Source organism: Marinobacter orientalis (genome assembly GCF_004792665.1).
GTDB lineage: Bacteria > Pseudomonadota > Gammaproteobacteria > Pseudomonadales > Oleiphilaceae > Marinobacter > Marinobacter orientalis.
Genome location: NZ_SRZX01000001.1, coordinates 569093 through 684435 on the forward strand (window position 1 = coordinate 569093; position 115343 = coordinate 684435).

Annotated in this window: 108 protein-coding genes and 2 other RNA genes (2 of these 110 running past the window's edge); 50 read left to right on the top strand and 60 right to left on the bottom strand. The window is 58.1% G+C overall.

The annotated features are described in order from the left end of the window. Positions 1-228, top strand: partial view of a ribosome assembly RNA-binding protein YhbY gene (gene yhbY / locus DIT72_RS02745; RefSeq protein WP_135953663.1) — the 3' portion only. 84 nt of this gene lie to the left of the window's left edge; the window shows 228 of its 312 coding nt (coding positions 85-312); its start codon lies beyond the left edge, outside the window; the stop codon is at positions 226-228. An 84-nt stretch (positions 229-312) separates the two neighbouring features. On the opposite strand, the gene greA is transcribed toward yhbY, so the two are convergent. The 7 genes from greA to grpE form a co-directional block, all read right to left on the bottom strand. Continuing rightward, the gene (greA, locus tag DIT72_RS02750) at positions 313-792 is read right to left on the bottom strand and encodes a transcription elongation factor GreA (RefSeq protein WP_135953664.1); all 480 of its coding nucleotides are present in this window, start codon (positions 790-792) and stop codon (positions 313-315) included. Positions 793-796: 4 nt separating this feature from the next. Next, positions 797-4012 carry a carbamoyl-phosphate synthase large subunit gene (gene carB / locus DIT72_RS02755; protein ID WP_135953665.1) on the bottom strand — a complete coding sequence of 1072 codons (3216 nt, stop codon included), beginning with the start codon at positions 4010-4012 and terminating at the stop codon, positions 797-799. Then, the gene (gene carA / locus DIT72_RS02760) at positions 4012-5136 is read right to left on the bottom strand and encodes a glutamine-hydrolyzing carbamoyl-phosphate synthase small subunit (RefSeq protein ID WP_135953666.1); all 1125 of its coding nucleotides are present in this window, start codon (positions 5134-5136) and stop codon (positions 4012-4014) included. The genes carB and carA overlap by 1 nt, the downstream gene beginning before the upstream one ends. 296 nt (positions 5137-5432) lie before the next feature. Beyond that, complete coding sequence (gene dapB, locus DIT72_RS02765; RefSeq protein WP_211578539.1) at positions 5433-6242, bottom strand: 4-hydroxy-tetrahydrodipicolinate reductase; 810 nt, start codon at positions 6240-6242, stop codon at positions 5433-5435. Positions 6243-6253: 11 nt separating this feature from the next. Then, the gene (gene dnaJ, locus DIT72_RS02770) at positions 6254-7381 is read right to left on the bottom strand and encodes a molecular chaperone DnaJ (RefSeq protein ID WP_135953667.1); all 1128 of its coding nucleotides are present in this window, start codon (positions 7379-7381) and stop codon (positions 6254-6256) included. Positions 7382-7459: 78 nt separating this feature from the next. Further along, positions 7460-9385, bottom strand: a complete 1926-nt coding sequence (gene dnaK, locus DIT72_RS02775; RefSeq protein WP_135953668.1) for a molecular chaperone DnaK — start codon at positions 9383-9385, stop codon at positions 7460-7462. A gap of 112 nt (positions 9386-9497) precedes the next feature. Further along, positions 9498-10106 carry a nucleotide exchange factor GrpE gene (gene grpE / locus DIT72_RS02780; protein WP_135953669.1) on the bottom strand — a complete coding sequence of 203 codons (609 nt, stop codon included), beginning with the start codon at positions 10104-10106 and terminating at the stop codon, positions 9498-9500. Positions 10107-10351: 245 nt separating this feature from the next. Between grpE and recN the strand changes: the two genes are divergently transcribed. Beyond that, the gene (recN, locus tag DIT72_RS02785) at positions 10352-12031 is read left to right on the top strand and encodes a DNA repair protein RecN (RefSeq protein WP_135953670.1); all 1680 of its coding nucleotides are present in this window, start codon (positions 10352-10354) and stop codon (positions 12029-12031) included. A gap of 112 nt (positions 12032-12143) precedes the next feature. On the opposite strand, the gene fur is transcribed toward recN, so the two are convergent. After that, positions 12144-12554 carry a ferric iron uptake transcriptional regulator gene (gene fur, locus DIT72_RS02790; protein ID WP_135953671.1) on the bottom strand — a complete coding sequence of 137 codons (411 nt, stop codon included), beginning with the start codon at positions 12552-12554 and terminating at the stop codon, positions 12144-12146. 122 nt (positions 12555-12676) lie between these two features. Between fur and DIT72_RS02795 the strand changes: the two genes are divergently transcribed. After that, positions 12677-13003 carry an outer membrane protein assembly factor BamE gene (locus DIT72_RS02795; RefSeq protein WP_135953672.1) on the top strand — a complete coding sequence of 109 codons (327 nt, stop codon included), beginning with the start codon at positions 12677-12679 and terminating at the stop codon, positions 13001-13003. Between the two features lie 7 nt (positions 13004-13010). On the opposite strand, the gene DIT72_RS02800 is transcribed toward DIT72_RS02795, so the two are convergent. The 3 genes from DIT72_RS02800 to DIT72_RS02810 form a co-directional block, all read right to left on the bottom strand. Further along, on the bottom strand, positions 13011-13292 hold the full coding sequence (locus DIT72_RS02800; RefSeq protein ID WP_169449973.1) for an RnfH family protein: 282 nt from the start codon (positions 13290-13292) through the stop codon (positions 13011-13013). Continuing rightward, on the bottom strand, positions 13289-13735 hold the full coding sequence (locus DIT72_RS02805) for a type II toxin-antitoxin system RatA family toxin (RefSeq protein ID WP_135953673.1): 447 nt from the start codon (positions 13733-13735) through the stop codon (positions 13289-13291). The genes DIT72_RS02800 and DIT72_RS02805 overlap by 4 nt, the downstream gene beginning before the upstream one ends. A 76-nt stretch (positions 13736-13811) precedes the next feature. Next, positions 13812-15335 (bottom strand): sodium-dependent transporter, encoded by a 1524-nt coding sequence (locus tag DIT72_RS02810; RefSeq protein ID WP_135953674.1) that lies wholly within the window; start codon positions 15333-15335, stop codon positions 13812-13814. A 179-nt stretch (positions 15336-15514) separates the two neighbouring features. Between DIT72_RS02810 and smpB the strand changes: the two genes are divergently transcribed. From smpB to ssrA, 3 genes are all read left to right on the top strand, one after another. After that, positions 15515-15994: an SsrA-binding protein SmpB gene (gene smpB, locus DIT72_RS02815; RefSeq protein WP_135953675.1), complete on the top strand. Its 480-nt coding sequence runs from the start codon at positions 15515-15517 to the stop codon at positions 15992-15994. 47 nt (positions 15995-16041) lie between these two features. Next, a complete protein-coding gene (locus tag DIT72_RS02820) occupies positions 16042-17469 on the top strand; it encodes a WS/DGAT/MGAT family O-acyltransferase (protein WP_135953676.1) in 1428 nt (475 codons plus the stop codon). An 81-nt stretch (positions 17470-17550) separates the two neighbouring features. Next, positions 17551-17914, top strand: a transfer-messenger RNA (tmRNA) gene (gene ssrA / locus DIT72_RS02825). An 85-nt stretch (positions 17915-17999) separates the two neighbouring features. Here ssrA and DIT72_RS02830 read toward each other — a convergent pair. Both DIT72_RS02830 and DIT72_RS02835 read right to left on the bottom strand, forming a co-directional pair. Beyond that, a complete protein-coding gene (locus tag DIT72_RS02830) occupies positions 18000-18611 on the bottom strand; it encodes a NapC/NirT family cytochrome c (RefSeq protein ID WP_135953677.1) in 612 nt (203 codons plus the stop codon). Between the two features lie 69 nt (positions 18612-18680). Further along, entirely contained in the window at positions 18681-19298 is a 618-nt protein-coding gene (locus tag DIT72_RS02835) for a c-type cytochrome (protein WP_169449974.1), read from the bottom strand. Positions 19299-19619: 321 nt separating this feature from the next. Between DIT72_RS02835 and DIT72_RS02840 the strand changes: the two genes are divergently transcribed. From DIT72_RS02840 to DIT72_RS02860, 5 genes are all read left to right on the top strand, one after another. After that, entirely contained in the window at positions 19620-21848 is a 2229-nt protein-coding gene (locus tag DIT72_RS02840; RefSeq protein WP_168355008.1) for an OmcA/MtrC family decaheme c-type cytochrome, read from the top strand. A gap of 46 nt (positions 21849-21894) precedes the next feature. Further along, a complete protein-coding gene (locus DIT72_RS02845) occupies positions 21895-22872 on the top strand; it encodes a DmsE family decaheme c-type cytochrome (RefSeq protein WP_135953679.1) in 978 nt (325 codons plus the stop codon). A 33-nt stretch (positions 22873-22905) separates the two neighbouring features. Beyond that, a complete protein-coding gene (locus DIT72_RS02850; protein WP_135953680.1) occupies positions 22906-24990 on the top strand; it encodes an MtrB/PioB family decaheme-associated outer membrane protein in 2085 nt (694 codons plus the stop codon). A 130-nt stretch (positions 24991-25120) separates the two neighbouring features. Then, positions 25121-26089: an SLAC1 anion channel family protein gene (locus DIT72_RS02855; protein WP_135953681.1), complete on the top strand. Its 969-nt coding sequence runs from the start codon at positions 25121-25123 to the stop codon at positions 26087-26089. Between the two features lie 10 nt (positions 26090-26099). Beyond that, positions 26100-26699 (top strand): exopolysaccharide biosynthesis protein, encoded by a 600-nt coding sequence (locus DIT72_RS02860; protein WP_135953682.1) that lies wholly within the window; start codon positions 26100-26102, stop codon positions 26697-26699. An 8-nt stretch (positions 26700-26707) separates the two neighbouring features. On the opposite strand, the gene DIT72_RS02865 is transcribed toward DIT72_RS02860, so the two are convergent. From DIT72_RS02865 to mqo, 4 genes are all read right to left on the bottom strand, one after another. Next, positions 26708-27538 (bottom strand): hypothetical protein, encoded by an 831-nt coding sequence (locus DIT72_RS02865; RefSeq protein WP_228260714.1) that lies wholly within the window; start codon positions 27536-27538, stop codon positions 26708-26710. A 92-nt stretch (positions 27539-27630) separates the two neighbouring features. Beyond that, on the bottom strand, positions 27631-29301 hold the full coding sequence (locus tag DIT72_RS02870) for an acetolactate synthase large subunit (RefSeq protein WP_135953684.1): 1671 nt from the start codon (positions 29299-29301) through the stop codon (positions 27631-27633). Between the two features lie 38 nt (positions 29302-29339). Beyond that, positions 29340-31361: a hypothetical protein gene (locus DIT72_RS02875; protein WP_135953685.1), complete on the bottom strand. Its 2022-nt coding sequence runs from the start codon at positions 31359-31361 to the stop codon at positions 29340-29342. A gap of 243 nt (positions 31362-31604) precedes the next feature. Then, positions 31605-33086: a malate dehydrogenase (quinone) gene (gene mqo / locus DIT72_RS02880; protein WP_135953686.1), complete on the bottom strand. Its 1482-nt coding sequence runs from the start codon at positions 33084-33086 to the stop codon at positions 31605-31607. A gap of 279 nt (positions 33087-33365) precedes the next feature. Between mqo and DIT72_RS02885 the strand changes: the two genes are divergently transcribed. Further along, positions 33366-34337, top strand: coding sequence for a calcium/sodium antiporter (locus tag DIT72_RS02885; RefSeq protein ID WP_169449975.1), 972 nt, complete (start codon positions 33366-33368; stop codon positions 34335-34337). A 4-nt stretch (positions 34338-34341) separates the two neighbouring features. Here DIT72_RS02885 and msrB read toward each other — a convergent pair whose 3' ends face one another. The 3 genes from msrB to chrA all read right to left on the bottom strand — a co-directional run bounded on the left by msrB (position 34342) and on the right by chrA (position 36712). Continuing rightward, positions 34342-34770 carry a peptide-methionine (R)-S-oxide reductase MsrB gene (msrB, locus tag DIT72_RS02890; protein WP_135953687.1) on the bottom strand — a complete coding sequence of 143 codons (429 nt, stop codon included), beginning with the start codon at positions 34768-34770 and terminating at the stop codon, positions 34342-34344. 10 nt (positions 34771-34780) lie between these two features. Next, positions 34781-35428: a peptide-methionine (S)-S-oxide reductase MsrA gene (gene msrA, locus DIT72_RS02895; RefSeq protein WP_135953688.1), complete on the bottom strand. Its 648-nt coding sequence runs from the start codon at positions 35426-35428 to the stop codon at positions 34781-34783. Between the two features lie 90 nt (positions 35429-35518). Then, entirely contained in the window at positions 35519-36712 is a 1194-nt protein-coding gene (gene chrA / locus DIT72_RS02900) for a chromate efflux transporter (protein ID WP_135953689.1), read from the bottom strand. Between the two features lie 145 nt (positions 36713-36857). Here chrA and DIT72_RS02905 point away from each other — a divergent pair, with 145 nt between their 5' ends. Then, positions 36858-37832, top strand: coding sequence for a metallophosphoesterase (locus DIT72_RS02905; RefSeq protein ID WP_135953690.1), 975 nt, complete (start codon positions 36858-36860; stop codon positions 37830-37832). Between the two features lie 21 nt (positions 37833-37853). On the opposite strand, the gene DIT72_RS02910 is transcribed toward DIT72_RS02905, so the two are convergent. The 17 genes from DIT72_RS02910 to DIT72_RS18255 all read right to left on the bottom strand — a co-directional run bounded on the left by DIT72_RS02910 (position 37854) and on the right by DIT72_RS18255 (position 54085). Next, complete coding sequence (locus tag DIT72_RS02910) at positions 37854-38336, bottom strand: CDP-archaeol synthase (protein WP_135953691.1); 483 nt, start codon at positions 38334-38336, stop codon at positions 37854-37856. Between the two features lie 43 nt (positions 38337-38379). Then, on the bottom strand, positions 38380-39756 hold the full coding sequence (locus DIT72_RS02915) for a class II fumarate hydratase (RefSeq protein WP_135953692.1): 1377 nt from the start codon (positions 39754-39756) through the stop codon (positions 38380-38382). Positions 39757-39888: 132 nt separating this feature from the next. Next, entirely contained in the window at positions 39889-41556 is a 1668-nt protein-coding gene (locus DIT72_RS02920) for a hybrid sensor histidine kinase/response regulator (protein ID WP_135953693.1), read from the bottom strand. Next, on the bottom strand, positions 41540-42703 hold the full coding sequence (gene ercA, locus DIT72_RS02925; protein WP_135953694.1) for an alcohol dehydrogenase-like regulatory protein ErcA: 1164 nt from the start codon (positions 42701-42703) through the stop codon (positions 41540-41542). The genes DIT72_RS02920 and ercA overlap by 17 nt, the downstream gene beginning before the upstream one ends. 46 nt (positions 42704-42749) lie before the next feature. Continuing rightward, positions 42750-44606 carry a S9 family peptidase gene (locus tag DIT72_RS02930; protein WP_228260715.1) on the bottom strand — a complete coding sequence of 619 codons (1857 nt, stop codon included), beginning with the start codon at positions 44604-44606 and terminating at the stop codon, positions 42750-42752. A gap of 19 nt (positions 44607-44625) precedes the next feature. Continuing rightward, on the bottom strand, positions 44626-45780 hold the full coding sequence (pqqE, locus tag DIT72_RS02935) for a pyrroloquinoline quinone biosynthesis protein PqqE (RefSeq protein ID WP_169449976.1): 1155 nt from the start codon (positions 45778-45780) through the stop codon (positions 44626-44628). Then, positions 45777-46052, bottom strand: a complete 276-nt coding sequence (gene pqqD, locus DIT72_RS02940; RefSeq protein WP_135953695.1) for a pyrroloquinoline quinone biosynthesis peptide chaperone PqqD — start codon at positions 46050-46052, stop codon at positions 45777-45779. The genes pqqE and pqqD overlap by 4 nt, the downstream gene beginning before the upstream one ends. Next, positions 46052-46807, bottom strand: coding sequence for a pyrroloquinoline-quinone synthase PqqC (gene pqqC / locus DIT72_RS02945; RefSeq protein ID WP_135953696.1), 756 nt, complete (start codon positions 46805-46807; stop codon positions 46052-46054). Before pqqC ends, pqqD begins: the two co-directional genes overlap by 1 nt. Next, positions 46804-47733 (bottom strand): pyrroloquinoline quinone biosynthesis protein PqqB, encoded by a 930-nt coding sequence (pqqB, locus tag DIT72_RS02950; RefSeq protein ID WP_135953697.1) that lies wholly within the window; start codon positions 47731-47733, stop codon positions 46804-46806. Before pqqB ends, pqqC begins: the two co-directional genes overlap by 4 nt. Before the next feature lie 55 nt (positions 47734-47788). Then, complete coding sequence (gene pqqA / locus DIT72_RS02955) at positions 47789-47860, bottom strand: pyrroloquinoline quinone precursor peptide PqqA (RefSeq protein WP_007153157.1); 72 nt, start codon at positions 47858-47860, stop codon at positions 47789-47791. A 230-nt stretch (positions 47861-48090) separates the two neighbouring features. Beyond that, entirely contained in the window at positions 48091-49611 is a 1521-nt protein-coding gene (exaC, locus tag DIT72_RS02960) for an acetaldehyde dehydrogenase ExaC (protein WP_135953698.1), read from the bottom strand. A gap of 180 nt (positions 49612-49791) precedes the next feature. Further along, positions 49792-50640: a 2Fe-2S iron-sulfur cluster-binding protein gene (locus DIT72_RS02965; protein WP_135953699.1), complete on the bottom strand. Its 849-nt coding sequence runs from the start codon at positions 50638-50640 to the stop codon at positions 49792-49794. Positions 50641-50656: 16 nt separating this feature from the next. Then, positions 50657-51064, bottom strand: a complete 408-nt coding sequence (locus DIT72_RS02970) for a roadblock/LC7 domain-containing protein (RefSeq protein ID WP_135953700.1) — start codon at positions 51062-51064, stop codon at positions 50657-50659. A 68-nt stretch (positions 51065-51132) separates the two neighbouring features. Then, complete coding sequence (locus DIT72_RS02975) at positions 51133-51540, bottom strand: hypothetical protein (protein ID WP_135953701.1); 408 nt, start codon at positions 51538-51540, stop codon at positions 51133-51135. 38 nt (positions 51541-51578) lie between these two features. Beyond that, entirely contained in the window at positions 51579-52916 is a 1338-nt protein-coding gene (locus tag DIT72_RS02980) for a phosphatase domain-containing putative toxin (protein WP_135953702.1), read from the bottom strand. Continuing rightward, positions 52913-53446 (bottom strand): GTP-binding protein, encoded by a 534-nt coding sequence (locus DIT72_RS02985; protein WP_135953703.1) that lies wholly within the window; start codon positions 53444-53446, stop codon positions 52913-52915. Before DIT72_RS02985 ends, DIT72_RS02980 begins: the two co-directional genes overlap by 4 nt. Positions 53447-53455: 9 nt before the next feature. Beyond that, complete coding sequence (locus tag DIT72_RS18255; RefSeq protein ID WP_168355009.1) at positions 53456-54085, bottom strand: hypothetical protein; 630 nt, start codon at positions 54083-54085, stop codon at positions 53456-53458. A 719-nt stretch (positions 54086-54804) separates the two neighbouring features. Here DIT72_RS18255 and DIT72_RS02995 point away from each other — a divergent pair. Beyond that, positions 54805-55794, top strand: a complete 990-nt coding sequence (locus tag DIT72_RS02995) for a helix-turn-helix transcriptional regulator (protein ID WP_168355010.1) — start codon at positions 54805-54807, stop codon at positions 55792-55794. A gap of 5 nt (positions 55795-55799) precedes the next feature. Here the strand turns inward: DIT72_RS02995 and DIT72_RS03000 are convergent, their stop codons facing one another. The 7 genes from DIT72_RS03000 to pedF form a co-directional block, all read right to left on the bottom strand. After that, positions 55800-57053, bottom strand: a complete 1254-nt coding sequence (locus DIT72_RS03000) for a sensor domain-containing diguanylate cyclase (RefSeq protein WP_135953706.1) — start codon at positions 57051-57053, stop codon at positions 55800-55802. A 21-nt stretch (positions 57054-57074) separates the two neighbouring features. Further along, positions 57075-58139 (bottom strand): HD domain-containing phosphohydrolase, encoded by a 1065-nt coding sequence (locus tag DIT72_RS03005; RefSeq protein WP_135953707.1) that lies wholly within the window; start codon positions 58137-58139, stop codon positions 57075-57077. 7 nt (positions 58140-58146) lie between these two features. Beyond that, positions 58147-61794, bottom strand: a complete 3648-nt coding sequence (locus DIT72_RS03010; RefSeq protein WP_135953708.1) for a PAS domain-containing protein — start codon at positions 61792-61794, stop codon at positions 58147-58149. Between the two features lie 44 nt (positions 61795-61838). After that, a complete protein-coding gene (locus DIT72_RS03015; protein WP_135953709.1) occupies positions 61839-63437 on the bottom strand; it encodes a methyl-accepting chemotaxis protein in 1599 nt (532 codons plus the stop codon). A 316-nt stretch (positions 63438-63753) separates the two neighbouring features. After that, positions 63754-65529, bottom strand: coding sequence for a PQQ-dependent methanol/ethanol family dehydrogenase (locus tag DIT72_RS03020; RefSeq protein WP_135953710.1), 1776 nt, complete (start codon positions 65527-65529; stop codon positions 63754-63756). A 187-nt stretch (positions 65530-65716) separates the two neighbouring features. Continuing rightward, positions 65717-66655: a substrate-binding periplasmic protein gene (locus tag DIT72_RS03025; RefSeq protein WP_135953711.1), complete on the bottom strand. Its 939-nt coding sequence runs from the start codon at positions 66653-66655 to the stop codon at positions 65717-65719. A gap of 49 nt (positions 66656-66704) precedes the next feature. After that, complete coding sequence (pedF, locus tag DIT72_RS03030) at positions 66705-67136, bottom strand: cytochrome c-550 PedF (protein WP_135953712.1); 432 nt, start codon at positions 67134-67136, stop codon at positions 66705-66707. Between the two features lie 282 nt (positions 67137-67418). Between pedF and DIT72_RS03035 the strand changes: the two genes are divergently transcribed. Genes DIT72_RS03035 through DIT72_RS03050 form a run of 4 tightly spaced genes read left to right on the top strand, consistent with a single transcriptional unit; the run spans position 67419 to position 71118 of the window. Then, on the top strand, positions 67419-68588 hold the full coding sequence (locus DIT72_RS03035; protein WP_135953713.1) for an ABC transporter substrate-binding protein: 1170 nt from the start codon (positions 67419-67421) through the stop codon (positions 68586-68588). A gap of 31 nt (positions 68589-68619) precedes the next feature. Then, positions 68620-69594: a YVTN family beta-propeller repeat protein gene (locus tag DIT72_RS03040; RefSeq protein WP_135953714.1), complete on the top strand. Its 975-nt coding sequence runs from the start codon at positions 68620-68622 to the stop codon at positions 69592-69594. Continuing rightward, positions 69591-70313, top strand: a complete 723-nt coding sequence (locus tag DIT72_RS03045; RefSeq protein ID WP_135953715.1) for an ABC transporter ATP-binding protein — start codon at positions 69591-69593, stop codon at positions 70311-70313. Before DIT72_RS03040 ends, DIT72_RS03045 begins: the two co-directional genes overlap by 4 nt. A 1-nt stretch (position 70314) precedes the next feature. Then, positions 70315-71118: an ABC transporter permease gene (locus DIT72_RS03050; RefSeq protein ID WP_135953716.1), complete on the top strand. Its 804-nt coding sequence runs from the start codon at positions 70315-70317 to the stop codon at positions 71116-71118. Positions 71119-71248: 130 nt separating this feature from the next. Here the strand turns inward: DIT72_RS03050 and DIT72_RS03055 are convergent, their stop codons facing one another. From DIT72_RS03055 to DIT72_RS03065, 3 genes are read right to left on the bottom strand one after another with little or no spacing between them, the layout of a single operon-like run. Then, on the bottom strand, positions 71249-71920 hold the full coding sequence (locus tag DIT72_RS03055; RefSeq protein ID WP_135953717.1) for an ATP-binding cassette domain-containing protein: 672 nt from the start codon (positions 71918-71920) through the stop codon (positions 71249-71251). Then, entirely contained in the window at positions 71913-72689 is a 777-nt protein-coding gene (locus DIT72_RS03060) for an ABC transporter permease (RefSeq protein WP_135953718.1), read from the bottom strand. Before DIT72_RS03060 ends, DIT72_RS03055 begins: the two co-directional genes overlap by 8 nt. Then, the gene (locus DIT72_RS03065; protein ID WP_135953719.1) at positions 72686-73699 is read right to left on the bottom strand and encodes an ABC transporter substrate-binding protein; all 1014 of its coding nucleotides are present in this window, start codon (positions 73697-73699) and stop codon (positions 72686-72688) included. Before DIT72_RS03065 ends, DIT72_RS03060 begins: the two co-directional genes overlap by 4 nt. Before the next feature lie 285 nt (positions 73700-73984). On the opposite strand from DIT72_RS03065, the gene DIT72_RS03070 reads away from it, so the two are divergent. Beyond that, positions 73985-74662: a response regulator gene (locus DIT72_RS03070; RefSeq protein WP_135954713.1), complete on the top strand. Its 678-nt coding sequence runs from the start codon at positions 73985-73987 to the stop codon at positions 74660-74662. A gap of 67 nt (positions 74663-74729) precedes the next feature. On the opposite strand, the gene DIT72_RS03075 is transcribed toward DIT72_RS03070, so the two are convergent. The 4 genes from DIT72_RS03075 to DIT72_RS03090 form a co-directional block, all read right to left on the bottom strand. Continuing rightward, the gene (locus tag DIT72_RS03075) at positions 74730-76991 is read right to left on the bottom strand and encodes a hybrid sensor histidine kinase/response regulator (RefSeq protein ID WP_135953720.1); all 2262 of its coding nucleotides are present in this window, start codon (positions 76989-76991) and stop codon (positions 74730-74732) included. Next, on the bottom strand, positions 76969-78138 hold the full coding sequence (gene nosP, locus DIT72_RS03080) for a nitric oxide-sensing protein NosP (protein ID WP_168355036.1): 1170 nt from the start codon (positions 78136-78138) through the stop codon (positions 76969-76971). Before nosP ends, DIT72_RS03075 begins: the two co-directional genes overlap by 23 nt. Positions 78139-78401: 263 nt before the next feature. Further along, positions 78402-79505, bottom strand: coding sequence for a porin (locus tag DIT72_RS03085; RefSeq protein WP_135953722.1), 1104 nt, complete (start codon positions 79503-79505; stop codon positions 78402-78404). A gap of 183 nt (positions 79506-79688) precedes the next feature. Beyond that, positions 79689-81083, bottom strand: a complete 1395-nt coding sequence (locus DIT72_RS03090; protein WP_135953723.1) for a WS/DGAT domain-containing protein — start codon at positions 81081-81083, stop codon at positions 79689-79691. A gap of 300 nt (positions 81084-81383) precedes the next feature. Between DIT72_RS03090 and DIT72_RS03095 the strand changes: the two genes are divergently transcribed. Beyond that, the gene (locus DIT72_RS03095) at positions 81384-82307 is read left to right on the top strand and encodes an alpha/beta hydrolase (RefSeq protein WP_135953724.1); all 924 of its coding nucleotides are present in this window, start codon (positions 81384-81386) and stop codon (positions 82305-82307) included. A gap of 70 nt (positions 82308-82377) precedes the next feature. Beyond that, positions 82378-83127: an FFLEELY motif protein gene (locus tag DIT72_RS03100; RefSeq protein WP_135953725.1), complete on the top strand. Its 750-nt coding sequence runs from the start codon at positions 82378-82380 to the stop codon at positions 83125-83127. Positions 83128-83142: 15 nt separating this feature from the next. Here DIT72_RS03100 and DIT72_RS03105 read toward each other — a convergent pair whose 3' ends face one another. Next, the gene (locus DIT72_RS03105) at positions 83143-83421 is read right to left on the bottom strand and encodes a polyhydroxyalkanoic acid system family protein (RefSeq protein ID WP_135953726.1); all 279 of its coding nucleotides are present in this window, start codon (positions 83419-83421) and stop codon (positions 83143-83145) included. A gap of 114 nt (positions 83422-83535) precedes the next feature. Here DIT72_RS03105 and ubiE point away from each other — a divergent pair, with 114 nt between their 5' ends. From ubiE to DIT72_RS03150, 9 genes are all read left to right on the top strand, one after another. Further along, positions 83536-84327: a bifunctional demethylmenaquinone methyltransferase/2-methoxy-6-polyprenyl-1,4-benzoquinol methylase UbiE gene (ubiE, locus tag DIT72_RS03110; protein WP_135953727.1), complete on the top strand. Its 792-nt coding sequence runs from the start codon at positions 83536-83538 to the stop codon at positions 84325-84327. Further along, positions 84327-84965, top strand: coding sequence for a ubiquinone biosynthesis accessory factor UbiJ (locus tag DIT72_RS03115; RefSeq protein WP_135953728.1), 639 nt, complete (start codon positions 84327-84329; stop codon positions 84963-84965). Before ubiE ends, DIT72_RS03115 begins: the two co-directional genes overlap by 1 nt. Then, positions 84962-86611 (top strand): ubiquinone biosynthesis regulatory protein kinase UbiB, encoded by a 1650-nt coding sequence (gene ubiB / locus DIT72_RS03120; RefSeq protein ID WP_135953729.1) that lies wholly within the window; start codon positions 84962-84964, stop codon positions 86609-86611. Before DIT72_RS03115 ends, ubiB begins: the two co-directional genes overlap by 4 nt. Before the next feature lie 14 nt (positions 86612-86625). Beyond that, entirely contained in the window at positions 86626-87063 is a 438-nt protein-coding gene (gene hisI, locus DIT72_RS03125; RefSeq protein ID WP_135953730.1) for a phosphoribosyl-AMP cyclohydrolase, read from the top strand. Beyond that, positions 87056-87385, top strand: a complete 330-nt coding sequence (locus tag DIT72_RS03130) for a phosphoribosyl-ATP diphosphatase (RefSeq protein ID WP_135953731.1) — start codon at positions 87056-87058, stop codon at positions 87383-87385. Before hisI ends, DIT72_RS03130 begins: the two co-directional genes overlap by 8 nt. A gap of 89 nt (positions 87386-87474) precedes the next feature. Continuing rightward, a complete protein-coding gene (gene tatA / locus DIT72_RS03135) occupies positions 87475-87720 on the top strand; it encodes a Sec-independent protein translocase subunit TatA (RefSeq protein WP_135953732.1) in 246 nt (81 codons plus the stop codon). A gap of 10 nt (positions 87721-87730) precedes the next feature. After that, complete coding sequence (gene tatB / locus DIT72_RS03140; RefSeq protein WP_135953733.1) at positions 87731-88141, top strand: Sec-independent protein translocase protein TatB; 411 nt, start codon at positions 87731-87733, stop codon at positions 88139-88141. Beyond that, entirely contained in the window at positions 88138-88932 is a 795-nt protein-coding gene (tatC, locus tag DIT72_RS03145; protein ID WP_135953734.1) for a twin-arginine translocase subunit TatC, read from the top strand. Before tatB ends, tatC begins: the two co-directional genes overlap by 4 nt. After that, positions 88929-89648: a 16S rRNA (uracil(1498)-N(3))-methyltransferase gene (locus tag DIT72_RS03150; RefSeq protein WP_135953735.1), complete on the top strand. Its 720-nt coding sequence runs from the start codon at positions 88929-88931 to the stop codon at positions 89646-89648. Before tatC ends, DIT72_RS03150 begins: the two co-directional genes overlap by 4 nt. Here the strand turns inward: DIT72_RS03150 and DIT72_RS03155 are convergent. From DIT72_RS03155 to DIT72_RS03170, 4 genes are read right to left on the bottom strand one after another with little or no spacing between them, the layout of a single operon-like run. Next, on the bottom strand, positions 89645-90865 hold the full coding sequence (locus DIT72_RS03155) for an FAD-dependent monooxygenase (protein ID WP_135953736.1): 1221 nt from the start codon (positions 90863-90865) through the stop codon (positions 89645-89647). The genes DIT72_RS03150 and DIT72_RS03155 overlap by 4 nt on opposite strands. Beyond that, positions 90858-92138, bottom strand: a complete 1281-nt coding sequence (ubiH, locus tag DIT72_RS03160) for a 2-octaprenyl-6-methoxyphenyl hydroxylase (RefSeq protein WP_135953737.1) — start codon at positions 92136-92138, stop codon at positions 90858-90860. Before ubiH ends, DIT72_RS03155 begins: the two co-directional genes overlap by 8 nt. A gap of 2 nt (positions 92139-92140) precedes the next feature. Continuing rightward, positions 92141-93463 carry a Xaa-Pro aminopeptidase gene (pepP, locus tag DIT72_RS03165; RefSeq protein WP_135953738.1) on the bottom strand — a complete coding sequence of 441 codons (1323 nt, stop codon included), beginning with the start codon at positions 93461-93463 and terminating at the stop codon, positions 92141-92143. Positions 93464-93490: 27 nt separating this feature from the next. Next, a complete protein-coding gene (locus tag DIT72_RS03170) occupies positions 93491-94087 on the bottom strand; it encodes a UPF0149 family protein (protein ID WP_135953739.1) in 597 nt (198 codons plus the stop codon). Positions 94088-94230: 143 nt separating this feature from the next. Here DIT72_RS03170 and DIT72_RS03175 point away from each other — a divergent pair, with 143 nt between their 5' ends. Then, complete coding sequence (locus DIT72_RS03175; protein ID WP_135953740.1) at positions 94231-94830, top strand: ZrgA family zinc uptake protein; 600 nt, start codon at positions 94231-94233, stop codon at positions 94828-94830. On the opposite strand, the gene DIT72_RS03180 is transcribed toward DIT72_RS03175, so the two are convergent. Continuing rightward, positions 94831-95352: a DUF3299 domain-containing protein gene (locus DIT72_RS03180; RefSeq protein ID WP_135954714.1), complete on the bottom strand. Its 522-nt coding sequence runs from the start codon at positions 95350-95352 to the stop codon at positions 94831-94833. A 91-nt stretch (positions 95353-95443) separates the two neighbouring features. Here DIT72_RS03180 and DIT72_RS03185 point away from each other — a divergent pair, with 91 nt between their 5' ends. The 6 genes from DIT72_RS03185 (at position 95444) to DIT72_RS03210 (ending at position 98928) form a co-directional block, all read left to right on the top strand. Continuing rightward, complete coding sequence (locus DIT72_RS03185; protein ID WP_168355037.1) at positions 95444-96157, top strand: ABC transporter ATP-binding protein; 714 nt, start codon at positions 95444-95446, stop codon at positions 96155-96157. Continuing rightward, positions 96154-97428, top strand: a complete 1275-nt coding sequence (locus DIT72_RS03190; RefSeq protein ID WP_135953742.1) for an ABC transporter permease — start codon at positions 96154-96156, stop codon at positions 97426-97428. The genes DIT72_RS03185 and DIT72_RS03190 overlap by 4 nt, the downstream gene beginning before the upstream one ends. Before the next feature lie 102 nt (positions 97429-97530). Then, complete coding sequence (locus tag DIT72_RS03195; protein WP_007153200.1) at positions 97531-97737, top strand: TIGR02449 family protein; 207 nt, start codon at positions 97531-97533, stop codon at positions 97735-97737. Next, on the top strand, positions 97737-98033 hold the full coding sequence (locus tag DIT72_RS03200) for a cell division protein ZapA (RefSeq protein WP_135953743.1): 297 nt from the start codon (positions 97737-97739) through the stop codon (positions 98031-98033). The genes DIT72_RS03195 and DIT72_RS03200 overlap by 1 nt, the downstream gene beginning before the upstream one ends. 64 nt (positions 98034-98097) lie before the next feature. Then, a non-coding RNA gene (gene ssrS, locus DIT72_RS03205) (6S RNA) lies at positions 98098-98277 on the top strand. Positions 98278-98280: 3 nt separating this feature from the next. After that, entirely contained in the window at positions 98281-98928 is a 648-nt protein-coding gene (locus DIT72_RS03210; protein WP_168355011.1) for a 5-formyltetrahydrofolate cyclo-ligase, read from the top strand. Positions 98929-98931: 3 nt separating this feature from the next. Here DIT72_RS03210 and DIT72_RS18260 read toward each other — a convergent pair whose 3' ends face one another. After that, positions 98932-99081: a hypothetical protein gene (locus DIT72_RS18260; protein ID WP_168355012.1), complete on the bottom strand. Its 150-nt coding sequence runs from the start codon at positions 99079-99081 to the stop codon at positions 98932-98934. A gap of 245 nt (positions 99082-99326) precedes the next feature. Further along, positions 99327-100862, bottom strand: a complete 1536-nt coding sequence (gene ilvA, locus DIT72_RS03215; RefSeq protein WP_135953745.1) for a threonine ammonia-lyase, biosynthetic — start codon at positions 100860-100862, stop codon at positions 99327-99329. Between the two features lie 142 nt (positions 100863-101004). Between ilvA and rpiA the strand changes: the two genes are divergently transcribed. The 3 genes from rpiA (at position 101005) to ppa (ending at position 103664) form a co-directional block, all read left to right on the top strand. Then, positions 101005-101685 (top strand): ribose-5-phosphate isomerase RpiA, encoded by a 681-nt coding sequence (gene rpiA / locus DIT72_RS03220; RefSeq protein WP_135953746.1) that lies wholly within the window; start codon positions 101005-101007, stop codon positions 101683-101685. Between the two features lie 216 nt (positions 101686-101901). Next, positions 101902-103041 carry an acyl-CoA dehydrogenase family protein gene (locus tag DIT72_RS03225; protein WP_135953747.1) on the top strand — a complete coding sequence of 380 codons (1140 nt, stop codon included), beginning with the start codon at positions 101902-101904 and terminating at the stop codon, positions 103039-103041. Positions 103042-103136: 95 nt separating this feature from the next. Next, entirely contained in the window at positions 103137-103664 is a 528-nt protein-coding gene (gene ppa, locus DIT72_RS03230) for an inorganic diphosphatase (RefSeq protein WP_135953748.1), read from the top strand. Positions 103665-103746: 82 nt separating this feature from the next. Here ppa and DIT72_RS03235 read toward each other — a convergent pair whose 3' ends face one another. Then, positions 103747-104799: a DUF2333 family protein gene (locus tag DIT72_RS03235; protein WP_135953749.1), complete on the bottom strand. Its 1053-nt coding sequence runs from the start codon at positions 104797-104799 to the stop codon at positions 103747-103749. A 306-nt stretch (positions 104800-105105) separates the two neighbouring features. Between DIT72_RS03235 and DIT72_RS03240 the strand changes: the two genes are divergently transcribed. The 10 genes from DIT72_RS03240 to purD all read left to right on the top strand — a co-directional run. Then, entirely contained in the window at positions 105106-106719 is a 1614-nt protein-coding gene (locus tag DIT72_RS03240; protein ID WP_135953750.1) for a diguanylate cyclase, read from the top strand. A 256-nt stretch (positions 106720-106975) separates the two neighbouring features. Further along, complete coding sequence (gene aroQ / locus DIT72_RS03245) at positions 106976-107422, top strand: type II 3-dehydroquinate dehydratase (protein WP_135953751.1); 447 nt, start codon at positions 106976-106978, stop codon at positions 107420-107422. A gap of 21 nt (positions 107423-107443) precedes the next feature. Next, on the top strand, positions 107444-107905 hold the full coding sequence (gene accB / locus DIT72_RS03250) for an acetyl-CoA carboxylase biotin carboxyl carrier protein (RefSeq protein WP_135953752.1): 462 nt from the start codon (positions 107444-107446) through the stop codon (positions 107903-107905). 16 nt (positions 107906-107921) lie between these two features. After that, positions 107922-109268 carry an acetyl-CoA carboxylase biotin carboxylase subunit gene (gene accC / locus DIT72_RS03255; RefSeq protein WP_135953753.1) on the top strand — a complete coding sequence of 449 codons (1347 nt, stop codon included), beginning with the start codon at positions 107922-107924 and terminating at the stop codon, positions 109266-109268. 38 nt (positions 109269-109306) lie between these two features. Beyond that, complete coding sequence (prmA, locus tag DIT72_RS03260) at positions 109307-110203, top strand: 50S ribosomal protein L11 methyltransferase (protein ID WP_135953754.1); 897 nt, start codon at positions 109307-109309, stop codon at positions 110201-110203. A gap of 62 nt (positions 110204-110265) precedes the next feature. Next, a complete protein-coding gene (locus tag DIT72_RS03265) occupies positions 110266-111420 on the top strand; it encodes a DUF3426 domain-containing protein (RefSeq protein WP_135953755.1) in 1155 nt (384 codons plus the stop codon). 216 nt (positions 111421-111636) lie between these two features. Continuing rightward, the gene (dusB, locus tag DIT72_RS03270; protein ID WP_135953756.1) at positions 111637-112635 is read left to right on the top strand and encodes a tRNA dihydrouridine synthase DusB; all 999 of its coding nucleotides are present in this window, start codon (positions 111637-111639) and stop codon (positions 112633-112635) included. Then, positions 112632-112949, top strand: a complete 318-nt coding sequence (gene fis / locus DIT72_RS03275; protein ID WP_135953757.1) for a DNA-binding transcriptional regulator Fis — start codon at positions 112632-112634, stop codon at positions 112947-112949. Before dusB ends, fis begins: the two co-directional genes overlap by 4 nt. A gap of 83 nt (positions 112950-113032) precedes the next feature. Continuing rightward, the gene (purH, locus tag DIT72_RS03280) at positions 113033-114613 is read left to right on the top strand and encodes a bifunctional phosphoribosylaminoimidazolecarboxamide formyltransferase/IMP cyclohydrolase (protein ID WP_135953758.1); all 1581 of its coding nucleotides are present in this window, start codon (positions 113033-113035) and stop codon (positions 114611-114613) included. Between the two features lie 51 nt (positions 114614-114664). Continuing rightward, positions 114665-115343, top strand: the 5' portion of a protein-coding gene (purD, locus tag DIT72_RS03285) for a phosphoribosylamine--glycine ligase (protein ID WP_135953759.1). Its footprint extends 617 nt past the window's final position; the window shows 679 of its 1296 coding nt (coding positions 1-679); the start codon lies at positions 114665-114667; its stop codon lies beyond the right edge, outside the window.

Below are 115343 nucleotides of genomic sequence, written 5' to 3' on the forward strand. Positions count from 1 at the left end.
CTGACTGAAGGGCTTCAGGAAGAGCTGGAGCGCGCCCTGAATGATCATGAGCTGATCAAGATCAAGGTGGCCAGCCAGGATCGCGAAGCTCGCCAGGAGGCTGTAGCCGCCCTTTGTGAAGCTTCAGGTGCGGAACTGGTGCAGACCATCGGCAAGATTGCCGTGATCATGCGCCGGGCGAAGAAACCCAATCCGAAGCTATCCAATCTGCTGCGCCAAAAGCACTGAATCAGTCGCCGGCAACCGGCACGAAAACAAAAAGCCGGCGGGGAATTCCCTGCCGGCTTTTCTGGTTTCAGAACAGACCGGGCTTCAGATGTGTTCTACCTGTTCGATTTCGTATTCGACAGTGCCGGACGGCACCCGGATCGCCACCACGTCTCCTTCACTCTTGCCTACCAGTGCCCGGGCAATGGGCGAGGAAATCGACAGCTTGCCTGCTTTGATGTCGGCCTCATCCTCGCCAACAATCTGATAGGTTACCTGTTCATCGGTATCTACGTTGAGCAGGCGCACCGTGGTACCGAAAATCACCCTGCCGGTGTTCTCGATGGTGTTGACATCGATGACCTGGGCCGCAGACAGCTTGCCCTCGATTTCCTGGATGCGGCCTTCGATGAAGCTTTGTTGCTCCCGGGCGGCATGATATTCCGCATTTTCTTTCAGGTCGCCATGCTCACGGGCATCGGAAATAGCAGCGATCACTCGCGGGCGATCTTCGGACTTCAGTTTCTGAAGCTCCTCGCGGAGGCGGGCCTCACCCGCTTTTGTCATGGGTACTCTGTCAGCCATAGTCTTACTTTCCTGCGTGTAGATCCTGGAGGCGGCGTACTGTGCGCTCAGGGCCGAACATAATCGCCCTGCAGAATGCTTCGCCGCCCGCCAGTGTTGTTGTATAGGTCACCTTGGACTGCAACGCGGACTGGCGAATCTGAGCCGAGTCTGAAATGGCCTTGCGTCCTTCGGTGGTGTTGATAATTAACTGAACCTGACCATTCTTGATGGCATCCACAATGTGCGGGCGCCCTTCCCGTACCTTGTTCACCCGGTCAACGGTAATGCCGGCCTCCTTGAGCGCCTTCGCCGTGCCGGTCGTGGCAATCACCTTGAAGCCCGCGTCGACAAGATCCTGCGCCACCTTGGCAGCTCCCGGCTTGTCAACGTCACGAACCGACATGAACGCCGTCCCCTTCACCGGCAGGCGCTCACCGGAGGCCAGGGCCGCCTTGGCAAAAGCCTCATCAAAGCTGTCGCCAATACCCATCACCTCACCGGTGGATTTCATTTCCGGCCCCAGGATCGGATCGACCAACGGGAACTTGTTGAACGGGAACACTGACTCCTTGACGGAATAATGGGTCGGCACAATTTCCTGCGTGAATCCCTGTTCCGCCAGCGACTTGCCGGCCATGACCCGCGCCGCCACTTTGGCGAGGGATACACCAATGGCCTTGGAGACAAACGGAACCGTCCGCGAGGCCCGGGGGTTCACTTCGATAACATAGATCCGCCCGTCCTGCCACGCCAGCTGAACGTTCATCAGGCCGATGACATCCAGCTCAATGGCCATCTTGCGCACAGCTTCGCGCATCTCATCCTGCACGTCCTTTGGCAGCGTGTAGGGCGGCAGTGAGCAGGCGGAGTCGCCTGAGTGCACGCCGGCCTGCTCAATGTGCTGCATGATACCGCCAATGACGACATCCTTGCCGTCACTGATTGCATCAATATCCACTTCGATGGCGGCATTCAGGAAGTGGTCCAGCAATACCGGGCTGTCGTTGGAGACCAGAACCGCATTACGCATGTAGCGAACCAGTTCCTCCTCGTCGTAAACGATCTCCATGGCACGGCCACCGAGCACGTAGGAGGGGCGCACCACCAGCGGATAACCGATGTCCCGCGCCGCCACAATGCCTTCCTCGTGGCTGCGCACGGTGGCGTTTTCCGGCTGGATCAGGCCAAGGCGGCCTATCATCTGCTGGAAACGTTCGCGGTCTTCGGCACGGTCGATGGCGTCCGGACTGGTGCCGATAATGGGCACGCCTGCCGCTTCCAGGCCCCGGGCCAGTTTCAGCGGGGTCTGGCCGCCGTACTGGACAATCACACCTTTCGGTTTCTCGACGTGGATGATCTCCAGCACGTCTTCCAGGGTGATCGGCTCGAAATACAGGCGGTCCGAGGTGTCGTAATCGGTGGACACGGTTTCCGGGTTGCAGTTGATCATGATGGTTTCATAGCCGTCATCGCGCATGGCGAGGGCAGCATGAACGCAGCAGTAATCAAACTCGATACCCTGGCCGATGCGGTTGGGACCACCCCCGATCACCACAATTTTCTCGCGGTCGGAGGCATCCGCCTCGCACTCTTCCTCATAGGACGAGTACATGTAGGCCGTAGACGAGGCAAATTCCGCAGCACAGGTGTCCACCCGCTTGTAAACGGGGCGGATGTTCAGCTCATGGCGCAGCTTGCGCAGGCTGACTTCGGAGATACCCAGCAGCGTCGCCAGGCGCGCATCCGAGAAGCCCTTGCGCTTGAGACGGAACAGGGTATCGCGGTCGATATCGGCCTTGCCTGCGGACTTGAGGGCACTCTCCTCTCTGATCAGATCCTCGATCTGAACCAGGTACCAGGGGTCCACATGGGTGTTGCGGAAGACGTCATCCACCGAGTAACCGGCACGGAAGGCGTCACCGATGTACCACAGGCGCTCGGCGCCGGGCACATTCAGTTCCTGGGTGAGGGTTTCCTGGCCATCGGTGGTGGTCAGGTCCACCTTCTCTTCAAAGCCGTCGGAACCCACTTCCAGGCCACGCATGGCTTTCTGCAGGGATTCCTGGAAGGTCCGGCCAATGGCCATTACCTCACCCACGGATTTCATCTGGGTGGTCAGGCGGGCGTCGGCCTGGGGGAACTTCTCGAAAGTAAACCGTGGGATCTTGGTGACCACGTAATCGATGCTGGGCTCGAACGAAGCCGGGGTAACGCCGCCGGTAATTTCGTTGCGCAGCTCATCCAGGGTATAACCCACGGCCAGCTTGGCCGCCACCTTGGCAATGGGAAAACCTGTGGCCTTGGAGGCAAGGGCCGAGGAACGGGAGACCCGGGGATTCATCTCGATCACAACCACACGCCCGGTATCCGGATTTACCCCGAACTGGACGTTGGAGCCGCCGGTTTCCACGCCGATCTCACGCAGTACCGCCAGGGAGGCGTTGCGCATGATCTGGTATTCCTTGTCGGTGAGGGTCTGGGCCGGCGCCACGGTGATGGAGTCACCGGTGTGTACGCCCATGGCGTCGAAATTCTCGATGGCGCAGACGATAATGCAGTTGTCGTTCCTGTCGCGGACAACTTCCATCTCATACTCTTTCCAGCCGATCAGGGACTCGTCGATCAGCAGTTCATTGGTCGGCGACAGGTCCAGGCCACGGGTACAGATTTCCTCGAACTCGTCGCGGTTGTAGGCAATACCGCCACCGGAGCCACCCATGGTGAACGACGGGCGGATAATGCAGGGGAAACCGATATCATCAGCCACTTCCCAGGCTTCGGCCATGGAATGGGCAATGGTGGCCCGCGGGCATTCCAGACCAATCTTCTTCATGGCCTTGTCGAAACGGTCGCGATCCTCGGCCTTGTCGATGGTATCGGCGTTGGCGCCGATCATTTCCACGCCGTGCTTTTCCAGGATGCCGTGTCTTTCCAGGTCCAGCGCACAGTTCAACGCCGTCTGACCGCCCATGGTGGGCAGCAGGGCATCCGGGCTCTCTTTCTCGATGATCTTTTCGACGGTTTTCCAGGTAATGGGCTCGATGTAGGTGGCATCCGCCATGACCGGATCCGTCATGATGGTGGCCGGGTTGGAGTTGACCAGGATCACCCGGTACCCCTCTTCCCGCAAGGCCTTACAGGCCTGGGCTCCGGAGTAATCAAACTCGCACGCCTGCCCGATCACAATAGGGCCGGCACCCAGGATCAGTATGCTTTTAATGTCGGTACGCTTTGGCATCAACGTGCCTCCATCAGGCGAATAAATTCATCAAACAGCGGCGCCACGTCGTGGGGACCGGGACTGGCTTCCGGGTGACCCTGGAAGCTGAATGCTGGCTTGTCGGTGCGGCGTATTCCCTGCAGGGAATCGTCAAACAGGGATTTGTGGGTAGCCTCCAGGTTATCTGGCAGGCTGGCCTCGTCCACTGCAAAGCCGTGATTCTGGCTGGTGATCATCACCGTGCCATCTTTCAGGTTCTGCACCGGATGGTTGGCGCCGTGGTGGCCATGGCCCATCTTGATCGACTTTGCACCGCTGGCCAGGGCCAGCAACTGATGGCCGAGGCAGATACCGAATACCGGAATCTCGGTTTCCAGCACTTCGCGGATTGCCTGGATGGCGTAGTCGCAGGGCTCCGGGTCACCCGGACCGTTGGACAGGAATATGCCGTCCGGATTCATCGCCAGCACTTCCGAAGCTGGCGTCTGTGCCGGTACCACGGTGATGTCGCAGCCGCGGCCAGCCAGCATGCGCAGGATGTTCAGCTTAACGCCGTAGTCCCAGGCGACTACCCTGAATTTCGATTCGGTGCGCTCGCCATAGCCACTCTCGATATTCCACTCGCTCTGGCTCCAGGTCCAGGTTCTTTCCGAGGTCACTTCTTTTGCCAGATCCATACCCTTGAGGCCGGGAAACGCGTTGGCCAGCTCCAGGGCCCTGTCTGCGGTGACATCTGCACCGGCAACCACGGCGCCGTTCTGGGAGCCCTTGTCCCGCAGGATCCGGGTGAGGCGACGGGTGTCGATGTCGGCAATGCCCACAATGTTGTTGGTGCGCAGGTAGTCCTGCAGCGAGCCGGTACTGCGCCAGTTGCTCACCATCAACGGCAGGTCGCGGATAATCAGGCCGGCGGCCTGGACGCGATCGGATTCGATGTCTTCTTCGTTGACACCGGTGTTGCCGATGTGGGGATAGGTAAGGGTTACAATCTGGCGGGAGTAGGACGGGTCAGTCAGGATTTCCTGGTAACCGGTCATGGCGGTGTTGAACACTACTTCGCCGCTGGTTTCCCCTTCAGCGCCAATGGCGGTGCCGTAAAACAGGCTTCCGTCTGCGAGTGCAAGGATGGCTGGTGTACTCAAGGCTTGTATCCTCATCGAGTGGCGTACAGGTTCGTCACGAACAGGAACGCAAGCGCAAATTCAGGTCGCAAAAAAGCGAGAGGGAGTTGAACTCCGTCCCGCTTTTTCTATAGAGCGTTGTCAAAGCTACGCTTGGTGCAGTTAAACCGCGTCATTGTAAGAAATATGAGGCTTAGTGTCCATGCGAAATCCTGCTTGTCGCACATGGCAGCACGGGCAATTGGCTGGGGTCGAACCTCCGCAGGTCGGATTAGAGGCGCCAGCCTCGTAATCCGACAAACCTGATCAAACCACCCCTACTTCAACCCCAACACATCCTGCATGTCATACAGCCCGGCAGGCTTGCCATCCAACCACAAAGCCGCGCGCATCGCTCCCTTGGCAAACGTCATCCGACTGCTCGCCTTGTGGGTAATCTCGATGCGCTCACCCTCGGTGGCAAACATAACCGTGTGATCTCCAACCACATCTCCGGCGCGGATGGTTTCAAAACCGATCTCCTTGCGGGCGCGCTCGCCGGTGAAGCCTTCCCGGCCGTAGACGGCGCATTCCTTGAGGTCGCGGCCGAGTGCATCGGCGACGACCTCGCCCATGCGCAGGGCCGTGCCGGAGGGGGCATCCTTCTTGTGGCGGTGGTGGGCTTCAATGATTTCCACATCATAGTCGTCGCCCAAAGCTGCCGCGGCCGTGCGCAGCAGATTCAGGGTGACGTTAACGCCAACACTCATGTTGGGAGCGAAGACCACGGGGGCCTGTTCTGCAGCCAGCGCAAGCTGTTCTTTCTCGGCGTCAGTCAGGCCGGTGGTGCCGATGACAACCATCTTGCTGTTGGCTTTGCAGAATTCGGCGTTTTCCAGAGTCAGATCCGGAAAGGTGAAGTCGACGAGTACGTCGAAATCGTCTTTTACCTCCGCCAGGCTGCCGGCCATCCTGATGCCGGTTTTGCCGATGCCGGTCATTTCGCCAGCGTCGGCGCCGATGAGGCTGCTGCCCGGCTCGACAATGGCGGCACCGAGTTCGAGGCCTTCGGTGCCGTCAACAGCTTCGATCAGCACTTTGCCCATGCGCCCCGCGGCGCCGATGATCGCTACTCTGATGTCGCCCATGCTATCCGCCCTCAGAATTTCATTTCATCAAAGAAGTTTTTCACGCCCTCAAACCAGGACGTTTTCCTGGGGCCGTGCCTGTTGCCATCACCGCCATCCAGGGTTTCCTGAAATTCTTCGAGCAATTCTTTCTGACGCTTGGTTAGGTTAACCGGTGTTTCCACCATCACCCGGCATAACAGATCACCGGATGGGCCGCCACGAACCGGACTGACACCCTTGTTGCGCAAGCGGAACAGTTTGCCGGTCTGGGTTTCCGGTGGAATTTTCAGCTTCACGCGACCGTCGAGGGTGGGGACTTCCAGCTCACCGCCGAGGGCGGCGTCCACGATGCTGATGGGCACTTCGCAGTAAAGGTTGCGGCCATCGCGGGTAAAGATTGAGTGCTCGCGCACTGCAATCTGTACGTACAGATCGCCAGGCGGGCCGCCGTCGATACCCATCTCGCCTTCACCGGAGAGACGGATGCGATCCCCGGTGTCGACGCCAGGAGGCACCTTCACCGAGAGCGTCTTCTCTTCCTGAACGCGGCCGGTACCATGGCAGTTCCTGCAGGGATTCTTGATGACCTTGCCGGCACCCCGGCAGGTGGGGCAGGCCTGCTGGACGGTAAAGAAACCCTGCTGCATGCGCACCTGCCCCATACCATTACAGGTGCCGCAGGTTTCCGGGCGGGAGCCTTTTTCCGCGCCGCTGCCATCGCAGATTTCACACTCGGTATGGCCGGGTATGCGGATCTGAACGGTTTTACCTTTTACCGCTTCTTCGAGGTCCAGCTCCAGGGTATAGCGCAAGTCCGCACCGCGAGTGGTCCGGCCACGGCCACCGCCGCCAAAGATATCACCAAACACATCACCAAAGATGTCGGAGAAGCTGGCACCACCACCCCCGCCAAAGCCGCCACCTGCCTGGCCATCAACGCCGGCGTGGCCGAACTGGTCATATGCCGCGCGCTTGGACGAGTCCGACAGTATTTCGTAAGCTTCGCTGGCTTCCTTGAACTTATGGTCGGCATCTTCGTCATCCGGATTCCGGTCTGGATGATACTTCATTGCAAGCTTGCGGTAGGCTCGCTTGATCTCTTTTTCATCCGCTTCCCGGGCGATCCCGAGAATCTCGTAATAATCACGCTTGGCCATGCTCTAAAACCCTGTTGGTAAAACGAGGAAAACGCGGGAGAGCTCCCGCGTTTTCCAACTGCCTGATGGTCTTAAGTTTTATCGCTTGTCGTCATCTTTGACTTCTTCAAACTCAGCATCAACGGCATCATCGCCAGAACCGGACTGGGCACTTTCTTCTCCCCCGGCCTGTTGCGCCTGCTCTCCCTGGTCCGCATACATCTTCTGGGCCAGTTCGGAAGAGGCTTCAGCCACCTTCTGGGTCTTGGCTTCGATATCTTCCTTGTCGGAACCGGTGAGCGCTTCTTCCAGCTCCTTGACAGAAGCTTCGATAGACTCCTTCTCGCTGTCAGTCACCTTGTCACCGGCTTCGGCCAGAGTCTTGCGAACGCTGTGAACCATCGCGTCACCCTGGTTACGGGCCTGGACCAGCTCTTCGAACTTGCGATCTTCGTCGGCGTTAGCCTCGGCATCGCGGACCATCTTCTCGATTTCCTCATCATTGAGGCCGGAAGAGGCCTTGATCACGATGGACTGCTCCTTACCGGTTGCCTTGTCTTTGGCGGACACGTTCAGGATGCCGTTGGCATCGATATCGAAGGTTACTTCGATCTGCGGCGTGCCGCGAGGTGCCGGCGGAATGTCGGTCAGGTCAAACCGACCCAGTGACTTGTTCTGTGCCGCCTGCTTGCGCTCGCCCTGGACCACATGAATGGTCACGGCAGTCTGGTTGTCCTCCGCAGTTGAGAAGGTCTGCGACTTCTTGGTCGGAATTGTGGTGTTCTTCTCGATCAGCGGTGTAGCCACACCACCCATGGTTTCGATGCCGAGAGTCAGCGGCGTTACGTCAAGAAGCAGCACATCCTTCACGTCACCGGAGAGCACGGCTGCCTGGATAGCAGCACCCACAGCCACGGCTTCGTCCGGATTTACATCCTTGCGGGCTTCCTTACCGAAGAAGTTCTTCACCTTCTCCTGAACCAGCGGCATGCGTGTCTGCCCACCGACCAGGATGACTTCGTCGATTTCGCCGATCTTGGCACCGGAATCTTCCAGTGCGGTGCGGCACGGCGCAAGACTGCGCTCAATCAGTTCTTCAACCAGCGATTCCAGCTTGGCGCGGGTAACCTTTACGTTCATGTGCTTGGGACCGCTGGCATCCGCCGTTACGTACGGCAGATTGACGTCGGTCTGCTGGCTGCTGGAAAGCTCGATTTTCGCTTTCTCGGCAGCTTCCTTCAGGCGCTGCATGGCCAGAGAGTCGCCGCGCAGGTCAATGCCGCTGTCTTTCTTGAACTGATCGGCCAGATACTCGATCAGCTTCATGTCAAAGTCTTCACCACCAAGGAAGGTATCACCGTTGGTAGCCAGCACTTCGAACTGGTGCTCACCGTCCACATCGGCGATCTCGATGATGGAGATATCGAAGGTACCACCACCCAGGTCATAAACAGCCACAGTGCGGTCACCGCTTTTCTTGTCCAGGCCATAAGCCAGGGCAGCCGCGGTGGGCTCGTTAATGATGCGCTTCACATCCAGACCGGCAATCCTGCCGGCATCCTTGGTGGCCTGGCGCTGGCTGTCGTTAAAGTAGGCCGGTACGGTAATTACCGCTTCGGTTACTTTCTCACCAAGATAATCTTCAGCGGTCTTCTTCATCTTCTTGATGATTTCCGCAGACACCTGCGGCGGCGCCATCTTCTCGCCCTTCACTTCCACCCAGGCATCGCCGTTATCAGCCTTGGCGATTTTATAGGGCACCATCTTGATGTCTTTCTGGACCACATCGTCTTCAAAACGACGACCGATCAGACGCTTGATAGCGTATACGGTGTTGTTGGGGTTGGTGACCGCCTGGCGCTTGGCAGACTGGCCTACCAGTATCTCACCGTCTTCGGTGTACGCGATGATTGACGGAGTGGTGCGATCGCCCTCTGCGTTCTCGATAACCTTGACCTTGTCACCATCCATGATGGCAACACAGGAGTTTGTGGTTCCCAGATCGATACCAATAATTTTACTCATGTAATTGCTCCAATTCGGTTGTTCAATTCGATTCTGACTAGTTCCAAGGCCAATCCGGGAAAACCCGGTGCGCTGCCTGTTTACTGGCTATATTGGCGCTTTAATCTGCTTTTCAAGCCTGTTCATCGATTTTTGGTGAGCCCTCGGCCTTCGCCACCATTACCATGGCCGGGCGAACCACCCGGTTGTTCAGCGTGTAGCCTTTCTGGACGACCGCGACAACACTGTTGGGCTCGGAGTCGGGTGCCGGCACCATCGAAAGGGCTTCGTGTTGCTGCGGGTCGAACGGCTCGCCGAGCGGGTTCAACTGCTCGACGTTGAATTTTCTGAGGCTGTTCATGAACAGACTCAGGGTCATCTCGACCCCTTCGCGGATAGAGGCTACCTGCTTGTTGCCGACATCTTCCTGTGCCTCAGTGCTTTCCACGGCTTTTTCAAGGCTGTCCGCCACTGGCAGAAGCTCTTTTACGAATTTCTCCAGCGCAAATTTATGAGCCTTTTCAACATCAATTTCGGCGCGCCGGCGCACGTTCTGCATTTCCGCCTGGAAGCGCAGCATCTGCTCCTGAAATTCCTGCGCCTGTGCTTTCAGCGCTTCGGTTTCATTCTCCGGAGCATTTTCCGGGGCATCCCCGGTGCCACCTTTCTCCTGCGAGGCCGATTCAGCAGTATCCTTCAGCTCTTCCTCAACCTGTTCGTTACGCTTCTCGTCAGCGCTCATGGCAACTCCTGCTTGGTCGTCGACGGCCATAAAAACGGCCGATTAACTATTGCTCCCGGTCAGACAGCGCCGGGAAAACCGTGTTTGCGAACGGATATGGGGCCCCCAACCAATGTTTCAACCGTTGAACCCCTCATTCATCCACAAATTCTTCGGATGATGTTTGCAAACCGGAAAAACCCTGTATATATTCACAGTCACTGTATGTAACCACAGTATTCAGGAATCGAGCGGAGGAACTCTGCATGCTCACACAGCTCACTGTTTCCAATTACGCCATTGCCGAAAGAGTCGAACTTCAATTCAGCAAGGGCATGACGGCACTGACCGGAGAAACCGGTGCCGGCAAATCCATCGTACTGGACGCCCTTGGTCTTGCCATGGGCGGTCGTGCTGACGCCGGCGCCGTCCGCCATGGTGCCAAGCGGGCCGATATCACCGCAACATTCGATGTGTCCCGCATTGCCGAGGCCCGGCAATGGCTGGAAAAGCATGAGCTGGACGACGACAACCAATGCATCCTCCGCCGCGTAATCAGCAAGGATGGCCGCTCCCGCGCCTATATTAACGGCCAGCCCTGCCCACTTGCCCACCTCAAAGACCTGGGCAGCGCCCTGATGGATATCCACAGCCAGCATCAGCACCAGTCACTGCTGCGCAGGGAAACCCACCGCAAACTGCTGGACGAGTTTGCGGGCGTTGAAGCCCTCGGTGGCCAGGCCCGGGAGGCCTGGAAAACCTGGCACAAGACCCGCCAGCGGCTGACCGAGCGCCAGCAGAATGCAGACGAGACCGAAGCACGCCTGCAACTGCTGCGCTACCAGGTGGAAGAACTGGACCGCCTTGCGCTGGAACAGGGTGAACAGGCGCAGCTTGAAAAAGAGCAGGAACAGCTCAGCCATGCAGACGCCGTTCTGCATAACAGCCATCAGGCCACCCTGCTGTGCACGGAGGAGGATAACAGTGCGGCGGACCTGTTGCGCCAGGCGCTACAGCAACTGGAACAGCTTCCCGTTGAAGTACCGGAACTGGCCGAAACCATCCAGATGCTGCACGAAGCCCAGATCCAGATTACCGAGGCTGGCGACAATCTGCGCCACTTTGTAGAAGATTACGATGCGGATCCGGCGAGGCTGGCCGAAGTGGAAGAGCGCCTGAGTGCCATCTACCAGATGGCCCGCAAGCACCGCATCGCTCCGGAAACCCTGCCTGACTTCCATCAGGCACTGAGTGCCGAACTGGCCTCACTGGACGACGGCGAAGGCAGCGTTGAAAGACTGCAGGTAGAACTGGACGAACAGCGGGCCGTGTTTAACGAACTGGCCTCAGAACTCTCAGAGGCCCGCCAGCAGGCCGCCGCAAATCTGGACCAGCGAATTGCTGAAGAGCTGGCGCAACTGAGCATGCCAGCAGTGCAATTTGTCACCCATCTGAACCGTAACAAGGAAGACGAGCCGGCTCCCCATGGCCTGGAAGATATCGAGTTCCTGGTCAGCGCCAACCCGGGGCAGCCTGCACGACCGCTGGCCAAGGTAGCGTCAGGAGGCGAACTCTCACGTATAAGCCTGGCGATCCAGGTAGTGGTCGCCCAGACGTCCACCACGCCCACTCTGGTGTTTGACGAAGTCGATGTGGGTATCGGCGGCGGAACTGCCGAAGTGGTCGGTCGCTTACTGAGGAGCCTTGGCGATAACGGCCAGGTTCTGTGCGTAACACATCTGGCGCAGGTGGCAGCCCAGTGCCACCAGCACCTGTTTGTCAGCAAGTTTACAGAAGCAGAGGCCACTTACTCCAGGATCGAATCACTGGACGACGATGGCAGGGTAAGCGAAGTGGCCCGGATGCTCGGTGGTGTTGATATGACGGAACACACTATCGCCCACGCCCATGAAATGTTTACCAAGGGTCAGGCAACCCACCACTGAAGACTGCTAGAAGCGAAAGTATTCCCCTCTCGATCCTGAGAGTTGTTGGGGCGGGCCAAATACCCGCCCCTTTTTTATGTTTCGGGGCCCGGCTCTGGCAAGCTCGCGACATTCAGGACTTGAGAGGCTTGACGTAGAGAATCAGGCTGTGGTCGACAATCTCGTAACCACGCTCTCTGGCAATCTTCTGTTGCCGCTCCTCGATGACTTCGTCAACGAACTCGATAACCTCTCCGGTCTGCGTACAGACCATATGATCATGATGGTCGTCGCCGGCCATCTCGAACACCGCGTGCCCACCCTCAAAGTTGTGGCGCAGAACCAGGCCCGCAGCCTCAAACTGGGTCAGCACCCGGTAGACAGTCGCCAGGCCCACATCGTCACCCTGCTGCAGAAGCTTTTTATAAACATCCTCGGCACTGAGGTGGTGTTCCTCGGAGCTCTCCAGGATATTGAAGATTTTCACTCTCGGCAGAGTTACTTTCAGGCCGACTTTCCGCAATTCGGTGTTTTCGGATGACATGTTACGATTCACTCTTTGGTGTGCTTCACGGCTTCCGGTATGATGGAGCCGCATGTTAACGGTCAGACCGTGCCACACCTGCCCTTGGCAGGCGATTTCAAGATAGAGGATTTCCCCCGGCGATGCAAAAGATCACAGCTCTCATTCTCACTCTCATCATGACTGGCTGTGCTTTCCCAGGTGTGTACAAGATCAATGTACAACAGGGAAACATACTCACTGACGAAGAGCTGACCTCACTGGCCGAGGGAATGTCCCGCAGCCAGGTTCATTCCGTGCTGGGAACGCCTCTGATGACCAACCCGGCCGATCCTTCCCGGGAGTACTACGTGTATACCTTCCAGCGCGCCGGTGGTGACATCAAGGAACAACGGGTTATTGTTTACTACGATAACGACCGGTATTCCTACTACGAAGCACAACTGCTGGAAGAAACACCGGCTTACTGAGCCGGCATCAGGCTTTCTTCTTTGCCCGGTTGTGCCGGGCCTGCTTGGGATCGATCTTGAGCGGACGGTAGACTTCAACCCGGTCACCGTTCCTCAGCTCATGGGAAGACGGGTTCTTGATCACTTTGCCGAAGATACCCATGTCGTCCTTTTCCGGATCAATCTCCGGAAAAACCGCAGTAATACCGGATCGCCGCACCGCCTCTACCGCGGTTGTGCCCTCCTCCACCTGCAGACAGATTATTTCCTGCCTGTCTGGTCGGGCGAACGCCACTTCCACATCGATCACAACACACCTACACGATAGAGTTCGTCCGCCCGGCGGCAGAAAGCATCCACCATTGTGGTCGCCGCCTGGTTGAATACCGGCCCGAACGTCATTCGCGACAGCGACCCGGAGAATTCGAAATCCAGTGTCAGGATAACCTTGCAGGCGTTTTCGTCGAGTGATTTGAAGTGCCAGCGTCCACTCAGCTTGCGAAAGGGCCCGTCCACCAGGCTCATTTCAATGGTATCCGGCAGCAACAGCTGGTTGCGGGTGGTCAGACGATGACGGATACCACCCCTGGCAATATCCATGGAAGCCACGATCTGATCGCCGGTTTGCTGATGTATTTCTGTGTCCGCGCACCAGGGCAGAAATTCCGGGTAACGGGCCACGTCATTGACAAGATGGAACATGCGATCTGCCGGATGCATTACCAACGCGGTTTTATCGATCTGATGGGGCATTAGAGGCGAACGTCCTGCTTGATACATGCTTGAATAAATGACACTGCGGTAGCGTGACCAGCGAGGTCAGTCCTGATCAGACACTATGATAAAGGATCTCGTCGCCATTGGGACCACCTTCGCTTCCATTTGCGTCCTCGAATTCGAGGTTTTCCTCCGTTTGCGGCGATTCCTCATCCGCCGGACCGCACCAAAGCTCAGTGCTTCCGGTGTTGCACATGGCCACCATCGAGATCGCCGTGTACTGGATACCGATGTACGCAACCGCCAGAGGGAGCACCAGCCGCATAACCCAGAACCATATCCCCCGGAACAGATCGGGAGCCGCACCAAGTATGGTGAAAGTCAGGTTCCGGGTCATCCGCCAGCCGGCAAAAATGGCAATCAGGATACTCACCATTGGAATCAACAGCCCACCTGTGACCAGTTCAAGCCATCTGAACGCCGTCCCGCCCGCAAAACGCTCGCCTGACCAGACATTGAAAGACAGCAGAGACGCAAGACCCACCAGCCAGACCAGCCCCCCCATCAAAAACACCGACCAACTCCGCGGAGCTCCCGTCCATTCCTGAAACCAGCCCACAACCGGCTCCAGCAGCGCCAGGGAGGTTGTCCATACGATCATCACAATGACCAGAAACACGGTTGCAATCAGGAATTGGCTACCCGGCAAGTCCGTTAACGCTGCCGGCAATGAGAGGAACAGCAGGCCAAAGCCACGCTCTGCTTCCATAGAGTGCCCTGCGGGCACAAGCGAATAGATTGCCAGGCCTGCCACAATGGCAATCAGGGTATCCATCAGCACAACGGCCAGCACCGAGCGCTTCAGCCGAGTACCGACCGGGGTGTAGGCTCCGAACAGAGTCCATACCCCCATACCCAGCCCCAGGGTAAAAAACGCATGGAACAACGCGGCCTGGAGGCTTTCCCGGGTCACATCAGCGGGGCGGAAACTGAGCATGTAATCAGACGCACCGCGAAACTCACCAGCCCAGGCAGCGAGACCGGAAAGTACCAGCAACATCAGTAATATCAGCGGCACTACCACCCGAACAGCACGCTCGATACCGTCAGCCACACCCTGCATGGAAACCCATATCACCAGCAGCAGGAAAAACCCGTGCCAGGCCATGAAAACGCGATACTCTTCCGGGTCCGAAACCAGGGACGAGAGCATACCTGCCGCGTCAGCCTCGCCGGCGCCAATGAATCTGCCCATGGCACCATAGAAAACGTAGGCCAGGGCAATGGCGCCGAAAACAGCGGTAAAGGAGAGCACCAGAAGCGCTGCAAGAACAGCTATCCTGCCGGCCCAGACCCACCAGCGGGAACAGCGGGCCCTTCGCACATACCCGTCCATAGCCAGCACCAGGCCGTGGCGGGAATGTCGCCCCATGGTCGCCTCCGTCACCATCAGGGGCAGGGTTATCAGCACCAGGCAAAGCAGATAGAGCAGAACGAACAGTCCGCCACCGTGCTGGCTGGCCAGATAGGGGAACTGCCACACATTCGCCAGGCCGAAGGTTGCGCCGGTTGCAGCCCAGAAAAAAGTCGTTGGCCGGGTCCAGGACCCGATGGGTGTTTCGTAAGGTGTAGGCATTCCGTTCCCTGACGATATCTGAGCAGACATTGTAGCGGAGGAATTGCGACCCATACGACCGACGGCGCAACCAATCACGCCGATTTCGTGACCGGTCTGGCACTACTGAGCTACAATGCGCGCTTTTCCGGAATGAATAAGCCCGGTAAATTCCTTGTCCGACTCCGGATCATTGATTCATGAGCAAGAAGAAACCCGGCGCTCCGAGCGCCACCATTGCCCTGAACAAAAAGGCAAAACACGAATACCACATCGAGGAACGCTTCGAGGCCGGCCTTGCCCTGCTGGGCTGGGAAGTGAAGTCGCTGCGCGCCGGTAAAGCACAGCTGACCGACGCCTATGTCCTGTTGAAGGATGGAGAAGCCTGGCTCCTTGGCTCCCACATTACACCGCTGACCACGGCGTCGTCCCACGTGATTGCGGATCCGACCCGCACCCGCAAACTGCTCCTGCACGCCAGGGAAATCGGCAAGATTGTTGGCAAGGTCAACCAGGCAGGGTACACCTGCATCCCACTGGCGCTCTACTGGAAAAAGAACAAGGTAAAGTGCGAGATTGCCCTGGTGAAAGGCAAGAAGCAGTTCGACAAACGCGCCACCGAGAAAGAGCGTGACTGGAATCGCCAGAAGCAGCGTATTCTGCGCGACAACAACGTCTGACAATCACGGCACGGGCCGGTGTGGTGCATGGCAAAGGGAGAAAACTGATGTCACCCAAACAGATACCCATGTCTTCCATTGACCGCGCGTGGCTGCGCATGGATACCCCTGAAAACCCCATGATGATCTGCGGGATACTGGCACTGGACCGCCCCCTCTCCATCAGCCGCCTGAGACGCACACTCGAAAACCGCTTTCTGTGCTTCCAGCGCTTTCGCCAACGGGTGGTAGACGACGGCGACCGGGCGTACTGGCAGGATGACCCGCTGTTCCACATCGATAACCACCTGCATCAGATTGCCCTTCCGGGCAAGGCCGACAAGGCCGAACTCCAGAAACTGGCCAGCGATCTGAACAGCACCTCTCTGGATTTCCGCCGGCCGCTCTGGCAAATGCACTATATCGACAACTACGAGGGTGGCAGCGCCCTGGTGGTGCGAATTCACCACTGCATTGCCGATGGTATTTCGCTGGTGCGGGTGATGCTCTCGCTCACCGACAAGACACCCGAGCCAAAACTGAAGCGGGTTACCACTAAACCTCGGGCCATACCCAAAAAAGTTTCCACCCTGCAGCACACTCTGCACCGGCTGGTGGACAGCACCCATGCAGCAACCGATCAGGCCAGACTGTTCATCCATTCGGTGCGCGAAGACCCCGGTTACCCGATCAAACTGGCCGCCACCGCCGGCGGCGTTGCCATGGACCTGATCAAACTGGGACTGGCGCCGTTCGAACCCGACACTCACCTGAAAAGCCCGCTTTCCGGGCGCAAGCAGGTTTCCTGGGGAGAGGCACTGGACCTTGCGGAAGTGAAGGCCTGCGCCAAAACCCTCGGCGGCACCGTCAACGACGTGCTGCTCTGTGCCGCCACCGGCGCCCTGCAACGACATTTTTCCGCCAGCAATGAGCCCGCTCCGGAATGCGGCATCCGCGTAGCTATGCCTTTCAACCTGCGCCCTCTTGACCAGCCCATTGAAACCCTCGGCAACCAGTTCGGCCTGGTTCTGGTGACGCTGCCCGTGGAAGTGCAGGATCCGATCATGTGTTTCCGGCAGGTACACGAAAACATGAACCGGCTCAAACGCTCTTACCAGGCCCAAGTGACCTACAGCCTACTTGATTTATTCGGCCGCGGCCCCGATATACTGGAGCGAAGGGCCCTGGACCTTCTCAGCAACAAGGCCTCTGCGGTACTGACCAATGTGCCCGGGCCCGAGGATGCTCTATATCTGGCCGGCAGCAGATTGACCCAGCCCATGTTCTGGGTTCCCCAGAGTGGCAACATCGGCATCGGCATCAGTATTTTCAGCTATGCCGGCACCGTACAGTTCGGCATTACTGTTGATAAGGCTATCCACGCTGACCCGCAAGCTGTCATGGACCTCTTCCGGGAAAGCTTCCAGGCCCTGAGCCACGCGGCCCTGGCAGGCAGAAGGAGCGGCAGCCAGCACAAAGCCAGCCGGGCCCTGTAAGTACATCTACCGGCCGGAATGTACAAATCTCGACAAACAACCCTTGAAGTCCGGCAAACCGGACACATATACTACGAGTAAGGGGACGACATGGCTTCGACGCCGGTGGCGAACCCTTGAGTGCATGTCGAGATGGCAGCGAATCTCGTTAATCCAAAGCTGCAACGCAATAGTCGCAAACGACGAAAACTACGCACTAGCAGCGTAAGCTGCTAGTCGTCCTGACCGGGTCGCCCGTAGCCCGGAGCTACATCTCAGGACGTCATCGCTTACGGGATGCTCCTTTAACCAGAGCTCACTGGTTAAAGGCTAAGATTCAAAGAGCTCGGTTCTTGCACCCTGACTCTCGGGTCGCTTGAACTTAAATTAATAGAGAGACGCTAAACATGTAGACCTCAAGGCTGAGTACTGGCGGACGCGGGTTCAATTCCCGCCGTCTCCACCAACCAACCGAAAAGGCCCCTGAAAAATCAGGGGCCTTTTTTTATGCCTGGTGGCGAGAACCTACCGCCGGGAAGGTGTATGAACGCCTACTCTGCTGTTACTTCAGGAAGGTTATGGGCTATGCCCTGATGACAGTCGATGCAGGTTTTATCGGTCGCCTCGCGATATTCGGCGGAGTGCCTGCGCTTGGCGTAACGGTCCTGCATGCTCAGAGCCATGGCGTCGTAACTGTGGCAGTTGCGGCAAGTGGCGGAGTTGCTTGCCCGCATTTTCGCCCACACTGATTCCGCCATTTCCCGGCGATGGGCTTCGAACTTTTCAGGCGAGTCGATCTTCCCGGTAATCCATGAGGGAACTTCAATAAACGCCGCCTGTGTCTTGCGAACGACCTTGCCCCACCAGTCCTTCGGCACATGGCAGTCAGAGCAGATCGCGCGAACACCACTCTGGTTGGAGAAATGGGAGCTTTCCTTGTACTCCGGATAGACAAACGCACTCATTTCATGACATGAGGTGCAGAATTCCAGTGAGTTTGTTTCCTCCATGGTGTAATTGAAGCCACCGAGTAAAATGGCTCCCGTCACCAGCATTACGAAACCTCCCGCTGGAATCCAGAGCAGGTACTTCGTTTTCGGCCACTGCCAGAGGCGGCGCCACCAGCTCTTTTGTTCCGGATCCGAACCTTTGCCCGTTGCCATCGTTCCCACTCCTGTAGACTGGTATTCTGCCGCCGCGACCCGTCCGGATCCCTGTCAGTCTGTTTCTGACTATTTCTTGCCTTCTCTGGCGTAGTACTCAGCAAGAGCGTTGATGTCTTTCTCGCTCAGGGCCTCCATTGCAGGTTGCATTTTCTCTGGCTGCCAGCGGTCACCGTTCTTGTAATCCTGCATGGTGCGGACAAGGTAGGCCTTCCATTGACCCGCCAGGATACCCGCATCATCCAGCGCCAGGCTGCCGCCGTCGGAATGGCATTTTTCGCAACGTTGCTCGTGGATCTGTGCACCCATGCCCGCAAGATCTTCATCAACTTTCTGGTCTGCGCTCTCGAAGGGCTGATCGGAAAAATAAGCGGCGAGTTCGGTGATCTCGTTTTCGCTCAGATCTTTTGCCAGGTCACAATGATCCTCTGCAATACCTTCATGCTCCTCTTCGCCGAATTCTTCCTTTGCACAGGGTCGGGCGCCGTCTTTAAATATAAACATCTGATTTTCAAGAAAGAATGTAGAAGCGCCGGCGATGGTGGGAATGTCTTCGTCATCGCTGATACCATTTTTATTATGGCAGCTGGCGCAGTCTTCGGCTGCTGACGGAGCCTTGGCAAAAACACCAGCACTCATTGCGAGAGCGGCCAGGGCCGCAAGGATAAGAGAAGTAGTAGAACGCATGGCGAACTCCTTTGGGTGAATTCTTCCTGACTGCATGCTGAAACTGACCAACCGGATTATTAAACGGGTCGTCCTGCTTTTAGCCTGCTTGCCCGTCCCGACTAATACAATTACTAGCATCTTAAGTATTGAAGCGCCTTTGACTCAGGTCAAATAATTGCCCGGATTTGGTCAGGCACAGTGCAACTATCCGGTCGATGAACTATTTTTAATCACGTAGAGTCCATGAAAGATTGGGATCTCTGTGGCAGCAGTCCTGTTCTAAAAAGAATGAAACTCACCACCAGGCCCGGTGGCATTGCGGACAAGGAGACAATGAGCATGGCCAAGGTAACAAAAATCCATAAACCTTGTGTGCCAATCAACCAGTCATTTCGCACCATCGCACGAACGTGTGGATTGATCTGGGGCCTCATCTTCGTTCTTGTCCTTGCCGGTTGCGAGGGGGATACCGGCGACGTTGGTCCGGCAGGACCTCCCGGCCCTTCCGGTCCTCCCGGATCTTTCAATCAGGTTCCTGAAGAGCTGCAGATTCGTATAACCGATGTCTCCATCAATAGCGCCCCTGTCATTAAATTCGAAGCCACGGATCAATTCGGATTTCCGTTCGACCAGTTAACCCAGGGGCAGCCATCTTTCACAATTGCCAAACTTGTTCCCGGTACGGGAGGCGACAGCGACCACTGGCAGAGCTACCTGAACCAGATAGAAGCGGCGGGTGTGGGCCCGGGAACCGAGGACGCTGTTCAGGCCAGAACGGAAAATGACGGCACCCTGGTCAACAATGGTGACGGCACCTATGAATACACCTTTGCCACTGATCTGGATTCCGTTACCGAGCCTGTCAGCGTCCCTTTTGAACCGGATCTGACGCACCGCGTGGGGCTTGAAATCCGCGGAAGCTTTCTTGGTGAATCCCTGCCGTTAACCAATGCAGTATTCACCTTTCAGCCCTCCAGCGGGCTGACTGATAACATACCCCAGCGAAAAATCGTTGCCCAGGCCTCCTGTAATTCCTGCCACGGGGAATTGCGCATGCATGGTGATGGCCGCCAGGATGTGGATCTCTGTGTGACCTGCCATAACCCCGGAAGCACCGACGCCAACAGTGGCAACAGCCTGGATTTCCGTGTCCTTACCCACAAGATCCACATGGGTGAGCAGTTGCCAAGCGTTGAGAGCGGCGGCGAATATGTCATTTACGGGTTCCGCGATTCCAGGCACGACTTTTCCGATGTTGCTTTCCCCCAAAGCCCGCAGACCTGCGTGAAATGCCATGACCCCGCCAGCAGCGAGACACCGGATGCCAGCAATATCGTTATGCGCCCGACCATTGAGTCCTGCGGTTCCTGCCATGACGACGTCGACTTCAGCGCGGGCGAGGCAGGCGGCCATCCCGGAGGCATCGTTACAGACAACAGCGAATGTTCGGTTTGTCACGCAGAGAACAAGATTGCCGGATCGGTGCTGGAATCCCATGCCATTCCGGCCCAGGTTGCAGCCAGCCTGTTCAGCTACAACATCCTGGAAGTGAACAACACGATGCCGGGTGAATTTCCAAGCATCAAGTTTTCGGTGACAGATCCGACCAAGACCAACAACGACGACGAACTGTATTATGATCTGAAGAATAATCCGGAATTCACCAGCAGCGAGAGCCGGCTGGCGGTGATTCTGGCATGGGATACCGGTGACTATACCAATGTGGGAAGTGGAAGTGCGCCCGCCAAAGTGGTTTCAATAAATGCTCTCGCCGACTCTACCGCCAACGGCGATGGCACATTCACGGTCGTCTCGCCAGTCGCCATTCCAGTAGACGTAGAGGGTTCAGGAGCCGTCGGCATTGAGGGACACCCGGCCGCCGATCCCGATGATGACGGTACCTATGACGTAGCCGTCCCGGTGACCGGCGCCGTACACTATTTCCCGATTACCGACACCCAGGTACAGCCGCGCCGCGAAGTTGTCGAACTGGCCAGTTGCCAGAACTGTCATGGCGAAAATGACGGGCTTTCGCTCCATGGCTCGAACCGGACCGATAATGTCCAGTTGTGTGTCATGTGCCATAACCCACGCGCCACCGACATTGCGCAGCGCCCAGCGGATAACTCAGAAGAGACGGCGATTGACTTCAAGCGACTGATACATGGAATTCATGGAGCCGACAAGCGCACCGACGATCTTATTGTTTTCGGCTTCGGCAGCACCCCTCATGATTTCAGCGAGGTACGTTACCCCCGGGACTCCGGTGACTGCGTGGCCTGCCATGCCGATGGTACCTTCGAGCTGCCGTTGCCCACAGGAGTGCTCGCAACAACAGTCGATACAGGGACAGACGTATCTAGTCAGAATGACGACCAGGTCATAACAGCAACAGCGTCAGTCTGTTCAGCGTGCCATGACGACGACACTACCCAGACCCACATGGAACAGAATGGCGCGAGCTTTGGCCTTCTGGTAGAAGATACAGCCGACCTGGAAAGCTGCGCCGTTTGCCATGGTCCGGGCAGTATTGCCGACGTTCGTGCGGCCCACAATCTCAGCGACTGATAACTGATCAATATACTGAAATAACAGCTTCAAAGAGGGAACAAAAGTGATCAGGACCGGCGACCGGAAACAGAGCTATCGTTCGCGCTTGATACTGGCCGGTGTGATTGTACTGGTCGGCTGGTTTGCCGGTGGCATTGACGGAATGGCACAAGACCAGGGGGATTCATCGACCCTGGAATATACTGCCGAAGGCGCTGATGCCTGCCTGGCCTGCCATGATGAAAACGGCGAAGTCCCTGTTATGGACATTTTCAAGACACCTCATGCGGTACCGGGAGATGCAAGGACGCCGTTTGCACAGCATCAGTGTGAATCCTGCCATGGGCCCGGGGCTGAGCACGGCAAAAGGCTCCGCTTTAATCAGGAGCGCCCTCCCATTCCTGCATTTGGCGACAATGCCTTGTGGTCGAAACAGAAACAGAACGGTATCTGTCTCGACTGCCACCAGCGAGATCAGCGCATGCACTGGGATGGCGGGACCCATGAGCGACAGGACGTGGCTTGCATGGACTGTCACCAGGTGCATGTCAGTGAAGACCCGGTCACAGTGGCCCGGCGTGAAGCCGAAGTCTGCTCTGACTGCCACAGGGATGTCCAGGTCGAGTCTCACCAGATGTCATCGCATCCAATGCGTTTCGGTGACATGGCATGCTCGGACTGCCATCAGCCCCACGGTTCTCTCAATACCGCCATGCTGAAAGAACCCACACTCAATGACAGCTGCTACAGCTGTCATGCTGATAAGCGCGGGCCGTTTCTCTGGGAGCATGCTCCTGTTGCTGACGACTGCACCAATTGTCATAGCCCCCATGGTTCCAATCACCCCGCATTGTTGAAGCAACGGCCTCCGCTGTTGTGTCAGAGTTGCCATTCCCGGATTGGCCATCCCAGTATTTCCCGCACCCCCGACGATTTGCCCGGGGGAAGGGCCTCGGCGTTCCTGCTCGGTGGGAGCTGTCTTAATTGCCATTCGAAGGTGCATGGCTCCAACCATCCTTCGGGAGCCAACCTGAGCCGCTGACACACAGCGTCGGCATTAAAGGAGGACGAAGCCATGCTGGCTCTGAAATCACAATGGATCCTGTCTTTTGGGGTTGCACTGGCTATCAGCCCTGCCGCTGTCATGGCTGAAACCGACGACGCGACTGAAGAATGCGAAGCCTGTGCCTTTGACTGGGAACCAAGAGGTTATGTAGAGGCTGGCGTTCTGTGGCTGGAGGACGATGAACCCGACTTTACCAATTATCGGGGGTTTGACCGGGATGGCCTTTTCCTCAATGGTGCCATAGATGTTATCGAACGCAATGAGGATGGCACCTACTGGTCCCTGCAGGGCCAGAATCTGGGCCTTGGGTCGCGGAGCGCTGCCATCCGGGGTGGCAGGCAGGGAGCCGTGGATTACTTCCTTGACTACCAGGAGCTGAATCACGACTTGTACGACTCTACGAAAACCGTTTTTTCCGGAGTCGGCAGCGAGCGCCTGGAACTCCCCGCCAACTGGGTGCGAGGGGATACCACAAAAGACCTGACACGGCTCGATGTCGCTTTGCGGAATATCGATATCGAACTGGAACGAAAGACGCTTGCCACCGGCCTGCGTTTCTTTCAGGGAGAGAACTGGGATTACAACTTCCAGTACACTGCGGATGAACGTGATGGCACCCGGCTCATGGGCGGCAGTTTCCTGTTGCGCTCGGTGATTTTACCGGAGCCGGTGGATGATATTACCCACCGGTTCGACCTCTCGGTCGGTTACCTGGCAAAACTCTGGCAACTGCGCCTGGCCTATCATGGCTCGTTTTATGACAACGATAACGAGTCCCTGACCTGGGATAATCCCTTTACGGTTCCCGGCGATGCCCCCCGGGGCAGATCAGCGGCAGCGCCGGATAACAGCTTCAATCGCCTGATGCTGTCAGGCGCCTTCCGCCCCACCCGCTGGCTCAGTGGTTCCGGGCACATTGCGGTGGGCCGCCTTGAGCAGGACGAATCTTTCATTCCCGCAACAATAAACCCGGACATAGGACCTGTCGGACTCCCCCGTCAGAACCTGGATGCGGAAGTGAATACCCTGAACGCTCGCCTGCGCCTGACCGGAAACGCTACCCGCCGGCTGACCCTCAAAGCGGAAGGGTTTTTTGATGAACGGGACAACGATACTCCGGTGGACAACTATCGCCAGGTTGACACCGATCTTTTCCTGGCTGAACTTCGGGAAAACCGCCCTTACAGTTTCGAGAAAAGTGGTGGTGAGCTCAGTGCGGATTATCGGCTGACCAGCAACACCGACCTGAGCACAGGTTATGGCATAGAACGGTCCGAGTTTACCTTCCAGGAAGTGGATGCCACAGACACCGATTTATATTTTGGCGAACTACGGACCCGGCCCGGGGAAAGAGTCGAGCTGCGACTGCGCCTGGGATGGGAAGATCGCGATATCGATGGTGACTATGATCCGCTCGAGGCCGTGCCGCCGGAAAATCCGCTGCTGCGGAAATTCAATCTTGCCGACCGTGATCGGCGTGAAATCAGAATAGCGGGTAATTACTACGCCAGTGAGCAGCTCAGCTTCGGACTGAACTCTGTATACGCCGACGATGACTACCATAACTCCGCCATTGGCCTGACTGAAGCACGCGACAGAATGGTCACGCTGGACGCTTCCTGGTCTCCCGGCCAGAACCTCAACGCCTATGTTTATTTTACCCGCCAGAACATCGAGTCAGACATAGCCGGAAGCGAAAGCTTTGGACGACCGGACTGGTTTGCACAGCATGATGACACCATCAACACCTTCGGAGGTGGTGTTCAGGCCAGGGAAATAATTCCCCACCTCGAACTGGGAGTGGACCTGGCTTATACACGGTCCCGGGGAAATATATCGGTTGATTCGAGAACATCCGATCAGAAGTTCCCGCAACTGAAGGCAGACCGGGTCAGCACCCGGATTTATGGCGAGTATTCCGTTTCCGACAGATGGAGTTATCGCCTCGATTACTGGCTTGAACATTACGAACAGGAAGACTTTTTCATCGATGGCGTCGCCCCGGACACCACGGACAACGTTCTGACTACCGGTCGCGTAAGCCCGGACTATGTCATCCATGCAGCAGGGATATCCGCAAGATACCGTTTCTGAGCCCCGGAGATGACGGGCAAGATGCTTAATGCGAAGATGCGTACTTTCACATTCTGATCTTGTCTGGAGAAAGGCCGGTGGTGCTTCGTCCCGGGCATTTCTCGTTGATTCAGCAGCCCGAGGTGGACAGATGACCGAGGAGCGATCCTCCCGATTGCAGAATTTCCCGATTTCCTGGTTTGCTGTGGTTATGGGAATGACCGGGTTCACAATTGCCTGGCACCACGCCGAAATCCTGCTGGCACTCCCTGTTCGACCAAGCCTTGTGTTGCTGGGCTTGACCATTATTACGTTTGTAATTCTGCTGGCGCTATACCTGGCAAAGATTCTGAAATACCCCAATCAGGTGAGAGCGGAATATTCACATCCGATAAATCTCAATTTTTTCCCGACCGTTTCCATTGGCCTGATTCTCATCAGCGTAGCGCTGCTACCCTATAGCAACCCGGTATCACTGGTCTGCTGGATTGCGGGCGCTACGTTGCACCTGGCGTTTACACTTCACGTGCTTTCGGTGTGGTTGCACCAGACCCACTTCGAGGTTGACCATCTTAATCCCGCCTGGTTTATTCCGGTTGTTGGCAATATCCTGGTACCCATTGCCGGCGTCAGCCATGCATCACCGGAGATTTCCTGGTTTTTCTTCAGCATCGGCCTGATCTTCTGGCTGATACTCCTGACCATCATTTTCTACCGCATGCTGTTTCATCGGCCGCTGCCGGCAAGACTGCTGCCAACCCTGTTTATTTTGATCGCACCACCAGCGGCTGGCTTTATTTCCTGGCTGGAGCTTACTGGCGAGCTGGATGCCTTTGCCCGTATTCTCTATTATGTGGCTGTATTTCTGACGCTGATGTTGCTGACTCAGGTGAAACGTTTTCTGCAGCTGGAATTCTTTCTGTCCTCGTGGGCCTACTCCTTTCCCATGGCCGCCATCACCATTGCCACGTTCATTATGCACACGCAGCTTCAGCTGCCGTTTTTCAAAGGCCTTGGAGTGGTGCTTCTGATGTTGCTTACCCTGCTGATTTCGGTTCTGGTGTGGAAAACCGCACAGGCGGTTCGGTGTAGGGCAATCGCTATCGAGATCGAGGATTAGGGGCGAGGAGATGGAGCGAAACCGGAACGACGCCACCAGCATGCAACAACTCCTGGAACAGATCCGCGACTCGGCCGCAAGTTCCGGGCAGGTGTCCGTGGCCAGCATTCTTCACAGCGTAGGGGAACGATCCTTCGGGCCGGTGGTGTTGCTGGCCGGGCTCATTACCATCGCGCCACTGATCGGGGATATACCCGGTGTTCCGACCATTCTGGGAACACTTGTGGTACTCACGCTCGGGCAACTGTTGTTCCGGCGCCATTCCATCTGGCTGCCAGCCTGGGTCTCCCAGCGCTCCGTTCCGCAGGAAAAACTGTTGAAGGGAGTGGACTGGCTACAAAAGCCGGCGAGGTTTCTTGACCGCTGGACAGGACCGCGGCTGGTGTTTCTGGTGGACGGGCCGGGGCTTTATGTGATGGCGATTATCTGCATGCTGGTTGCCATGGCCATGCCGGCGATGGAAGTAGTGCCCTTCAGCGCCAATGGTGCCGGCGCGGCGCTGATAACCTTCGGGCTTGCAATTGTGGCGCGGGACGGGCTGCTGGCCATTGTGGCAACATCGCTTACACTGTTGACCGGTTGGCTCGTGTTGACAGGCCTGACGGGCTGACCCACCGGTTACCGCCTGCTGTCTTCAAGCTCCTCGAAAAACGCCAAGGTGCGTTCGCTGATTTCGCCCAGTCTGGCATCCCATTCCCGCCGGTAGCTTTCGAAGGCCTCGTCACTCAACGTCGAAAACCTGGCGCCCGCTTCTGCCAGCGCGCGGGAGCTGTCGGCAAGGGCGTCAAAATCTGGCTTGTCCAGCCTGTCACTGCTCTGGTTGAGGTCGGTAGCAGTCTGCTGCAGGGCACTGCGATCTCTTGCAGGGGCCTGTTGATTGTCTTCAAGGGCCTCTTCGATGGATTGCTCCAGCTCTTCCATAAAATCCTGCAGTGCCTGGCTGTAGTCTTCCATGGCCTGCCTGGCCCGGCGGCTGGCCTCGCCGGAATAGGCTTCAAATTCGCGGGCCATGGCGTCCATACGGATCGCAAGGTCGTCGGAGGATCGGCTGAAGGTAGCCGACAAACGTTCGCCCAGCCTGTTGATTTCGCCCATCAGCCCGTCCAGAGGCGAGGGATCCGTGATCGCCTTGCCGGTGCGGTCGTAGTCCACCAGCCAGTCGCCGTTCAGTTCCAGCAGATAGGTGACTATTTCCCGCCGCTGCCCCGAGGCACCGTTTTCAGACGGCAAGCGGGTAACAATCGTGGCTTCGTGGTCGTCAATGATGACCCGGCCAAAGTCGGGTACGGTGTTCAGCCAGTCGCGGGCATAGCCGTCAAAATCGGAGGGTCGGGCAAGCGTTGAAAGGTCGGCGACGGCATCCGCATCGTTCTCGGCCATGGCCTGCCAGAATTCGGCAGCCACTTCCTGGGGTGTTTCCGGCTTACTGCAGCCGGCTACAACAGTCATAACCAGCCCCAGCAACGCTAACCTGAACCAAGTGTCATTCATCCAACCGCCCTCAAATCGATGTCAATTCAGCGCGAATGATACTACACCGGCTAAAGGTTGCAGGTCAGCTTTACCAATTCTTCATCAAAAACGCGACGGTTCTCACTATAGTCCACGGGGACTTCAACCAGATGCACGCCGCCAGCGGTCAGGGCCTTTTTCAGCGTGGGTTGAAGGTCTTCGGTGCGGGTAATGCGGTGGCCGGCAGCGCCATAGGCATCGGCGTACTTTACGAAGTCCGGATTGTTGTAATCAAGCCCGAAATTCTCAAAACCTTCCTGGGCCTGCTTCCACTTGATCATGCCGTAGGCATTATCGTTAATAATGAGTATGACGAGGTTGAGCTTCAGCCGCACGGCAGTTTCCAGTTCCTGACTGTTCATCATGAAGCCACCGTCACCACAAATCGCCATCACTTTCAGATGCGGATACAGCATGGCAGCCATCATCGCGCTCGGCAGGCCGGCACCCATGGATGCCAGGGCGTTATCCAGCAGCACCGTGTTGTTGTCATAGGCGGGGTAATTGCGGGCAAACCAGAGTTTGTACATGCCGTTGTCGAGAGCGATGATACCGTCTTCCGGCATAACCTGGCGTACATCGTGGACGATGCGCTGGGGGATGACGGGGAAGCGACCGTCATCAACTTTGCTGCCCAGATGACTGTCCACCGACGCTTTTACCTCCATAAAGCGGGTGAAGTCGTGGGAGGAGCATTGGCCACAGCTTTCCGCCAGGTATTCCACACTATCGGCGATATCCCCCACCACTTCGTGCTGGGGAAAATAGACCGGGTCCACATCCGCGCCGCTGAAATTCACATGGATAACCTGCTTGCCGCCGGGCTTCATGAAGAACGGCGGCTTCTCGACCAGGTCGTGCCCCACGTTGATTACCAGGTCGGCGTGGTCGATGGCGCAGTGTACGAAGTCGCCGGCAGAAAGTGCAGCATTACCCAGATAACGGGGGTGGCGCTCATCCACGACACCCTTGCCCATCTGTGTTGTAAAGAACGGGATACCCGTCACGTTCACCAGATGGATCAGCGCCTGGGATACACGTTTACGGTTGGCGGCGGCGCCAATCATGATCAGCGGATGTCTCGCCCTGTTGATCATGTCACAGGCAATGTCCAGGCTCTTGGTACTGGCAGAAGGCCTGCGGGCATCACTGGGCCGGAAAATATGAGCGTCGTCATCTGCCATTTCCGAGGCAATATCTTCGGGCAATTCCAGATGGACCGCGCCCGGGCGCTCTTCTGCGGCGAGGCGGAAGGCCTCCCGCATCTTGGCGGGAATGGTGTTGGCGTTGCTGATCTGGCGGGTGTACTTGGTGATCGGGCCCATCAGGTTCACCACGTCCAGAATCTGGAACAGGCCCTGTTTCGAAGACTTGATGGGTTTCTGCCCGGAGATCATCATCATGGGCATACCGCCCAGTTGGGCGTACGCGGCGGCGGTTACCAGGTTGGTGGCTCCGGGACCAAGAGTAGACAGGCAAACACCCACGCGGCCTGTCAGGCGCCCGTAGGTGGCGGCCATAAAGCCCGCCGCCTGTTCATGGCGGTTGAGGATCAGCTCGATACTGGATTCACGCAGAGCCTCCAGCAGGTCCAGATTCTCCTCCCCCGGCACCGCGAAAATATAGCGAACGCCCTCGTTTTCCAGGGCATGGACAAACAACTCGGCACCGTTGCGGCGACCAATCGACTCTGCGGTCATCCTGTCTCCTGTTATCTCAACGCCTGTCACAACGAAGCTCAGCTACCCCGCGGCTCGGCCTGTAACGAATCGGCGGGCAATCTGTCACGCCCCCAGCTCTGATGAACGCGGTCAATCACCCGCGCCAGTTCTTCCTCGCCCACTTCTGCAGGTTCGCCCCGCTCCAGCGGATCGTAATGGAAGATGTACAGTCGTGAGGCAAACTGTTCGAAAGGCAGTGATGCCTCACCGAAGCGTTCTCCCTTGGTGGCCGTGCTTACCTGCACGTCTCCGCCCCAATGCTGTCCGCTGTCGTTGTTGGGGTTGTAGAAATACACCCGCATGACATTATCCGGATCCAGGTTTGCCCGCAGTATGGTGATTGCATGCCAACCAATGAAGCGTGCAGCACTGTCGGTTATCGCAACGCCCGCAGGTTGCGGATGCACAAGAGGCTGATTGCCGTTGTAATGGGGATGATAGCTGGCATAAAAGTGCCTCAGGAATCCTTCGAGATCCTGCAGCTTACCGGTTGCGACATCAACATTGATACTGAAGCCGCGCCCGGCAGACCAGCCGTGAAATTCGGGGTTCACCCACCGGTGCGGGTCACCCTCCCGACCGATGCAAAGACGCCCCATTTCTGCGTAAATACGGTCGAGGTGGGGTACCACCACCAGGGACACCGGATCCAGGTCCAGGGTGACCGCGAGCGCAACGCCTCCGCGGCTGGAGGCAGAGGACACCGGCGTGCCCTCGAAATGCATGATGATTTCGTTATCCCGGGCCGCCCAGGTGACCATCTGCAACAGATAGTCCGGATCGTTATAGGCCCACATGGAAAGGGCCCGGGCAGACTGGCAGGTGGGATTGTTACCCTGCCCCACTCCCAGGGGCTGGCCCAGCATATTCAGGACCCCCTGTATCAGCCAGGCTTTTGGCTCGGGCTGATAGCCGTAGGCAAGCTCAAGACGGTGCCGGGCTTCCGGGCACAGGGACAGCGTCGTCTGCCGCCAGAGCGCAGGTGCGACCGGCGGCTGGTAAAGAATGCCCCGTTCCAGCAGAAGGGCAAGGCCATAGATGCCCTGTGCGGTTTCCGGAAAGATTCCCTCGCGGATCAGGGTCAGCACAAGATCCCGATAATGCAGGAGGCAATCCCGACCGGTCATGGAAAGCCCCAGCGACTCGGCGATCAACGAGTCCTGATTCTCCAGAATGAATCGAATAAACGTCGCATGGTAGGGCGAAACCAGCCCGGTATCGTGCATGGAACGGGCAAAGCCGGTGGCCTCGCCCTGCAGGGCGCTTGAATCCATGTGACTCAGGCGCTCTTCGTACACCGCAATACCGGGATCCTCGCGACAGGCCTGTGTCGGCCCGTAAAGGCTCGAAATCAGACGCTCGGCGCCCTGCCCGGCACTGCCCATATCCACCTTCGGGTCACTGCGGCAAACGGCAATCTGGGTGATCATCTGGCGAACACCGCCCACCTGGATAGGCCGCTGTTGAAGGATGCGCCAGATTTCATCAATCAGGCGATCAATCACATGCTCGTAACCGATGCTGGTTGCTACATGCTGAACCACCGAGCGGCTGATCAGCGCCAGTTCGCCCTGTTCACGTTCAGCCTCACCGCTTTCACCGAAAAGCAGCGTCAGGTTAATGGCGAGCACCTGGGTCAGGTAATGGTGCGCCTGCTCGGCGGACATGGTCTCATGAAGGTAGTCGCCCTTCGCCACAGCAAGTAAGCGAAGCTCGCTCATTGCTTCTACAAGTACCGTGTCGGTCTGGGTGCTCTGGAGGGAAAAGGGGGTAAGCTGGGGTTGCAGAGTGGTCGGCTCCGCCCAATCTGACCCCAGAAACACGCCAGCCTTTTCAAGCCGCTCTGCGCGGTCCTGGACGGCCTGGCAGCCACCGGGCTGTGACAGCACCCGCCGAACGATGTCGAACAGTGGCGGCAACCTGCCGGCTTTGGCGGAGCTACGGCTTTCATCAAGCGCCGCTATCGCATCATCCAGTTGTTGCACCAGCTTGTCGAAGTTAACGACGGGTGCCGGGCTTCCGGCATCGGAATCGCTCAAACTGTTTTCCTCAGGGCCTGAACCAGGCCCGTTGTTGTTAATTCCTGACGGAATTATACATAGAAATCCAGTTCTTCCTGATGTTTCAGCAAATCTCTCATCATATCGAGGTCTTCACCAAAGTATATGATGCTGTCGCTGGTCAACAAGTACCCGGGATGAATGACCCCGCATCCAGTAGCAAAGGTCCTGATCAGTTTTTCGATCTCACCGTAATATACTCCCGGTGCGACTTTGGCAAGATCAGCCCAGCTTCAGGGTTGAGAGGGTCCGCTCCCGCACCTTGTTGAGTAATTGTTCATCATCCACCAGTGACTGGCCGTAGGAGGGCACCATGGCTTTCATGCGCTCCTGCCATTCTGGTGTTTTGATACGTTGCGGGAAGCAGCGTTCGATCACATCAATCATCGCATGGGCCGCCGTCGACGCACCCGGCGATGCCCCCAGAAGCGCTGCCAGAGTGCCGTCCTTCGCCGCTACGATCTCGGTGCCAAACTCCAGCTTACCGCCGCCATCCGGTGATTTCTTGATGATCTGCACCCGCTGGCCGGCATCCTGCAGGCGCCAGTCTTCTTCCTGGGCATCAGGGAAGTAGTTACGCAGTGACGCCACACGGTCACTGTGGGACTGGAACACTTCGCCGATAAGGTAACGTGTCAGGTCCATGTTGGTGCGGCTGACCGACAGCATTGGCCGCAGGTTGGTGGAACTGACCGAGCCGAACAGGTCGAACATTGATCCCTGCTTGAGGAAGCGCGTTGTAAAGCCGGCAAAGGGGCCGAACAACAGCGCCGGCTCACCGTTGATGATACGGGTATCCAGGTGCGGCACGGACATGGGTGGAGCGCCGATCGGCGCCTTGCCGTAAACCTTGGAATCATGTTGTTTGACAATCTCCGGCTTCTGGCAGACCAGCCACTGGCCACTGACCGGGAAACCGCCATAACCCCTGGCTTCATCGATGTCGGACTTCTGCAGCATCGGCAGCGCACCGCCACCGGCACCCAGGAAAACAAAGCCCGCCTCAAGCTTGGTCAGCTCGCCGGTTTTCTGGTTCTTTACCCGCACTTTCCAGCGACCGTTATCACGCTTGGCCAGGAAATGCACAGGGCTACTGAGCATCAGCTCAAAATTCGGTGTGGATTCCAGGAACTTCACCATGCTGCGGGTCAGTGAGCCGAAGTCCACATCCGAACCATGCCTGATCCGTGTCGCGGCAACCCGCTGCATCGGGTCGCGGTTGTTCACCACCAGCGGCATCCACTCTTCCAGGTCCCGCGGCGATTCGGTGTATTCCATTTCACGGAACAGGTGGTGCGCGCTGAGCCTTTCGTAACGACGCTTGAGGAATTTAACGCCGTCTTCGCCCCATACAAAGCTCTGGTGGGGCGTGCGGTTGATAAAGGTCTTGGGCTCCGGCAATATGCCCTGCTCAACCATATGCGACCAGAACTGCAGCGATACTTCGAAGGAGGCATTGATTTGCAGCGCCCGGTCGATGGTGACGTCGCCGTCTCCGGTTTCAGGGGTATAATTGAGTTCACAGTAACCGGCATGCCCGGTGCCTGCGTTGTTCCATCCGTCGGTGCTTTCATGGGCCACGTGGTCAAGACGTTCCACCATGACGATGTCCAGGGAAGGATCCAGCTGCCTGAGCATCATGCCGAGGGTAGCGCTCATGACGCCACCGCCGACCAGCACTACATCTGCCTGTCTAACGGCCATTGGTTATCACCCTAGCTAGTTTAAAAGCTGTAGCCCGTCCACGATCAGCAGAGGGGCTTTCTGAAGTTGTGGCGCGATTATCCCGTTTTTCAAGCGGATAATAAATTGCGATTATCAATTGAAGGCCAACGATCTGATGTTACGAACAGTGGCCGCGAGCTGGTCAAAGGTTTAAAATGCGCGCGCCGGGCGTGGTCTCATCATTCTCGCGCCTGCGGTCCAGGATATCACCGCCACTTTAGTCTCATGCCACGGGGCTTCCATCACCAGGGCTTTTTTATGTTACTGGCATTTGCAGCAATCATCGCCGGTCTGGTTCTTCTTGTCTGGAGCGCTGACCGGTTCATCGAAGGCGCGGCAGCAACCGCCAAGCATCTGGGCATGCCCTCCCTGCTGATCGGCATGGTGATCATCGGATTCGGCACCTCGGCGCCGGAACTGGCGGTATCTGCCATGGCAGCTCTGGATGGTAATCCCGGGCTGGCCCTTGGCAACGCTTATGGCTCGAACATCACCAATATTGCGGTGATCGTCGGGCTTACTGCGGTGATCGCCCCGATTGCCGTCCATTCCCAGGTAATCCGCAAAGAGCTGCCTCTGCTGTTGGTACTGACCGCCATTGCCGGTTACCAGCTGATTGATGGACAGCTGACACGGCTTGATGGCTGGGTCCTCCTGGCGGTATTTGCGATTGTCATGGGCTGGTCCATTTACCAGGGAATCCAGGGTAAAGGTGATTCATTGATCGGCGAGGCTGACTCGGAACTGGTGGCCCACCCGATGCCGTTGAAGATCGCCCTGGTGTGGCTGGTTGTTGGCCTGGTGCTGCTGCTTGTCAGCTCCCGCATGCTGGTCTGGGGGTCGGTATTCATTGCCCAGAGCCTGGGCGTCAGCGATCTGATCATTGGCCTGACGATTGTGGCCATCGGCACGTCGCTTCCGGAACTGGCATCGGCCCTGGCAGCGGTGAAGAAAAATGAGCATGACCTGATACTGGGCAATATCGTGGGATCAGGCATCTTCAACACTCTGGCCGTTGTCGGCCTGGCAGCGGCCATCCAGCCGATGGCTGTGGATATGGAAGTTCTTTACCGCGACTGGACGCTGATGACGGCCCTTACCATCGGCCTTCTGCTGATGAGTTTCGGCTTTACCGGCAAGTCCAGGACCATCGGGCGGCCCTCTGGCCTGTTACTGCTGCTGGTATACGTCGGCTATGCCAGCTATCTGGTGTCGACCGTCGTCAGCTGAGCGGTCAGTCCTGATTTTCCCGGAACACCATGGCCATGGAATTCAGACAGTAGCGCTGCCCGGTGGGTGGCGGGCCGTCGGGAAACACGTGCCCGAGATGACTGTCGCAGCGGGGGCAGCGGATTTCCGTGCGGGTCATACCCATGCTGTTGTCATCAATGTAGCGGATGTGATCAGGGTCGAAGGGCTGGAAAAAGCTGGGCCAGCCGGTGCCCGAATCAAACTTGGAATCCGAGCTGAACAACGGCAGCTCGCACAGCCGGCAGTAATAGACGCCCGGGTTCTTGTTGTCCAGCAACGTGCCGCAGAAGGGGCGTTCGGTGCCATGGTCCAGCAGCACCCGGCGCTCTTCCCCGGACAGGCCGGCGGCCTTTTTTTCAACCTCTTCCGCTGTCAGCGGTGTCAGGTCGTAACCTGCAGCAGAAACGCTCATAGCAGCCTCCTCAGGCAATATCATTGTCGCTGTAACCGGGCTTGAGCCGGTCACCGAATGTGTCCACAAGCTTTTCCATTTTTGGTGCTGCGACCGCCATGACGTAAGGCTGATAGGGATTGCGGGCCGCAAAATTCTGGTGGTAGGACTCCGCCGGATAGAACGCTTCCAGAGGCTCCAGGGTGGTCACCACCGGATTATCGTAAACGCCGGCCGCATTCAGCTGGCGAATATAAGCCTCGGCTACCCGCTTCTGGTCTTCAGATTCGTAGAAGATCGCAGAACGGTATTGGGTACCACGATCATTACCCTGCCGATTGAGCTGGGTGGGGTCGTGAGCCACGGAGAAAAAGATTTTCAGGATTTCACCGAAGCTGACGGTTTGCGGGTCGAAATGAACATCCACCACTTCGGCGTGACCGGTCCGGCCACTGCAGACCGCTTCGTAATTAGCGGTCTCTGCCGAGCCCCCGGCATAGCCGGATTCCACCCGGCTGACCCCGTTAACAGCCAGGAACACGGCTTCCACACACCAGAAACAGCCGCCGCCAAGCACCACTCTCTGTTCGCGGGAGTCACCGGGGGGCAAATCCTGTTCCGGGTCCGGAAAACGGCTTTTCGGTACATTCAGGCCTGGAATATTACAGGATGTCGACATATCAGCTTCTGCCTCTGAGTCATTAGTGCGCTTACATTTACACCCAAGTGTGGCGTCACTGACGCGATTTGGCTACCCCTGCTGTCCCGTTCAGAAAAGCAGCAAACCTGCGAGGGCGCTCAAGGGTGCCAGCACCCACACCGGTACACGCCATATCGCCAGGCTGACCCAGGCCAGCATGACAAACGCGAGTGCGGCGGAACTATGTACGGCTGAAGTGAATACCGGATCATAAAGTGCCGCCAGCAACAGTCCGACGACACCTGCATTCACGCCTGCAAGCGCTGCCCGGGCAAGCTCATGGCTGCGAATATACGACCACAGGGGAAGGCCGGCAAACACCAACAGGGTTCCCGGCAGAAAGACAGCAATAACAGCCACCACCGCACCGGCCCAACCACCCTGTATGCCACCGAGAAATGCGGAAAAGGAAAACAGCGGCCCCGGCATCGCCTGGGCAACGCCGTAACCGGCCAGGAACGTGTCTGCCGGCATGGCGCCGGAAGCCACAAAACCTTCCTGCAACCAGGGTAACACCACATGGCCGCCGCCAAACACCAGGGCACCTGCCCGATACAGCTCCGCCCAGATCCAGCCAGGTGAGCCCGAAGCCAGAGGCAGGAACGCCAGCACCAGCAGCACTGCAAAAACCGCGAAAAAGGCCATGGGGCGCCGGGTCTGGACGGGGATGGTCAGCGTCTGCGACGACTGCTTCTGTGGCAGTTTCAATGCCGCTCCCGCGGCCCCGGCGGCCAACAGGGCGAGAATCTGCATCCAGGTGGCACCCACCGTCAGCAACAGGACCGCCACCAGCACTGCGATGGACAAGCGAGGGCCGTCGGGACACAGGCTCCGGCCCATTTGCCAGACCGCCTGCGCCACAACCGCCACCACGAACAGTTTGAGACCGGCTATCCAGCCGCCTTCCCCGGCCTCCGGCCACAGGCCAAGGCCAAGAGCAAACAGTGTCATCAGCAATGCCGATGGCAGTGTGAACCCCAGCCAGGCGGCTGCCGCACCACGGTAGCCACGCTGCAGGAATCCAAGGGTCAGGCCGACCTGACTGGAGGCCGGCCCGGGCAATAACTGGCACAATGCAACCACCTCGCCATAGGCGGAATCCGACAACCATTGCCGGCGCTTTACAAATTCTTCATGGAAGAAACCGAGATGGGCGGCCGGCCCCCCGAACGAGGTCAGTCCGAGCCGCAGAAACAGCAGGAAAATGTGCCAGGCCGGTAACGTCCCGGCATCGGCATCCCTGGAGCAGGCATCCTCGGTCATGGAACTCCCTGTCTGTGTCAGCGTGTGTTAAGAAGGATGAACATTATGACCTCCCTGTTGCATCACTCCCAGACCCAACCATAATGAAGGGGCGTGTTGACCGGATCGTGACAGGAATCGTTCATAACAACCAACAGGATCAGCAATGACTGCCCGGGCCCATACACCAGAATACCAGGATGAACTGCTGGAATACCGTCTGAGCCTCCGGCTTGGGCCGGTCCATGCGCGACAGCGCCTTGGCATCGAACGCGAAGCAGAGGCAAAGGTTTTCGGGCCGGACCAGCGTTCGTTCCATCTTGAAAATATCACCTCCGCACCGCGGTTTATCAGCACCTGCCTGAAACTGGCGGGGCTGTTCCGGCGCGGACAGGCTAACAGCCGCCGCCTGGACGTCGTCCATAACCGCTTTCACATCACTGGCCTGCCGGCGGCGTTCGAAGGCTACCGCATTCTGCAGCTGACCGATCTCCATGTCGATATGGACGAAGCCAATCTGCAGGCAGTTATCAACCGTATCGAACCGCTCCAGTACGACCTGTGTGTGCTGACCGGGGACTACCGGCGCCGGACCTGGGGGCCGATTGATGATGCCATGGAAGGCATGGCACGAATACGGGACGCCATCAAGGGCAAGGCTTATGCGGTACTGGGCAACCACGACAGTGTGCGCATGGTGCCCGGCCTCGAAGACATGGGCTACCACCTGCTGATGAACGAGCATGCCATACTTCAACGAGGTGATGACAGACTCTACCTGGCAGGCGTGGATGATGCCCATTTCTACAAGGTCCACAATCTGCACAAGGCCGGGGATGACATTCCACCAGCCGGCATCAGCCTGTTGCTCAGCCACACCCCGGAAATCTGGCGGGAAGCCGCCCATGCCGGCTACGATGTTTTCCTGTGCGGCCACACCCACGGCGGCCAGATCTGCCTGCCAGGCCGGGTTGCAGTCACTCTGGACGCGGATTGCCCGCGGGAACTGGGGCGTGGCTACTGGCGGCGCAACGGCATGCAGGGCTATACCTCACCCGGCAGCGGCACCTCGGTGGTCAATGTGCGCCTGAACTGCCCCCCTGAAGTGACTTTGCATACGCTCACAGGCAGCCCGGACTAGCCGAAACCGGATCGAACAGAGTCAGTGGGGCTGGTGGCGGATGCCCAGCCTGTACAACAGTGGTGACAAAAGCATATTGGCGAGAGTGAAAAGCACCACCACGCTCACTACAACAGCTACGCTGACGTCCAGCCAGAACCACGCCAGAACCATGGGCAGCAGAGCTTCAGGAATCTGATCCAGCCCGATAGCCTTGCCGCTGGAAGCCAGCCCGAGGCGCCGCTTGATAAAGCTGCTGACCATGTCCCCGATCAGCCCCAGCAACCCGAACAGCAGACCAAACAGCAGCCCCATCCCGGTTATCAGCGCAAACAGGCCACAGACCAGCGTACCCGAGACCACACCTCGCCAGGTTTTTCTGTTACCCAGCAGAGGCCGTCCGTCCCGCCAGCGACGCCCGCCGTCAACCGCTGCGGACCAGCGCCGGCCAAACACCCTGGCGGCAACCACCGGTGCTCCGTTTGCCAGCACCAGCATCACGAAGAGCTCGAGAGAAATCAGCAAACTGCCCGGCCTCCGTCAGTTGCCACCCGCAATCCGGTGTTTTTCAGGACACGCCGCCTCGGGTCAGTTTCAGCGGATCCATCAACTCTTCCAGCCTGTCGCGATCAAGACCGCTGCGCTCTTCCGCAACGTCGATCACCGGTCTGCCACTCTGGTAGGCCTCCTTGGCAATGTCCGAAGCCAGGCTGTAACCGATCTCGGGATTCAGAGCGGTGACCAGTACCGGATTTTTGCCCACCGCCGAGTCCAGATGCCCGGCATTCACGGTGAAGTCGCGAATGGCCTTGTCGCCGAGCATGGTGGAGGCGTTGCTCAGCAGTTCAATCATGTCCAGCAGGTTGGCGCCAACCAGTGGCAGCATGACATTCAGCTGGAAGTTTCCGGACTGCCCGGCAATGGCAACGCTGTTGTCCAGGCCCATGACCTGGGCACCCACCATGGCTACTGATTCCGGTATCACCGGGTTCACCTTGCCAGGCATAATGCTGCTGCCTGGCTGCAATGCCGGCAGGCTGATTTCCGCCAGGCCATGAATAGGACCACTGTTCATCCAGCGCAGATCATTGGCGATCTTGGTAAGCACAATGGCCATGCCCCGGAGCTGGGACGACATCGCTACCGGCGCATCAATGGCACTCTGCCCCACAAACTTGTGCTCCAGCGAGTGGAAATGGTAACCGGTGTTGGATTTCAGGAACTTGACGAACTGCTCCGGAAACTCATGCAGGGCGTTCACGCCGGTTCCCACAGCGGTTCCGCCCTGGGGAACCATGAGCAAGTCATCGGCAGCAGAGACCAGCCGCTTTTCCGTGGCCAGCAACTGCTCCCGCCAGGTTCGCAGTTCCTGGCCCAGAGTGACCGGCATGGCATCCATAAGATGGGTACGACCGGTTTTAACCTGCCCGGAAAACAGCGCCTCGCGCTCGTAAATGATGCCACAAAGGTGTGTCAGTGCCGGTATCAGGTGTTCGTGGATACCTGTAACCGCACTGACATGAATTGCCGTGGGAATCACATCGTTGGAGCTCTGGCTCATGTTGACGTGGTCGTTGGGGTGGATTTTGACCCCTTCCCTTGAAGCGAGAGCGGCAATCACCTCGTTCACATTCATGTTGGTGCTGGTGCCGGAACCGGTCTGGTAGCGGTCAATGGGAAACTGGTCAGCACATTCACCATCCAGGATGCGATTGCCCGCGGCCACGATGGCATCACGCACATCGTTGTCCATCAGTCCGAGGCTGGCATTGGCATCGGCAGCCGCCTGCTTTACCCGGACAACCGCAGCGATAAACGCAGCCGGCATGGGCAGGCCACTGACCGGAAAATTTTCCACCGCCCTCTGGGTCTGGGCGCCCCAGAGCGCATCTTCGGGCACACGAACTTCTCCCAGGCTGTCTTTTTCCGTCCTGAACATGGTCATGACATCCTCCTCGTCAGTCAGACTCGGTCATTCATCGAATGAACACTCCGGCCCGACATGGTCGCAAATGCCGGCACCCTGATCAAAATCCGGAATCAGGGCACAGGCTGCGTTGACACAAAGTGTAGACCGTTATTTTTGATCAGGGTTCAGGGATGCAACAAGACTGGTGATCAGGGCCCTCAAACGGTTGGGTTTTACCGGCTTGTTGAGAATGGGCAGGTACCGGCTTCTGATCAGCCGGCGCGTTTCGTCCCCACGGTCGGCAGTAATCACCGCAGCGGGAATATCGCAATCAAAATGTTGGCGCAGCGCGTGGATCGCCTCGCACCCGGTCAGGTCGTCATCCAGATGGAAATCCGCCAGAACGATGTCGGGGGCCAGGCCCCGTTCAAGGGCTGCAGCAGCGCTTGCTGCGGTCACTACCCTGCATCCCCAGCGTTCCAGCAATGCCCGCATGCTCTCCTGTACCGGCGCTTCATTATCGATTACCAGAACGCGGAGTCCCTCGAAGGAGGCGGTTGCGGGTACCGGTGTCTCGCTGTTCCTGGTACCAATGGGCGCTTCCATAACCGTACTCAGGGGCAAAAGAATGCTGAAGCAGGAGCCCTTGCCATGACTTGACTCCACGCGGATCTCACAACCCAGCACCCTCGCCATGCGTTCAACAATCGCCAATCCCAGACCAACGCCCTGACGACTGCCACCCTTGGGCAGTATCTGATGGAATTCCCTGAAGATATCCGCGAGTTTTTCCGTTTCAATGCCGACACCCGTGTCCCATACACCGATTTCGAGGTTGGAGCCGCGTTTACGGGCTGCAAACAGAACCCCACCGGTGATGGTGTAGCGAAAGGCGTTGCTCAGCAGGTTTCTGAGAATTCGTGTCAGCATTCGCGGATCGGTGCGGACGCTGCCGTAACCTGGCCGCACGCGAAAGTTCAGTTCTGCATTTTCAGCCAGTGGTTCGAATTCCTGCGTCAGGCTCCGCATCAGCTCAGCAATATCGGTATGGACATAGTCCGGCTGCATGGCTTTCTGTTCCAGTCTGGAAATATCCAGCAGATCCGACAGCAGGTCTTCGACGCTTTCCAGCGAATGCTGTACCCGGTGCACAAGGCGGCTTTCGTCTGCTGGCAGGTTGCTGTCCATCAGGGCGGAGACCAGCAGGCGGGCGGCATTCAGAGGCTGTAGCAGGTCATGACTGGCGGCAGCCAGGTACTTGTCTTTGCTTTCATTGGCCTTCTGCAACTCGTCGGTGCGCTCCTCTACCCGGCGCTCCAGATCGGCGTTGAGCTGGCGCAGTTTTTCCCGGGCCTGATGGCGTTCGGTAATGTCTGCGACAAACGCCTCCACCACTTCCGGGCCAAGGTCCGGGCGCCTGAGTAAGGTGATGGCAACGTGCACCGGCGTGTTGTCTGAGCGCCGCAACCGGGTTTCCCTGGCGCTGAGACTACCCTGGTTCAGCAGCTCCTGGCGGATGGCATCGAACTCACCGGAACTGCAGAACAGTTGTTCCCGCAGTCGGATGACGTTTTTGATCAATGCATCGGCACTGTCATAGCCACAGATCCTCGCCATGGCGGGGTTGACGGCCACGAAGCCACCCCTGAGGTTGGCCTGAAAAATGCCATGAAGGGCGTTTTCAAACAGCCATTTGTAGCGGTTGCGCTCGTTCTCCAGCTCCTCTATCCGCTCCTGGAGCGCGGGATAGTAATTCTTGCGTACCGACTGGCTACCGAGGCCGAGCAGATCTCCGATATCGTAGCCGGTATCTCCGGGATCAGAGGGCTTCTTCATAAACGACTTCGACATCACGACGGGAGGACTTTCGCGGATTTGTCAGAATACAGGGGTCCTGAAGCGCGAATCCCGACAGATAGGGTATGTCGGACGCAGTCACACCCAGTTTGGCCAGTTTTGCTTCCAGACCCACCGCACGCTTCAGGGCGATGATCCGCTCCATCAGCCGCTGCTTGATCACCGGTTTCGACATGCCGCGGGTGTCAATATCCATGGCCTCGGCCACCCGCCTGAAACGGTCTTCGGCTGAGGTGTAGTTATAGGCCACCACGTGCTCAAGCAGCAGCGCATTGCAAAGGCCGTGGGGCAGATCAAGGAAGCCCCCCAGGCTGTGGGACATGGCGTGGACCGCGCCCAGGATGGCATTGGAGAACGCCAGCCCCGCCTGCATGGACGCCAGCATGATCTGCTCCCGCAGATGTGCGTCGGCGGTATTACGCACCAGCGGCTCCAGATTGCGGTTGATCAGCCGGATTGCCTCCAGCGCATTGGTGTCCGTAAGCGGCCCGCTGCCGGTGGAAACGAAGGCCTCGATGGCATGCACCAGGGCATCGACACCGGTGCAGGCGGTCAGGTAGGCATCCATGGTTTCCGTTACTTCCGGATCAATCAGCGCCACATCCGGTACAACCGCCTTGCTGATAATGGAGAATTTGAAGCGCCGGTCCGGGTCGGAAATGATTGCAAACTGGGAGACATCGGCGGATGTGCCGGCCGTGGTGGGAATCAGGATCATCGGTGGCGATGGCGAGCTGACGGTATCCACGCCCTCAAACTCGAGGATACTCCGGCCATGGGCGCTGACAATGCCTATACCCTTGGCACAGTCCATGGGGCTCCCGCCGCCAATGGCGACAATCACGTCACACTCACTGGACCGGTACAGTTCGGCGCCCGCCATGACTTCATCCACCCTGGGATTGGGCGATACCCCGGTAAACACCGTCACGCGAACGCCGGCTGTCACCAGAATGTCCACGATGTCCGCCACCCAGCCGGCTTTCTCCACACCGGCGTCCGACACCAGGAACACATGCCGGGCGCCGAAGTTGCTGGCAAAGTTGGCGACTGCCTTGCGTGAGCCGGCGCCAAAGACGATTTCAGGAGAAACAAACTTGCGCAGAGCGGAAATGTCGTAGCTCATGGGCGTTCTCTTCAGCAATGCTGTTGTTGTTATATGAAGTTCAAGTTTACCCGAACTGCTCACCGCCATCATCGCACTTTTGACTATTCCCGCGATAGAAAGCCAGCAGATGCTCCAGCAGCGCAATCTGGTTGTGGCGCTGCCGGAAACCGTGCCCTTCCTCTTCGAACCACCAGAGCTCAACGGCCTGCCCGTTCTGCTCGAGCACCCGCACCATGGCCCTGGTCTGATCCGGCACCACCACCCGGTCCTGCCCACCCTGGAAAAAGATCATTGGCCCGCTGATACGGTGAGCCTGCAGCACGGGCGTGCGCGCCTGCCAGCGCCCGGGGAAATCGTCTGGTGCTCCCAGCAGCCAGTCCAGGTAACCAGACTCGAAGCGGTGTGTCACCTCCCGCAAACGGGCGGGATCACTGACCCCGAACAGGCTGGCACCGGCCCGGAAACGCTGGCTGCGAGTCATGGCCATCAGGGCTGTGAAGCCACCGGAACTGCGGCCCTGGATGAACAGGCGCCTGGCATCGGCCCGGCCACAGGCCACCAGGTAATCCGCCGCCCGCTCCATATCCTCAACGTCTGCCTCCCCCCAGTTGCCGGCCAGTGCCAGACGAAAACCCCGGCCAAAGCCCGCGCTGCCGCGGTAATTGACCTCCGCCACTGCAAATCCATGGTGGCACCAGAACTGGACCTGGGGATTGAAAACCGGCCATGCGGTCGAGGTGGGCCCGCCATGGGCAATCAGAATCAGTGGCGGGGGTCCGTTTTCCGACAAGCCCTCAACAGGCGGATACCAGAACCCGCTCACATCTACATCCACACCATCGGATGGCGGGATCCGGAAGGCTTCGGGCAGGACAATGGGTGTACCAGGAAACGGGGCTTCACCTCCGGCGAGGGTGCGGACATGGCCGTTTCCCAGATTCACCGCCAACACCGAATCGAGCCGGCAAGCCGACCGGGCGATGCAGTAAAGCGTGGCGTCGAAGACTGTGAGATGGCGGAAATCTGTATAGTCGGCTGCGACCCGGCCAGCTGCTGAATCAGCGGACAGCTGCAGCCATAGCTCCCCTCTCCCGGATTCATAGCGCACCCGCGCCCACCCACCCCGGCCAAGCGAACAATAGTGGCTCTCGCCCAGTTGCCAGGGTGCGCTGGCGTGATCCGCCTCTGCCGGGTCCTGGCAGCTCCACCTGGCCCGGCCGTCGGCAAAAGTCACATGCCAGGGTTGCCACCAACCCTGGTGATCGGACAGCACGTAAAGCTCTTCGCCTTCGAACACGGGCTGCTGGACGCTGCCATCGGTGGGTGTCGGCCAGCAACTTGCACGGGTCAGCGCGCCGTCCCCGTCAACATCCGCGGTCCAGAGAACAGACCTCACCCAGGGCATGTCCGGAAGGGACCAGGACACCCAGGCAATGCGTGAACCGCTGGAGGACAGCGCCGGTGCAGCGTAAAAATTTTCACCCTCGTGCAGATGCAGAACTTTACTGTCGCCTTGCACCGCTACCAGTTGCTGACGTCCCGCACGCTCCCGTACCGCCAGAACACGGTGATGACGATGATCCCACACCAGACCGCCAAAGCTGACATTCGGGTCCTTGGTCACTGCTTCAGCGAGGCCTGTCTCCGGATTGATGCGATGGATCTGTTGCTGATTTGCTTCCACCGCGAACACCGCATCCGCGCCGGCGCATGCTGCCCCGCCACCATAACCGTTGACCTGGCTGCGAACCCCGAAATCCGGCGAGGTTACCGGTTCAGAGCCATGCGCAGTGGCTTTTCTGAGCAGGTTGTTACTGGTGGCAGAATCAAACTCCAGCCAGAAAACACCCGCTTCGGAGGCAGTCAGCGTGCCGCGCTGGATAAACGCCGCCGAGGCCTGCTGTGGCGAAAGCGTCTGCAAGGCTGACTGGCCGGGCGTGTCAGCCCCTGAAGAACAGCCGGGAGTTGTCGGCGTTGCGATAGGTCAGCTCCTCCAGCCCGGCGGTGGCATGGTCCGCCGCCTTGCGGGCGGCAAGGATGCGGTCGTGGTGGGGCGACTTGCTGCACACCGGGTCGGCGTTGTCGGCGTTGCCGGTCAGCAGATACGCCTGGCAGCGACAGCCGCCATAGTCCTTGTCTTTCTCGTCACAGGAACGGCAGGGTTCCGGCATCCAGCTATCGCCCCGGTAGTGGTTAAAACCCGGGCTGTCGTACCAGATCGAGTGTAGCGACGATTCCCGCACATTGGGAAAGTCGATGGGCATCAGCCTGGCACTGTGACACGGCAGGGCGGTGCCATCCGGCGCCACCGTCAGGAACAGGCTGCCCCAGCCGTTCATGCAGGCCTTTGGCCGCTCCTCGTAGTAATCCGGTGTCACAAAAATCAGCTTCATGGCCGAGCCGCTCGCCGTCAGGCGCTCGCGATAACGCTTCACTTCCGCCTCGGCCTTCTCCAGTTGCGCTTTGGAGGGCATCAGTCCCTCGCGGTTTTCAAAGGCCCAGCCATAGTACTGGCAGGTAGCCAGTTCGACATAGTCCGCATCCAGGCGCTCACAGAGGCTGATGATATCCTCCATCTGGTGGATGTTGTGGCGATGGATCACGAAGTTGAGCACCATGGGATAGCCCGCTTTCTTCACCGCGCGGGCCATGGCCAGTTTCTGGTCGAAGGCCTTGCGGGAGCCGGCAACAGCGTTGTTCAATTCCGGGTCCGAAGCCTGGAAACTCACCTGGATATGGTCCAGACCGGCGTCCCGGAAGGCGTTCACCCTGGCTTCGGTAAGCCCCAGCCCCGAGGTGATCAGGTTGGAGTAATAACCCAGTTGCCGCGCCTCCGCAATCAGCTCAGGCAGGTCCTGGCGCACCAGCGGTTCGCCACCGGAGAAACCCAGTTGCGCCGCTCCCATTTCACGTCCCTGGCGCAGCACCCGGACCCACTCTTCGGTGGTCAGTTCCTGCCGGGTCTGGGCGAAATCCAGCGGATTGGAGCAATAGGGGCACTGCAGCGGGCAGCGGTAGGTAAGCTCGGCCAGCAGCCAGAGCGGCGGCCCGATACCGGGGCGATCACCGGCAGGCATGGCGTGACGGGCTGTCATGAGAATACGATCCAGTGTTGCTGTTCGGCGTCTTTCAGGAACTCGCTGACATCACCCTCAAGGGAGCCCGCATCCGGAAACTGCTGCTCCAGGGTTGCCACGATGTCCGCCACATTGCGCTGGCCGTCCACTTCTTTCAGCACTGCACCGGCGCTGTCATTGAGCCGCACCATACCCTCGGGGTACAGCAGCACATGGGCATTCTGGGCCGGCTCCCACTGGAAGCGGAAGCCCGGGCGCAGCCGCGGTATCTGCTCCAGGAGCTCCGTCATCACAGCCCCCGGTGCCACACGGGCTGGTCGGTGACGGTATGATACGGTGGCGTCTGGTGCTGATAAGCCATAGTCAGGGCATCCAACATCGACCATAAGATATCCAGTTTGAATTGAAGAATTTCCAGAGCACGGGCCTGCCCGGCCGCGGTGGTGAAATGATCCAGGGTAATCGTCAGCCCGTGCTCCACATCCCGGCGCGCCTCGGACAGACGCTTGCGGAAGTAGGAATAACCATCGGTTCTGATCCAGGGATAGTGCCGTGGCCAGCTGTCGAGCCGGGACTGGTGGATTTCCGGCGCAAACAGCTCGGTCAGTGAAGAACAGGCCGCCTCCTGCCAGGTCGCCCGGCGGGCGAAATTCAGATAGGCATCCACTGCAAAGCGGACACCGGGCAGCACATGGCGCTGGTCAACCACTTCCTCCCGGCTCAGCCCCACCGCCTCTGCCAGACTGAGCCAGGCCTCGATACCACCCTCGTCGTCGCTGTGACCGTCGTGATCCAGCACCCGCTGCAGCCACAACCGGCGCACGGACGCATCCGGGCAGTTGGCCATGATGGCGGCATCCTTGCGGGGGATATTGATCTGGTAATAGAACCGGTTGGCGACCCAGCCACGGATCTGCTCAGGCGTGCAGTCACCGCCATACATGGCTTTATGGTAGGGGTGATGGATGTGGTAATACTGGCCTTTGGCACGCAGGGCCTGCTCGAAATCCTGACGGTTCATCACCGGCGTCGCAACTACAGTCATGAGGGCACCGCCATATCCAGGTGCATTCCGTCAAAGGACACTTCAATACCGTGTTTTTCCAGCACAGCCCGCTCCGGCGAGTCCTCATTCAGAATGGGGTTGGTGTTGTTGATATGGATAAGAATTTTCCGCTTTGCCGGCATGGCATCAAGCACCTCGATCATGCCGCCGGGGCCACTCTGGGCCAGGTGCCCCATTTCCTGCCCGGTACGGGTACCGACCTCGCAGCGCAGCATTTCGTCATCATGCCACACGGTGCCATCCACCAGCAGGGTGTCGGCCTTGCGCATCCATTGCAGGATCTGCTCATCGGGCTGGCCCAGCCCCGGAGCGTACATCACCGTCTCGCCGCTACGGGTGTCTTCGATGAACAGGCCGATGTTATCCCCCGGGTGCGGGTTATTGCGCCTGGGTGAATACGGCGGTGCGTTACTCAGCAGCGGAATGGCGGTCAGGCGCAGCGACGGTGCACAGGGTATGGTAAAAAACTGCTGATCGGTGCAGGGCACTTCCTGCCACCGGGGCCCGCCATTCCAGTGCTCCAGCATGCGGAATAAAGGGAAACCACTGCTCAGGTCTTCGTGCACCTGTGCGGTACACCACACATCCAGTGGCAAGCCCTCGCGTAACATCAGCAGGCCAGTGGTGTGATCCACCTGGCTGTCTATCAGCAGCACGGCGCCAATACCGGTATCACGCAGGGCTCGGCCCGGCTGCATGGCACCAAACGAAGCCAGCTGGGCACGGATATCGGGGGAGGCATTGCACAGAATCCAGCTCACGCCGTCCTCACTGATAGCGATCGACGACTGGGTGCGGGCGCTGGCGTTCAGGGACCCTTTGCGGAAACCGTCGCAATTGGCGCAGTTACAGTTCCACTGGGGAAAGCCACCTCCGGCCGCGGAACCAAGGATTCGAATCTGCATGGCGGGAACTCCGGAAACAAAAACGGCCAGCGCGATGTGGCTGGCCATCCTTTTCTCAGCGGTTGGCGAAGTACATGGTGACTTCGAATCCGATCCGCAGGTCTTCATAGGCTGGTTTGGTCCACATGATGCTTACCTCTTGTGATGTTTGTTGTGGCGTTGAGGATCCGTTAACGGGTATTCCGGTAACTCACTTCTCATCCTACGCAGTCTAAGGATAGTCAAATATGGTACTTTGGGACTGATTTTTTGCCTTGGGCTGCACTGCACCGGGAAAGAATGTGCACATCCATGTGCTGACTCCCCGCCGGACCCGCGTGGACAGGCCCGGGCACATCCGTCATGACTTTGCCAGGCTCAGAAGAAGCCCAGCGGGTTGATATCGAAGCTGACCAGCAGGTTCTTGGTCTGCTGGTAGTGATCCAGCGCCATCTTGTGGTTCTCACGGCCAACACCGGATTTCTTGTAACCACCGAAAGCGGCGTGAGCCGGATACTGGTGGTAGCAGTTGGTCCATACGCGGCCCGCCTGAATACCACGGCCCATGCGGTAGGCACGGTTGATGTCGCGGGTCCAGAGACCGGCACCGAGACCGAACTCGGTGTCGTTGGCAATGGCCAGGGCTTCTTCCTCGTCCCTGAAGGTGGTAACACCCACCACAGGGCCAAAGATTTCCTCCTGGAACACGCGCATGTCGTTCCTGCCTTTCAGCAGCGTGGGCTGGACATAGAAACCGTTGTTGTACTCACCTTCCATTTCCTCACGGCCACCGCCGGTCAGCACTTCCGCGCCTTCCTGCTTGCCGATTTCGAGGTAGGACATGATCTTGTCGAATTGCTCCTTGCTGGCCTGGGCACCCACCTGCACGTCGGTGTCCAGCGGGTTGCCACGCTTGATGGCCTTGGTGCGTTCGATAACCTTGGCCATGAACTCGTCGTACATGTCTTCCTGAATCAGGGCGCGGGAGGGGCAGGTGCACACTTCGCCCTGATTGAAGAACGCCAATACCAGGCCTTCCACGCACTTGTCGATGAATTCCGGCTCGGCTTTCATCACGTCGGAGAAGTAGATGTTGGGAGACTTGCCACCCAGTTCCACGGTGGACGGAATGATGTTCTCGGCCGCGCACTTGAGAATGTGGGCACCCACTGGCGTAGAGCCGGTAAATGCGATCTTGGCGATGCGCTTGCTGGTAGCAAGGGCCTGACCGGCCTCGATGCCGTACCCGTTGACGATGTTGATCACACCCGGCGGCAGCAGGTCACCGATCAGGTCCATCAGGATCAGGATGCTGGCCGGGGTCTGCTCAGCGGGCTTCATCACCGTACAGTTGCCCGCTGCAAGGCATGGCGCCAGTTTCCACACCGCCATTAGCAGCGGGAAGTTCCAGGGAATGATCTGGCCGACAACGCCAAGGGGCTCGTTGTAGTGATAAGCCACGGTGTTGTTGTCAATGGCGCTGGAGGTGTCTTCCTGGGCACGGATACAGCCGGCGAAATAACGGAAATGGTCCACGGCCAGTGGCAGGTCAGCGTTGATGGTTTCGCGAACCGCCTTGCCGTTGTCCCAGGTTTCAGCAACCGCGAGCATCTCGATGTTCTGCTCGATGCGGTCGGCAATTTTCAGCAGGATGTTGGAACGCTCGGTGGTAGAGGTCTTGCCCCAGCCCGGGGCGGCCTTGTGGGCGGCGTCCAGGGCGAGCTCGATGTCTTCAGCCTGGGAACGCGGAATTTCACAGATCACATCACCGGTGACCGGAGTGATGTTTTCAAAGTATTGACCTTTGACAGGGGCGACCCACTCGCCGCCGATGTAGTTCTCGTAACGGGGTTTGAAGGAGACGACGGAGCCTTCCTTTCCGGGTTGTGCGTAGATCATGGTCTTGACCTCTTGTTGTGGTTATCGAAGGGCAACGCGGCCATTCGCGTTTACCCAATCAATGTAGACCCCTTCCCCGGATAGTTGAATGATGCGATGGAGGTGAAAAACTCATCCCTTGGTAGTAGATGGCATAATGGCCGCAGCCATGTGTGGTTCCCGGTCAGGCGGGGGGACTCATCAGGTCATGCAATCCGGGCAGTACAGCGTTCCCAGGCGGAGGTGATAGCGCACAGTTGTGCCCGCGTCTATCTCTTCACTGCAGCTATCGCAGAGTGAGCCAATATCCAGCGTGATTTCACCGTAGCCTGATACCGGAATTTCGATATCACCGATTTTCCGGTTCCAGGGCTCATCCTTGACAATATCAGCCCGGAAACTATTTTCCAGAGCACGCCATCGCTCTATCAGATGTTCAGGTAGGTTATGGCGCTCCAGGCATTCCACCATGATCGACTCTCTGTAATCGAACAGATCGTTGGATATGACCATCCAGTGATGGGCGTTTTTTGGTCGGTCCCCGAAGTAGACTTTTTCGCCGGTGAATTTCTGTCGCAGGAACAGATACTGTTTTTCCTGGGCGCGTTGCTGGGTTACCCCGTGAAAAAACGGAGAAAGCCTTTCATCCGAAAAAGCTTTTGTATAGAAATCATCCAGAATTGCAGACAGCACGCGACCATTATCCAGTGCCTCCCACATTTCAGGATCAGGCGACAGAAATGCGTCCTGCTGGCGGGCGATACTGCTCGCACGCCTGTTCAGCTTGCCGCTGTTTTTTGGAGCAATCGAAAGTGAGTCTGTCGGCCTGCAAAGACAGGGAAGAAAAAGTCCCTGACTGATCTGTTCGTCGCTGAGGCCTTTCTGCGACGCCGGGGGAAGCGCGCCTTTTTCCGCAATATGCATGCAGGCGTGGCAGGATCCCTTGCGGCAGGAAAAGGGGAACTTCACACCCTGCCGCAGCATGGCCTCAAGTACGGTTTCCTCCGGGCCACAACTGTAACTGTTTCCCTGATACTCAACTTTAACCATAACAAATGCTCACGGGTTAATAATCATTACCGATAATCTGGTCGATTTTTGTCGCCGATTTGCGTGCCTCAAGAAAGATCCGTCCGAGATTGACGGTTGGTTTCGCAGCGACGGCGAGAACCTTGTCTCCACCGGCCCTCACCAGGAGCATCAATCCCTGAGAGCCTTCTATCAGCAATTGCTTCATCTGGCCCCGGCCGATTTCGTCTGCCGCTCTTTCCGCAAGTGCCAGTAGTGATGCACACATTGCCGCAAAGCGGTCCTGATCGGTACTCTGGCCAAGCACGGCCCCGATGATGTATCCATCGGTAGTCATTGTGGCTGAAGCTTCTATGTCATTGGAGGAGGCGTTTAGCTCTCGTAAAATCGACCTTGCGGCACTTGCCTTCGGGTGATTCTGTTCGGGATCAATCACGGCGTTCATCCGGTCTTCCTTTCTGATGTGGCACTCTCGGAATTGCCTGGCCGGGATTAACCCGGCCAGCAGATTGATTACATTGCAGCCTCAACTTTAGGGAGAGCCGCGCGGGCTTTTGTAAGAACCATGCCCAGGTTGGCTGTTTTCCGGCAAACGAAAGTCACCACATGATCCTGCTGGGACTTGGTCCGCATGAATATGTGGATGAGGTTTTCGCTGTTCACAATGATTTCCTGGAAGTAGTGGAAGTCATCGATTGGCAGGCCTCGTGCTTTCTTGAACATGTTTTCAATGCTGACAACGTTGGGACCCTGGAACAGGTCGGCAGTGGCAGCGGCCAGCATTTCAAGAACTTCATCCGGATGCGAATCCACTGTTTTGATTCCAAGAAGCATCCCGCTGGAAATGTCTACATAGCCTCCCGCAAGGCATTCAGGAATGGTTGTAATAGCTTGTTGAATGGCGTTATCAAGGTCGGACATCTATTGTTCTCCACATCTTTAAATTTACGCAGTATCAGTCAGGATGCCTGCGCGTTTCTTACCCGTTCAGTCAGAAACAGGGCAAATTTCTCCAGGAACTCCACCTGTGCCTCGGACTGGACCCAGCGGGGCTCGGTACGCCGCACGGTTTCCAGCGAATCCAGCGCGGCCATGCCTTCCCAGATCAGGCAGCAGGCAAGTATGGTTCCGGTTCGGCCGAGGCCGGCCCTGCAATGGACAGCGACAACACCACCTTCATCACAGAGCCTCTGTATCATTTTGCAAAGCCCTGCAGCCTGGGTGATTGAAGGCGCCGCCATATCCCGGAACGGGGACCAGATATTCTCGATGCCGTACTCGGCCAGAGCTTCGGTATCAGGTTTTGTCTCGGTGAGTGTTATCAGGGTGGTGATGCCAACACGTTTCAGTGCCCTGAGGTCATACTCAAGATCCTGAACAATCCCCGGCCTGGGCGTTCCGGCAAGCTTTCCTTTTTTCAGCCACAGAAAACCTCTCGGCCCAAAACTGTCACTGACATAGGACAGTGCCTCTTCCGGGAGTGGCGGGGGAGCAGGCGTCTCGGGAGCGAGGGTCTCAGGATCCGCATCTGGAGCGGCAACTGCGCAGGATCCGCTTTTCACAAAGCTTCGCCCGGCGTCACTGACCGGATGGCCGAGAAAATCACAGGTCTCTGCCGTCTCATGAACGGTGCCGCCCGCTATCAGAACCATGCGTCCGCCAAGTATTGAGGCGTGAGAAAGATTGTGCAGTGCAATGAGGATCGAGCGTCGCTGCCCTTCGGCAGCAATATAATCAAGCAGGCGTCCCGCTTCCTGGTCATTCAGGCCGGTCGTTGGCTCGTCCAGTAATATCAGGCGGGCTCCTGTAGCCGCGAGCCTCATCGTGGCCAGGTGTCTTTGCTGTGCAAGATCCAGATGGATGACCGGCTCATCAATCCGCTCAACAAGCTCCTGCAACCCGGCGTTTTCCAGAAGTCTCTGCGCCAGGTGACGTTGCTGTATCGGAGACAGTGATCTTCGTTCCGGAAGATCCTGGATAATGTTTTCGAGAATGCTCGCCATGACCATTCTGGCGTTCTGTGCGGCAAGAACAGGCCGCTCGCCATCTCCCAGGGGGGCGCCGGCATAGTTTACGCTGCCCCAGGTACGAAGATTGGGATTGGGGTCGTTAAAACCGGCCAGCGTGCGCAGCAAGGTTGATTTCCCGGTTCCGCTGGGGCCGAGGAGGATGGTGATTTGGCGGTCCGGAACCTCGAGGTCGATACTGGCGAGCACCGTTTTTTCGCGGAAAGCCACGCCAAATCCGACAAGCGAGAGAACCGATGGGTTTGAAGTATCCTGTTCGGGGTTGTTCAACGCTTTACTCCCGGATCCAACATCGCCAAAAGCGCCTGCAGCAGCACAGAAATGTCATTGCGCTCGCGGGCGTCGACTTCAAAAACCGGAGCCTTTATTCCAAGTTCGCTGAGCTTGGTATGGTAGGAATACAAACCAGGCCGAGCCTTTATGTCCATCCGGGTTACCCCGACGACCATGGCGCTTTTTCTGATGAAAGGGCGGAAAGCCCGGGCATAGAATTCCAGGTCCGCGAGTGGATCTTCCCGGCCATTGTCGAGCAAAAGAACCAGGCCCAGCCCCCCAATCGTGATGATGTCCCACATAAAGCTGAAGCGCTCCTGTCCGGGGGTCCCGTACAGGTGAATTTTTTGTCCGGCTCCGATATCCAGAGTGCCGTAATCCATTGCGACAGTGGTCGTTTCCTTGCGTTTTGAAACGTCGTCGCTTGCCCTGCTTTCAGTACTGACCACCTCGATATCGCTGATAGTCCGTATCGCCGTGGTTTTTCCGGCCCCGACAGGTCCGGCAAAGATAATTTTATGTTCCACAAAGAGCTCCTAGCGCCCGGCAAGCTTGCTGAGAAGCGAGGACAGAAGAGTCTGGCTGCGATGGGGCTCCAGCCGCGGTTCCTCTGGCTTCCTGTTGATGGCGCGGGCAAAACCCGCTGCGCGGGCCGCGCTGTATACCTGATACATCTCGCCGGCCGGCACTTTTAACAGCCGTGACGCAAAGAAGATGGACGTGGGGTGTTTGTAGAAAAGGGCCAGTATCCGGAATATATCCGGTGTTGCAGGGAGGCGCGTCAGGTTGGGCCAGTAATCAAGCTGAACAACATCGTTCCAGTGGCACCCTTCCATCAGACGGCCTTTCGAAACATAAAAGGCGGTTTGCCACATCAGTTCGTCCACATTTCTCCCGACCCTGTCTTCATAAACGCCACTGTCCCCTTCGGACAGAACGCTTACACGACATTTTGAGAGCGGAAGCTGGAGCAGTCCCGGCAAGTCCGGGCTGTCTGAAAAATATTCCCCCCGTGCACTTATCAGAGCCAGATTCCCGAGAGACTCTGTCGAAACGCGAATGTTCTGTTTGTTCGCTAACGCGCGGCGAAAACTCGTAATCAGGCAATCGTCGGGACTGAAAAATTCCGGGATTCCGGCGTTAGTGGATGCTGCTCTACTGTCCATGCAATCTCTCGAAAAACGAATACTTTTCGCCGGCATTTACTCGATTTCAGCTTATGCTTAGTCAAAAACTATTCTGTAAAAATTGATCCAGGACAATGATTTTATAGGCAATATATGGTAGCGACAATGGATAAACCGTCGCTTTTATATACATGTTGCAGTTGTTTTGTGGGGTTAAGAAACAGACTGTATCCAAAATGCAGCCTTTGTTGTTTCATGTAACCTTTTGTGAAGCTGCGATCTACATCCATGTTGCAGTTTCTGGATGATGACCGGATAGAAGGGGATTACTTTCCGGCGAGGCTCTCGAATGCCACTCAAGTATACCCGCAGGCCACATTTTTCAGTGTCCAGATACGGAAAAGATGACCTGAAAATATGAAACTGAGGTGGGCCCGATCAGTTGGGCATTGCCCGCATCTGGCTGTTGACGACCAGAGCAGAAACCAGAGCAGGCTGATATAAAATTGACTTGCGTCAATAATCTGATCTGCAGCGGCGTCCGTAAGGTAGATTCCCCGGGAATTGCAATAACTGGACAAAGAATAGAAGCCCCGTCCAGTAAACTTGAACTGAATAGTTAACAGGGATGTTCACACCTTAATCTGAGGGGTATAGCGTCTCTGATGTATTCGTGTAGCACTCAATCCTTTGTTCTCGAGCACTTTCTTCGAATTGATGCCTCGAGACCAGAAAGCTGGCTTTCTGCGTTACAGATATTGACCAACAGCCCACGGCTGTCCCGTAAGATCCTGTCACCATCTGGCCGGGGCGACTTCAGGGCACGATTGTCCTGTATCCAGTCCGGTAACCTGAATGTCCTTGGCGGCTATCTAAGAAATGCCAGCTTGATCTCCGGTGCCAATGCCGGCTCCGCGGCTATCGTCATGCCGGTGGAGGGCAGAGTCGATTTCAAGGTGGTGGACGATCATTGTCTTTGTGGTCCATGGATGCCCTTCCTCCTGGAGCCAGATGAGGATTTCCATGCCACCCTGTCCGAAGACACCCATCTGCTGATCGTCCAGTTGCCCTGCCTCACAAGATCCGGTTACCGGGCAGCAATCAGGCATCATCAGGCTCTGTTTGCGGACCTGTTTAGCGATTTTCTGTACGAGACACCTTTTTTTCGCGACTACAGACATGCACTGAGTCGCGTTGAACATCTTTCCAGGCTGCTGTACCGACTTATCGAAGCGGACTATTTACCCCCCCGGGAGCCGACCGAGCGGAAGCACGTTCGTGATGATCGCCGCCTCTGCAATGCTATCCAGCTGATGCATGGTGAGCTGGATACGGATATCAACATCGAATCCATCGCCAGTCGCTCCGGTCTCAGCTTAAGAAACCTGCATTACCTCATGAAGCAGTACATTGGCCAGTCACCTTACCAGTACCTTCGGGGTCGGAGACTGATCAAGGCCCGGGAAAGCATTATCAGGGGCTACCCCGAAAACACCAGTATTGCTCAACACGGGATGAATTGGGGCTTTCAGCACGCAGGGCGGTTCTCCAGCTACTACGAAAAACATTTCGGTGAATACCCCAGCCAGACCTTGAGCGAACTGGATCACCTTAAAGAGTTGACTGACAAGGTCATCTCGGTCCGGGATGAAAGCGAAAATACCAGACAGCAATGGCTCACCAGCTCTGCAGTGAGCGCGGTGGACCGGGCAAGCACGAATCCCGATCTTGAAAAACAGGAATCCTGACGGACTCACGCCACCACTCTGACCGTGTTCCTTGAGGCACTTTTGCTCTGATATACCGCCTCGTCAGCCCGCCTGAAAATATCTTCAAAATTCGTGTCGGAGGCCCTGAACTGTGAAATACCCAGACTGACAGTAGCCCGCACGATGGAATCACCCAATCTGAAGCGGGCCGCTTCGACAGAAGAACGCACGCGTTCCGCCAGTTTCCGGGCATCGCCCGGGCCTGTGTTGCCAATAATAATTGCAAACTCCTCGCCACCCAGACGATAGGCATTGTCGGACGCCCTGAGCTGGCCTGCCACAATCTCCGCAGCCTGCCTGAGGACGTTGTCCCCCATCAAATGACCATGACAATCATTAATGTTCTTGAAGTGGTCAAAATCATACATGATCATCGACGTATTTCGGTTGAGACGCGTGTAGTCGGCATAACGGCTTTTCAGGTCCCGATTGAATTGTTTCCGGTTGTATAAGCCGGTAAGGTCATCAATTGTCGATTCTGCCCTCAACCTGTCTTCCAGCGTCTTTTCGGTGGTGATGTCACGCATTACTCCCAAAACCCGATTACCCGTCCCGTGATCAATGGTTTCCCGGATCCACCGGAGTTCGCCATCGGGTCGGCGTATTCGGTAAGTCAGACATGTGCCCGGGGCTTTCATCAGGTTCTGATGAAGTGCCCGCAGATGGGGACGGTCATCCTGATGACATTGTTCCGCCACCAGCGCGAGGGATGGTTCTACCTCTTCTGGCACCCCCAGAATTGCAGGCACCATGGGCGACCAGATGAGCCGTTGACCATCGCTGTCATATTCCCACCAGCCCAGGCCCCCAACTTCCTGTGCCCGCGCCAGCCGGGCCGTCGTGGCTGCCAGCTCATCGCCCAGCTTTACCATGGCCACCCGTTCCGAATCATCCCGGATCACCACCATGGTGAGCTCCTGATTCGCAACCTGAATGCGATTGAGCATGATATCCATGGGCCGGAGCTGCCCATCCAGCCGTTGGCCCTGAAGCCGTAAACCCGACCCCATAGCCCGACATGTTTGCTGCCGGAAAAACCCCGCCACATGTTGTCGGTGAGCCTGGCGCGAGGCCTCCGGAATCAGAACTTCCAGGGCCCTGCTCCTGAGGGCCCCTTGCGGCGCCCCGAACATTGCGTCTGCCCTGGCGTTCGCGGCAACAACCATCTGGTCCTGTCCCACCACCAGGGCTGCATCAGGAACAAGGTCAAGCCACCAGTCCAGATCATTGTTTTTCATCGGTGAGGTTCTTTAGCTGTTTCAGTCCCGGTAGGCATTCTTGATTCTCACGAAGCTATCCACATCCGCCAGAAAAAGATCGACCAGCTCCGGATCAAAGTGCCTGCCGCGGTTATCACGAATCAGGGCAATCGCATCTTCCAGCTTCCAGGCGTGCTTGTAGGGACGCTCAGAAGTAAGAGCATCAAAAACGTCCGCAATAGCGGCTATGCGGCCAGACAATGGAATATCCGTGCCGGATAAACCTGCGGGATAACCACTGCCATCCCACTTCTCATGGTGGCTGATAGCAATCTCCCGGGCCATGGTGAGTAGTTCACTGTCGTTACCTTCGAGTAAACGGGCGCCGATCTCGGCGTGCATTTTCATGGTTTCCCACTCTTCCGGCTCCAGTTTGCCCGGCTTGAGGAGAATGGCGTCGGGAATGCCGATCTTGCCGATATCATGCATGGGACTGGCGTTAAGGATGAGATCACAGCGGCATTCTGGCCAGCCAAGCTTTTGCGCCAGCAGTACGCACATCTTGCTCATGCGAATGATATGGTTGCCGGTCTCCTCATCCCGATACTCGGCGGCATGGCCAAGCCTGCGGATGATCTCCAGGCGGGTCTCCTGAAGTTCGTGGGTCCGCTCCCTGACCTGGGCTTCAAGATGCTCTTTCTGATGCCTCACCATTCGGTGGGCGACATGGGCATCCAGAATATTCCGCACCCGCATCAGAAGTTCGCGACGATCAAATGGTTTGGTCACGTAATCTCGGGCACCCTGCTGCAGAGCTTGCAAGAGTGAATCCTGCTGATTTTGAGCAGTAAGGATCACGATCGGAGGCATCAGCGGATCTTCCAGACCCGCCAACTGCTGCATCACCTGGAAGCCGTTCATACCAGGCATGTTCAGGTCCAGCAGGATCAACGCCGGTTGATGCTGCTCATAGGCCGGGAGCACCTGGTGAGGATCACTGATGGAGACAATATTCTGATACCCCTCGGCTGACAGGATGCGCTCCATCAGTTTGAGATTCACCGGCTCATCATCAACCACGAAAATCTTGTGATCAAAAAAGCTGGCATCGGAGAAAGCAGGCATAATCGAATTACCTCAGATATGTTTCCAGGGTGGCAAGCAGCTCATCCACGCTGATAGGTTTGGTCAGATAATCATCAAAGCCGGCCTGTTTGCCCCGGCGTACTTCGTTGTGCATGGCGTTGGCGGTCAGCGCAATGACCGGAATATCTGCTGTCTCGCTGCATGCTTTCAGTGCCCGGAGAATCTGATAGCCGTCCATATCCGGCAAATTGATATCCAGTAGCACGAGATCTGGCTGCGCGACCTTTGCCATGGTCACTCCTTCAGTACCACTGGCCGTGGTGAGCAACCGGGCACCGGGATAACGCTGCAGGATGCGTGCAACCAGTTTCAGATTCGCAGGGTTGTCTTCGATGTACAGGACAGTTCTGGTCTCTTCCGCCAGATCGTCATCAGTTTGTGCCGGCTGGCTCTGCGGCTGAACCACGGGCGCCCCGCTGGTATCAATGGCATTACCTCCGTCCTCGGCAGGCAAACGGAGCCAGAAGGTGGAGCCCTCACCAACGTGACTTTCCACACCAACACTGCCCCCCATCAGATCCACCATCCGCTGGGTCAAAGCCAGACCGATGCCGGTGCCCTCAATATTACTCAGCTCAGCCCCCAGTCGGTTGAATGGCTGAAACAGCTCGGCCAGCCGGGAGGGTTCAATACCGGGACCGGTATCCGACACGCGGATATCCACCCAGTTTTCCCCGTGCTGCCTGGCTGAAATCAGCACATCGCCCTGCACCCGGTTATACTTGATGGCATTGGAAATCAGGTTCAGCACAGCCTGCTTCAGGCGGGTCCAGTCAGCAGCAACCCGGAAGCCGTTGGTGTCCTCGGTGCGCAGACTGATACCACGGGACTCTGCCATGTGCCGCACCAACGTCAGGGTTTCCTCCAACAGTTCGGTTACAGGAATGCTTTCCAGCGACAGATCGAGTTTGCCTGACTCGATCTTGGCCAGGTCCAGAACCTCATTGATCAGTGTCAGCAGGTGCCGGCTGGCATTGAGGATTTCCTGGACATTGTCCTGCTGTTCCTCGTTCAGGTCGGCATCGATTTCCAGTAACTGACCAAAACCCAGAATTGCATTCAGAGGCGTCCGCAATTCATGGCTCATGCTTGACAGGAATTCCGATTTGGCACGGTTGGCCAGATCTGCCCTCTGCTTGGCCCGGATCAGGTTTTTCTGGTTGCTTGCCTCCATATCCAGCATGCGCTGGGACTTGATGATAACCCCGTAGGTCGCCATAAACGGTCGCAGGAATTCAATAAGCGCATCGTCATAGCCTTCTTTCCTGTTAGCCAGGGCGAACGTTCCCACCAGTTCCGGGCCGACAAAAATGGGGACATTCAGAAAGGTCCTGATCTCCGGGTGGCCCGGAGGCAGACGGCTGAAGGAGACGCCCGCCGAAGCCTGATCAACCACAACCGGCCTGCCTTCACGAATGCAGGCTCCCAGCATGTTGTCCAGTTCCCGGAACTCGAAACGGTCGGTACCCACACGACTGACCATTTCCGACGAGAACACGTCCCAGCTGATATCGGTTATGGCCTGCACACGGAGATAAGGCATTTCATCATGGTCGTACAGAACCTCGGCCAGATAACCAAACTCACTGCCCGTAAGCCTGAGCAGGTGATCAAGCATGGTATCGAGAGTAGCCTTGAACCCTCCTTCCAGCACAAACGCATTGAGAGAATCATGGAGCACGTTCAATAAACTGGACTGGCGCTCCAGTTTGAGATCCGCCTCCCGGATTTCTGTGACATCCTGCACCACTCCCAGCATCTGTATTGGCTTGCCGTCTTCATCCCGGGTGATGTCCCCGGTCTCCAACAACCAGCGAATCTGGCCATCCGGCCAGACTACCCGGTGTTCAATACGATAGGGCTGATCCTCCTCAACAGTACGCTGTATGGCCGTCTCGACCGGCTCTCTGTCCTCCGGATGCACTGCTGCCAGAAAATTCTCATAGGATGTCTGAAGCGCACCCTCGCGATAACCAAACAGCACCGGAATCTGCTCTGTCCAGTACAGCTCACCTGTGGCCAGGTTCCATTCCCAGGTGCCAATACCGGAGTATTTCTGACCAACCCGCAGCCGTTCGCGACTCTGTTCGTGTTCATACTCCCGTTGCCAGCGCGTCAGTGCCGCCACAAGAATGTTCGCCAGCAACCTCATCAACCCCTGTTTTGAGAATGTTTCCACCATGGCATTGGAGGAGCCATGGAGACCCACCGTGCCAACCTGGACATCGTTGGCCATCAGAGCAGCTTCAGCCGGAGGCATCAGGCTCGGGCGGGAATCACTCGACGAGGCCCCCGCAGTCCGGACCCACAAATTGGGCAGGTCCTCGGCAGCCAGTGATGCTCTGGTCCCATACTTGAGGAAGGGGTACTCCTGGTGCAGATCCAGAACTATGCTCTCGGTCATCAGAAGATCGCAAAGCGGCGCCAGGGCTGATCGAAGTCCCAATGCCGCATCCTGCCACCCAACGTCAAGCAGGAGGGCGCCAGCTTCTCCGAGGCGGGAAGCCAGCTCTCCCTGACGGCTGATCATGGCCTCCGCGCCTTTGACGTGGGTAATATCCTTGCGAATGGCAATATACTGATAGGGTCTACCCGACTGGTCCAGATAGGGAACAATGGTCGAGGATACCCAGTAATGAGAACCATCCCTGGCCTGATTGCAGATTTCGCCCCGCCATACTTCTCCCTGACTGATGGTCGACCAGAGGTTGCGGTAAAATTCCGGCGAATGAACGCCGGACTTGAGTATCCGGTGATTCTCACCGATCAGCTCATTCACGGAATAGCCACTGATCTCACAGAACCGGTCGTTCACCTCAATGATCCGGCCCGCCCGGTCGGTTTTGCTGACAATAGCGTGCAGGTTCAGGGCCCGCCGTTCCTGTTCATAGCCGTGGAAGCGCTCGTAGAGTCGGTGTCTGACTGAAGCCTGCGCCCGGTTCAGGCGCAGGCTTACGGCATTGGCCAACTCGCCCGGGCTCGCAACATAAACAATGTCAACCAGAGCGCTCAATGCGTGCAGAAGTTCGTCCTCTCCGGTCTCCCTTTCCATGATGAAAACCGGAACCCGGCTAAGCTCGGGAAACGAGCGCAACAGATCAATAACATAGCGGACGGACAGGGTTTCCGGATAATGGCCAAGCACCAGACCATCCGGTGGATGCTGTCGCAACGCCGTAATCCCGTCGCGAACGCTGGTGAGTCTCTCGCCGGCCATTCCGCAGGCAGCCAGAACGCCGTCAATTTTCTCGAAGGCCGTTTCCCGGTCTTCCAGAACAGCCAGCGTGCAGCTGCAGGGCGGGCTTCCGATACCAAGATCCCGACAGCACTCTGACAGTGCCCGGGGCGTAACCGGCTTGCCGAAACAACGGGCCGCGCCCGACGAAACAGCGGACTGCGCCAGTTCCAGGGAAAAGGCCTTGGCCATCACCACCAGCGGCTGACCCAGGGATTCCAGTTCGTTTGGTGCCAACGCATCGAGGTCACCCAGCCAGAGATCCGGCTCTGGCAAATCATCCAGGCCCTGCCGGCAGTGAATGAAATGGCAGCGCAAGCCTTCCGAGCGGAATTTCTTATCCTGCCGGGTAAGCCACTGTTCCGTAGCGCTATCCCCGACGACAGCAATATCAAGCATTCTCCGGCTCCAGGACTGGTGATTGAGTCAAACTGTCACCAATCTCAAAGCCGCCCTCTCTCCCGAAGCCGCAGAACCAGCCGTGCGACATCACCGATCTGCTGCTTGAGCTCAGTGGTGGCGTGCTGGGCCTCCTGAACCAGTTGCATGGCTGAATCCCCGAGTTCATTGATGCTGACAATCTTCCCGGAAATTTCAGACGAGGCATTATGCTGCTGCTCTGCCGCTGCCGAGGTGCCGTTACAGGCTTCCGAGATGTGATCGATATATTGCACCAGTTCTTCCAGAGTGCGATCGGAGCTGACGGCATTCTCGACCGTCTGTTTGGCATGGACATCGCAACGCTCCATGGAGCTGGTCGCATCAGCAACGGTCTGCCGGAAATGTTTCAGCGTCTGGTCGATCTGTTCCGTGGTTGATTTGGTTCTCAGGGCCAGGCTTCGGACCTCGTCGGCCACCACCGCAAATCCACGGCCGGCGTCACCGGCGCGAGCCGCTTCAATGGAGGCGTTCAGGGCCAGCAGGTTGGTCTGATCGGTGATCTCTCCGATAACCTCAAGCGCCTGGGTCACACCGCGACTGGCTTCCGTCAGTTCGCCCACCGCGGATCTCGCCTGGCCCAGCTCCGTTGAAAGGGATTCCATACTGTTCCGGGTTTCCTGGGTCAGCTCCCGGCCTTTGACCACGCGCTCCGAGGCCAGCTGGACCTGCTCAAGCATACTCATGGCATTGCTGGCCACCTCCCGAGATGTAGCGGACATCTCTTCGCTGGCAGAGGCAATAGTGTCTGTCGCTGTGGCCTGCTGCTGCACGGCAGAATGGGCATCGGTGCTGCGGTTGATGGTGTGCTCCGCACCGGCATCGAGCTTCCCGATGACGTCGTGCATGCGCTTGACGACGGCATCCAGTTCCGCCGATTGCTGGGTGATCGCAAGATCCACACTGCCGATGTCATCAACCCGCCCGGTGAATATGTGTTCGGCCACGGTATCGTCAAGGATCGATCTGGCCCGCCGGACACACTGTCGAAACGGCGCCGTCAGCCCACCAAGGGTTAACAGGGCAGCCACCAAAGCGCCCGCACCGGCAAGGGCAATGACCGTAGGGGACGGCATCATCAATTGCACGGATGTGGTAATGGCAATAATAAGGGCCATGCCCAGCATGAGCCTGGCATGCAGCGGGAGACCGCGTCGCAGCCTTGGACGCTCAACGGGGCCTTTGGCCGGCTGGCCTTTTCTTAGGGTTGCGTACAGTTTCTCGGCTCGTGCCTGAGCGTCCGGCTCCAGTTGGGAGCGGATGGACTGCAACTCCCGCACTTCCCCATTTTTGCCAAGCACGGGAATCGCGTAAGCCCGTACCCAGTAGTGATCGCCATTCTTGCACCGGTTCTTGACCGCACCCAGCCAGGTCTGGCCATCCCTCAATCGGGCCCACATTTCCTCATAAGCGCCCCGGGGCATATCGGGGTGGCGGATGATGTTATGGGGCTGACCGATCAACTCTTCCCGGGAGAAACCACTGATCTCGACAAATTCGTCGTTGATGTGAGTAATCTGGCCCTTCGGATTGGTGGTGGAAAGGATGTTTGCGTCAGGGCCGACCGGCACGTTTCGATTGGTAACTGGGTGGTTAACTCGCATGGGGGAGTTCCTAGAAGACGATTTGGTAATTTTCTGCCGCGAAATAATACGGATCACTTTGATTGTAGATTGCCATCAAGACACCCGTACACTGCGAAAATTTCTCAAAAATGCTACCCAGCACATTGTTTTTTAAAAATATTTTATGAATAATCTCCGGCAATGTTTTGCCAAATATGGATAGCCTGATCAGCACGATTGCATAAACCGGATAACCCGGATGACCTCCATATGCAGGCAGCCTCTTTTTAACGAAAAAAAGGGCCGCCCGGAGGCAGCCCTGAAAAACCGATATGACATCGGACATTACGCTGGATCAGTTGCTGGCAACCCGGTCCTTCGGCAGTTTGAAGGTCCAGACTGTACCACCCTGGTTGAAGTCCTTGACCACCCTGGCCACTTCACCACCCCAGAGCGGTACCGCGCCACCCCAGCCAGTGGAAATCGCCACATACTGCTCGCCGTCCATTTCCCAGGTTACGGGTGTGCCGACAACACCGGTACCGGTATTGAACTTGTACAGCTCCTCACCGGTCTTGGCGTCAAACGCCTTGAGGTAGCCTTCGGGCGTGCCGGTAAAGACCAGGTTGCCGGCGGTAGCCATGACGCCACCCCAGAGCGGAGCCGGGTTGTTGTAGCGCCAGACTTCTTCGCCGGTTTTCGGATCAACCGCACGCAGCACGCCGATAAAATCGTCGTTGGCCGGCTTGATGGTAAAGCCTGCACCCAGGTATGCGGCGCCCTTCTTGTAGGAAACCGGTTCGTTCCAGATATCCATGGACCACTCGTTGGATGGAATATAGAACAGGCCGGTATCCTGGCTGTATGCCATCGGCATCCAGTTCTTGCCGCCGAGGAACGCCGGGAAAGCAACGACGGTCTCACCCTTTTCACCGTCAGCATCGGCGGGGTTACCCGGGCGACCATTCCCGGTGTTGTAGATCGGGCTGCCATCCTCATTCAGGCCCGTAGCCCAGGTGATCTTGTCCACGAACGGGAAGCCGCGGATAAAGTCGCCGTTCTCGCGGTTCAGCACGTAGAAGAAACCGTTACGGTCTGCAGTAGCGGCGGCCTTTACGGTTTTTCCGTCCTCTTCATAGTCAAAGGAAATCAGCTCGTTGACGCCGTCGTAGTCCCAGCCGTCATTGGGGGTGGTCTGGAAGTGCCACTTGATGCTGCCATCCTCCGGATCAATGGCCAGCCGTGAAGCAGAGAACAGGTTGTCACCCGGGCGCAGGTGGGAATTCCAGGGGGCCGGGTTACCGGTGCCGAAGAAAATCGAATCGGTGTCGGGATCGTAGGTGCCACCCAGCCATGTGGCGGCGCCACCGGTCTTCCACATGTCACCGGGCCAGGTCTTGCCGGCTTCGCCACCGGAGATACCATTTTCGATCTTTTCGCCGTCCTTGTAGACGTAACCCATGTGACCTTCAACGGTCGGGCGTGTCCACAGCAGGTCGCCGGTGTTCGGGTCGCGGGCTTCCACGGTGCCGACAATGCCGAACTCACCGCCGGAAACACCGGTGATCAGTTTGCCATTGACGATCAGTGGAGCGGCGGTCATGGAGTAGCCGGCCTGGTAATCGGCAACGGTTTTGATCCATACCGGCTTGCCAGTGTCCTTGTTCAGGGCAACCAGTTTGGCATCGAGGGTGCCAAAAATGAACAGATCCCCATAAAGGGCGCCACCACGGTTCACCACGTCACAACAGGGCATGATGCCATCCGGCAGACGGGCATCGTACTGCCAGATTTCCTCACCGGTGCGTGCATCAACGGCGTAAGCACGGGAATAAGACGCCGTCACGTACATAACGCCGTCCTTGATCATCGGCTGGGATTCCTGGCCCCGCTGCTTCTCGCCACCGAAAGAAAACGCCCAGGCAGGCTGCAGGTACTGGATGTTCTCTGTATTCAGGGCATCCATCGGGCTGAAACGCTGGCCCTGAACACCCATACCGTAGCTCACGATCTGATCGACGGTGTTGTGGTCATTCATGATGTCTTCATCGGTGACCGCCTGGGCCCCCAGGGACACAGCCAGCGCCAGCGCACTGGCGGTAAACTGTTTACCGAACGTATTCGATCTCATGGTTGCGCTCTCCAAAGTCTCTTGTTGTCAGTGTGTGCAGCGAACCGGGAATTTTCCCGCCTCTAACCTGCATTCTTCCCCTGGGCGGCCATCGCAACAATTAATCGCCGGAACAGGTTTTCTCATCACTTGGTAGTAAGACCCCTAAAAAAAGCCCGCGAATGGCGGGCTAACAGGCAATCACTGCTTATTCGCCGCTCTCCTCGGGACCCAGAATCGCGTCGTAGTAGCCGGGACGACTGTAAGACAGGCCGTGACTGGCGAAGAGCTCTGTCATCTCGCCGGAGCGGACCATGCGGTCTACAATCGCCTCCACCGCATAACTCAGGGCGCGGTGGGTATGACGAACCGCCAGCCCGACATCCCAGACCTGCTTGGTTATCCCCGGGAAGCCATTTCCTGCCTTGGTAAATCCATTGCCGGCGTGAGCCTCCAGCTGGTGCTCAATTTCGGCACGCATACCCATAACCCCGGCAACTTCTCCCTGGGCCAAGGCCTCGAACGCGGCGCCAATGTTGCTGTAATGATGAACCTGGTCCCTCAAGCGCCCGCCAAAAGCAGACGTAAGATAAGTGGCAGGAAGAGTGTCGACTTCCACACCGATGGGGTGATACTGGAAGACCGCAATGGTTTCCACGCTGTCGAGCCGGTTTTCGTCAAAGGCGATCTGCCACCGCTCCTGCTGGTAGGGACCCACGAAAACCACCTGTTCGTTGATCATCTCGCCGGTGGAATCCCGCATGTATTTGAAAGTGCTGTCGTAGGGTACCCGCATCATGATGTCCGCTATACGGGTCTTTGCCAGATAATGCCCCTTCCAGATATGGTTCCGGAGATCATCGCCCAGGTTTTCATCGGGGATAATCCAGTAAGGACGGAACTCCACGCCCAGCCCTTCGGCAATGCGGCGGCCGAGGTCTGCATCCACGCCTCTGGCCTCGCCGTCCACCTCGTAGGAGTAGGGCGGAAAGTCCTGGTACATGCCGATATTCAGGTAGCCGGAGTCCTGCACGATATCCAGGGTTCTGTCCGGAATCAGCGAACGGGATTCCTGTGCCTGAACAGGTCCCAGGACACACACCAGAGCCACAACCAGCGACCAGCCAAAACGATAAACCGACTTCATGCACTCACCTCCCCAGAAATGCCAGTGGCTAACAGGCTACTTGCGTCAGTCACATGGGCTCAGGGACTGATTCAATGTAAGTCTTGATGGCCCAGATGGCGGTCTGATCCAGGTTGTCCTTGAACGACGGCATGCCTCGTCCGGTGCCGTTCATGACGCGGCCGATAAAATATTCGTCGTCCCATTCCGTCAGCTCTCGCAGATCGGGGGTCAGCCCTCCGGACATCGCCTGGATGCCGTGGCAGACCGCGCAGTTACCTGCGTAGCCGCTCTCGCCCACCTTAATGGCCTCATCATGCATGTCCCCGTGCTCGTTACCCTTTCGGAAGGGGTTCTCGCTCAGCGCTTCCTTGCCCAGATCAGGCAGACTACCGGTGTCCACTTCCTGGGGAGTAACGTCCCCGTGGGACATGGCCAGACCGGCAGCGGTGAGCAAGCCCACAGCGACGATGGCCTTTAACGAAAAAGAAGAAACTGACATGTTGCTGCACCTCTGATTTGAATCCCCGTGCGCTGGCTGTTTGTTGTGAATGCATTACCAGCGACCTTGAACAAGTCTAGGAACACGCCATCCCGATCAGAATGCCACTTTCGCGCCTTCGTTCTAGTTCCTTGGTAGTAGGTTCCGCAGCGATTACTGCACGGGGGCCTGAAGAATAGTTCTTTAGTACCGTCAGTTTCCTACTTTCTGAATATTTCGACGGCTACCACCCTTCTCTAAGCTGGACGCAAGAACAACAAATACCGGGAAAAGGACCACGTTATGAATCGTAAAGGGGGGCTACTGATCGCTTCAGTTCTCTGTGGCTGGCTGCTCGCGCCGACTTCTGCAATGGCCCTCGACGTGACCATCGGCTACATCCACTGGCTACCCGACCAGGGGCCGGTTCTGTCCAATGTAACGCCGGAACCGGAAGACGCCGGCCTCAGAGGGGCTGAACTGGGCATCGCGGACAACAACGCCACCGGCCGGTTCCTCGACCAGAATTACGTATTGGACTCCGTCATCGCCAGCGATGCAGACGGCGCCATGGCGGCCCTTGACGGCATGCTGGAGAGCGGCGTTGATCTGCTGGTGACCCGCGTTCCTGCCGACACACTGCAGGCGATGGCCAAACAGGCGGGTGACAGGGCACTGCTGTTCAATGCCGGTGCCCCGGACGATGGCCTGCGGATCCGCGAATGCCAGCCCAACGTCCTGCACACCATTCCGTCCTACGCCATGCTGACCGACGCCCTTGCCCAGTGGTTGAGCATGCGCCGCTGGCGGGAGGTGTTCCTGATTACCGGCCCCACCGAACAGGACAAGGCCTGGGCGGACTCTTTTCGCCGTGCCAGCAAGCGCTTTGGCCTGGACATTATTGCCGACAAGCCCTGGACCTTCGATTCGGACCTGCGTCGCACGGCCTCCAAGGAACTTCCCGCCTTCACACAGGCCGGTGATTACGATGCCGTGGTGGTCGCCGATGTGCGGGGTGATTTCGGCGAGTATGTACCGTTCAACACCTGGCTGCCACGGCCGGTTGTGGGCACCCAGGGCATGGGGCCGGAAGCCTGGCACCGGGTGGTCGAGGCCTGGGGCGCGGCGCAGCTGCAGAACCGCTTCCGCGAACTCGCCGGGCGCGAAATGAACAGCGAAGATTACGCCGCCTGGGCAGCGATTCGCTCCATCGGCACCAGCGTAACTTCGCTCAGTGACGCCGGCCACCCGGCCATTCGCGAGCACCTGTTCTCCGACGATTTCCAGCTCGCCGCCTTCAAGGGTCGCAAGCTGACCTACCGTCCCTGGAACGGACAGTTACGCCAGCCGATTCCCCTGGTTCATCCCCGGGGCCTGGTTGCGACGCCACCACTGGAAGGCTTCCTGCATCCGGAGACCGAACTGGACACCCTGGGCTACGACAGGCCGGAAAGTGATTGCCGGATCCATTGACCCCACTGAACAACAAGAAGGAACACCGACCATGAAACAGGCTTTCAGAATTGCAGCCCTTGCAGCCGCCATCGGCTTCTCCGGCCCGGCGTTGGCAGGCCTCGCCTACGTCTCCAACGAGAAGGACAATACCCTCTCGGTCATCGACACCGACACCCATGAAGTGGTGGATACCATAGATGTAGGCGCCCGCCCCCGCGGCATCCTGCTGTCCAGGGACTACAGCAAGCTGTATATCTGCGCCAGTGATGACGACACCGTGCAGGTGCTGGACCTGGCGACCCGCAAGATCATTGATACCCTGCCCTCAGGTGAAGACCCGGAGCAGTTTGCACTGCATCCCAACAACAAGCATCTGTACATCGCCAACGAGGACGACGCCATCGTGACCGTGGTGGATGTGACCAATAAAGACGTGCTGGCCCAGATTGATGTGGGCGTGGAACCCGAAGGCATGGCGGTGAGTCCGGACGGCAAGTGGGCGGTGAACACCAGCGAAACCTCCAGCATGTTGCACTGGATCAACACCGAAACCTTCGAAATCGAGAAGAACACCGTGGTGGGCCAGCGCCCGCGTCACGTAGAGTTCACCAGAGATAGCAAGATTGCCTGGGCCTCGGCGGAGATCGGCGGTACCGTGCACATCTTCGATGTGGACACCATCGAGGAAATCAAGCAGATTGATTTTCAGATCAGGGGCGTGCCACAGGACCGCGTGCAGCCGGTTGGCATCGAGCTCACCTCTGACGGCAAGTATGCCTTTGTAGCCCTGGGCCCCTCCAACCACGTCGCGGTCGTTGACGCCCAGACCTACGAGGTACTGGATTACCTGCTGGTAGGCGCCCGTGTCTGGCAGCTGGATCTGGACAAGGATGAGAAGTTTCTTTACACCACCAACGGCGTGTCCGGCGACGTGTCGGTTATCGATGTGGAGGACATGAAGGTGATCAAATCCATCAAGGTAGGCCGCTATCCCTGGGGCGTGGTCATTGATCCCACTTCATGACCATTGAAGCCCGCAACATCAGCTTTCGCTACGGCGACAAGCCGGTTCTCAAAGAGGTCAGCTTCACGCTGACCTCTGGCGGTTTTCATGCCCTGCTCGGGCCTAACGGCGCAGGAAAATCCACGCTGTTCGGCCTGCTGACCCGGCTGCTGGCGCTGCAGCAGGGCGATGTGCTGATGGCCGGACAATCCCTGAAAAAACAGCCTGCAGAGGCCATGCGCAAGATTGGCGTGGTGTTCCAGCAGAATGCCCTGGACCTGGATCTGACCGTTCGTCAGAACCTGCTCTATCATGCCGCCCTGCATGGTCTTTCCCGCAAAGAGGCTCGCATTCGCGGCGACCGCGAGCTTGAACGTTTCCAGTTGCTGGAGCGGGCCAACGAGCCGGTGCGAAAACTCAACGGCGGCCACCGCCGAAGGGTGGAAATCGCCCGCGCCCTGCTCCACGAACCTTCCCTGTTGCTGCTGGACGAACCCACGGTGGGCCTTGATGTGGCCAGCCGCCGGGGGCTCAACGATCACGTACGCAGGCTCTGTGACTCCGATGGCCTGACCGTGCTCTGGGCCACGCACCTGATCGAAGAGGTTCGCCCGGAAGACCGGGTGCTGATCCTGCACGAAGGCAAACTGCTGGCCGACGGGGCGGGCCACGATATTTGCGAAGCCGAAGGCACCCGCGACCTGGCGGAAACCTTCCACACCCTGACAGGAGCCGGCTGACATGAAAGCTGCGCATTACTGGCACTGTTTCGTAGGCATCCAGACCCGGGAATGGCTGCGCTTCTGGCAACAGCGTACCCGCTTTGCCAGCGCCCTGGTACGGCCGCTGTTGTGGCTGGTGGTGTTCGCCGCCGGCTTCCGCGCGGTGCTGGGCATTTCCATCATTCCGCCCTACCAGACCTACATCACCTACGAGACCTACATCGCCCCCGGGCTGTGCGGAATGATCATCCTGTTCAACAGCATGCAGGGGGCGCTGTCCATGGTGTATGACCGGGAACTGGGCAGCATGCGGGTGCTGCTGATGAGCCCGCTGCCACGGCCGTTTTTGCTGGTGACGAAACTGCTGGCCATGGGCGTGGTGTCGGTGGGGCAGGTGTATGTGTTTCTGCTGCTGGCCTTGCTGGTGGATGTGGAGCCGCCGCTGTGGGGCTACCTGGCCGTACTGCCCGCCCTTATCCTCACCAGCCTGATGCTCGGTGCCCTGGGCCTGCTGATCGCCACCTGGATCAAACAGCTGGAAAACTTTGCCGGGGTGATGAACTTCGTCATTTTCCCCATGTTCTTCATGTCCTCAGCACTCTACCCGCTGTGGCGCATGAACGAAGCCAGCCCCTGGCTGTACTGGATCTGCCAGTTCAATCCGTTCACCCACGCCGTGGAGGCCATCCGGTTTTCCCTGTATCTGGAATGGAACCCGACGGCCTTCGGGATAACCGCAAGCGTAACGGTTGTTTTTGCACTGCTCGCGACGACCGGATTCCGTCCACAGCGCACCAAGATACTTGGCGAAAAGCCTGCTTAAAGGTTGGGGGCGATTAGCGGGTAGGGCTTTCCAAAACTGTGCGGAGCCAGGGATGGCGGAGCTCAAGCGTCACATGGACGTGCTTGAGCGTGTTTTGGAAAGCCCTGCCCGCTAATCGTCTTACACCAGATCAGGAATCCGCAGGATCCAACTGACGAAGCCGCCCTAACAAACTATCGATAAGTCCGGGCTCACCAACCCTGTCATCCCACTGCAATCGCGCCGGCTTGCCATCCAGATACCACAACCGGTTCGCCAGAATCTCCGCATCACCCCCATCATGGGTCACGCAGATCATCGCCATCCCGGGATCGGTATCGAGAATCCCCGCAATAAGCGTCTTCAACTCACCCGCCATCACCGGATCCAGCGAGGCAAAGGGTTCATCCAGCAACAACAGATCGGGCTTCACGGCAAGACAACGGGCGAGCGCCGCCCGCCGCGCCATGCCCAGGGAGAGCTGGTCGGGCAGGTAGTGGCCATACCCCTTCAGCCCCACGCTGGCCAGGTGGGCTTCCGCTTCCTCCGCGGTTGCACCAACCAGCTGAAGGTTGGCAGTCAAGGTCCGCCAGGGCAGCAACCGGTGCTCCTGAAACAGGTACCCGACCCGCAGTGCTTCGCGGCCGATGATCGCCTCTGCGGAAAGGGTCTTGTCCAGCCCGGCGATGGCGTTCAGCAGGGTGGTTTTGCCAATCCCGGACGGCCCCAGCAGGCAGATGCGATCGCCCCGCTCTATGGTGGCAAAGACTTCCCCCAGCACCGGCTGGCTGAAGCTGCGCCCGGCGATCCGCAGCTCAAGCATGGGCCACCTCCGGCTGACGCCAGCGGCTGGAGCGGCGTTCCAGGGGCTGCAGGATGGCCAGTTCGATGAGCTGAACCACCGCAATGAACGCCAGGCTGTAGGCGAGAATGGCGGCCACGTCGAAGACCTGGAAAGCCATGTGCAGTTGGAAGCCGACACCGCTGGAGCGGCCCAGCAGTTCCACTACCAGCACGATTTTCCAGATCAGGGCCAGCCCGCCGCGGGTGGCGGCCATGAGGTAGGGAAACAGCTGCGGCACCCAGACCTCGCGAAACCGCTGCCAGCGGGTAAAGCCGTAGACGGTGGCCATTTCTTCAAGGCGATAGTCGAGGCTGCGGGCGCCCTCACGGACGGTGACCGCGACATTGGGCACCTTGTTGATGACCACGGCCATCACCGCGGCCACCTCCACCAGGCCGAACCAGACGTACATCAGGATGATGGTGACCAGGGCCGGCAGGTTGAGCAGCAACACCAGCATGGGATCAAACAGGGCGTTGGTGGTTCTGAAGCGGCCCATGACGACGCCAATCGCGGTCCCCAGCAGCATCGCCAGGATAAAGGCCACGACAACGCGCCCCAGGGTCGCGCCGAGATGGTGCCAGAGTTCGCCGGAGGCGGATTCCCGCATCAGGGTATCAAGCACGTTGAGGGGGGTGGGCAGCAGCGGCGATTTGAGCAGCCAGGCAACCACGGCCCAGAGCAGCACAAACGAGGGCAGGACCACCCAGTAGCTCCAGGCCGGCGGGCGATCTGAGCTCTGGCTCACGGCTGCCTCCGGTAGAGCAGGCGGGCCGGCATCAGGTTGTCGGAATCGGCGCCGGTGAGCGCCAGCAAACGATGCAGATCGGCTATCCGCTGATCGGTCAGTGGTGCTGGTGTGCCGGCGATGAAGCCGTCCTTCAGGGCCTGGAATATGCCCTCATCCGGCTTGCCCATCAGCGGCCGCAACCGCTGCCAGTGCGAATCATCTTCCGCCAGTTCCACTTTCGCCTGGTTCAGGGACGCTGCAAAGCGATCCATCAGCGGGCGGTGATCTTCCGCCCAGCCCGCCGGAAACACATATCCCAGCACCGGCAGGTTCCGGTCCAGATCCATGGCGGTCAACAGGTCGGCCATTCCGAACGCGGAGCGCCAGCCACCCTCGCCCCGCAGGCGGGCCGCGAAATGCCAGTAGGTGACAATCGCATCCACCTTGCGCCGTTTCAGGGCCTGGCTCAACAGGGGCGGCGCCGCGAACTGAACCTCGGCGGCGTCATCCAGGCTGATCCCCTGCTGCCCCGCGACCTTCCGGAGCAGGATCCAGCCCTTGCTGTCCGGTCCGCCAGCAACGCCGATGCGCGTGCCGGCAAGGTCAGCCACAGAGCGAATACCAGAGCCCTCCGGCACCACAATATCGCCAATCTGGGACGAGAACGGCACATAGAGATAGGGTGTGCCCGCCTGAAACCGGGACTGTGCCCACAGCAGATCGGCCACAGCGCCGTTCACCGATCCACTGGTCACGGCGAGGCGGGAGGCCGGGAGATTGGCAACCAGTTTCAGTTCGAGACGGTAGCCATTGTGGCGGTCCAGCCCCCGGTGCAGGATGTGGTCCAGCTCCCAGTGGGCGGTGCCGAACTGCAGCACGCTGATCGACAGCGCCGGCAGAGGTGCGGGGCTTTTATCACTGGCATCACTGGCGTGGGCAAATCCTGCAACTATAAATACAACTAACAGGACGGGAGCTGCCAACCAGGAAAAGTGGCCCCTGGCAGCGTATCGATCAGAAGCAGGCATTGTTATTCGTCGTTGATTCATGCCTCCACGATACGAAGCCCGCTGCCGCGCAAGAATAGTACTTTGGTGCCTCTTTTTTGGTGCGATGGTCGCATTCAACCTGAGGCGCAGATAGCGTGTAATGAAACCATCACAATAATAACCAGAGGATCGCTTCCGATTCCGGGATTCTCTGTTCAGGAGGCCGCTATGCTTAAAGAGCTCGATGCCGCACTCTCTTCCCAAAAGCGCTATAATGCATCGGAAACAGCGCCGGATAATGACAACAAACAGGTGGAGCCATCCATGGAGCCGGCTTACAAAATTCTCATCGCCGACGACCATCCGCTTTTCCGCGAAGCCATCAGCAGCGTCATTTCCTCAGGATTCACCGGCAGCACAATCATCGAAACCGCGGACCTGGACAGCGCCCTGGAGATCACCCGGGAAAACGATGACCTGGACCTTATCCTGCTGGACCTGAACATGCCCGGCATGCACGGCCTTAACGGCCTGATTTCCCTTCGTAACGAAGCGCCCACCATCCCGGTGGTGATCGTGTCGGCAGAGGAAGACAAGCAGGTTGTGCTTCAAGCCATCACTTATGGCGCCTGCGGTTTTATTACCAAATCCTCGCCCCGGGCCCAGATGACCGAAGCCATCCAGCAGATCCTCAATGGCAACGTTTACCTGCCCTCCGACATTATCCGTACCGGCAAAGAGAGCACCACCCGCCGCAACCGCAATGAAGACAACCCCATTTCACCGGAACTGCTGAACTCCCTCACCCGCCGCCAGCTGCTGGTGCTGGAGCGCATGTCCAAGGGTGAGTCCAACAAGCAGATTGCCTATAACCTGAATATTGCCGAGACCACCGTGAAGGCCCATGTGTCGGCGATACTGCGCAAGCTTGGGGTTCATAACCGGGTGCAGGCCATTCTTTCGGCGAGTGATGTGGATTTCAGCCAGTATTTGAAGCGGTAGTATTTCCTTCACGTGAGTTGGTTTGTCGGATTACGCCTTCGGCTAATCCGACAATCCCCCGGAAACATCACCCCCTCAACAGGTGATTCAACGCACTCCGCAACTTCAACGGCTTGACCGGCTTGTTCATCAACACGTACCCCAATTCACGTATATGCTGTTTCAACTCATTGGTGTAATTGGCGGTAATCATCACCACCGGCACTGGGCAATGGCGGCGGCCGTTGATGTTGGCCACTATGTCCACGCCGTTCTCGTCGTTGTCCAGGTGATAGTCCGCCAGAATCAGGTCCACCGGGCTATGGGCCGGATCAAGCTGGCGCTCCAGATCTTCCAGGGAAACGGCGGAAACCACCTGGCAATCCCAGCCCTCCAGCAGTGTCTGCATGCCCTGGCAGATGGCGTGGTCGTTATCAATCACCCATATCATGGCACCACCGAGACCGTTGTCGGTTGAGACCAGCCGGTTTTCATCCTGTATTCGCCTCCTGGGCTGCAACCGTCCGACAGGTACTTTAACGCTGAACACTGAGCCCTTTCCCTCCACGGACTGCACGGTCACCTGGTGCCCGAGAATCCGCGAAATCTTGTCCACGATTGCCAGGCCCAGACCCAGGCCCTTGTCGGGTTGTGAGCCGGCCGGGCGGATGCGTTTGAACTCCTGGAAAATCTCGCTCAGCTTGTCCTGGGGAATGCCCGGGCCGGTATCCCACACCTGCAGCAGCACGTGATCCCCCTGCCGACGGCACCCCAGCAGGATTCGCCCTTTGCCGGTGTAACGGATGGCATTGGTCAGAAAGTTGCGGAGGATACGCGCCAACAACTGGGAGTCTGATTCCACCACCGCGGATGACGGCACGAAGTCCAGGGTCAGCCCCTCCGTCATGGCCATCTGACGGAACTCGCGGGCGATGTTGTTGAGCAGGTCCCGCAGGTCAAAGGCCATGATGTCCGGTTTGATAACGCCTGCGTCCAGCTTGGAGATGTCCACCAGAGTGCCCAGCAGGTTTTCCACGTCATCCAGAGAGGTGCTGACTGACCGCACCAGGCCTTCCGCCTTGGGGCCGAAGGAGTGTTCAAGCAAGGCGCTGGTAAAAAGACGGGCGGCATTCAGGGGTTGCAAGAGATCATGGCTGACCGCTGCCAGGAACTTGGTCTTGGACAGATTGGCGCGCTCGGCATCCATCTTGGCGTCCCGCAGCCGGGCCTCGACAGCAGCGCGCTCATCGATTTCCTGCCGCAACTGGTCGTTGAGCCCGGTCAGGGCAGCAGTGCGCTCCTTGACCCGCCGCTCCAGGTCGTCATAGGCCTGCTCAAGAGCAAGGGCCGTTTTGCGACGGTCGGTGATATCCCGGATCAGTACAAAGAAACCGGTAACCTGTCCCTCTGCGTTTACGTCCGGCACATAGGCCCGGAGCATATAGCGGGTCTCTCCGGTATCGTTGGTTTCCTCGAATTCAAAGTTGACGCTGCTACCTTTCAAAACTTCCTGAATATGGGGCAGAAGGCGCCGGTAAAGCTCCGGCTGGTGAATATCGTACAGATGCCTGCCCAACGGGGAGTCACCATTGCGGCCGTACCAGTCTTCGTAGACCTTGTTGCAGAACTGCACGGTCATATCTGCGCCAACATAGGCGATCAATGCCGGCACATGGTCGGTGATCACGCGTATCCAGCGCTCGCTTTCCTCAAGCGCTTGAATACGGCGGGCCATCTCGCTGTTCTTGACGTCGGTGATGTCCGAGTACAGCACCACCAGACCCCCTTCACGGGTCGGTCTTTCCGTCATCTGGACCCAGCGGCCATTGGACAAAAGAAACACCACCCCTTCCGAGGTGGCATTGGCATGCTCTTCCACAATCAGCCCGGAGCCGATCGCACGCTTCTTCACTTCGGCGATGGAAGTGCCGGATGGTGGAACTTCAAGGCCGGAGTATTTCCAATAGCTGCGAAAGCGGCTGTTGCACTGGATAAGCCGATGCTGCTGATCGAAAAGTACAAAACCGTCGGCGATGCTCTCCACGGCATCCACCAGGCGCTGACGGGTGGTTTCAGCCTCTTCACGGGCGCGATTCAGGGCCTTGTTGCTGCCCTTGAGATCGTCCATGGTCTGATTGAGCGCTTCGGTACGCTCACGCACCTGCTCGGCCAGCACCACCGAATGTTCGAACAGCGCATAGGGCTCCGGTTTATGGGCCGAGCCGGATTCCACCCGGACGATCAGGGCGTCGCGGATTTTCCGGAGGCGTTCGTTCTCCGCCTCAAGCTCTGCAATACGCTGCTCCCTGCGGCTTTCAGGGGCGGCGTCAGTTGTCTCCGTAACCGACATCAGGCTGACCAATCACCACCCCCGTAAATGTCTGATTAATATGCATGCCATCGAACTGTTCACCGTAGGTGTTGAAGCCGATAACCTTGTGATGCCGCAGGAACTCGGACACCTCATCCACCACACCGGTCAATTCCGCCTCCAGGCGGCGGAGAAAACAGTCACAGCCTATGGTGACCAGCGGCGGGCCGACCACCCGCTCGGAAGCTTCAATCTGGGTGCGAACGCTGTCCAGCAGGGATCCCGGCTCCATGGCCGTCATCACAATGCCGGTTTCCACAGCACAGTAGAAAGTCAGGCTCCCGTCCGCATTGACCCGCTGCACAGAACGCACGAAATAGTGGCCCCCAATCCGGACCCCCATGGGCCGCAGGGCAAAGACCTTGCGGTCGAGTTCTTCCACTGTCACGCCAACGGCGCGGGCATAGGCTTCTGCTGCCGGCTCGGCATTCAGTTCGTATACGGTGCGGCTTTTGGCATCAGCACGGGTGACCACAAGCTTCTCGCTTCGGGCCTCCATGTGGTGTGTGGAAAAAACCCGGAAATCCAGCGGGGTATTGACCAGCATCACCGTCGCCGCCCCGGTGTGGAAGCGGCCGTCAAAAAATACATGGGTATTGGCCAGGCGCTCATCATCACCGGCGGAGCCACCGAACTGGGGGATAGTACCCAGAGCGGCGTTCAGGGTGGCAAGCACCAGTTCTTCCCGGCTCGACAGACCATCCAGCAGGGTGATGGCAAATGTGTTGCCCCTGATCGGTGCCAGGCGTGCATCGCGGCAGGTAGACAGCAGGCCGTCGATCACACCCTGGGCGTCCTGCAGCGAAAAGCTGTCCAGTTCGCTGACCAGTGCGTAGTCGATGGAAAAATAGCGGCTATCGAAGCCGATGGCAGTGATGCAGCCCCGGCCATAACCCTCCGGAGTAATTTCACCGGCAGAGGTGCAGCCACTGACCCGAATACCTGAAAACACCTGCTCCAATGCAATCCCCAGGCGCGCAAGATCGTATTCAGCAGAGCAGAAAAACAGTACACAACCGAGATTATCGTGGCTGAGCTGGCTGGCAAGGTTGCCGGCGGCCAGCATCGGATCGCGTGCGTTGGAACTGGCTACCCTGACCGCAGGCAGGGTGGTGGCTGGCTTCATGAATGCGCGCTCCGCAACCGGGTGTCTTTGTACCGATTTTACGGCTTCTGCAAACGCAGCCAATGCGACTTCAGTGCTTTTAATGGGCGCGCCAAAATGATCGTAAGCCATTGATTAAAATGCCTCCTGAATCAATGCCTGCCAGCGCTGCCGGTTTGCAGGGACGCAAACCGGCACTTTAGTCTTAGGAAAGACCCCGAACGCCCCGAATCCATGCCGGCGTTTGATGCCTTCCCTCAGCAAACACCCTCATCAAAATACGGTCAGAAGGTGATGACCGCACCCAGCGCCAGGGTGTCGAACTCTGCGGCATCGGCGCCGGTGGACTTTGTGGTCTGCTCGAACATGTTGTATTCCGCGACCAGCTTGAAGTTGCTGTTTACGTTGTGGAACGCAGCAACGGAGGTATTCTCGGTCTCGAAATTGCCCTGGTCGGAATCCGTTTCGCCATAGGAAACCACGAACCGGTTGGCGCCAAGGGTGTAGGAACCCTGTACCAGATAACCATCGGCATCCTCTTCCGAAGCAAGGGCCGCATCGGAGATCAGCACAGGCACATCACCCTCGGAGGTAAAGCCGGAGGCTGCCAGTGAAAAACCCGCCACTGATGCTTTAAGACCATAGCCCAAGCCCTGGCTGTCCACTTCCGTGGTTGAATTTTCAGAGCTCTGGTGACGACCATTCACCCAACCGGTCAACGCCACGCCATTGAGATCGGCTGCGTAAGCAACCTCTGCCTCAAAACGGGGCGCTGACTGCTCGGATTCGGCACCAGGTGTGGTATTGGCAGGTTCAAAAATACCAACAGCCACATTCAGGCCACCCATATCCGGAGTCCGGTAGGTAATCTGGGCTGACGGATTCGGATACGGATAGCCGGTGCGGATATTACCGAAAGAAACGCCGGTTGCCGCACCCGGGGAGCCGAAGCCCATGAGGATTTCGTCAAGGAATATGTTGGAACGGGCATACAGACCAAAGTCCTTACCAATCAGCACCTGGCCAAAAGACCCATCCACGGTAGCGTAAAACTGACGCACATCGATGGCAGTATCAGTGGGCGACTGCAGGCTGTCATTGATGGTGGTCCAGAATGAGGATCGCCCACCCAGGGTCAGGTCGCCCATCTCTTTGCTGAAATTGAAACCGATAGTGTTGGGCAGGAAACCCATCTTGACGTCTGAATTGCGGACATCGTTCAGCTTGTCGTCACGGTTCACATAAAATGCGTTAAAGTAGCCGTCTACGGAAAAACGGGTGCCGGCCTCACTGTACAGTTCAATGGCTGCATCAGCCCCCGCACTTGCCCCCATGGCAGCCGCCATCGCAAGAGCAAGCCCTGACTTTCTGAAATTGTTATTGTTCATAACTCCCCCGGTTTTTTTATTGAATCTGGGTGTTGAGCAACGGGTGACTACCCGTGTCTCAGGCGCACTCTCTCGCCTGAATTCGATGATCGGCGAAGCAGAGGAAGTGCAAAATGCGCCAAGGGAGCAGGTTTTCTGATCTTTTAGGAGGCGTTGGAAACAGGACTTTGGGATTAATACCAGTCAGGAAGGAAAGCGATCGAGCTCTTGCAGGCAATCGTCCAGGAAGCTCTCAGGATCAGCCATCACGGCTTCATCAGCGACAATGCCGAACTGGACCTGGCCGGCATAACTGACAATGCTGACGCCAAGCCCGATATCGCCCGCCTGGGGCACCCAGAACATCTGCTCCAGGATACGGCAACCGGCCAGATATCGTTCATCCTGAGTGCCGGGCACGTTCGAAACCACCACACTGGCTTTGCCATAAAACAGATCCGCCACCGGCTGTCGCCAGATCTCCGGAATCAGCGAGGCACTGCCGGCAAGCGCCCAGGAAAGTCCCGGTTGCCAGCTCTTCTTGAGTTTGCGGGTTTCATGCTTGATACGGAATAGCCGTTCCAGCGCGCTTTCGCCGTCCACCGGCAATGGTACGAACACGGTTCCGAAATAGTTACCCAGTGTGCCAGGCTCCGGCTTGATATCCTCCGGAAGACGACTGCGAATATCCACGGGCACAGCGGCATGGAGCACCGCCTCATCGATATCGGCATTGTCAGCCACCAGCCGCTTGCGGATGGCCGAGGCCACGCAACTGAGAAGCACGTCGTTGATGGTGACACCGGTGACCGCGGCAATGCGGCGGAAACGATCCAGTGCCACCGGGGGTGACCATCGGCACTGGCGTCGGCCCAGCAGTGGACGCTTGAGGCATGAATCGGTGTCTTCAGGCTCCATCATGAACTGGCTGAATTCATTCACCAGCTTCAGGCTTTTCCGGGTTGCCCGTTCCAGGGCATTGCGACGGGATGAGCCACCGTTGCCCGGAATGTCGCCGCCCTCTGCCACGTCAGCGCGTGGCAGCCCGCTGGCAGTCAGTTCCCGCAGCCAGGCATTGGCGGCCCGCGACCAGCAGCCGCAGTCCGCCTCCTCCCGCGCACCATAGAGCACAGGCGCCTGCTGCGGTGAAGGCGGGCACAGGCGTTCAAACATGCCCAGAAGAGAGACCCCGTCGGCGTAGCAGTGATGCATTCGCAACAGCAGCACGGCGCCACCCCGGGCATCGGGAAGCAGCCAGAATTTCCAGAGCGGACGGTAAGCGGGCAGGGGCTGGTTCAGCCGGGCAGACACCCAGTCCTGCAGTGCCTGCTGGTCAAACTCGCCGCGAACCACTTCAAGGTGGTGATGAAGCGAGAATACCGGGTCCTCTTCCCACCACCAGCCCGGCGTACGCCGCACGGGCAGGAAACGAAAACGCTCCCAGGCCAGCCAGTAGATACGCAGAAATTCCAGCAAGCGGGCGCCCGTCAGTCCTTCCACCCTCAGCATGACCGTGATGGTCATGGGGTTTTGCGGGCGCTCCAGGGCCAGCCAGGCTGAATCCGCAGGCAACAGCAGATGCGCTTCCTTTTGACTCAAATCTGTCTGTCCCCGGGTCAATGCAGCAAGAATTGAATAAATGACCACGCATTGTGCCAGACAAGCACTGATGGCTCCATATAAGGTCCCCGCGTCACGCACTTACAAAAAGTTACACGGAGGTAACCTTTCCGCTCTATACTGGTAATAACGATTGATGAAATGGTTATCAGGCAACCGGAGGCGTAAACCCTGGTAACCAGTGCCAAGAGATGCAGCGGCATAAGGCGGTACCACTGAACGACCTGCACCGATAAAAACCAATAAAAGGCAGATACCGGGTGCTGGAGGAGAACAGCCATGAAAGCGAGCCATGTACGCAAACTGATAAAACCGATTGAAAGCGCCTACTCCGAAATGTTCTCGGGGCGGGTCTACCGTGTCGGTACCGGTGCCGTCTCCGTTCGCAACCACAGCGGCAAGGCGGAGCAGACCGTTATCGGCGTCCACGGTTTTCTGGAGAACCACTGCTACTTCACCCAGGCCTACGAGGCACCTACTACCGAGCTGATTCTGCTCACCTGCAGCAACTATCACATCCCGGTCAATGGCGTTACACCCGAGTCGCCGGAGTGGGAAGCGCCCATCAAACACCTGGACGGCACTATTGAGTATGACGCCTGCATTCTCAATCAGGCGCTGGCCAACCTGCCAGGTACTGACAATATCCGGGTGCACGGCCATTCCCGCGGTGGAGCGGTTATTCTGGAGGCCATCAATCAGCGGCCGGAGCTGTTTGAACACGTGGAAGTCGTACTGGAAGCACCGGTGCTCCCTGAGGGACGGCTGTCTGCCCTGGTGACCGCGATACTGGAGCCGGTGAGTCATGGCATGTGGCCCTGGCTGATCCGCCTGATCAACAGTGCTCCGTCCTCTGCATACGGCCAGACCTTTTTCGGCAAGATGAATCCACGCAAGAGGCAGCTGCTTGGCAAATTGTTCTCCGCTACCAGGGACCACCTGACCATCGTCCGTAACATAGAGGACCTGCTGGCCTGGATGGAGCGAACAGACGCCAGTGTCTATGACAAGGTACGTTACGGTACTTTCCTGATCCCCGCAGTGGATCGCATCCTCGATCGCCACGCCATGCTGGCCAGTGCGCGCCAGAGCCCCACCACAATGCGCATTGTCGAAACCGGGGCGCCCAGTCACTTCATCACTCTCGACAGCAAGGAATGGGTACCCGGCTTTGAAACCCTGCCAGCAGCCGCCCAGGGCTGAGTTTGCTGCACAAAGGCTTCAGCTCCGTTAGACTGGCGTATTTCTATCGCAGGTTTAGTTGGAGCCCCCCATGTATCGTGAGCGCCTCGTCGCTACCAGCGCCCATTCCGACAGCGCCCGCCGCTTGCAGCAACTGTTGCTGGACTACCATGATTTCCGCCAGCACAAGGCCGCCCATCCCCTGCTGGAACACACCTTCCTGATTGCGGACTGGCAGGCGGAACGGCTGAAAGCCACCCATGCGGACCTGTACCGGCACCCCGGATACCATACCGGCCTGGAATTCCTGCTTACGGATCTGTATGCCCCGGCGGGCATGACCCACCGCGATGACAACATCGACCGGGTCTTTCCGAAGATGGTGAAGTGGTTGCCGGACAACCTTCTGGACACGTTTGCCGGGCTGGTGGAACTGAACCTGATCACCCAGCAACTGGACCTGGAACTGGCCGAACTCTGCCATAATCAGGGGTTCGCTCCTGAATCCCTGACCAGGGAAGACTACTGCCGGGTTTTCCGCAACAGCCAGCGCATGGAGCACCGTGAGCGACAGATCACCCTGGTAGCAGAGGTGGGGCAACAGCTGGACCGCTACGTTCGCAACCGCACCTTCGGCTGGCTACTGGCCATGGGCCGTGCGCCGGCGGAAATGGCCAACCTCAGCGACCTGCACAGCTTTCTGCACCGGGGCTATTCCGCTTTCCGCAAGATGGATGACGTCGAGCTGCTGATCGACCGCCTGGTTACACGGGAGAGGAAGGTGATGGACAACATACTGAAGGGCCACCCGGAGCCGTTTGATCTGCCGGATGACCTTTAAACGGCATAAGCCGCTTCAGGCTTTCAGAATCTGATCCAGCTGGGAATGGATTTCCTGCTCAATGCGGGATTTGAACGGCCGTAGCATCATCCCCAGTTCCAGATGGATATGGAGATCGCTGCCGGTGAGATTAAGGTGTCCCTTCACCCCGCTGCGCTTGAATTTCAGATGGTCTCCTTCCCACTGGTAATTCACATCGAACTGTTTTGACAGGTCACGGGCCAGGGTTTCCGCCGCCTGGCGGGCATGATCTTTATCAAGGGAATGGGCACGATGGACATCAATGACGGACATGGATCGGGTTTCTCCGGAAATTAAAGTACGTTTTACAGTGTAAGGCGGCATTAAACTTGTAGCCACCCCCGCAGGCGTTAGAATACGGGGTTCAGATTCTGACAGGACCCAGCCATGAGCGAACAGCAACCATCTGCCAACCAGCCCAAGCCAGAGGCACCAAAAGACGACGTCACCCATTTTGGCTTCCGCAATGTGCCCAAAAGCCAGAAAGCGGGCCAGGTAGCGGAAGTGTTCCACTCGGTGGCGGGCAAGTACGACCTGATGAATGACCTCATGTCCATGGGAATCCACCGCCTCTGGAAACGCTTCACTATTGAGCTTTCGGGTGTGCGCAAAGGCCATCAGGTGCTCGACATTGCCGGTGGCACAGGCGACCTGACCATGAAGTTTTCCGACCTTGTCGGGCCCACTGGCAAGGTCGTTCTCGCCGATATCAACGCCTCCATGCTGCAGGTTGGCCGTAGCCGGTTAATGGACCGCGGTTACGCTGGCAACATTGAATACGTCCAGGCCGACGCCGAACACCTGCCGTTCCCGGACAACAGTTTCAACGCCGTCAGCATTGCCTTCGGCCTGCGTAATGTGACCGACAAGGACCAGGCTTTGCGGGATATGACACGGGTGCTGAAACCCGGTGGCAAGGTGATGGTGCTGGAGTTTTCCAAACCCAGGAATCCATTGCTCAGCAAAGCCTACGATGTCTATTCCTTCAACGCCCTGCCGCTGATGGGCCAGTTGATCGCAGGCGACTCCAACAGCTATAAGTACCTGGCCGAATCCATCCGCATGCATCCGGACCAAGACACCCTGAAGAGCATGATGGAAGAGGCCGGCCTGGTGAACTGCAAGTACCACAACATGACCGGCGGCGTGGTCGCCCTGCATGTGGGAATAAAGCCCTGATGTTTCCCGGCCCTACCCTGCTGTCTGCCGTCACAGCCATCGTCGAAAGCGCCCTCAACCGCGCTCTGGAGTTGGACCCGGCCGGAAAGCAGGCACTGATGGCTGCCTTGACCGGTCCGGTGCAGTTTTCAATACTGCCGGTCAACCTTACGCTGGTACTGCAGCAGGCAGGGGGCCGGGTACAGGTTGCCAGCCAGGCCGCAGAATCACCGGCACTGATGCTGACTGGCAGGCCCATGGCCTTTGCCGCCCTGGCTACCGGCGATGACCGGGTGTTCACTGAAGGGCGAATCCAGGTTACCGGTGACACCGCTCTGGCGCACCAGTTCCAGCGCGCCATCGACCAGCTCGATCCGGACTGGGAAGCGGCCATGGCCGCCTATACCGGCGATGTGCCGGCCCACTTCATCGGCCAGCGTGTTCGCGGCGCCCTGGCCTGGAGCCGGCAGGCCTTCAGGTCCCTGAACGCCAATATCGAAGAATACATCCACGAGGAAAGCCAGAGCCTGCCCGGCCGCCGGGAGCTTGAGGCCACCTTCACGGATATCGATCGGCTGAACCTGCAGACCGAACGCCTGGAAGCCAGGATCGAACGGCTGGAAAAAACCAATCAACAAGACCCGCCGGAGACGCCGTGACGCGCCTGCAACGCCTGTTCCGCATTGCCTGGGTATTCTGCCGTTACCGGCTGGATATCTTTCTGCCGTTGGCGGAACTGCCACTCCCGTTGAAACTGTTTTTCCTGCTGGCACCCTGGCACCTGTTTCCGCAACCGAAGCTTGACCGGGGTGACCGCTTGCGACTGGCCTTCGAGGAACTGGGACCGGTGTTCGTCAAGTTCGGTCAGATCCTCTCCACCCGCCGCGACCTGCTACCGGACGACATGGCCTTCTCGCTCAAAAACCTGCAGGACAAGGTCCCTCCATTCCCCGGTGAGGTCGCCCAGGGCATCGTCGAAAAATCCCTCGGCGCACCGGTGGCAGACCTGTTTGCGGAGTTTTCCCGCGAGCCCATGGCTTCCGCCTCGGTAGCTCAGGTTCATGCCGCCACTCTGCGGGATGGGCGAGAAGTGGTTGTCAAGGTCATACGCCCCGGCATCGAACGGGTCATCCGCCAGGACCTGGCACTGCTGTACATGATGGCCGGTCTGCTGGAACGGTACTGGTCGGAAGGCCGGCGCCTGCACCCGGTGGAAGTGGTGGCGGATTATGACTCCACCATCCACGACGAACTGGACCAGCAACGGGAAGCCGCCAATGCCAGTCAGCTGCGCCGCAATTTCGAGAATTCATCGCTGATTTACATCCCGTCCATTGACTGGGACTACACCCGCAAGTCGGTGCTGGTGATGGAGCGCATCTACGGCATCCCCATTGCTGATGTTACCGCGCTACGGGAAGCCGGTGTGAACCTGAAGGTACTGGCGGAAAAAGGCGTCGAGATCTTCTTCACCCAGGTCTTCCGGGACAGCTTTTTCCATGCCGACATGCATCCCGGCAATATTTTTGTGGATGTCAGCAACCCGGCGGATCCCAGATACATCGCCGTTGATTTCGGCATCGTTGGCACCCTGGCCCCGGACGACCAGAGCTACCTGGCCCGCAACCTGCTGGCGTTTTTCCGCCGCGACTACCGCCAGGTGGCGGAGCTGCATATCCAGTCCGGCTGGGTCCCCCCGGATACCAAGGTCAATGAATTCGAGGCCGCCATTCGCACTGTCTGCGAGCCGATTTTTGAAAAGCCGCTGAAGGACATTTCCTTTGGTCATTTCCTGCTAAGGCTGTTCCAGACTGCCCGGCGCTTCAACATGGAGGTGCAGCCACAACTGGTGCTACTACAGAAAACCCTGCTGAATGTTGAAGGGCTGGGGCGCCAGCTCTATCCGGACCTGGACCTGTGGAGCACCGCGCAGCCATTTCTGGAAACCTGGATGCGTAAACGTATCGGGCCTTCCGGCCTGATCAAGTCCCTGCAGTCCCACCTGCCGGCATGGATCGAACAATCTCCGGAAATGCCCCAACTGGTCCACGACGCCCTGGTGCAACTTCGCAATTCGGGCTCCAACGACCAGTCCAGCCGCGCTACACTGGAACTCATTCGCGAGAACCGTGCCCGTGCGGACCGGCGCTGGCGCCGCGGACTGGCCGCAGCGGCACTGGCTGGAGTGGCCTGGCTCAGTATCGACCATGACCTGGTGACCATCGCACAGACCATGCCGGCCCATGGCTGGGTGTTGTTGGCCGCAGCTACCTGGCTGATCGCTGGCAGCGGACGAAAAAACTGATGGAAGTCATATAAATGCAAGATCCGAAAGCTAGAGTCGGAAGAACCGACTGGTTAGAAGAAATACGCTGGAACGCGGACGGACTGGTGCCCGCTATTGCCCAGGATGCCACCACCGGGGACATCCTGATGATGGCATGGATGAACGCAGAGTCCCTCAGGCTGACCGCCAGGGAGGGGCAGGCGGTTTACTGGTCCCGGTCACGGGGGAAGCTGTGGCGCAAAGGGGAAACCTCTGGCCACCAGCAGGTGGTTTCCGAAATCAGACTGGATTGTGATGAAGATGTGATTCTTCTCAAGGTCGAGCAGAAAGGTGGTATTGCGTGCCATACTGGCCGTCGCAGCTGCTTTTATCGCAAACTGGAAAACGGCGAATGGACAAGCGTGGACCCGGTGCTCCGGGAACCGGACGAAATATACGGCAACAGGCAGGAAGGTAATAGCAATGAGTGACGTTCTGGAACAACTGGCCCGGGTGCTGGAAGCCCGCAAGGAAGCCGACCCGGAAACCTCCTACGTTGCCAGCCTGCATCAGAAGGGGCTCAACAGGATCCTGGAGAAAGTCGGGGAAGAGTGCACCGAAACATTGCTGGCCGCCAAGGACGCGGAACAGTCCGGCGAAACCCGGGACGTGGTCTACGAAACCGCGGACCTCTGGTTTCACAGCATGGTCATGCTGTCGCGCCTGGGCCTGGGCCCAGGGGATGTGCTCGACGAACTGGCCAGTCGCTTTGACCTGTCAGGGCTCGAAGAGAAGGCCTCCCGGGGCAAATAACCGGACATACCTCTGAAGAGGATTTCCGGATGCACCCCGAAGTGGCGTACAATCAACCGTAACAGAAACATAGAAACGAGGGTCCCGGCATGGGCATCAGTATCTGGCAACTCCTAATCGTACTCGGCATTGTTATTCTTCTGTTCGGAACCAAAAAGCTCCGCAACATTGGTAGCGATCTGGGCGGCGCCATTCGTGGTTTCAAGAAATCCATGAGCGATGAAGACAACAAAAAGGACGAAGACCAGGACGCTATCGAAGAAGAAGAGAATGCGGACGCCAAGCCCTATCAGGCCAGCGCCGAAGAAAAGCCACGGGACAAGTCCCACAGCTGAGACGGGCTGAATGTTTGATATTGGCTTTGTCGAGCTGCTGATCTGCGGCGTCATCGCGTTACTGGTTCTCGGCCCCGAGCGTCTGCCCACGGCAGCGCGCGCGGCAGGGCGCTGGATTGGCGGTGCCCGGCGTATGGTCAGCCAGTTCTCCTCGGAACTCGACCGCCAACTGAAGGCGGAAGAGTTGCGGGAGGAGCTGCGTAAAGCCGGCGATGTCGGCCTGGACGATGTCCAGAAGTCAGTTCGCGGCGCCCTGGATGAAGCCAAAAAGTACGAACACATGATTCTTTCTGAGGAGGAGAAACCAGCGCACCGGCCTGCTCCTGCCAGCCGGCGTGTTGACGAGCAGACAGAACCGGAGATCAAGCAGGACGAAGACTCCCGGAAACAACAAGACAGCCCCCCGGATAACCGTTCATGACCACCCAGCCTGACGGCAAAAACACCCAAGGCCCCGACGAAACGCAACCGGAAATGCCACTGGTCGAGCATTTGCTGGAATTGCGCAACCGCCTGTTGAAAATGGTACTGGCAGTGATCATCTGCTTTGCCGCTATCTACCCGTTTGCCAACGAACTCTACCTGCTGATATCCCAGCCCCTGCGGGACCTGCTTCCGGTCGGTCAGACCATGATCGCAACGGACATCACCTCGCCGTTCTTCGCACCGTTGAAGCTCGCCCTGGTACTGGCGGTTTTCGTGGCAATTCCGGTGATTCTCTATCAGCTCTGGAGCTTCATCGCGCCGGGCCTGTATGCCCATGAGAAGAAACTGGCGTTTCCACTGCTGTTCACTTCTGTGGTCCTGTTCTACCTGGGCGCGGCGTTTGCCTACTTCGTCGTGTTCCCGCTCGTATTCGGCTTCTTCACTGCCATTGGCCCGGAAGGCATTGTGGAACTGCCGGATATCACCAGTTACCTGAATTTTGTGCTGAAAATGTTCTTCGCCTTCGGCATTGCCTTCGAGATACCCATCGCCACCATCCTGCTGATTCTCACCGGCGCCACCACCCCCGAGGATCTTGCAGCGAAGCGGCCGTATATTGTGGTGGGCTGCTTCGTGATAGGTATGCTGCTGACACCGCCGGACATTATTTCCCAGACCCTGCTGGCGCTGCCCATGTGGCTGCTGTTTGAACTGGGCATTCTGTTTGGCCGGCTTGCCAGACGCGAAGTGAAAGACGCGGATGCCACAGAAGCCTCTGGCGAATGAACCTGGCGTTACTGTTCGCGGAAGACTTTGTCTGTGCTGAGCGGGCAGTGCTTACCGGCCGGCGGCTGACGCATCTGCGCTCTGTTCTCAAAGTCGCCGAAGGGGACCTGGTACCGGTAGGCCTGGCGGACGGCGATATCGGCACCGGCAGAGTTCTGCAGTTCACCGATACCGAGGCCGTCTTGCAGGTGGAACTTACTGACCCTCCGCCGGCACCGCTTCCTCTTACGCTGGTTCTGGCGATGCCACGGCCAAAAATGTTCCGCCGGGTGCTGCAGACCTGCGCGACCCTGGGCGTCAAGGACATCTGGCTGATTAACAGTTACAAGGTGGAAAAGAGCTTCTGGCAGACGCCCTGGCTGTCGGAGGAAAACCTGCGGGAGAACCTGGTGCTTGGCCTGGAACAGGCCCGGGACACCATTGTTCCGCGGATACACATCCGCAAGCTGTTCAAGCCGTTTGTGGAAGATGAGTTGCCGGCGCTGCTGAAAAACACCCGCGCGCTGGTCGCACATCCCGGCACCAGTTCAACCTGCCCGACCCATATCAACGGGCCAGCCACTCTGTGCGTGGGGCCGGAAGGCGGATTTATTCCCTACGAGGTGGATAAACTGGTCGAGGCCGGCTGCGAAGCCGTGCATCTTGGCAGCCGGATCCTGAGAGTGGAAACGGCGGTACCGGTGCTGGTCAGTCGCCTGTTCGATGCTGGCGCCTAGTCCAGCCCCATGGCTTGCGCGGCAATGCGATTCTTGATCGGGCCGAGCTGGTTCAGCCAGCGCATGCCGGTGTTGCGCAACCAGCGCACGCCCAGCTCATCACGGCCAAACAGCTGCTTGAAGCCCTCCATGGCCGCCATCATCGCCAGGTTTTCACCCTTGCGGCGACGCTGGTAGCGGGCCAGCACCAGTTCATTGTCAGGTGAGATGCCCGCCTTCGTGGCCTGTGAGAGTTCATCCAGCAGGGCGCGGACATCACCATAGCCCAGGTTTGCGCCCTGCCCGGCCAGCGGGTGGATGGTATGGGCCGCGTCGCCCACCAGGGCGAATCCGCTGGCGATGTAATCCTTGGCATGGCGCTGGCGCAGCGGGAACGCATAGCGGTGCGAAACCTCTTCTACAGCCCCCAGCTCCCGTTCAATTGCGCTTTCAAGTTCCGCTTTGAAGGCACTGTTATCGAGCGCCATCAGGCGGCGGGCTTCTGCGGTATCCTGGGACCAGACAATCGAGCAGAAATGCTCGTCGCCGGATTCTGTCAGCAGTGGCAGGAACGCCAGCGGCCCGGTAGGCGAAAATCGCTGCCAGGCGGTAAAGCGGTGGCTATGGGCGGTTCGCACGGTGCAGACGATCGCCTGCTGGTCATAATCCCATTCACGGGTTGGCAATCCCACCCACTGGCGCAAGCGGGAGTTGGCGCCGTCGGCGGCTACCACAAGACCGGCACTCAGCGTGCGGCCATCCTCAAGCCGGATCCCTCGCATAGTTCCGTCCTGCCACCAGCCGCTAACCCTGACGCCGTCAATCAATTCAACGCTGCTATCAGCGAGGGTAGAAAACAGCGCCCTCACAATACCGCGGTTCTCGATGATCGTTCCCAGCGCCGGCGCCCGCAGCTCTGCTGCCTCGAACTCAATGCGGCCGGTACCGTCGCCGTCCCAGACCGTCATTGTCTGGTAGGGGCAGTGGCGACCAGCGGCGATCTCATCCCACACGCCCAGTTGTTCCAGCAGACGCTGACTGGCGACAGAAATGGCACTGACACGGGGGTCAAAGTCTTCAACAGCGGACGCTTCTCCCGGCGCACGTAGTAAAGCACTGCAGTCACTGCCCTCAACCAGGCCGACGTTCCAGCCCTGTCGTGACAGCCCCAGTGCCAGAGCGGATCCTGTCATTCCGCCGCCCACCACAAGAACGTCGAAGTACGTCTGTTTACTCATCGCTGCTGCGTTCCGTTGCAGTGGTTCCGGGAGTGCGGATTTCGGCGCGGCGACCGCCGAGGCCCATGGCCTGGCGGGCAAACCAGCGTTTGGCCCCCGGTAACAGATCCAGCCCCATCAGGCCGGCATCACGTGCGCCGGTCACCAGAGGCAGATTGGTGCCAAAGAGCTGAATAAGGGAATCGGAAAACCGTACTGTTTGCTGCCAGTCCTGGCGGTGGCGGTTCTGATAGGCTTTCAGTACCGACAGACTGCCCAATGGTTGCTGCTGGCCGGTTGCCAGGCGGAGCTGCTCTACCAGGACCATCAGCCCACGCAGTGCCAGGTTGAACCCCTGCCCGGCGACCGGGTGCAGCGCATGAGCCGCATTGCCCACCAGTACAACCCCGGGCCGCACAGACTCATCCACGGTTTTCAGGGTCAGAGGGTAATGGCTGCATTCGCCGATGCGGGCAAACCGCCCCAGGCGCCAGCCAAATCGCTGTTGCAGGCGCTGGCATTTGTCGTCGTCACTGAGGGCCAGAAGCTCATCGAGGGCTTCGCTATCGAGTGTCCATACCAGGGCCGCCGTGTTCCCCGCCCGGGTAGGTGAGCCATGGGGTAGCAACGCCATCGGGCCGGCGTCGGTAAAGCGTTCGTAAGCAGTGTAGTTGTGGCTCTGGCTCGTGGAAACGTTGGCGATCAGCGCATGCTGGTTATAGGCCTGCTCATTGACCCGGAATCCGAGTTTTTCCCGCAGGCCGGAGCGGCCGCCATCGGCCACCACTAGGCATTGCGCGGTCAGTTGCCGCTCGCCATCATCGGCACCAAGAGTCACTCGTACACCGTCCGCAATGGGCTGCATGTCCGTCACTTCCGCTGGCGCCTGCCAGACCACATTGGTCTGCAACAGTTCCCGCATCAGGCACAAACCCATCCAGCGGTTGTCTGCGACATAGCCCAGGGCTTCCTGCTGGTGGTCTGCTGCGTTCAGCCGCGTGGCGCCGAAGTGACCCCGATCCGATACGTGGATATGACGGATCGGTGTGGCGTGTTCAGCAAGGCGCTGCCATAGCCCCAGCTCTTCAAATATCAGCCGCGAACCCCACGCCAGCGCTGTTGAACGGGCGTCATAACTGGGCTGATAACTGTCCGGCAGTGCGTCCGGGGACAGCGGAAATGTTTCCACCACCGTCACTCGCAATTGTGGCAGGCTTCTCGACAGCGCCAGGGCCAGAGTGGCCCCCGCCAACCCGCCGCCGGCGATAATGATATCAGTATCGTGCTGTTTCACAGTCAGTCGGCCATCAGCGCTTCAATCGCGGGGATGGTTTTGGGGACGGCATCGGTCAGTACCCGGCAGCCTTCCTTCGTCACCACCACATCGTCTTCAATACGGATCCCTATGCCGCGCCATCGCTCATCCACGTCAGTGTTATCCGGCGCCACGTACAACCCCGGTTCAACCGTAAGTGCCATACCCGGCTCAAGCTCGCGCCAGGCGTCGCCCACCTTGTAGTCGCCCACATCATGCACATCCATACCCAGCCAATGGCCGGTGCGATGCATGAAAAAGGGCTTGAACGCCTGCTCCTCAATGGCCTGCTCCAAGGTGGTGTCTTTCAGCAGACCAAGCTCAATCAGCCCCCGGGTAAGCACTTTCAGCGCGGCCTGGTGGGGGTGGTCCCAGTGATTGCCCGGACGGACTTCTGCTATGGCCGCGTACTGTGCTGCCAGTACAACCTCATACAAAGCCCGCTGTTCATCGCTGAACTTTCCACTGACGGGAAAGGTACGGGTGATATCAGAGGCATAGCATTCCAGTTCACAGCCCGCATCGATCAGCACCAGATCACCTTCCTTCAGCGGTGCGCTGTTCTCGATGTAATGCAGGATGCAGGCGTTCTGGCCGCCACCGACGATGGAAGGATAGGCCGTGGAGCGGGCACCGTTTTCCATGAAGGCGTGGATCAGCTCCGCCTCCAGGTGGTACTCGTAGCCGCCCCTGCGGGCACGCTTCATGGCCCGTTTGTGGGCCTCGCAGCTGATTTCGCCGGCCCTCGCCATGACCTTGATTTCAGCTGCACTCTTGTAAAGACGCAGGTCATGGAGCAGGTGCTCCAGGGCAATGAATTCGCCGGGGGGATGGGCACCGGAACGAACCTTACTGCGAATGACCTTGACCCAGTCCATCACCTTGGTGTCAAAGCTCTGATCCCTGCCCAGCGGGTAATACACTCGACTGCGGCCTTCGATCATGCCGGGCAGGATGTCATCAATGTCGGAAATCGGAAAGGCATCGTCCAGGCCGAATGTCTCAATGGCACCCTCGGGACCCGCCAGGAAACCATCCCATAGCTCTTTTTCCGGATTGCGCTCCTTACAGAACAGCACTGACTCGCCATGCTCGCGGCCGGGAATCAGCGCCAGGACCGCTTCCGGTTCATCGAAACCGGTCAGGTAATGGAAGTCGCTGTCCTGGCGAAACGGGTGCAGCACGTCCCGGTTCCGTACCCGCTCAGGCGCAGCCGGCAGGATGGCAATGCTGTCTGGCGCCATCCGCTCCATCAGCCGGCGCCGGCGGTCGTTGAATTCCCTGACGGGTATCAGTGAAGCCATGATCTCTCCCACGGTAGATAACGTTCTCTAGTGCAGCGTTGGTGTTTTTGGTGACGGCTTTTCCGGCGGATTGAACTCGGTAAACACCGCAAGCGCACCCAGTCGCACGTATTCGACAATCTCCATCAATTGCTGCTCGCTCTCATCGTCCGGTTCGTCATCATCGGCAACCTGGCTGATCGCCACCAGGTCTTCAATCAGCTCGCGAATCTCGTCCGGCGCTTGCCCCAGTGACTCGCCTGCCGACAGCGCCATGCCCTCAAGAAATCCCCGCACCCAGGACGTCAGGGCTTCCAGGCGCTGCTCGATGGCGTAGTCGTCATCCGGCAACAAAGGCTGAAAGCTCATGTCGGTGGCCTTGAGAAGTTCCAGCGTCTGGCTGTAGGCCGAGACCATGAACTGCCGCAGATCATCCGATTCCTCGGTTGCTGTCGGGGGCAGGCCCATGTGCTCGCAGACCATGGCCAGCCAGTCTTCCTCGTCTATACGGGCGCCGGCCGCAAGTCGCCCACAAAGAACCCCGTGAAGTTCGGACGGATGGCTGAAAGCCTTATGGGCAGTGAACATGTTTGCCCAGCGCTCGAAAGCTACGGCGCGGCTATTGGAGGTGTCAGTTTCGGACATGAAACGGGACGGTCCTGTAATTAATGAATGAAGGCTCTATCCTAGCATTCAGCCAGTATTAAGGCACTTGCCTCTTGATTCCGCCGAAGGAAAGGGTAAATTATGTTATAACATATCATTATTTACCGGAGTGCCTTCCTGCCATGACAATTCAGACGCCCATTAAACGGAAACCAACAGCGGGCCGCCTGCAGCCATTTTTTGCAATCGGCTACCTGTTCGCAGCCTTCAGCCTTCCTGCGCTTAGCCATGCCGCTGACAATCCCGGCGCCCACGAACATGGCCACGCCAGGCTGCAGATAGCCGTGGAGAACAACAGCATTGACCTGATATTCACTTCTCCCGCCTACAACCTGGCGGGCTTCGAACACGAAGCCCGAAGCGATGAGGAAAAAAATCGGCTGGCAGAGATCAGCCAGTGGCTGGACACCACCCCATTGGTGAATACTGAAGCTGCCGATTGCCGTATAACCGGCGCCACTGTTGAACTTGGCGGGCAGAGCGGGAAAGAAGATCATGATCATCACGACCATGGTGGAGACCATGAGGAGTCCACCCACCGCGAGTACGATGTGTCACAACAACTGGAGTGTGATGATACCGGCGCAAGAATGACGCTCACATCCGCCCTGATGGAGAAATTCGGCAACCTGGAAGAACTTGCCGTTGAATGGGTGAGCCCATCCGGTCAGGGCAGCGCCCGGCTGGCGCGGACCAACCGGGCATTCACTGTCAGCAAGTGATCAGTAGACGCCCTCTTCCTCGTAGGGCGTGACGTTTTCCGCCACGATGGAATAGGAGGATGAAGCGATATCGTTCTCGGTTTTCTCGATCGTCAGGGTGCCTTCAATCCAGACCGGATCGTAAAGCGCTTCGAGGGTAAAGCCCTCTTTGTACTTCACATGGATGATCTGGTTGGGTGGAGGCGGTGGCACATGAATGCAGGCGCCATAGTAAGGCACCAGGAAAAACTCGAGAATGCGCATATCCCTGGTGGTTTTGAGAGGGACCACAAAGCCCGGAATGCGCCCGGACCGGCCATCCATCGCGTCGACGGTTCGGCCGGTCATGATCTCGTCCGGCAAGGCCGCCGGGCCATCGCCTTCGTGGGTGACTTCTGGCATATTCTCCAGCAGATTAAGATCCTCGGCAGGCATCAGTTCCAGCCAGTCGATCTCATCAGAGGCGTCTTCTGCACTGGCTGTGGTAAACAGGCTCAGCGACACGGCCAGAACCAGGGCCAGCAGGGGGAGGACGGACCGCATGTGCTGCGTTCTGGATTCCACATCATGAATCATAAAATGAATTACTCCTGCGACAATTCGGGAATCATACACCGGAAAACAGATGCCTGATATGAGCAGCCAGACAGATTCGCCAGCCGATAGTTCCGCCATTGCCCGGGAGGCTCTGCGGATCAGTCATGTGAAATTCCGCTGGGACCCGACCCAGCCTCCGCTCGTTTATCCCGAGATCACTCTGGACGCCGGCGAGCATCTGTTTCTCCGTGGGCCCAGTGGCAGCGGCAAAAGCACCCTGCTGAGTCTGCTGGGCGGCCTGATTCTCCCTGATACAGGCACACTGAGCCTGCTGGGCACTGACCTGGCTGGCCTGACCAGCGGCCAGCGGGACCGGTTCCGTGCCGATCACGTGGGCGTAATCTTCCAGCAGTTCAACCTGGTGCCCTATCTCACCACCCTGGACAACGTCATGCTGCCATGCCGGCTTTCCCGCAAACGCCGCAGGCGCGCCCTGCCTACAGCGGAGCAGGAAGCGGAGTCCCTGCTGACCGCCCTGGGCATCCCCCAGAGTCACTGGCACCGCAGGGTGACGGGGCTGAGCGTGGGGCAGCAGCAACGGGTGGCAGCAGCACGGGCACTGACCGGTGGCCCGGAACTGATTCTGGCGGACGAACCCACTTCCGCCCTCGACAGCGACAACCGTGACCGCTTTATTGAACTGCTGCTGGGGCTGGCTGCGGAGAAACACTCATCGGTGGTTTTCGTCAGCCATGACCAGAGCCTGGCGGAACGATTTGACCGCCAACTGGCCCTGCAGGTGACGCCGTGAGTATCCGGCTGGCGTTTTCACTGGCATTGGCGAGCCTGTGGTACCGGCGCAAAGTGCTGGCGCTTGTGACTCTCACGCTGACCCTGAGCATCACCCTGTTGCTGGGCGTGCAATATCTGCGCACCGAGGTGAAACAGACGTTCACCAACACCATCTCCGGCACAGACCTGATTGTGGGAGCCCGCAGTGGCCAGCTGAACCTGCTCATGTACACCGTTTTCCATATCGGTGACGCCACCAATAACATTCGCTGGAGCACCTATCAGAAACTGCAGGACGACCAGCGGATCGACTGGCTGGTGCCGATATCACTGGGCGACAGTTATCGTGGCCACCGGGTTGTGGGAACCAGCGAGCAGTTCCCGGAGCACTTCCGTTACGGCCGCGACCAGAAACCCGCGTTAGCCGAGGGTGAATGGTTCAACGAGGTGTTCGAAGTGGTACTGGGGGCGCAGGTGGCGCGGAAGCATGGCCACCAGCTGGGTGATGACATCACTCTCTCCCACGGAGGTGGCCGGACCAGTTTCTCGAATCACAGGGACACTCCGTTCACCGTCACCGGTGTTCTGGCTCCCACGGGAACACCGGTGGACCAGGCAGTTTACGTCAGCCTTGAAGGCCTGGAAGCCATCCACATCGGCTGGGAGTCCGGAGTGGCCATCCCCGGCCGCACCGTGACCCCGGAACAGGCCCTGGAGCGGGACCTGACTCCCGGTAGTATTACCGCAGCTCTGGTCGGGATCGAACGCAAGGTGCTGACGTTCCAGGTTCAGCGCGAAATCAACGGGTTCCGGGATGAGCCGCTGTCCGCGATTCTGCCAGGGGTGGCACTGAGCGAGTTGTGGCGCATCATGGGCCAGTTCGAAACCGCGCTGCTGGGTATTACCGGTTTTGTGGTAATCACCAGCCTGATCGGGCTGATTGCGGTATTGCTGACCCTGCAGCTACAGCGACGACAGGAAGTGGCCATACTCCGGGCGACCGGCGCCTCGCCCCTGCTGATTGCGGCATTACACGTGATCGAATGTGTAATACTCGCGGTAGCAGCCTGCGGGCTTGCAGTAATCACCGGAGCCGCCGGGATTGCCGCCCTCAGCCCCTGGTTACTGGAAACCTGGGGCATTCAGATCGGTTTACGCCCACTGAACCCGATGGAATGGCTGATTATTGCCAGCGTACCCCTCGCTGCGTTTCTGGTGGGGCTGATACCCGCACTTCAGGCCTGGCGTGGCAGCCGCAAACAGGGGTTGGGGCATGTGGTTCCGGAGTGAAAAGCGTCAGGCATCCGGGGCAATGACATCCCTGTAAATTGACCAGCTTGCAGTCCACACTTATAGTTAGTTCACCTATTTGATACAGGCGCTGGACGACTCATGGAACAGTCCGAACTACAGGCACTGGCGGACAAGCTCGACAGGCTGATTGAACACTGTCGCAAACTGGAACGTGACAACGCGATGCTGCGCGAGCTGCAGGACGACTGGAACCGTGAGCGAGCGCAGCTGATGCACAAGAATGATCTTGCCAAAAACAAGATCGAAGCCATGATAGGCCGTCTGCGGGCCCTGGAGCACCATTGATGCCACAGCATCCGACAACCGTCGAAGTCAAGATTCTCGACAAGGAATACCTGGTCGCCTGTCCCGAGGAGCAGCAGAACGCCCTCTTGCAGGCCGCCAGGCACCTGGACATCAAAATGCGGGAAATCCGCGCAAGCGGTAAAGTCTTCGGCACCGAGCGCATCGCGGTGATGGCTGCCCTCAACATCACCCACGATTTTCTGGAGCGGGACACCATGTCCAGTGCCGCCAGCTCGATTCTCAACGCCATGGACGAGAAACTGGATACGGCCCTGGGGGAATCGTCCGGTAACTAAGCATTACACACGGATCCGATTCAGGTGTTGCAATCAGCCCCGGCAATGCCCGTATAATAAGAACAACTTCCTGGGCTGTTCGCTGGTCGGATTCGTCCTCGAGCCGATGCGCACTACCCAGGTGGCTACTCTAGGGCATTGTGAGCACGTCCCCTTACGGGGAAAGCCTAATATGTCACAGCGGCCACCGACCTTGAACTTTGGGTTCAAGGGCCACATCCGATAACGGCAGCCCGGGAAGCTTATTTTGACCAACGTTATCACCCCCCAGCCTTTTCAAGACCATCCCGATTCACGATCACGCAGCAGACTCCGCAAGATCCTTCGGCAAAAACGCCGCTCGCTGTCCGCGGAAGAACAGCAGATAGCTGCCGACCAGCTTGCGCTGAACCTTTTGCGACACCCCGATCTCTACCGGGCCCGTCACGTGGCGATCTATCTGCCCAATGATGGTGAAATCGATCCCCGGATCTACGCCCACATCGCCCGCAGGCGCGGAATCCGTTTCTATCTTCCGGTGCTGCACCCGGTCCTTCGCGGCAGACTGGTTTTCAGCCGCTACACCGAAAACACAACGCTGACAGCCAACCGTTTCGGCATCCCCGAGCCACCTTTCCACGAAGGCCTCAAACGGCCGCCATGGGCCCTGGATGCGGTGCTGTTCCCGCTGGTGGGTTTTGATGAGTTCGGTGGGCGGCTGGGAATGGGCGGCGGCTTCTACGATCGCACGTTTGCGTTTACCCGGATCAGACCAAGGCTGGCGCCCAAGCTCATCGGGCTGGCCCATGACTGTCAGAAAGTACCGGAATTGCCGCTGGAGCCCTGGGATATTCCCCTGCACAGCGTGGTGACTGACAGGAAACGTTACCGGGTGAAGGCAAGAAGCTCGCTGTAGAGTTCAGTTTCTGACAGCGGACACGATAACGGTTTCGGTTTCAGAAGCCGTGGGCTCGTCATCCGATGCCTGAAGCGAAGTGAAGCCAGTGACAACAAGGCCAACGGCAAAAATCAGCACAACCGTCCGGATAATGTCAGGCTTGCGGCCCATGGCGGGAGTCTCCGGTATTCGAAAGAGTAAAATTGATCTAAATCAGAGAACTATTCTTGTTTTAAAGAATCAGCGAAAAGACTAACACCTGTACTGGATTTTACAATTTTTCACAGGTTAAAGTTCGGTAAGATTGGAGCGGGCCTTCCAAAACACGCTCAAGCACATTCCTGCGACGCCTGGGCTCCGCCATCCATGGCTCCGCACAGTTTTGGAAGGCCTGCCGCGCCCGCTCCCGATCCGCGTTATTCAGACCTATTATTACCTGCACCCAGAAACAGCTGGTAAGCCTCGTTGTCGGTCATGTTTTCGTAGCGGAAACCGACTTTGTCGAGCATTTTCTCGAAATCCTGCACTTCGTCATCTTCCACCTGAGCGCCCAGCAGCACCCGGCTGTAGGCCGCACCATGGTTACGGTAGTGGAACATGGAGATATTCCAGCGGGTGCCCAGTGACATCAGGAACTTCAGCAGCGCGCCGGGGCGTTCGGGGAATTCGAACTGGAAGACCTTTTCGTTGGTAATGGTCGGGGCGTGGCCGCCAACCATGTGACGAATGTGCTGCTTGGCCAGATCGCTGTCGGTCAGGTCGACAACGGCATAGCCGGTTTCACGCAGCTCCTGCACCAGGTCTTCGCGCCCGTGACCGCCAGCCTGGATCTGGATTCCTACGAAAATGGTGGCGTTGGTGGCATCGGCGTAGCGATAGTTGAACTCGGTGATACTGCGCTTGTGCAGGGCGTTGATGAAGGTTTTGAAGGCACCCGGCTTCTCGGGGATGGTGACCGCCAGGATGGCTTCGCGTTTTTCCCCGATTTCCGTGCGCTCGGAGATATAGCGCAGGCGGTCGAAGTTCATGTTGGCGCCGCTGAGGGTGGCCACCAGGTTCTCGTTCTCGATCTTTTCCCGCTCGATGTACTTCTTGAGACCCGCCACACCCAAAGCACCAGCCGGCTCGGCAATGGAGCGGGTATCCTCGAACACGTCCTTTATGGCGGCGCAGATCTCGTCGGTGGAGACGGTAATTACCTCGTCCACGTGATCCTTGCAGATTTCCCATGGGTACTTGCCGATCTGCTTGACGGCCACACCGTCTGCAAAGATTCCAACTTCGTCCAGTATCACGCGCTTGCCGGCTTTAAGCGCCGCCTGCAGGCAGTTGGAATCCTCCGGCTCAACACCGATCACCTTGATTTCAGGCCGCAGGTACTTGATATAGGCCGCCATGCCGGCGATCAGCCCACCACCGCCAACACAGATAAAGATGGCGTGGATCGGCTTGCTGAACTGCCACATGATTTCCATGGCCACCGTGCCCTGGCCGGCAATCACATCCGGATCGTCGTAGGGCGGGATGTAGGTGTAACCATGTTTCTGGATCAGCTCCTGGGCATGGGCTGCGGCTTCGTCAAAGGCATCGCCTCTCAGGACCACTCTGGCGCCATGATCACGTACCGAACGCACCTTGATCTCGGGGGTAGTCTGGGGCATCACGATCACCGCCTTGATGCCGAGGTTCTTCGCCGCGAGGGCCACGCCCTGGGCATGGTTGCCGGCAGAGGCACAAATTACGCCCTTGGCTTTCTGCTCTTCCGAAAGCTGGGCAATCCGGTTATAGGCGCCACGAATCTTGAAAGAAAATACCGGCTGAAGGTCTTCGCGCTTGAGCAGAATATTGTTGCCAAAGCGCTTTGACAGGCTGCGGGCCTCGGTCAGCGGGGTCTCGATGGCCACGTCGTAGACCCGGGCATCAAGAATTTTCTTTATGTAGCGTTGCGGCATGGTTCCATCCGGAGGTTGGTGTTTTGTTGGAAAAACGCACAGTGTAGAAACTTTGCCGGGGTTTCGTCTATAAGCAGGCCATCGGGAAGCGCTATACTGAAAGCCATTGTGATCATTTCCCACAGAAACCGGAGCACCCCCGATGAATAAGGACGAACTGAAGAAAGCCGTCGCCCAGGCCGCACTGGACTATATCAGGCCCCATCTCGACCAGGACAGCATTATCGGCGTGGGCACCGGCAGCACTGCCAACTGTTTTATCGACCTGCTGGCGGAAATCCGCAACGACTTCGACGGTGCGGTTGCCAGCTCTGACGCCACGGCGGAGCGGCTCAAGAGTCACGGTATTCCGGTCTACGACCTGAACAGTGCCGCGCCACTCGAGTTTTACGTGGACGGCGCGGATGAAACCAATGACCACCTGGAACTCATCAAGGGCGGCGGCGGCGCCCTCACCCGCGAGAAGATTGTGGCGGCCGCGTCCAAGACGTTTATCTGCATCGCTGATGAGTCCAAGAAAGTGAATATCCTTGGTACCTTTCCGCTACCGGTGGAGGTGGTTCCCATGGCCCGCAGCCATGTTGGCCGCGAAATCGTGAAGCTGGGCGGTGACCCGGTGTACCGCGAGGGTTTTACCACCGACAACGGTAATATCATCATCGATATCCACAATCTGGATATTTCCCGGCCGATTCAGGTGGAAGAGAGGCTGAACAATGTTGTGGGCATTGTTACCAACGGCTTGTTTGCTCGTCGGCCTGCGGATTTGTTGTTGCTCGGTACCGCGGATGGCGTTAAAAGCATTTCCCGCGAGGATGGCTAACTCGGGGAAGCCGCGAAGGGGGAGGGCTGTCAGGGGCACGCTGTAAATACGTCCCTGTACGCTCGACAAAAACATCCATGTTTTTGACGTCCCCTGACAGCCCTCCCCCCTTCGCGGCCCAGACTCTTTTCGGGCCTTTGAAAACCAAGCGCTTGCTTGGTTTTCAAATTTAGGTGAGACTGCCTCTATGATTTGTTGATCATAGGGAGCACCACCGTGTCCGATTACTTCAACGATACCCACGAGCAGGTTCGCGAGACGGCCCGCAAGTTTATTGCCACTCATGTCCTGCCTTACATAGACGACTGGGAGGAAGCCGGCGAGTTTCCCCGGGAGCTCTACAAAAAAGCGGGGGATGCGGGGCTTCTTGGGATGGGTTTTCCGGAAAGCCTGGGTGGCGTCGGTGAAGGCGATGTATTCATGAAGGTCGCCGTTTCAGAGGAACTGATGCGTTCAACCTCGGGCGGCCTGGTGGCTGGTCTGGGCTCACTGGATATCGGCCTGCCACCGGTGGCCAAATGGGCGCGGCCGGAGGTGAAAGAGGCGGTTGTGCCACCGGTGCTCCGCGGAGAGAAGATTGCGGCGCTGGCGGTCACCGAACCTGGCGGCGGTTCTGACGTTGCCAACCTCAAGACAAGGGCGATCAGGGACGGCGACCACTACATCGTGAACGGCAGCAAGACTTTCATCACCAGCGGCATGCGCGCCGATCATTATACCGTTGCAGTGCGCACCGGGGGCGAGGGGCATGGCGGTGTTAGCCTGCTGCTGATTGACCGTGACATGCCGGGGTTTTCCACCGGCAAAAAGCTCCGGAAAATGGGCTGGTGGGCCAGTGATACCGCGGAACTGTTCTTTGAAGACTGCCGGGTACCTGCCAGCAGGTTGATCGGCGCCGAAAATGCCGGTTTTATCGCCATTATGAGCAACTTTCTGTTCGAGCGTCTGAGCCTGTCGATCATGGCCTACATGACCGCCGAGATTGCCCTGGAAGCCGCCATGGCCTGGGCTGGCCAGCGCCAGGCTTTTGGCAGGCCTGTGAAGGGCTTTCAGGTCACCCGCCACAAGCTGGTGGACATGGCTACACAGGTAGATGTGGCGCGCGAATACACCTATCGCTGTGCGGCGCTGATGCAGGACGGCAGGAACCCGGTCAAGCAGGTGGCCATGGCGAAAAATTTTGCGGTAGCGGTTTGCGAGAAAGTGACACGGGAGGCAGTACAGATCCACGGTGGCATGGGGTATATGCGGGAATCGGTGGTTGAGCGGCTTTACCGGGATGCGAAGATATTGTCGATTGGCGGTGGTACCGACGAAATCATGAAGGAGTTGATTGCCAAGCAGATGCGGTTGTAGCAAGACCAACGTTTAGTTTCGATCCACATCATTGTGCCGTATAATCGTGTCCACTTTTTCAACGCAGTTAAACGCACTTCAGATAAGGATCACCCATGAACTTCGACAACATCCCGGTTGGCAAGAACCCGCCAGAAGACATCTACGTGGCCATCGAGATTCCGGCCAACAGCTCCCCGGTGAAGTACGAGCTGGACAAGGATATGGGCGCGCTGCTGGTAGACCGCTTCATGGCTACTCCCATGTTCTACCCGGCCAACTATGGCTTCATCCCCCACACCCTGGCCGACGATGGCGACCCTATCGACGTGCTGGTCGTCACTCCTTATGCAGTACAGCCCGGCTCCGTTATCCGCTGTCGTCCGGTAGGCGTGCTGAACATGGAAGACGAAGCCGGTGGTGACGCAAAGCTGGTTGCCGTTCCCCACGACAAACTGACCACCTCATACCACAACGTGCAGGAAATCGACGATCTGCCGGAACTGCTGCGGGACCAGATCCATCACTTTTTCGAGAACTACAAGACTCTTGAGCCCGGCAAGTGGGTCAAGGTTCAGGGCTGGGGCAATGCAGCGGAAGCCAAGAAAGCCATTCAGGCCGCGGTGGATGCCTATAAGGGCTGAAACCAGCGCTTACAGCGAACATAAAAAAACCGGGCCCAGTTCAGGGTGCCCGGTTTTTTTATGGCCAGTTACTTTCCCGGCATCAGCCCCGGGTCAGCAGATCACGCATATCGCTGATCGACGCACTGGCGCGGGACAGGTACGCAGCCATGGTCAGTGAATGGTTGGCCAGCACACCAAAGCCGCTACCATTCAGAATGACCGGGCTCCACATCTCACCCTGAGACCCTTCCAGCTCAATAATGATCTGCTTGGCGCTGGATATGGCGTTCTTGTCGTTCAGCACCTTGCGGAAATCCACCTCGATGGCGCGGAAGATGTGCAGCAGGGCCCAGGCACTGCCACGGGCTTCATAAAAGACATTGTCAATTTCGGTCCAGGGTGTTTTGACTTCCTCCCCTGTTACATCTTCCGAAAGCGGATCGTCCGGATTGATGTTGGAAACTGCATCAGACACCGACGCCTTGCCGACACTCTCTCCGAGGGTACGTGACAGACTGCCCAGGCGGGTTTCCAGATCCCCCAGCCAGTTGGCCAGGTTATCGGCGCGGGCGAAAAATTGGGCGTCAGGCTGGTCCGGCCGGGACAGGCGCTCCAGGTAGCTGTAAAGCGCCTCAATGCCCCTGCGGTACTCTGCCTCGGTGGACGGGAGTGCCCAGCTGCCACTGTCAAAGTGGAACTGTGGCTCGGCAATGACCAGGTCCCGGTCTTCCGCAGACTGACTCTGGGAGCGGCTGATGTCCTTGCGCATGGCCCGGGAAAAATCACGAAGCTGCACCAGCACGCCGTATTCCCAGCTGGGCATGTTGTCCAGCCAGACCCCTGGAGGGGCAATATCGTTGGAGAGATACCCGCCGGACTTGTCGAGCATGGTTTCTGCCACACGGATCATGGTCACGGTGGTCGCGAAGCCGGTAACGGGCTCCCGCTGCATTTCCTCGGCAACTGTCCTTGTATGCTCCCGCACCGAGAACACATCGGGTTCGCTGCTCCAGATCATCCCCAGCACCAGTGCCACCAGCAAATAAACGACAACCAATGCCAGGATGAGTTTTCCGACCACTCCCCTGCCGCCGAAAAAGTCCCGCAGGTCATCTTTGCGATCGCTGAAATACTGTCTGATTTTTCCTGACATTGGTTGTTTTTTCCCCTGTCTGTCGTTTTCCGTGTGCGCGCCTCGGCTACCATGAAGCAAAGGCAAGTTTTATGCAATTTGCAGCCTTACTGCAAGCTGCAAGCGCCGAAGTATCCGCCTGGCTGAAATAACGGTTTCCGTAGAGCTGATGTGACCGGCACCTCAGAGTTGACAAACATTTACATCGAGCCACCTACGCCAACAACATCAAACACTATAGACTCTGCAGAAAGACTGATGCTGAAAATATCTGCCTGTAACGGAGACGGGCGATCAGGAACGATAAAAAAGACGGGTCGGATCACAATGAACGACGAAAGCCAGAAAGATAAGCTCAGGCAGCACTTTGCCCGCCGTGTCACAACCCAGGCGCGGGTTGTCCTCGATAGCTGGCAGAAGATACACCTGGATGCCAGTGATTCTGCCCCGTTCAGGGCGGACTTTGCCAGAGCCGCCGACAAACTGGTTCGCTATGCCAGACGGTTCGAGATGGAGAATCATGCCAGCGCCGGGCAGAAAGTGTTCGAGCTGATTGGCGAATGGCCCGAGGGTGAAGCTCTGCCGGACGGCCTTGACCGCAAGCTGCAGGATGCCATCGAACAGCTTTCCCGATGCACCCTCCGGCGCACTGACCAGATAGCCAGCGAGGCTCCCCAGCAGTATCGCCGCACCCCCGTCTATATAGCGCTGTCCAGCGATGAAATGGCAGGCCGGCTTGTTCGCCAACTGGAGTTTTTCGGCTTCCGCGCCTCGGCATTCCACACGGCAGAAAAGCTGATCGAGGCCTGCGCCCTCCACAAACCCGAAACCATCCTGATGGACGTGAACTACGGTGGCGAGCCGTTAAGTGGCATTGCCAGCATCGAACGCCTGCAGGAGCGCCACGAGACGCCAATTCCCATTATTTTCATGAGCGATGAGGATGGCACTATCGAGACGCGGCTGCGGGCCTCCCGCTGCGGGGGTGAGGAGTTCTTCTATCCGGCAGTAGACCCGGGCCAGCTGATCGAGAAAATCGAGACCTATACCCACGGCAATACGGTGGAGCCATACAGGGTACTGGTGCTGGATGATTCCCGCGCCCAGGCCAAGTACATGGAAACGGTCCTGAAAAAGGCTGGCATGAACGCCCACATCATCACCGACCCGATGGAAATCATTCATGCCCTGGAATCGTTTTCGCCCGAGATCATCATTCTCGATATGTATATGCCGGGCTGCACCGGTATGGAAATCGCACGGGTGATTCGCCAGCAGGACCGCTTCCACAGTGTGCCGATCATCTATCTTTCTGCGGAGGAAGATGTCACCAAACAGCTCCATGCCATGAGCCTGGGCGGTGATGACTTCCTGACCAAGCCCATTGACCCCAAACACCTGGTTTCAACCATCCACAACCGTGGCAGGCGCGCCCGCTCTCTACTGGCGCTGATGATCCGGGACAGCCTCACCGGCCTGTTCAACCATACCCATACCCTGCATCTTCTGGATCAGGAAATTGCAAAGTGCCGGCAGAAAGATCAGCCGCTCTGCTTCGCGATGATTGACATTGATTACTTCAAGAAAGTGAACGACACCTTCGGGCACCCCATTGGCGACCGGGTGCTCAGAAGCCTGTCCATGTTCCTCAAACAGCGCTTGCGCAAGACCGACCATATTGGACGATATGGTGGCGAGGAATTTGCCGTCATTCTGCCAGACACCCGCGAGAGTGACGCCCGCAACGTACTGAATGAAATCCGTGAGCGCTTCTCGGAGCTGCTGCAACCGGCTGGCAACAGGGAGTTCAGCGTCACCTTCAGTTGTGGTGTCGCGGCCTGGAAAGGTGACAGCTCCCAGGCTCTTTGCGAACGGGCAGACAGGGCCCTGTACAGGTCGAAGGAACAGGGCAGGAACTGCGTGACCGCCGCCGGCGACTGAAACCGGCGCCAACCCACGGCCCTGGCCCCCTCTCAGGGCCGTTTTTATGAAACCAACGTCTTATAGAACTCACTCCCGCCGTTCACGACAATAGCCAGGCAACCAACAAAAATCACGCTGGTGCTGTCAGGATACTTTTTGACACACGCCAGAATGTCAAAAAGTGTTGATGTGAAGGGCTCAAGCACGCACTATTGACTGAAAATGTCGCTAAATTCGGCGATCCTGTAGGCAAGTCAGCAAGGCAGATACAATCATGGCCACCATACTCGTCCTCCACGGACCCAACCTGAACATGCTCGGAACCCGTGAGCCAGAGGTCTATGGTGATGAGACGCTGACTGAGATTAATGACCGATTACACCGGAAAACCGCCGAAAATGGTCACCATCTGCTACATTTACAGTCAAATGCAGAATATGAGCTGATTGAGCGGATACATGAAGCCAGATCTGAAGGGGTGGATTTCATCATTATCAACCCGGCGGCATTCACCCACACCAGTATTGCGCTGCGGGATGCCATCCTGGCCTCGGGCATTCCGTTTATCGAGGTTCATCTTTCCAACGTGCATGCGCGGGAAGCTTTCCGCCATCACTCCTATTTTTCTGATATCGCCGATGGCGTTATCTGCGGGCTGGGCAGCCTGGGGTACGACCTTGCACTCGAAGCCGCCCTGCAACGAATTCATCGACAGAACTGATTAAACGGGATCGGACTTACTATGGACATTCGCAAGATCAAGAAACTTATCGAGCTGCTGGAGGAATCCGACGTCGAGGAGCTGGAGATTCACGAGGGTGATGATTCGGTTCGCATTTCTCGTCGTCGTGAACAATTGGCTGCGCCCCAGTATATGGCCCAGTACCCGTCCCCGGCTCCGCAGCCTGCCTCATCCCCGCAGCCGGCAGCGCCGGTCTCCGATGAGCCCGTCAAACCGGCGGAGCCTTCCGGCCATGCGGTCAAGTCGCCGATGGTAGGCACCTTCTACCGCTCACCCTCGCCGACTGCCAAGTCCTTCGTGGAAGTCGGGCAGTCAGTGAAAGCCGGCGATGTCGTGTGCATCGTCGAAGCCATGAAGATGATGAACCAGATCGAGGCAGACAAGAGCGGTACCGTCTCCGAGATTCTGGTCGAGAACGGGCAGCCGGTCGAATTTGACCAGCCTCTGATCATCATTTCCTGAACCTGGTGATACCCTCATGGCTATGTTAGAAAAAGTTCTGATCGCAAATCGTGGCGAGATCGCCTTGCGCATCCTGCGCGCCTGCAAGGAGCTGGGAATCAAGACCGTGGCTGTCCACTCCCAGATCGACCGCGACCTGATGCACGTGCGCCTGGCGGACGAGTCCGTCTGTATCGGCCCCAACAGCGCCGCTGAAAGCTATCTGAACATCCCCACGATTATCAGTGCAGCGGAAGTCACGGATTCGGTCGGCATTCATCCCGGGTACGGCTTCCTGGCCGAAAACGCGGATTTTGCCGAACAGGTGGAAAAAAGCGGTTTCCGCTTCATCGGTCCCAGGGCTGAAACCATCCGCCTGATGGGCAATAAGGTCTCCGCTATCAACTCCATGATTGAAGCGGGTGTTCCCACCGTTCCCGGCTCCGATGGCCCGCTGACCGACGATGACGAGCGCACCCTGGAAGTGGCCAGACGGATCGGTTACCCGGTGATCATCAAGGCGGCTTCCGGTGGCGGTGGCCGTGGCATGCAGGTGGTCCACTCCGAAGCGGCCCTGCTCAAAAGTGTGCAGATCACCCAGAGTGAAGCCAAGAACACCTTTGGCGATGCCACGGTCTATCTCGAGAAATACCTGGAGCGGCCCCGCCACGTGGAAGTCCAGGTACTGGCAGACACCCACGGCAACGTGATTCACCTGGGCGACCGGGACTGTTCCATGCAGCGCCGGCACCAGAAAGTACTGGAAGAGGCGCCTGCACCGGACATTGATCCGGAAGCCCGGGAGATAACCCTGAAGGCCTGTGTCGATGCCTGCAAGAAAATCGGCTACGTCGGAGCCGGCACGTTCGAATTCCTGTACCAGGACGGCGCCTTCTACTTCATCGAGATGAATACCCGGGTACAGGTGGAGCATCCGGTGTCGGAAATGGTGACTGGCGTCGACATCGTCCGCGAGCAGTTGCGTATTGCCAGCGGCCTGCCCCTGCAATACACCCAGGACGAGATCAAGATCTCCGGCCATGCCCTTGAATGCCGCATCAATGCCGAAGACCCGCAAACCTTTGTGCCCAGCCCGGGCAGGGTCAAGCACTTCCACGCTCCGGGAGGCAACGGTATACGTGTCGACTCGCACCTGTACAGTGGCTATACGGTGCCCCCGTTCTACGACTCCATGGTGGCAAAACTGATCACCTGGGGTGATGACCGGGAGATTGCGCGGCGGCGCATGAAAAATGCGCTGGACGAACTGGTGGTTGAAGGCATAAAGACCAATCAGGCACTGCACCGGAAACTGGTGCGCGACGGTGGCTTCAAGCAGGTAGACTTCACCATCCATTATCTGGAAAAACTGATACGGGACTGACCCGTAGAATCTATTTGTCTACCCAACAGGACACCTACATGCCCTGGATACAACTACAGATCCCGGCTGATCCCGACAACGCGGACCAGCTGGAAGATCTGCTTATGGAAATGGGCGCCGAAGCCGTTTCCATGGAAGATGCTGCAGATCAACCGTTGTACGAGCCGGACCCGGGCACCACGCCACTCTGGCACCAGACCAGCGTGACCGGTCTGTTTGGCGCGGAACGGGATATTGAAGCGCTCTGCGCTGCAGTCAAGGATGCCTGGCATCAACAGACACAGCAGTCGCTGCCGGACATCGACGTTACCCTGGTGGAAGACAAGGACTGGGAACGGGAGTGGATGGAGGATTTCAAGCCACTCAGCTTTGGTGAACGGCTTTGGATTGTGCCCAGCTGGCACGACGCACCGGACCCGCACGCCGCCAATCTGCTGCTGGACCCCGGGCTGGCCTTTGGCACCGGCACCCATCCCACCACCGCCCTGTGTCTGGAGTGGCTGGACGGCCATGACGTGTCATCTCGGCAGGTGATCGATTATGGCTGCGGCTCCGGCATACTTGGCCTTGCCGCCCTGTTACTCGGGGCTGACCACGTCATCGGCGTTGACACTGACCCCCAGGCACTGGAAGCCAGCCGCGAAAACGCGCGCCGCAACCAGATTGAGGAAGCCCGCCTGGATCTTTTCCTGCCTGCCGATGAACCGGACACCATGGCGGACATCATGCTGGCCAATATCCTTGCCCAGCCCCTGATTGGTCTGGCGCCCAGTCTGGCAGCGAAGGTGAAGCCCGGTGGTGACATCGTGTTGTCCGGAATACTCTCCAACCAGGCCCGGGAGGTGATGGAAGCTTACGAGCCCTGGTTTGTCATGGACGAACCGGAACAGCGAGAAGAGTGGATACGGCTCACAGGACGGCGCAACGACAGGTGACGGAAACCGCTGAACCTACTAAACTCCGTGACTCGTAGCGATGTCGCTTACAGGAATGAAGCATGACCCAGAGCAGCCTGCAGACACGATGCCCGAAATGCGAAACCCGCTTCCGGGTGACCGACGCCCAGCTTAGCGTAGCCGGCGGCAAAGTGCGCTGTGGCAACTGTAAGGCTGTGTTCAATGCGGTTGAGCACCAGGTCAGGGGCAGCACTTCCAGCGAGAAAAACGAGCCTGCCGCAGCGGAAAAGCAGGACAAAGCGGCAGACCAGAAGTTTACCTCCGAAGACGATCTGATTTTTGCCGACAATCCCGAAGAAGACGCTGCTGAAGGCGCGTATGCCGGCACCAAACTGACTTTCTCTGATGACGAACTGAGCGACAGCTTCCGTACGGTCAATGAACGCAAGAGCGGTGACTTCGGGAACGAAGACGAAGACAGCCAGGAAAAAATAGACGAAAGCTGGGCGGAAGCGATGCTGTCGGAAGACACCCCGGCGCGAAAACCGGAGCCCGTTGCGCAACCGCCTGAAGAGCCACCAGCGCCGCAAAAATCGGAAGCTCCGGAAGCGAAACCCGCAGACAAACCGGAGGAGTTCTACGTCGACCGGCCGCAGTCATCATCGTTCGATCATGACAGCGGGCCGATATCCGACAACGAGCCCATGACCGCCAGCTCTCCCTATACGGATCTTCGCAGGGAACCTGTTTCAGTTGACCGTAACGGGGGCGGCGGCCTCAGAAAAGCGCTGTGGACCCTGGTGGTGCTGGCGCTGATCGGCATTCTGGTGGCACAGGTGACCTGGTTCCAGTTCGACCGCCTGTCTTCGATACCGGAGCTGCGCCCCTTCTATGAACAGGCCTGTGAAATCACCGGATGCGAGCTGAAGCCGCTGATCAATGTTGACGCCATCCAGAGCCGCAAACTGGTGGTAAGAACCAACCCCGAAGATCGCAACCAACTGGTTGTTGATGCAGTCATTATCAACCGGGCAGCGTTCGAGCAACCGTTTCCGCACATTGCGCTGACCTTTTCCAATCTGAACGGAGATGTAGTCGCCCAGAGCGTTTTCACACCGGACGAATACCTCGCCGGAGAGGGCAGGGAAATGGACGCCATGCCAACGGATACACCGGTCAGGATTGGCATTAATATCCGGGATCCGGGACGGGATGCGGTGAACTACAATATCGCCTTCCGTGCCAATCAGGAGTGAGCAAGTCCTCACTTGCAAAATAGTCGGGGCGGTCATCGAATTGACTGAAAGTCAACCAGACAGAACGAAAAATAATCAACTTTTTCATGGCTTCGCCCCTTCAATAGCATCCCTCCCGGCGGTATCATTACCGCCCTTCGGAACAGAATCGGTTACTTATTGAGCAGCCACTCAGTTCCGGCGTTTGCTTAACCCGCTGTGACACGGACTCAGATCATGCTGCCGACGGCAAAAATCGGGCCGTACATCCTGCCCAACCCACTGATCGTTGCACCCATGGCTGGGGTAACCGATCGTCCCTTCCGCCTGCTCTGCCGGCGTATGGGTGCCGGGCTGGCAGTCTCGGAAATGGTTATTGCGGACAGCAAGCTGTGGCACACGCGCAAATCACGGACACGGATGAACCATCAGGGCGAACCCGAGCCCAGATCGGTGCAGATTGCCGGCGGCGACCCGGACATGCTGGCTAACGCCGCCAGACTGAATGCCGAGTTCGGCGCCCAGATCATTGATATCAACATGGGCTGCCCGGCCAAGAAGGTTTGCAACAAGGCCGCCGGCTCCGCACTGATGAAGGATGAGGCGCTGGTGCGGGATATACTGGAAGCCGTGGTGGCTGCCGTGGATATCCCGGTCACCCTCAAGATGCGCACGGGCTGGGACCGGCAGCACCGGAACGCGCCCCTGATTGCCCGGATGGCGGAAGACGCTGGCATACAGGCTCTGGCCATCCATGGCCGCACTCGAGCTGATGCTTACAAGGGCGAGGCGGAGTACGACACCATCGCCGAGGTGAAATCACAGGTTGGCATTCCGGTGTTCGCCAACGGCGATATCACTTCGCCGGAGCAGGCGAAGCATGTGCTGAGCCACACCGGCGCCGATGGCTTGCTGATTGGTCGCGGCGCCCAGGGCCGGCCCTGGATTTTCCGGGAAATCCTGCATTTCCTGGAGACCGGCAGGCATCTGCCGGAACCACCAGTGGATGAGGTGGAGCAGGTGCTCAGCGAACATCTGGACGCATTACATGCCTTCTATGGCGAGACCATGGGCGTGCGCATAGCCAGGAAACACGTGGGCTGGTACCTCCAGCCCCGGGACGAAGACAGACAATTCCGCAAACGCTTCAACGCGATTGACTGCGTGCTGGAGCAGAAAGACAGTATTCAACAGTACTTTGCAGGCTTACGAAATGGAGAGGTATTCGCAGCATGACCGCCGAGACTTTGGTTAAAGACAACGTGACCCAACCCGCCAACGATGACATCCATCAGTTGCAGACGCTGAATAGCAGCGGCAACAGTGTTACCCTGCGCGACAGCGTGGAAGTTGCCCTGAAAAACTATTTTGCCCAGCTTGATGGCGCCCCGGTAACCGAGGTCTATCAGTTGGTGTTGTCGGAGGTGGAAGCGCCGCTGCTGGAACAGGTGATGAAATACACCCGCAACAACCAGACCAAGGCCTCGACGATGCTTGGCCTGAACCGCGGCACCCTGCGCAAGAAGCTTAAGCAGTACGGTCTGCTATAATCCAGCTACCCGATTGAAACGAGGGCCTCCCGGACAACATTCGCGAGGCCTTCATTCGTTCTTACCAGCGGAAAAAATGACCTATGGCAAATCAGGCTAATACTCCCGTTCGTCGCGCGCTGATCAGCGTGTCTGATAAAACCGGTATCGTGGAATTCGGCCGGGCGCTGACAGATCGCGGCATCGAACTGCTCTCCACCGGTGGCACTTTCCGGTTGCTGAAGGAAAACCGCGTACCGGTTACCGAAGTGAGCGACTACACCGGCTTCCCCGAAATGATGGATGGCCGCGTGAAAACCCTGCACCCGAAAATCCACGGCGGCATTCTCGGGCGGCGCGGCACTGACGATGCGGTGATGGCAGAGCACAGCATCAACCCCATCGACATGGTGGTTGTGAACCTCTACCCCTTTGAGGAAACCGTTGCCAGACCGGACTGCGATCTGGCGACAGCCGTCGAGAACATTGATATTGGCGGTCCCACCATGGTTCGCGCTGCCGCCAAGAACCACGACGATGTCGCCATTGTGGTGAATACCTCCGACTACGGTCGGGTGCTGAAAGAACTGGAGGCCAACGACGGTCAGCTGAGTTACGGAACCCGGTTTGATCTTGCCGTGAAGGCGTTCGAACATACCGCCGGCTATGACGGTGCCATCGCCAACTACCTGGGCTGTCGCACCGCAGACAACGACAACACCGCCTTCCCCCGCACCTTCAACGCCCAGTTCGTGAAGGCTCAGGACATGCGCTACGGTGAGAACCCGCACCAGCGTGCTGCCTTTTATACCGAGCGCAATCCGCGGGAAGCCTGTATTGCCACGGCCAGACAGCTACAGGGCAAGGAACTGTCTTACAACAACGTGGCCGATACCGACGCCGCGCTGGAGTGCGTGAAACCGTTCGCCGACCCGGCCTGCGTTATCGTCAAGCACGCCAATCCCTGTGGCGTAGCCATTGGTGTGGACATCCGGCAGGCCTACGAGCTGGCGTTCGCCACTGATCCGACCTCTGCTTTTGGCGGCATCATCGCCTTCAACCGCGAGCTGGATGCGGCCACCGCAAAAGCCATCATCGACCGCCAGTTTGTGGAAGTGATCATTGCCCCGACCATCGCGGCGGAAGCGGTGGAACTGGTGGCCGCCAAGAAGAACGTCCGCCTGCTGGCCTGTGGCGGGTTTGATGGCGAACGTGCCAGGTCCCTGGATTACAAGCGCGTTACCGGCGGCCTGCTGGTGCAGGACCGCGATCTGGGGATGGTCGCCATGGAAGACGTCAAGGTTGTCACCGAGCGCCAGCCCTCCGAGCAGGAACTGAACGATCTGCTGTTTGCCTGGGAGGTGGCCAAATACGTCAAGTCCAATGCCATTGTCTACGCCAGGGCCGGGCGCACCATAGGCGTGGGCGCCGGCCAGATGAGCCGGGTCTACAGCGCAAAAATCGCCGGCATCAAGGCCGCGGACGAAGGCCTGGAAGTGAAAGGTTCGGTTATGGCTTCAGACGCCTTTTTCCCGTTCCGGGACGGCATCGACGCCGCCGCACAGGCCGGCATAACCGCCGTTATCCAGCCGGGCGGTTCCATGCGCGACCAGGAAGTGATTGATGCCGCCAATGAGCATGGCATTGCCATGGTATTTACCGGGATGCGTCATTTCAGACACTAGGACCGTAGGTCGGATTAGCCAAAGGCGTAATCCGACAACAAGGAATCGACCATGAACATTCTCGTAATTGGCTCCGGCGGCCGCGAACATGCCCTCGCCTGGAAAGCCGCCCGATCCCCGCACGCCGATCGTGTTTTTGTAGCCCCGGGCAATGCCGGTACCGCCCGCGAGCCGGGCCTGGAAAACATCAATATCGATGCTCTGGACCTCAAGGGCCTGGCAGACTTTGCCGCCGCCAACAAGGTCGGCCTGACCATTGTCGGACCGGAAGCACCCCTGGTGGCCGGCATTGTTGACCTGTTTGAGGAGCGTGGCCTGCAGGTGTTTGGCCCCAGCGCCGGCGCGGCACAACTGGAAGGCTCCAAGGCCTTCACCAAGGACTTCCTGGAACGCCACAGGATTCCGACTGCCGCTTACGCCAACTTCACCGATGTTGACCAGGCACTTGAATACGTTCGCAGACAGGGCGCACCGATCGTTGTAAAAGCCGATGGACTGGCCGCTGGCAAGGGTGTGATTGTCGCCATGACTCTGGCAGAAGCCGAAGACGCCATTCGCGATATGCTGGCTGGCAATGCCTTTGGTGACGCCGGCAGCCGTGTTGTTGTCGAGGAGTTCCTGGAAGGCGAGGAAGCCAGCTTCATCGTTATGGTGGATGGCGAGCACGTGTTGCCCATGGCCACCTCCCAGGACCACAAGCGTGTGGGAGATGGTGATACCGGCCCCAATA

What these genes read in the sequence shown, in the direction of transcription:
- DIT72_RS03095 (WP_135953724.1), top strand. Translation starts at nt 81,384, where the DNA reads ATGAAAGCGAGCCATGTACGCAAACTGATAAAACCGATTGAAAGCGCC.
- DIT72_RS03240 (WP_135953750.1), top strand. Translation starts at nt 105,106, where the DNA reads ATGAACGACGAAAGCCAGAAAGATAAGCTCAGGCAGCACTTTGCCCGC.
- DIT72_RS03035 (WP_135953713.1), top strand. Translation starts at nt 67,419, where the DNA reads ATGAATCGTAAAGGGGGGCTACTGATCGCTTCAGTTCTCTGTGGCTGG.
- DIT72_RS03055 (WP_135953717.1), bottom strand. Translation starts at nt 71,920, where the DNA reads ATGCTTGAGCTGCGGATCGCCGGGCGCAGCTTCAGCCAGCCGGTGCTG.
- pepP (WP_135953738.1), bottom strand. Translation starts at nt 93,463, where the DNA reads ATGGCTTCACTGATACCCGTCAGGGAATTCAACGACCGCCGGCGCCGG.
- DIT72_RS03070 (WP_135954713.1), top strand. Translation starts at nt 73,985, where the DNA reads ATGGAGCCGGCTTACAAAATTCTCATCGCCGACGACCATCCGCTTTTC.
- nosP (WP_168355036.1), bottom strand. Translation starts at nt 78,138, where the DNA reads ATGAAGCCAGCCACCACCCTGCCTGCGGTCAGGGTAGCCAGTTCCAAC.
- DIT72_RS03130 (WP_135953731.1), top strand. Translation starts at nt 87,056, where the DNA reads ATGAGTGACGTTCTGGAACAACTGGCCCGGGTGCTGGAAGCCCGCAAG.
- mqo (WP_135953686.1), bottom strand. Translation starts at nt 33,086, where the DNA reads ATGGCCGTTAGACAGGCAGATGTAGTGCTGGTCGGCGGTGGCGTCATG.
- accC (WP_135953753.1), top strand. Translation starts at nt 107,922, where the DNA reads ATGGCTATGTTAGAAAAAGTTCTGATCGCAAATCGTGGCGAGATCGCC.
- ilvA (WP_135953745.1), bottom strand. Translation starts at nt 100,862, where the DNA reads ATGCCGCAACGCTACATAAAGAAAATTCTTGATGCCCGGGTCTACGAC.
- pqqB (WP_135953697.1), bottom strand. Translation starts at nt 47,733, where the DNA reads ATGCAGATTCGAATCCTTGGTTCCGCGGCCGGAGGTGGCTTTCCCCAG.
- ercA (WP_135953694.1), bottom strand. Translation starts at nt 42,703, where the DNA reads ATGAGCTACGACATTTCCGCTCTGCGCAAGTTTGTTTCTCCTGAAATC.
- DIT72_RS03180 (WP_135954714.1), bottom strand. Translation starts at nt 95,352, where the DNA reads ATGCGGTCCGTCCTCCCCCTGCTGGCCCTGGTTCTGGCCGTGTCGCTG.
- greA (WP_135953664.1), bottom strand. Translation starts at nt 792, where the DNA reads ATGGCTGACAGAGTACCCATGACAAAAGCGGGTGAGGCCCGCCTCCGC.
- DIT72_RS18255 (WP_168355009.1), bottom strand. Translation starts at nt 54,085, where the DNA reads ATGGACAGTAGAGCAGCATCCACTAACGCCGGAATCCCGGAATTTTTC.
- DIT72_RS03115 (WP_135953728.1), top strand. Translation starts at nt 84,327, where the DNA reads ATGTTTCCCGGCCCTACCCTGCTGTCTGCCGTCACAGCCATCGTCGAA.
- pedF (WP_135953712.1), bottom strand. Translation starts at nt 67,136, where the DNA reads ATGTCAGTTTCTTCTTTTTCGTTAAAGGCCATCGTCGCTGTGGGCTTG.
- msrA (WP_135953688.1), bottom strand. Translation starts at nt 35,428, where the DNA reads ATGTCGACATCCTGTAATATTCCAGGCCTGAATGTACCGAAAAGCCGT.
- DIT72_RS03150 (WP_135953735.1), top strand. Translation starts at nt 88,929, where the DNA reads ATGAACCTGGCGTTACTGTTCGCGGAAGACTTTGTCTGTGCTGAGCGG.
- DIT72_RS02835 (WP_169449974.1), bottom strand. Translation starts at nt 19,298, where the DNA reads ATGCGTTCTACTACTTCTCTTATCCTTGCGGCCCTGGCCGCTCTCGCA.
- prmA (WP_135953754.1), top strand. Translation starts at nt 109,307, where the DNA reads ATGCCCTGGATACAACTACAGATCCCGGCTGATCCCGACAACGCGGAC.
- smpB (WP_135953675.1), top strand. Translation starts at nt 15,515, where the DNA reads ATGAGCAAGAAGAAACCCGGCGCTCCGAGCGCCACCATTGCCCTGAAC.
- DIT72_RS03025 (WP_135953711.1), bottom strand. Translation starts at nt 66,655, where the DNA reads ATGAAGTCGGTTTATCGTTTTGGCTGGTCGCTGGTTGTGGCTCTGGTG.
- DIT72_RS03040 (WP_135953714.1), top strand. Translation starts at nt 68,620, where the DNA reads ATGAAACAGGCTTTCAGAATTGCAGCCCTTGCAGCCGCCATCGGCTTC.
- fur (WP_135953671.1), bottom strand. Translation starts at nt 12,554, where the DNA reads ATGTCATCCGAAAACACCGAATTGCGGAAAGTCGGCCTGAAAGTAACT.
- DIT72_RS02860 (WP_135953682.1), top strand. Translation starts at nt 26,100, where the DNA reads ATGGAGCGAAACCGGAACGACGCCACCAGCATGCAACAACTCCTGGAA.
- DIT72_RS02915 (WP_135953692.1), bottom strand. Translation starts at nt 39,756, where the DNA reads ATGACCATGTTCAGGACGGAAAAAGACAGCCTGGGAGAAGTTCGTGTG.
- DIT72_RS02885 (WP_169449975.1), top strand. Translation starts at nt 33,366, where the DNA reads ATGTTACTGGCATTTGCAGCAATCATCGCCGGTCTGGTTCTTCTTGTC.
- DIT72_RS03200 (WP_135953743.1), top strand. Translation starts at nt 97,737, where the DNA reads ATGCCACAGCATCCGACAACCGTCGAAGTCAAGATTCTCGACAAGGAA.
- DIT72_RS02820 (WP_135953676.1), top strand. Translation starts at nt 16,042, where the DNA reads ATGTCACCCAAACAGATACCCATGTCTTCCATTGACCGCGCGTGGCTG.
- purH (WP_135953758.1), top strand. Translation starts at nt 113,033, where the DNA reads ATGGCAAATCAGGCTAATACTCCCGTTCGTCGCGCGCTGATCAGCGTG.
- dnaJ (WP_135953667.1), bottom strand. Translation starts at nt 7,381, where the DNA reads ATGGCCAAGCGTGATTATTACGAGATTCTCGGGATCGCCCGGGAAGCG.
- DIT72_RS03105 (WP_135953726.1), bottom strand. Translation starts at nt 83,421, where the DNA reads ATGTCCGTCATTGATGTCCATCGTGCCCATTCCCTTGATAAAGATCAT.
- DIT72_RS02905 (WP_135953690.1), top strand. Translation starts at nt 36,858, where the DNA reads ATGACTGCCCGGGCCCATACACCAGAATACCAGGATGAACTGCTGGAA.
- pqqC (WP_135953696.1), bottom strand. Translation starts at nt 46,807, where the DNA reads ATGACTGTAGTTGCGACGCCGGTGATGAACCGTCAGGATTTCGAGCAG.
- pqqE (WP_169449976.1), bottom strand. Translation starts at nt 45,780, where the DNA reads ATGACAGCCCGTCACGCCATGCCTGCCGGTGATCGCCCCGGTATCGGG.
- dapB (WP_211578539.1), bottom strand. Translation starts at nt 6,242, where the DNA reads ATGGGCGACATCAGAGTAGCGATCATCGGCGCCGCGGGGCGCATGGGC.
- accB (WP_135953752.1), top strand. Translation starts at nt 107,444, where the DNA reads ATGGACATTCGCAAGATCAAGAAACTTATCGAGCTGCTGGAGGAATCC.
- DIT72_RS03170 (WP_135953739.1), bottom strand. Translation starts at nt 94,087, where the DNA reads ATGTCCGAAACTGACACCTCCAATAGCCGCGCCGTAGCTTTCGAGCGC.
- DIT72_RS18260 (WP_168355012.1), bottom strand. Translation starts at nt 99,081, where the DNA reads ATGGGCCGCAAGCCTGACATTATCCGGACGGTTGTGCTGATTTTTGCC.
- DIT72_RS03000 (WP_135953706.1), bottom strand. Translation starts at nt 57,053, where the DNA reads ATGAAAAACAATGATCTGGACTGGTGGCTTGACCTTGTTCCTGATGCA.
- DIT72_RS02965 (WP_135953699.1), bottom strand. Translation starts at nt 50,640, where the DNA reads ATGGTTAAAGTTGAGTATCAGGGAAACAGTTACAGTTGTGGCCCGGAG.
- hisI (WP_135953730.1), top strand. Translation starts at nt 86,626, where the DNA reads ATGCAAGATCCGAAAGCTAGAGTCGGAAGAACCGACTGGTTAGAAGAA.
- DIT72_RS03235 (WP_135953749.1), bottom strand. Translation starts at nt 104,799, where the DNA reads ATGTCAGGAAAAATCAGACAGTATTTCAGCGATCGCAAAGATGACCTG.
- tatC (WP_135953734.1), top strand. Translation starts at nt 88,138, where the DNA reads ATGACCACCCAGCCTGACGGCAAAAACACCCAAGGCCCCGACGAAACG.
- DIT72_RS03020 (WP_135953710.1), bottom strand. Translation starts at nt 65,529, where the DNA reads ATGAGATCGAATACGTTCGGTAAACAGTTTACCGCCAGTGCGCTGGCG.
- recN (WP_135953670.1), top strand. Translation starts at nt 10,352, where the DNA reads ATGCTCACACAGCTCACTGTTTCCAATTACGCCATTGCCGAAAGAGTC.
- grpE (WP_135953669.1), bottom strand. Translation starts at nt 10,106, where the DNA reads ATGAGCGCTGACGAGAAGCGTAACGAACAGGTTGAGGAAGAGCTGAAG.
- dusB (WP_135953756.1), top strand. Translation starts at nt 111,637, where the DNA reads ATGCTGCCGACGGCAAAAATCGGGCCGTACATCCTGCCCAACCCACTG.
- DIT72_RS02865 (WP_228260714.1), bottom strand. Translation starts at nt 27,538, where the DNA reads ATGACTGTTGTAGCCGGCTGCAGTAAGCCGGAAACACCCCAGGAAGTG.
- DIT72_RS02810 (WP_135953674.1), bottom strand. Translation starts at nt 15,335, where the DNA reads ATGCCTACACCTTACGAAACACCCATCGGGTCCTGGACCCGGCCAACG.
- carB (WP_135953665.1), bottom strand. Translation starts at nt 4,012, where the DNA reads ATGCCAAAGCGTACCGACATTAAAAGCATACTGATCCTGGGTGCCGGC.
- DIT72_RS02805 (WP_135953673.1), bottom strand. Translation starts at nt 13,735, where the DNA reads ATGCCCCATCAGATCGATAAAACCGCGTTGGTAATGCATCCGGCAGAT.
- chrA (WP_135953689.1), bottom strand. Translation starts at nt 36,712, where the DNA reads ATGACCGAGGATGCCTGCTCCAGGGATGCCGATGCCGGGACGTTACCG.
- exaC (WP_135953698.1), bottom strand. Translation starts at nt 49,611, where the DNA reads ATGATCTACGCACAACCCGGAAAGGAAGGCTCCGTCGTCTCCTTCAAA.
- DIT72_RS03015 (WP_135953709.1), bottom strand. Translation starts at nt 63,437, where the DNA reads ATGCGAGTTAACCACCCAGTTACCAATCGAAACGTGCCGGTCGGCCCT.
- DIT72_RS03050 (WP_135953716.1), top strand. Translation starts at nt 70,315, where the DNA reads ATGAAAGCTGCGCATTACTGGCACTGTTTCGTAGGCATCCAGACCCGG.
- dnaK (WP_135953668.1), bottom strand. Translation starts at nt 9,385, where the DNA reads ATGAGTAAAATTATTGGTATCGATCTGGGAACCACAAACTCCTGTGTT.
- DIT72_RS02855 (WP_135953681.1), top strand. Translation starts at nt 25,121, where the DNA reads ATGACCGAGGAGCGATCCTCCCGATTGCAGAATTTCCCGATTTCCTGG.
- DIT72_RS02840 (WP_168355008.1), top strand. Translation starts at nt 19,620, where the DNA reads ATGGCCAAGGTAACAAAAATCCATAAACCTTGTGTGCCAATCAACCAG.
- DIT72_RS02975 (WP_135953701.1), bottom strand. Translation starts at nt 51,540, where the DNA reads ATGTCCGACCTTGATAACGCCATTCAACAAGCTATTACAACCATTCCT.
- rpiA (WP_135953746.1), top strand. Translation starts at nt 101,005, where the DNA reads ATGAATAAGGACGAACTGAAGAAAGCCGTCGCCCAGGCCGCACTGGAC.
- DIT72_RS03185 (WP_168355037.1), top strand. Translation starts at nt 95,444, where the DNA reads ATGAGCAGCCAGACAGATTCGCCAGCCGATAGTTCCGCCATTGCCCGG.
- DIT72_RS03005 (WP_135953707.1), bottom strand. Translation starts at nt 58,139, where the DNA reads ATGCCTGCTTTCTCCGATGCCAGCTTTTTTGATCACAAGATTTTCGTG.
- ppa (WP_135953748.1), top strand. Translation starts at nt 103,137, where the DNA reads ATGAACTTCGACAACATCCCGGTTGGCAAGAACCCGCCAGAAGACATC.
- DIT72_RS03175 (WP_135953740.1), top strand. Translation starts at nt 94,231, where the DNA reads ATGACAATTCAGACGCCCATTAAACGGAAACCAACAGCGGGCCGCCTG.
- DIT72_RS02920 (WP_135953693.1), bottom strand. Translation starts at nt 41,556, where the DNA reads ATGAAGAAGCCCTCTGATCCCGGAGATACCGGCTACGATATCGGAGAT.
- DIT72_RS03265 (WP_135953755.1), top strand. Translation starts at nt 110,266, where the DNA reads ATGACCCAGAGCAGCCTGCAGACACGATGCCCGAAATGCGAAACCCGC.
- DIT72_RS02850 (WP_135953680.1), top strand. Translation starts at nt 22,906, where the DNA reads ATGCTGGCTCTGAAATCACAATGGATCCTGTCTTTTGGGGTTGCACTG.
- DIT72_RS03085 (WP_135953722.1), bottom strand. Translation starts at nt 79,505, where the DNA reads ATGAACAATAACAATTTCAGAAAGTCAGGGCTTGCTCTTGCGATGGCG.
- DIT72_RS02830 (WP_135953677.1), bottom strand. Translation starts at nt 18,611, where the DNA reads ATGGCAACGGGCAAAGGTTCGGATCCGGAACAAAAGAGCTGGTGGCGC.
- DIT72_RS02970 (WP_135953700.1), bottom strand. Translation starts at nt 51,064, where the DNA reads ATGAACGCCGTGATTGATCCCGAACAGAATCACCCGAAGGCAAGTGCC.
- ubiE (WP_135953727.1), top strand. Translation starts at nt 83,536, where the DNA reads ATGAGCGAACAGCAACCATCTGCCAACCAGCCCAAGCCAGAGGCACCA.
- DIT72_RS03100 (WP_135953725.1), top strand. Translation starts at nt 82,378, where the DNA reads ATGTATCGTGAGCGCCTCGTCGCTACCAGCGCCCATTCCGACAGCGCC.
- DIT72_RS02870 (WP_135953684.1), bottom strand. Translation starts at nt 29,301, where the DNA reads ATGACCGCAGAGTCGATTGGTCGCCGCAACGGTGCCGAGTTGTTTGTC.
- tatA (WP_135953732.1), top strand. Translation starts at nt 87,475, where the DNA reads ATGGGCATCAGTATCTGGCAACTCCTAATCGTACTCGGCATTGTTATT.
- DIT72_RS02795 (WP_135953672.1), top strand. Translation starts at nt 12,677, where the DNA reads ATGCAAAAGATCACAGCTCTCATTCTCACTCTCATCATGACTGGCTGT.
- DIT72_RS03065 (WP_135953719.1), bottom strand. Translation starts at nt 73,699, where the DNA reads ATGCCTGCTTCTGATCGATACGCTGCCAGGGGCCACTTTTCCTGGTTG.
- DIT72_RS03045 (WP_135953715.1), top strand. Translation starts at nt 69,591, where the DNA reads ATGACCATTGAAGCCCGCAACATCAGCTTTCGCTACGGCGACAAGCCG.
- fis (WP_135953757.1), top strand. Translation starts at nt 112,632, where the DNA reads ATGACCGCCGAGACTTTGGTTAAAGACAACGTGACCCAACCCGCCAAC.
- msrB (WP_135953687.1), bottom strand. Translation starts at nt 34,770, where the DNA reads ATGAGCGTTTCTGCTGCAGGTTACGACCTGACACCGCTGACAGCGGAA.
- aroQ (WP_135953751.1), top strand. Translation starts at nt 106,976, where the DNA reads ATGGCCACCATACTCGTCCTCCACGGACCCAACCTGAACATGCTCGGA.
- pqqD (WP_135953695.1), bottom strand. Translation starts at nt 46,052, where the DNA reads ATGACGGAGCTCCTGGAGCAGATACCGCGGCTGCGCCCGGGCTTCCGC.
- DIT72_RS03155 (WP_135953736.1), bottom strand. Translation starts at nt 90,865, where the DNA reads ATGAGTAAACAGACGTACTTCGACGTTCTTGTGGTGGGCGGCGGAATG.
- DIT72_RS03010 (WP_135953708.1), bottom strand. Translation starts at nt 61,794, where the DNA reads ATGCTTGATATTGCTGTCGTCGGGGATAGCGCTACGGAACAGTGGCTT.
- tatB (WP_135953733.1), top strand. Translation starts at nt 87,731, where the DNA reads ATGTTTGATATTGGCTTTGTCGAGCTGCTGATCTGCGGCGTCATCGCG.
- DIT72_RS03075 (WP_135953720.1), bottom strand. Translation starts at nt 76,991, where the DNA reads ATGTCGGTTACGGAGACAACTGACGCCGCCCCTGAAAGCCGCAGGGAG.
- DIT72_RS03195 (WP_007153200.1), top strand. Translation starts at nt 97,531, where the DNA reads ATGGAACAGTCCGAACTACAGGCACTGGCGGACAAGCTCGACAGGCTG.